115 protein-coding genes and 1 tRNA gene (2 of these 116 only partly in view) are annotated in these 113,478 nt (G+C 68.3%); 70 read left to right on the forward strand and 46 right to left on the reverse strand.

Annotated elements, in window-relative coordinates; translation table 11 throughout:
* From pspM to JK358_RS31150, 11 genes are all read left to right on the forward strand, one after another.
* Positions 1-409, forward strand: partial view of a phage shock envelope stress response protein PspM gene (gene pspM, locus JK358_RS31100; protein ID WP_307817823.1) — the 3' portion only. It extends 410 nt beyond the left edge of the window; only the last 409 of its 819 coding nucleotides appear in the window; its start codon lies beyond the left edge, outside the window; the stop codon is at positions 407-409.
* A 49-nt stretch (positions 410-458) separates the two neighbouring features.
* The gene (locus JK358_RS31105) at positions 459-1,403 is read left to right on the forward strand and encodes an NADP-dependent oxidoreductase (protein WP_201954729.1); all 945 of its coding nucleotides are present in this window, start codon (positions 459-461) and stop codon (positions 1,401-1,403) included.
* Positions 1,404-1,562: 159 nt separating this feature from the next.
* Positions 1,563-1,739 (forward strand): hypothetical protein, encoded by a 177-nt coding sequence (locus JK358_RS31110; protein ID WP_201954730.1) that lies wholly within the window; start codon positions 1,563-1,565, stop codon positions 1,737-1,739.
* A gap of 195 nt (positions 1,740-1,934) precedes the next feature.
* Complete coding sequence (locus JK358_RS31115; protein ID WP_201954731.1) at positions 1,935-3,092, forward strand: sugar ABC transporter substrate-binding protein; 1,158 nt, start codon at positions 1,935-1,937, stop codon at positions 3,090-3,092.
* Between the two features lie 9 nt (positions 3,093-3,101).
* On the forward strand, positions 3,102-3,875 hold the full coding sequence (locus tag JK358_RS31120) for an ATP-binding cassette domain-containing protein (RefSeq protein ID WP_201954732.1): 774 nt from the start codon (positions 3,102-3,104) through the stop codon (positions 3,873-3,875).
* 17 nt (positions 3,876-3,892) lie between these two features.
* Complete coding sequence (locus JK358_RS31125; RefSeq protein WP_201954733.1) at positions 3,893-5,320, forward strand: sugar ABC transporter permease; 1,428 nt, start codon at positions 3,893-3,895, stop codon at positions 5,318-5,320.
* A gap of 64 nt (positions 5,321-5,384) precedes the next feature.
* The gene (locus JK358_RS31130) at positions 5,385-6,536 is read left to right on the forward strand and encodes an ROK family transcriptional regulator (protein WP_201954734.1); all 1,152 of its coding nucleotides are present in this window, start codon (positions 5,385-5,387) and stop codon (positions 6,534-6,536) included.
* 24 nt (positions 6,537-6,560) lie between these two features.
* Positions 6,561-7,274 carry a PIG-L deacetylase family protein gene (locus JK358_RS31135; protein ID WP_201954735.1) on the forward strand — a complete coding sequence of 238 codons (714 nt, stop codon included), beginning with the start codon at positions 6,561-6,563 and terminating at the stop codon, positions 7,272-7,274.
* Positions 7,275-7,349: 75 nt separating this feature from the next.
* Positions 7,350-8,510, forward strand: coding sequence for a glycosyltransferase (locus tag JK358_RS31140; protein ID WP_201954736.1), 1,161 nt, complete (start codon positions 7,350-7,352; stop codon positions 8,508-8,510).
* A gap of 93 nt (positions 8,511-8,603) precedes the next feature.
* The gene (locus JK358_RS31145) at positions 8,604-8,795 is read left to right on the forward strand and encodes a DUF3046 domain-containing protein (RefSeq protein ID WP_201954737.1); all 192 of its coding nucleotides are present in this window, start codon (positions 8,604-8,606) and stop codon (positions 8,793-8,795) included.
* A complete protein-coding gene (locus JK358_RS31150; RefSeq protein ID WP_307817824.1) occupies positions 8,792-9,523 on the forward strand; it encodes a phosphotransferase in 732 nt (243 codons plus the stop codon). The genes JK358_RS31145 and JK358_RS31150 overlap by 4 nt, the downstream gene beginning before the upstream one ends.
* A gap of 4 nt (positions 9,524-9,527) precedes the next feature.
* On the opposite strand, the gene JK358_RS31155 is transcribed toward JK358_RS31150, so the two are convergent.
* On the reverse strand, positions 9,528-10,055 hold the full coding sequence (locus JK358_RS31155; protein ID WP_201954738.1) for a CGNR zinc finger domain-containing protein: 528 nt from the start codon (positions 10,053-10,055) through the stop codon (positions 9,528-9,530).
* A 165-nt stretch (positions 10,056-10,220) separates the two neighbouring features.
* Here JK358_RS31155 and JK358_RS31160 point away from each other — a divergent pair, with 165 nt between their 5' ends.
* The 3 genes from JK358_RS31160 to JK358_RS31170 all read left to right on the forward strand — a co-directional run bounded on the left by JK358_RS31160 (position 10,221) and on the right by JK358_RS31170 (position 12,146).
* Positions 10,221-10,673 carry a nuclear transport factor 2 family protein gene (locus JK358_RS31160; protein WP_201954739.1) on the forward strand — a complete coding sequence of 151 codons (453 nt, stop codon included), beginning with the start codon at positions 10,221-10,223 and terminating at the stop codon, positions 10,671-10,673.
* Between the two features lie 21 nt (positions 10,674-10,694).
* Positions 10,695-11,168, forward strand: a complete 474-nt coding sequence (locus tag JK358_RS31165) for an SRPBCC family protein (RefSeq protein WP_201954740.1) — start codon at positions 10,695-10,697, stop codon at positions 11,166-11,168.
* Between the two features lie 78 nt (positions 11,169-11,246).
* Complete coding sequence (locus JK358_RS31170) at positions 11,247-12,146, forward strand: alpha/beta fold hydrolase (RefSeq protein WP_201954741.1); 900 nt, start codon at positions 11,247-11,249, stop codon at positions 12,144-12,146.
* Between the two features lie 67 nt (positions 12,147-12,213).
* On the opposite strand, the gene JK358_RS31175 is transcribed toward JK358_RS31170, so the two are convergent.
* Entirely contained in the window at positions 12,214-13,614 is a 1,401-nt protein-coding gene (locus tag JK358_RS31175; protein WP_232852178.1) for an MFS transporter, read from the reverse strand.
* Positions 13,615-13,711: 97 nt separating this feature from the next.
* On the opposite strand from JK358_RS31175, the gene JK358_RS31180 reads away from it, so the two are divergent.
* From JK358_RS31180 to recX, 6 genes are all read left to right on the forward strand, one after another.
* Positions 13,712-14,737, forward strand: coding sequence for an Lrp/AsnC family transcriptional regulator (locus JK358_RS31180; RefSeq protein ID WP_201954743.1), 1,026 nt, complete (start codon positions 13,712-13,714; stop codon positions 14,735-14,737).
* Between the two features lie 119 nt (positions 14,738-14,856).
* On the forward strand, positions 14,857-15,846 hold the full coding sequence (locus JK358_RS31185) for an iron-siderophore ABC transporter substrate-binding protein (protein ID WP_201954744.1): 990 nt from the start codon (positions 14,857-14,859) through the stop codon (positions 15,844-15,846).
* An 82-nt stretch (positions 15,847-15,928) separates the two neighbouring features.
* Positions 15,929-17,125, forward strand: coding sequence for a FecCD family ABC transporter permease (locus JK358_RS31190; protein ID WP_201954745.1), 1,197 nt, complete (start codon positions 15,929-15,931; stop codon positions 17,123-17,125).
* Positions 17,126-17,244: 119 nt separating this feature from the next.
* On the forward strand, positions 17,245-18,297 hold the full coding sequence (locus JK358_RS31195) for a FecCD family ABC transporter permease (RefSeq protein ID WP_232852179.1): 1,053 nt from the start codon (positions 17,245-17,247) through the stop codon (positions 18,295-18,297).
* 151 nt (positions 18,298-18,448) lie between these two features.
* Entirely contained in the window at positions 18,449-19,483 is a 1,035-nt protein-coding gene (gene recA, locus JK358_RS31200) for a recombinase RecA (protein ID WP_201954747.1), read from the forward strand.
* A 528-nt stretch (positions 19,484-20,011) separates the two neighbouring features.
* On the forward strand, positions 20,012-20,818 hold the full coding sequence (gene recX / locus JK358_RS40705) for a recombination regulator RecX (protein ID WP_372440765.1): 807 nt from the start codon (positions 20,012-20,014) through the stop codon (positions 20,816-20,818).
* A gap of 111 nt (positions 20,819-20,929) precedes the next feature.
* Here the strand turns inward: recX and JK358_RS31210 are convergent, their stop codons facing one another.
* From JK358_RS31210 to JK358_RS31245, 8 genes are all read right to left on the reverse strand, one after another.
* Positions 20,930-21,421, reverse strand: coding sequence for a nuclear transport factor 2 family protein (locus JK358_RS31210; RefSeq protein ID WP_201954748.1), 492 nt, complete (start codon positions 21,419-21,421; stop codon positions 20,930-20,932).
* A 57-nt stretch (positions 21,422-21,478) separates the two neighbouring features.
* Positions 21,479-22,195 carry a helix-turn-helix transcriptional regulator gene (locus JK358_RS31215; RefSeq protein WP_201954749.1) on the reverse strand — a complete coding sequence of 239 codons (717 nt, stop codon included), beginning with the start codon at positions 22,193-22,195 and terminating at the stop codon, positions 21,479-21,481.
* Positions 22,196-22,240: 45 nt separating this feature from the next.
* Entirely contained in the window at positions 22,241-22,528 is a 288-nt protein-coding gene (locus tag JK358_RS31220) for a hypothetical protein (protein WP_201954750.1), read from the reverse strand.
* Between the two features lie 100 nt (positions 22,529-22,628).
* Positions 22,629-23,060, reverse strand: coding sequence for a DUF1801 domain-containing protein (locus tag JK358_RS31225; protein WP_201954751.1), 432 nt, complete (start codon positions 23,058-23,060; stop codon positions 22,629-22,631).
* 2 nt (positions 23,061-23,062) lie between these two features.
* On the reverse strand, positions 23,063-23,971 hold the full coding sequence (locus JK358_RS31230; RefSeq protein ID WP_201954752.1) for an amino acid ABC transporter permease: 909 nt from the start codon (positions 23,969-23,971) through the stop codon (positions 23,063-23,065).
* Complete coding sequence (locus JK358_RS31235) at positions 23,968-24,648, reverse strand: amino acid ABC transporter permease (protein ID WP_201954753.1); 681 nt, start codon at positions 24,646-24,648, stop codon at positions 23,968-23,970. The genes JK358_RS31230 and JK358_RS31235 overlap by 4 nt, the downstream gene beginning before the upstream one ends.
* Positions 24,649-24,716: 68 nt before the next feature.
* A complete protein-coding gene (locus JK358_RS31240) occupies positions 24,717-25,544 on the reverse strand; it encodes a glutamate ABC transporter substrate-binding protein (protein ID WP_201954754.1) in 828 nt (275 codons plus the stop codon).
* Positions 25,545-25,581: 37 nt separating this feature from the next.
* Positions 25,582-26,310: an amino acid ABC transporter ATP-binding protein gene (locus JK358_RS31245; protein WP_201954870.1), complete on the reverse strand. Its 729-nt coding sequence runs from the start codon at positions 26,308-26,310 to the stop codon at positions 25,582-25,584.
* A 256-nt stretch (positions 26,311-26,566) separates the two neighbouring features.
* Here JK358_RS31245 and miaB point away from each other — a divergent pair, with 256 nt between their 5' ends.
* Complete coding sequence (gene miaB / locus JK358_RS31250; protein WP_201954755.1) at positions 26,567-28,132, forward strand: tRNA (N6-isopentenyl adenosine(37)-C2)-methylthiotransferase MiaB; 1,566 nt, start codon at positions 26,567-26,569, stop codon at positions 28,130-28,132.
* Between the two features lie 284 nt (positions 28,133-28,416).
* Complete coding sequence (locus JK358_RS31255) at positions 28,417-28,998, forward strand: Rv2732c family membrane protein (protein ID WP_201954871.1); 582 nt, start codon at positions 28,417-28,419, stop codon at positions 28,996-28,998.
* Positions 28,999-29,056: 58 nt separating this feature from the next.
* Here the strand turns inward: JK358_RS31255 and JK358_RS31260 are convergent, their stop codons facing one another.
* The 3 genes from JK358_RS31260 to JK358_RS31270 all read right to left on the reverse strand — a co-directional run bounded on the left by JK358_RS31260 (position 29,057) and on the right by JK358_RS31270 (position 31,838).
* Positions 29,057-29,842, reverse strand: coding sequence for a phosphatase (locus tag JK358_RS31260; RefSeq protein ID WP_201954756.1), 786 nt, complete (start codon positions 29,840-29,842; stop codon positions 29,057-29,059).
* A gap of 80 nt (positions 29,843-29,922) precedes the next feature.
* A complete protein-coding gene (locus JK358_RS31265; protein ID WP_201954757.1) occupies positions 29,923-30,228 on the reverse strand; it encodes a hypothetical protein in 306 nt (101 codons plus the stop codon).
* Positions 30,229-30,410: 182 nt separating this feature from the next.
* A complete protein-coding gene (locus JK358_RS31270) occupies positions 30,411-31,838 on the reverse strand; it encodes a DUF349 domain-containing protein (protein WP_201954758.1) in 1,428 nt (475 codons plus the stop codon).
* Between the two features lie 176 nt (positions 31,839-32,014).
* Between JK358_RS31270 and JK358_RS31275 the strand changes: the two genes are divergently transcribed.
* The 7 genes from JK358_RS31275 (at position 32,015) to JK358_RS31305 (ending at position 39,125) form a co-directional block, all read left to right on the forward strand.
* Positions 32,015-32,836 carry a class III extradiol ring-cleavage dioxygenase family protein gene (locus JK358_RS31275; RefSeq protein ID WP_201954759.1) on the forward strand — a complete coding sequence of 274 codons (822 nt, stop codon included), beginning with the start codon at positions 32,015-32,017 and terminating at the stop codon, positions 32,834-32,836.
* Positions 32,833-33,765, forward strand: a complete 933-nt coding sequence (gene miaA, locus JK358_RS31280; protein WP_201954760.1) for a tRNA (adenosine(37)-N6)-dimethylallyltransferase MiaA — start codon at positions 32,833-32,835, stop codon at positions 33,763-33,765. The genes JK358_RS31275 and miaA overlap by 4 nt, the downstream gene beginning before the upstream one ends.
* An 8-nt stretch (positions 33,766-33,773) precedes the next feature.
* Positions 33,774-34,583, forward strand: a complete 810-nt coding sequence (locus JK358_RS31285) for a TrmH family RNA methyltransferase (RefSeq protein WP_307817825.1) — start codon at positions 33,774-33,776, stop codon at positions 34,581-34,583.
* A 5-nt stretch (positions 34,584-34,588) separates the two neighbouring features.
* Positions 34,589-35,506, forward strand: a complete 918-nt coding sequence (gene dapF, locus JK358_RS31290) for a diaminopimelate epimerase (RefSeq protein ID WP_201954762.1) — start codon at positions 34,589-34,591, stop codon at positions 35,504-35,506.
* A gap of 37 nt (positions 35,507-35,543) precedes the next feature.
* A complete protein-coding gene (locus tag JK358_RS31295; protein ID WP_201954763.1) occupies positions 35,544-36,548 on the forward strand; it encodes a PHP domain-containing protein in 1,005 nt (334 codons plus the stop codon).
* A 93-nt stretch (positions 36,549-36,641) separates the two neighbouring features.
* A complete protein-coding gene (locus JK358_RS31300; protein WP_201954764.1) occupies positions 36,642-37,835 on the forward strand; it encodes a WD40/YVTN/BNR-like repeat-containing protein in 1,194 nt (397 codons plus the stop codon).
* Positions 37,836-37,931: 96 nt separating this feature from the next.
* Positions 37,932-39,125, forward strand: coding sequence for a beta propeller repeat protein (locus JK358_RS31305; protein ID WP_201954765.1), 1,194 nt, complete (start codon positions 37,932-37,934; stop codon positions 39,123-39,125).
* 46 nt (positions 39,126-39,171) lie between these two features.
* Here the strand turns inward: JK358_RS31305 and JK358_RS31310 are convergent, their stop codons facing one another.
* Positions 39,172-39,735 (reverse strand): hypothetical protein, encoded by a 564-nt coding sequence (locus tag JK358_RS31310; protein ID WP_201954766.1) that lies wholly within the window; start codon positions 39,733-39,735, stop codon positions 39,172-39,174.
* 246 nt (positions 39,736-39,981) lie between these two features.
* On the opposite strand from JK358_RS31310, the gene JK358_RS31315 reads away from it, so the two are divergent.
* The 5 genes from JK358_RS31315 to JK358_RS31335 all read left to right on the forward strand — a co-directional run bounded on the left by JK358_RS31315 (position 39,982) and on the right by JK358_RS31335 (position 46,465).
* A complete protein-coding gene (locus tag JK358_RS31315) occupies positions 39,982-40,920 on the forward strand; it encodes a MerR family transcriptional regulator (RefSeq protein WP_201954767.1) in 939 nt (312 codons plus the stop codon).
* Between the two features lie 42 nt (positions 40,921-40,962).
* Positions 40,963-42,450, forward strand: a complete 1,488-nt coding sequence (hflX, locus tag JK358_RS31320; protein ID WP_201954768.1) for a GTPase HflX — start codon at positions 40,963-40,965, stop codon at positions 42,448-42,450.
* Between the two features lie 122 nt (positions 42,451-42,572).
* Entirely contained in the window at positions 42,573-44,264 is a 1,692-nt protein-coding gene (casI, locus tag JK358_RS31325) for a steroid-22-oyl-CoA synthetase (protein ID WP_201954769.1), read from the forward strand.
* 112 nt (positions 44,265-44,376) lie between these two features.
* The gene (locus JK358_RS31330; RefSeq protein WP_307817826.1) at positions 44,377-45,231 is read left to right on the forward strand and encodes a lysophospholipid acyltransferase family protein; all 855 of its coding nucleotides are present in this window, start codon (positions 44,377-44,379) and stop codon (positions 45,229-45,231) included.
* A gap of 88 nt (positions 45,232-45,319) precedes the next feature.
* A complete protein-coding gene (locus tag JK358_RS31335; RefSeq protein ID WP_201954771.1) occupies positions 45,320-46,465 on the forward strand; it encodes an acyl-CoA dehydrogenase family protein in 1,146 nt (381 codons plus the stop codon).
* A gap of 65 nt (positions 46,466-46,530) precedes the next feature.
* Here the strand turns inward: JK358_RS31335 and JK358_RS31340 are convergent, their stop codons facing one another.
* Positions 46,531-47,301, reverse strand: coding sequence for an RNA ligase family protein (locus JK358_RS31340; RefSeq protein WP_201954772.1), 771 nt, complete (start codon positions 47,299-47,301; stop codon positions 46,531-46,533).
* Between the two features lie 105 nt (positions 47,302-47,406).
* On the opposite strand from JK358_RS31340, the gene JK358_RS31345 reads away from it, so the two are divergent.
* Positions 47,407-48,030 (forward strand): hypothetical protein, encoded by a 624-nt coding sequence (locus JK358_RS31345; RefSeq protein ID WP_201954773.1) that lies wholly within the window; start codon positions 47,407-47,409, stop codon positions 48,028-48,030.
* A 131-nt stretch (positions 48,031-48,161) separates the two neighbouring features.
* Here JK358_RS31345 and JK358_RS31350 read toward each other — a convergent pair.
* The 3 genes from JK358_RS31350 to JK358_RS31360 all read right to left on the reverse strand — a co-directional run bounded on the left by JK358_RS31350 (position 48,162) and on the right by JK358_RS31360 (position 49,488).
* Positions 48,162-48,304 (reverse strand) — tRNA-OTHER (locus tag JK358_RS31350).
* A gap of 117 nt (positions 48,305-48,421) precedes the next feature.
* Positions 48,422-49,153, reverse strand: a complete 732-nt coding sequence (locus JK358_RS31355) for a DUF7873 family protein (protein ID WP_201954774.1) — start codon at positions 49,151-49,153, stop codon at positions 48,422-48,424.
* A gap of 77 nt (positions 49,154-49,230) precedes the next feature.
* Positions 49,231-49,488, reverse strand: coding sequence for a hypothetical protein (locus tag JK358_RS31360; RefSeq protein WP_201954775.1), 258 nt, complete (start codon positions 49,486-49,488; stop codon positions 49,231-49,233).
* A gap of 484 nt (positions 49,489-49,972) precedes the next feature.
* Between JK358_RS31360 and JK358_RS31365 the strand changes: the two genes are divergently transcribed.
* Positions 49,973-50,455 carry a hypothetical protein gene (locus JK358_RS31365; RefSeq protein WP_232852240.1) on the forward strand — a complete coding sequence of 161 codons (483 nt, stop codon included), beginning with the start codon at positions 49,973-49,975 and terminating at the stop codon, positions 50,453-50,455.
* Here the strand turns inward: JK358_RS31365 and JK358_RS31370 are convergent.
* Entirely contained in the window at positions 50,442-50,816 is a 375-nt protein-coding gene (locus tag JK358_RS31370) for a DoxX family protein (protein WP_201954777.1), read from the reverse strand. The two genes, JK358_RS31365 and JK358_RS31370, sit on opposite strands and share 14 nt — an antisense overlap.
* An 82-nt stretch (positions 50,817-50,898) precedes the next feature.
* Here JK358_RS31370 and JK358_RS31375 point away from each other — a divergent pair, with 82 nt between their 5' ends.
* Positions 50,899-51,336 (forward strand): type II toxin-antitoxin system Rv0910 family toxin, encoded by a 438-nt coding sequence (locus tag JK358_RS31375; protein ID WP_201954778.1) that lies wholly within the window; start codon positions 50,899-50,901, stop codon positions 51,334-51,336.
* Positions 51,337-51,415: 79 nt separating this feature from the next.
* Positions 51,416-52,018 carry a hypothetical protein gene (locus JK358_RS31380; RefSeq protein WP_201954779.1) on the forward strand — a complete coding sequence of 201 codons (603 nt, stop codon included), beginning with the start codon at positions 51,416-51,418 and terminating at the stop codon, positions 52,016-52,018.
* A 1-nt stretch (position 52,019) separates the two neighbouring features.
* Here JK358_RS31380 and JK358_RS31385 read toward each other — a convergent pair whose 3' ends face one another.
* The 4 genes from JK358_RS31385 to JK358_RS31400 all read right to left on the reverse strand — a co-directional run bounded on the left by JK358_RS31385 (position 52,020) and on the right by JK358_RS31400 (position 56,384).
* On the reverse strand, positions 52,020-52,700 hold the full coding sequence (locus JK358_RS31385; RefSeq protein WP_201954780.1) for a GAP family protein: 681 nt from the start codon (positions 52,698-52,700) through the stop codon (positions 52,020-52,022).
* Between the two features lie 26 nt (positions 52,701-52,726).
* Positions 52,727-53,740 carry an NADPH-dependent curcumin/dihydrocurcumin reductase gene (gene curA / locus JK358_RS31390; protein ID WP_201954781.1) on the reverse strand — a complete coding sequence of 338 codons (1,014 nt, stop codon included), beginning with the start codon at positions 53,738-53,740 and terminating at the stop codon, positions 52,727-52,729.
* A gap of 23 nt (positions 53,741-53,763) precedes the next feature.
* Entirely contained in the window at positions 53,764-54,945 is a 1,182-nt protein-coding gene (locus JK358_RS31395; RefSeq protein WP_307817827.1) for a L,D-transpeptidase, read from the reverse strand.
* Between the two features lie 281 nt (positions 54,946-55,226).
* Positions 55,227-56,384, reverse strand: coding sequence for a TDT family transporter (locus JK358_RS31400; RefSeq protein ID WP_201954783.1), 1,158 nt, complete (start codon positions 56,382-56,384; stop codon positions 55,227-55,229).
* Between the two features lie 177 nt (positions 56,385-56,561).
* On the opposite strand from JK358_RS31400, the gene JK358_RS31405 reads away from it, so the two are divergent.
* Positions 56,562-56,816, forward strand: coding sequence for a hypothetical protein (locus JK358_RS31405; RefSeq protein ID WP_201954784.1), 255 nt, complete (start codon positions 56,562-56,564; stop codon positions 56,814-56,816).
* Between the two features lie 2 nt (positions 56,817-56,818).
* Here JK358_RS31405 and JK358_RS31410 read toward each other — a convergent pair whose 3' ends face one another.
* From JK358_RS31410 to JK358_RS31420, 3 genes are all read right to left on the reverse strand, one after another.
* Positions 56,819-57,595: a class I SAM-dependent methyltransferase gene (locus JK358_RS31410; RefSeq protein WP_201954785.1), complete on the reverse strand. Its 777-nt coding sequence runs from the start codon at positions 57,593-57,595 to the stop codon at positions 56,819-56,821.
* 14 nt (positions 57,596-57,609) lie between these two features.
* Positions 57,610-58,731, reverse strand: a complete 1,122-nt coding sequence (locus JK358_RS31415; protein ID WP_201954786.1) for a lysylphosphatidylglycerol synthase transmembrane domain-containing protein — start codon at positions 58,729-58,731, stop codon at positions 57,610-57,612.
* 114 nt (positions 58,732-58,845) lie between these two features.
* Positions 58,846-60,600, reverse strand: a complete 1,755-nt coding sequence (locus JK358_RS31420; protein WP_201954787.1) for an alpha/beta hydrolase — start codon at positions 60,598-60,600, stop codon at positions 58,846-58,848.
* 222 nt (positions 60,601-60,822) lie between these two features.
* Here JK358_RS31420 and JK358_RS31425 point away from each other — a divergent pair, with 222 nt between their 5' ends.
* Complete coding sequence (locus JK358_RS31425; protein WP_201954788.1) at positions 60,823-62,181, forward strand: ABC1 kinase family protein; 1,359 nt, start codon at positions 60,823-60,825, stop codon at positions 62,179-62,181.
* Here the strand turns inward: JK358_RS31425 and JK358_RS31430 are convergent.
* Positions 62,095-63,705, reverse strand: a complete 1,611-nt coding sequence (locus JK358_RS31430; RefSeq protein ID WP_307817828.1) for a flavin-containing monooxygenase — start codon at positions 63,703-63,705, stop codon at positions 62,095-62,097. The two genes, JK358_RS31425 and JK358_RS31430, sit on opposite strands and share 87 nt — an antisense overlap.
* Before the next feature lie 192 nt (positions 63,706-63,897).
* On the opposite strand from JK358_RS31430, the gene JK358_RS31435 reads away from it, so the two are divergent.
* A complete protein-coding gene (locus JK358_RS31435) occupies positions 63,898-64,686 on the forward strand; it encodes a GntR family transcriptional regulator (protein WP_201954789.1) in 789 nt (262 codons plus the stop codon).
* A gap of 57 nt (positions 64,687-64,743) precedes the next feature.
* On the opposite strand, the gene JK358_RS40175 is transcribed toward JK358_RS31435, so the two are convergent.
* The gene (locus JK358_RS40175; RefSeq protein ID WP_269811946.1) at positions 64,744-64,878 is read right to left on the reverse strand and encodes a hypothetical protein; all 135 of its coding nucleotides are present in this window, start codon (positions 64,876-64,878) and stop codon (positions 64,744-64,746) included.
* Positions 64,875-65,855, reverse strand: coding sequence for an SDR family NAD(P)-dependent oxidoreductase (locus JK358_RS31440; protein ID WP_201954790.1), 981 nt, complete (start codon positions 65,853-65,855; stop codon positions 64,875-64,877). The genes JK358_RS40175 and JK358_RS31440 overlap by 4 nt, the downstream gene beginning before the upstream one ends.
* Positions 65,856-65,947: 92 nt before the next feature.
* Here JK358_RS31440 and JK358_RS31445 point away from each other — a divergent pair, with 92 nt between their 5' ends.
* Positions 65,948-66,865, forward strand: a complete 918-nt coding sequence (locus tag JK358_RS31445) for an SDR family NAD(P)-dependent oxidoreductase (RefSeq protein ID WP_201954791.1) — start codon at positions 65,948-65,950, stop codon at positions 66,863-66,865.
* Positions 66,866-66,939: 74 nt separating this feature from the next.
* On the opposite strand, the gene JK358_RS31450 is transcribed toward JK358_RS31445, so the two are convergent.
* The 4 genes from JK358_RS31450 to JK358_RS31465 are packed head-to-tail and all read right to left on the reverse strand — an operon-like array spanning position 66,940 to position 70,604.
* Positions 66,940-68,187, reverse strand: a complete 1,248-nt coding sequence (locus tag JK358_RS31450; protein WP_232852241.1) for a KasA/KasB family beta-ketoacyl-ACP synthase — start codon at positions 68,185-68,187, stop codon at positions 66,940-66,942.
* A gap of 26 nt (positions 68,188-68,213) precedes the next feature.
* Positions 68,214-68,423 (reverse strand): hypothetical protein, encoded by a 210-nt coding sequence (locus tag JK358_RS31455; protein ID WP_201954793.1) that lies wholly within the window; start codon positions 68,421-68,423, stop codon positions 68,214-68,216.
* A gap of 18 nt (positions 68,424-68,441) precedes the next feature.
* Complete coding sequence (locus JK358_RS31460; protein ID WP_307817829.1) at positions 68,442-69,041, reverse strand: SRPBCC family protein; 600 nt, start codon at positions 69,039-69,041, stop codon at positions 68,442-68,444.
* Between the two features lie 15 nt (positions 69,042-69,056).
* Positions 69,057-70,604 (reverse strand): flavin-containing monooxygenase, encoded by a 1,548-nt coding sequence (locus JK358_RS31465; RefSeq protein WP_201954794.1) that lies wholly within the window; start codon positions 70,602-70,604, stop codon positions 69,057-69,059.
* Positions 70,605-70,741: 137 nt separating this feature from the next.
* Here JK358_RS31465 and JK358_RS31470 point away from each other — a divergent pair, with 137 nt between their 5' ends.
* The 3 genes from JK358_RS31470 to JK358_RS31480 all read left to right on the forward strand — a co-directional run bounded on the left by JK358_RS31470 (position 70,742) and on the right by JK358_RS31480 (position 74,797).
* The gene (locus JK358_RS31470) at positions 70,742-73,366 is read left to right on the forward strand and encodes an SDR family NAD(P)-dependent oxidoreductase (protein ID WP_201954795.1); all 2,625 of its coding nucleotides are present in this window, start codon (positions 70,742-70,744) and stop codon (positions 73,364-73,366) included.
* Positions 73,367-73,491: 125 nt separating this feature from the next.
* Positions 73,492-74,097, forward strand: a complete 606-nt coding sequence (locus tag JK358_RS31475; protein ID WP_201954796.1) for a hypothetical protein — start codon at positions 73,492-73,494, stop codon at positions 74,095-74,097.
* Between the two features lie 7 nt (positions 74,098-74,104).
* Positions 74,105-74,797 (forward strand): DsbA family protein, encoded by a 693-nt coding sequence (locus JK358_RS31480; RefSeq protein WP_201954797.1) that lies wholly within the window; start codon positions 74,105-74,107, stop codon positions 74,795-74,797.
* Here the strand turns inward: JK358_RS31480 and JK358_RS31485 are convergent.
* Positions 74,775-75,182 carry a phage holin family protein gene (locus JK358_RS31485; RefSeq protein ID WP_201954798.1) on the reverse strand — a complete coding sequence of 136 codons (408 nt, stop codon included), beginning with the start codon at positions 75,180-75,182 and terminating at the stop codon, positions 74,775-74,777. The two genes, JK358_RS31480 and JK358_RS31485, sit on opposite strands and share 23 nt — an antisense overlap.
* 253 nt (positions 75,183-75,435) lie before the next feature.
* On the opposite strand from JK358_RS31485, the gene JK358_RS31490 reads away from it, so the two are divergent.
* On the forward strand, positions 75,436-76,389 hold the full coding sequence (locus tag JK358_RS31490) for an oxidoreductase (protein ID WP_201954799.1): 954 nt from the start codon (positions 75,436-75,438) through the stop codon (positions 76,387-76,389).
* A gap of 22 nt (positions 76,390-76,411) precedes the next feature.
* Here JK358_RS31490 and JK358_RS31495 read toward each other — a convergent pair whose 3' ends face one another.
* From JK358_RS31495 to JK358_RS31515, 5 genes are all read right to left on the reverse strand, one after another.
* Positions 76,412-77,194 (reverse strand): SGNH/GDSL hydrolase family protein, encoded by a 783-nt coding sequence (locus JK358_RS31495; RefSeq protein ID WP_201954800.1) that lies wholly within the window; start codon positions 77,192-77,194, stop codon positions 76,412-76,414.
* A 199-nt stretch (positions 77,195-77,393) separates the two neighbouring features.
* Entirely contained in the window at positions 77,394-78,449 is a 1,056-nt protein-coding gene (locus JK358_RS31500) for a hypothetical protein (protein WP_201954801.1), read from the reverse strand.
* A 104-nt stretch (positions 78,450-78,553) separates the two neighbouring features.
* Complete coding sequence (locus tag JK358_RS31505; RefSeq protein WP_201954802.1) at positions 78,554-78,967, reverse strand: hypothetical protein; 414 nt, start codon at positions 78,965-78,967, stop codon at positions 78,554-78,556.
* Positions 78,964-81,174 (reverse strand): MMPL family transporter, encoded by a 2,211-nt coding sequence (locus JK358_RS31510; protein WP_201954803.1) that lies wholly within the window; start codon positions 81,172-81,174, stop codon positions 78,964-78,966. Before JK358_RS31510 ends, JK358_RS31505 begins: the two co-directional genes overlap by 4 nt.
* 33 nt (positions 81,175-81,207) lie before the next feature.
* Entirely contained in the window at positions 81,208-81,732 is a 525-nt protein-coding gene (locus JK358_RS31515) for an MTB12 C-terminal domain-containing protein (protein ID WP_201954804.1), read from the reverse strand.
* Between the two features lie 116 nt (positions 81,733-81,848).
* Here JK358_RS31515 and JK358_RS31520 point away from each other — a divergent pair, with 116 nt between their 5' ends.
* From JK358_RS31520 to JK358_RS31600, 17 genes are all read left to right on the forward strand, one after another.
* On the forward strand, positions 81,849-82,454 hold the full coding sequence (locus tag JK358_RS31520; protein ID WP_201954805.1) for a hypothetical protein: 606 nt from the start codon (positions 81,849-81,851) through the stop codon (positions 82,452-82,454).
* Positions 82,455-82,566: 112 nt separating this feature from the next.
* On the forward strand, positions 82,567-83,472 hold the full coding sequence (locus JK358_RS31525) for an MlaE family ABC transporter permease (protein WP_201954806.1): 906 nt from the start codon (positions 82,567-82,569) through the stop codon (positions 83,470-83,472).
* On the forward strand, positions 83,473-84,333 hold the full coding sequence (locus tag JK358_RS31530; protein ID WP_201954807.1) for an ABC transporter permease: 861 nt from the start codon (positions 83,473-83,475) through the stop codon (positions 84,331-84,333).
* A 3-nt stretch (positions 84,334-84,336) separates the two neighbouring features.
* Positions 84,337-85,482, forward strand: a complete 1,146-nt coding sequence (locus tag JK358_RS31535; protein WP_201954808.1) for an MlaD family protein — start codon at positions 84,337-84,339, stop codon at positions 85,480-85,482.
* Complete coding sequence (locus tag JK358_RS31540) at positions 85,479-86,483, forward strand: MlaD family protein (RefSeq protein WP_201954809.1); 1,005 nt, start codon at positions 85,479-85,481, stop codon at positions 86,481-86,483. The genes JK358_RS31535 and JK358_RS31540 overlap by 4 nt, the downstream gene beginning before the upstream one ends.
* Positions 86,480-87,535, forward strand: coding sequence for an MlaD family protein (locus JK358_RS31545; RefSeq protein ID WP_201954810.1), 1,056 nt, complete (start codon positions 86,480-86,482; stop codon positions 87,533-87,535). The genes JK358_RS31540 and JK358_RS31545 overlap by 4 nt, the downstream gene beginning before the upstream one ends.
* A 3-nt stretch (positions 87,536-87,538) precedes the next feature.
* Complete coding sequence (locus JK358_RS31550) at positions 87,539-88,714, forward strand: MlaD family protein (RefSeq protein ID WP_201954811.1); 1,176 nt, start codon at positions 87,539-87,541, stop codon at positions 88,712-88,714.
* Between the two features lie 5 nt (positions 88,715-88,719).
* Entirely contained in the window at positions 88,720-89,877 is a 1,158-nt protein-coding gene (locus tag JK358_RS31555; protein ID WP_201954812.1) for an MlaD family protein, read from the forward strand.
* On the forward strand, positions 89,874-90,827 hold the full coding sequence (locus tag JK358_RS31560; RefSeq protein WP_201954813.1) for an MlaD family protein: 954 nt from the start codon (positions 89,874-89,876) through the stop codon (positions 90,825-90,827). The genes JK358_RS31555 and JK358_RS31560 overlap by 4 nt, the downstream gene beginning before the upstream one ends.
* A 31-nt stretch (positions 90,828-90,858) precedes the next feature.
* On the forward strand, positions 90,859-91,473 hold the full coding sequence (locus JK358_RS31565; RefSeq protein WP_201954814.1) for a hypothetical protein: 615 nt from the start codon (positions 90,859-90,861) through the stop codon (positions 91,471-91,473).
* Between the two features lie 9 nt (positions 91,474-91,482).
* Positions 91,483-92,301 (forward strand): hypothetical protein, encoded by an 819-nt coding sequence (locus JK358_RS31570; protein ID WP_201954815.1) that lies wholly within the window; start codon positions 91,483-91,485, stop codon positions 92,299-92,301.
* Between the two features lie 14 nt (positions 92,302-92,315).
* Positions 92,316-92,918 carry a hypothetical protein gene (locus JK358_RS31575; RefSeq protein ID WP_201954816.1) on the forward strand — a complete coding sequence of 201 codons (603 nt, stop codon included), beginning with the start codon at positions 92,316-92,318 and terminating at the stop codon, positions 92,916-92,918.
* 140 nt (positions 92,919-93,058) lie between these two features.
* Entirely contained in the window at positions 93,059-94,018 is a 960-nt protein-coding gene (locus tag JK358_RS31580; RefSeq protein WP_201954817.1) for an acyl-ACP desaturase, read from the forward strand.
* A gap of 115 nt (positions 94,019-94,133) precedes the next feature.
* A complete protein-coding gene (locus tag JK358_RS31585; protein WP_201954818.1) occupies positions 94,134-94,442 on the forward strand; it encodes a hypothetical protein in 309 nt (102 codons plus the stop codon).
* 249 nt (positions 94,443-94,691) lie between these two features.
* Positions 94,692-96,365: an alpha/beta hydrolase gene (locus JK358_RS31590; protein WP_201954819.1), complete on the forward strand. Its 1,674-nt coding sequence runs from the start codon at positions 94,692-94,694 to the stop codon at positions 96,363-96,365.
* Between the two features lie 159 nt (positions 96,366-96,524).
* Positions 96,525-97,067, forward strand: a complete 543-nt coding sequence (locus JK358_RS31595) for a hypothetical protein (RefSeq protein WP_201954820.1) — start codon at positions 96,525-96,527, stop codon at positions 97,065-97,067.
* Between the two features lie 83 nt (positions 97,068-97,150).
* Complete coding sequence (locus JK358_RS31600; protein WP_201954821.1) at positions 97,151-97,618, forward strand: DUF2231 domain-containing protein; 468 nt, start codon at positions 97,151-97,153, stop codon at positions 97,616-97,618.
* Positions 97,619-97,694: 76 nt separating this feature from the next.
* Here JK358_RS31600 and lexA read toward each other — a convergent pair whose 3' ends face one another.
* Entirely contained in the window at positions 97,695-98,429 is a 735-nt protein-coding gene (gene lexA, locus JK358_RS31605) for a transcriptional repressor LexA (RefSeq protein ID WP_307817834.1), read from the reverse strand.
* A gap of 274 nt (positions 98,430-98,703) precedes the next feature.
* Here lexA and JK358_RS31610 point away from each other — a divergent pair, with 274 nt between their 5' ends.
* The 3 genes from JK358_RS31610 to nrdR all read left to right on the forward strand — a co-directional run bounded on the left by JK358_RS31610 (position 98,704) and on the right by nrdR (position 101,160).
* Positions 98,704-99,138 (forward strand): hypothetical protein, encoded by a 435-nt coding sequence (locus tag JK358_RS31610; protein WP_201954822.1) that lies wholly within the window; start codon positions 98,704-98,706, stop codon positions 99,136-99,138.
* A gap of 112 nt (positions 99,139-99,250) precedes the next feature.
* Entirely contained in the window at positions 99,251-100,579 is a 1,329-nt protein-coding gene (locus JK358_RS31615) for a hypothetical protein (RefSeq protein ID WP_307817830.1), read from the forward strand.
* A 98-nt stretch (positions 100,580-100,677) separates the two neighbouring features.
* Positions 100,678-101,160, forward strand: coding sequence for a transcriptional regulator NrdR (gene nrdR, locus JK358_RS31620; protein WP_201954823.1), 483 nt, complete (start codon positions 100,678-100,680; stop codon positions 101,158-101,160).
* 27 nt (positions 101,161-101,187) lie between these two features.
* On the opposite strand, the gene hrpA is transcribed toward nrdR, so the two are convergent.
* Entirely contained in the window at positions 101,188-105,360 is a 4,173-nt protein-coding gene (gene hrpA, locus JK358_RS31625; protein ID WP_201954824.1) for an ATP-dependent RNA helicase HrpA, read from the reverse strand.
* A gap of 137 nt (positions 105,361-105,497) precedes the next feature.
* Between hrpA and JK358_RS31630 the strand changes: the two genes are divergently transcribed.
* The gene (locus JK358_RS31630) at positions 105,498-106,136 is read left to right on the forward strand and encodes a Pr6Pr family membrane protein (RefSeq protein WP_201954825.1); all 639 of its coding nucleotides are present in this window, start codon (positions 105,498-105,500) and stop codon (positions 106,134-106,136) included.
* Here the strand turns inward: JK358_RS31630 and JK358_RS31635 are convergent.
* Together JK358_RS31635 and JK358_RS31640 are read right to left on the reverse strand one after the other, a co-directional pair.
* A complete protein-coding gene (locus JK358_RS31635; protein WP_201954826.1) occupies positions 106,105-106,572 on the reverse strand; it encodes a GNAT family N-acetyltransferase in 468 nt (155 codons plus the stop codon). The two genes, JK358_RS31630 and JK358_RS31635, sit on opposite strands and share 32 nt — an antisense overlap.
* A 105-nt stretch (positions 106,573-106,677) precedes the next feature.
* Complete coding sequence (locus tag JK358_RS31640; RefSeq protein WP_201954827.1) at positions 106,678-107,277, reverse strand: VanZ family protein; 600 nt, start codon at positions 107,275-107,277, stop codon at positions 106,678-106,680.
* Positions 107,278-107,401: 124 nt separating this feature from the next.
* On the opposite strand from JK358_RS31640, the gene JK358_RS31645 reads away from it, so the two are divergent.
* Positions 107,402-108,262 (forward strand): alpha/beta fold hydrolase, encoded by an 861-nt coding sequence (locus JK358_RS31645; RefSeq protein WP_201954828.1) that lies wholly within the window; start codon positions 107,402-107,404, stop codon positions 108,260-108,262.
* Here JK358_RS31645 and JK358_RS31650 read toward each other — a convergent pair.
* Positions 108,255-108,818, reverse strand: a complete 564-nt coding sequence (locus tag JK358_RS31650; RefSeq protein ID WP_201954829.1) for a DUF6817 domain-containing protein — start codon at positions 108,816-108,818, stop codon at positions 108,255-108,257. The genes JK358_RS31645 and JK358_RS31650 overlap by 8 nt on opposite strands.
* Positions 108,819-109,054: 236 nt before the next feature.
* On the opposite strand from JK358_RS31650, the gene JK358_RS31655 reads away from it, so the two are divergent.
* Complete coding sequence (locus JK358_RS31655; RefSeq protein WP_201954830.1) at positions 109,055-109,837, forward strand: DUF5134 domain-containing protein; 783 nt, start codon at positions 109,055-109,057, stop codon at positions 109,835-109,837.
* Between the two features lie 105 nt (positions 109,838-109,942).
* Entirely contained in the window at positions 109,943-111,166 is a 1,224-nt protein-coding gene (locus JK358_RS31660) for an aminotransferase family protein (protein ID WP_201954831.1), read from the forward strand.
* A gap of 16 nt (positions 111,167-111,182) precedes the next feature.
* Here JK358_RS31660 and JK358_RS31665 read toward each other — a convergent pair whose 3' ends face one another.
* Positions 111,183-112,745, reverse strand: a complete 1,563-nt coding sequence (locus JK358_RS31665; RefSeq protein WP_307817831.1) for an MFS transporter — start codon at positions 112,743-112,745, stop codon at positions 111,183-111,185.
* A 179-nt stretch (positions 112,746-112,924) separates the two neighbouring features.
* On the reverse strand, positions 112,925-113,478 hold the 3' portion of the coding sequence (locus JK358_RS31670) for a PhzF family phenazine biosynthesis protein (protein ID WP_201954832.1). 142 nt of this gene lie beyond the right edge of the window; 554 of the gene's 696 nt are visible here — the last part of the coding sequence; the start codon falls outside the window, past its right edge — the gene reads right to left on this strand; it ends in the stop codon at positions 112,925-112,927.

The raw sequence follows: 113,478 nt of genomic DNA on the forward strand, positions 1-113,478 counted from the left end.
AGCCGAGCGAGCGTTGCACGGTCTGGGCGCGCAGATCGCCCGCTCCGGTCGACTACCCGCCGACGATTTGACCGACACCCTCGAGACGGCCGCGTCCGGTTCGGCCGCGCTGCACGCACTCTCCGACGACCTGGTCGCCATGGAACGCGCCGCCGAGGCCCTGGGACCGCGGAATGCGCCGCTGACAATCCACGTCCAGGCCGTCGCGGGCCGCCTGGACGCCGGCGTGGTCGAATTCGAATCGATGGTGGCCGCCGCCGCGAAGGTGCTCGCCGTACCGGAGAGCGCCGCCATCGCCGATGATCTCGGGTGGGCCATGGTGCATCTCCGCGACGCCGCGGACCGGCTGGACGGCTGGGCGCAGGCGCTCACCGATCTGGCCGACGAACGGTACCGCGCCAACCCGTAGGGATTCGTGCGTGGGGAATCGAGTGGGGTGGCGGTAGGTTCCTCGTCTTATGGCTACTGCGATTGTTGCTACCGAGTACGGCGGTCCCGAAGTACTGGCTTCGCGTGAGGTGGAGGTTCCTGCTCCCGGGCCCGGGGAGGTCACGGTCGAGGTGCGGGCCGCCGGCGTCAACCCCTTCGATTACAAGCAGTACAGCGGGGTGTTCGGCACCGATCCCGCGGCATTGCCGTTGCGGCTCGGCGTGGAGGCCGCGGGTGTGGTGACCGCGGTGGGGGAGGGGGCCGAGGGGCCCGCCGGGCCGATTCGGGTGGGCGACGAGGTGGCGCTGCGGGGTGCGGGCACCTATGCGACGGCGCTGAATGTGGCCGCGCAGAAGGTTGTTCCCAAACCCGCGGGCATCGGCTGGGAGACCGCGGCCGGGGTGCTTGCCACCGGCAGCACCGCCGTGCACGCGCTGGCCGCCACGACTGTGCGGACCGGGGACACGGTGCTGATCCACGGTGCGGCGGGCAGTGTCGGATCGCTCGCCGCGCAGTTGGCGGTGGCACGGGGCGCCCGGGTGATCGGTACGGCGTCCCCGAGCCGGCACGAGCGGTTGCGGGCGCACGGGGTGGAACCCGTCGCCTACGGTCCCGGCCTGGCGGATCGGGTGCGGGCGCTCGCGCCGGACGGCGTGGACGCCGCCATAGACACGGCCGGAACCGATGAGGCCGTGGATGTTTCGCTCGAGCTGGTGGCCGACCGGCAGCGGATCGCCACGATCGTCGCGTTCGAACGGGCCGCGGCGGACGGATTCAAGGCGCTCGGGTCCGGACCCGGAGGCGATATGGGTGTCGAGATTCGCGGCAGGGCCTGGCGGGAACTGTTCGAACTGCTGTCGGCGGGCAAGCTGGAGGTGGCCGTCGTGGCCACGTATCCGCTGGCCGAGGCCGCCGCGGCGCATGAGTTCGTCCGGTCCGGGCATGCCGGCGGGAAGGTCGTGCTGCTGCCCTGAGGGTGGTGGCACCCGGTCGGGATTCGGTGCGGCGGTCTCGGGGACAACCCTGAGATTTCCCCCGATATTGGCGTTGACCTGGTGATTTTCCGTCGTGCAGGGTTCAGGATGGAGGAGACGGATCGCATTGACGGCGGTCCGGAGACCAGGGAGGCTGCAATGCTTTGGAAGATCATCGGCGTCGTCGCCGTCGTGTGGATCGCGCTGGCGATCATCGGAGCGCTCATCAAGGGCCTGTTCCCGATCCTGCTCATCAGCGCGGTCGTGTTCGGCCTGTACCTGCTGTACAAGGCCGTATCCGGTTCCTCGGACAAGTCGCCGCTGAGCAAGCTGTAGCAGCGGTTTCCGGCGCGGGCCGATCGGTGTCGTTGGGGACGCCGGTCGGCCCGTTGGCATTTCGGTCTGACCGGTTTGTGTGATTCCGGTCTCGGGCCACCGCCTTCTCGCATATGTTGTTGCCCACAACATATGGATACGCGGCCATGCCGGTCCCCCCGTACGGCCTGGCCGTGGTTCGGGAAGGTCACCGTGATGAGGACGAAAAGCCTGCTCCCGCAGCGAAATTCCGGCCGTCGGCGACGGCTGGGATATACCGCCGCAGCAGCGGCGATGGTCGGCGTGCTGACGCTGACGGCGTGCGGATCCAATTCCAGCAGTGATGATTCGGGTGGTTCGCCGTCCGGCGGCGGCGCGAACGGCACGGTCGGTGTGATCCTGCCGGAGACCGCCACCTCCGCCCGCTGGGAAACCTTCGACAAACCCATGCTCCAGGAAGCCCTGCGCGCCGAGGGTTTCGCCGCGGACGTGCAGAACGCCCAGGGTGACGTGCAGAAGTTCAGCACCCACGCCGACGGCATGATCGCCAAGGGCGTGAAGGTGCTCATCATCGCCTCGATCAACAGCGAGGTGGGTGGCGCCGTCGCCGCCAAGGCCAAGCGCGCGGGCATCCCCACCATCGACTACGACCGCCTCAATCTCGGCGGATCCTCCGACTACTACGTGTCTTTCGACAATGTGAAGGTCGGCGAACTCCAGGGCCAGAGCCTGGCCGACGCACTGAAGGCCAAGCAGGGCGCGGAGGTCATCGAGATCGAGGGCGCGCCCACCGACAACAACGCCACCCTCTTCTACGAGGGCCAGCAGAAGGTGCTCAAGCCGCTCTACGACTCCGGCGCGCTGAAACTGGTCCGCAGCCAGCCCATCGACGGCTGGGACAACCAGAAGGGCGGCACCACCTTCGAGCAGATCCTCACCGGCAATCAGGGCCGCGTCGACGGCGTGGTGGCCGCCAACGACGGTCTCGCGGGCGCGGTGATCACGGTGCTGAAGAAGAACGGCCTCAATGGCAAGGTGCCGGTCACCGGCCAGGACGCCACCGCCGACGGCCTCAAGGCGGTGCTGCGCGGCGACCAGTACATGACCGTGTTCAAGCCCATCCGTGACGAGGCGCAGGCCGCCGCGAAACTCGCTGTGGCACTGGCCAAGGGCGACACCGCCGCCGCGGATGCCCTCGCGCAGGGCGTGAGTCAGGACCCCAAGGGCAAGCGCGACGTGAAATCCATACTGCTGCAGCCGCAGACGATCATCCGCGCGGATGTGAAGAAGGTGACCGAGACCGGTTATGTGAAGGCCGCCGACATCTGCTCGGGCGACACCGCGTCCGCCTGCACCGAACTCGGCATCGGCTGAGGGTCTGACATGAGTGAGCCGCTACTCCAGATCACCGGCTTGAACAAGAGTTTCGGCGCGGTGCACGTCCTGCACGACGTGGAACTCACCGTCCCCGCCGGTCAGGTCACCGCCCTCGTCGGCGACAACGGCGCGGGCAAGACCACCCTGGTGAAGTGCGTGGCCGGAATCCACGCCGCCGACTCCGGTGAGGTCCGCTTCCGTGGCGAGCCCGTGCACCTGCGCGGGCCCAAAGACGCCGCGGCGCTGGGTATCGAGGTCGTCTACCAGGATCTCGCCCTCGCTGACAATCTCGACATCGTGGCCAATATGTTCCTCGGCCGCGAACGCGGGAAACCGTGGCTGCTGGACGAGGCGAGTATGGAGGAGGCGGCTCGCCGCACGCTGGCATCGCTGGGGGTGCGCACGGTGAAATCCGTGCGCACGCCGGTGTCCTCGCTGTCCGGTGGGCAGCGGCAGACGGTGGCGATCGCGAAAGCCGTGCTCTGGAACAGCAATCTGGTGCTGCTGGACGAGCCCACGGCGGCGCTGGGCGTGGCGCAGACCCGGCAGGTGCTGGATCTGGTGCGGCGCTTGGCCGAACAGGGCCTGGGCGTGGTGCTGATCAGCCACAACCTGGCCGACGTCTTCGAGGTCGCGGACCGGATCGCGGTGCTGTACCTGGGGCGGACCGCCGCCCAGGTGCGCACCGCCGAGGTCACGCACGGGCAGGTGGTGGAGCTGATCACCGCGGGCCGCTCCGGCGATCTCGGCTTGGCGCGACCGGAGGCGGCGGCGCTGTGAGCAAGGAAGTCACTGGTATGAGCCAGATTTCGGATCAGTCGCCGGCCAAGCCCGCCGAGGCCGTCGCCGACTTCGGTATCGACACCACCAGCATGTCCAGCCGGGAAGCGCTGGGCGAGTACGTGACCCGGCTGCGGTCGGGCGATATCGGTTCGCTCCCGGCCATTCTCGGGCTGGTCGCGCTGGTGGTGCTGTTCTCGGTGCTGTCGGATGTGTTCTTCTCGCTCAACAACATCGCGAATCTGCTGGCGCAGGGCGCGGGACAGACCGTCATCGCCATCGGCATCGTCTACGTGCTGCTGATCGGTGAGATCGATCTGTCGGCGGGCACCGCGTCCGGGGTGGCGGCGGCGGTGCTGGCGCTGCATTTCGTGGAGAACGGAAACCTCATGTCCGGCATGGGGTCCACGGTGTTCTTCATCTTCAACGCGCTCATGGTGCTCGGCGCGGTGCTGGCGGCGCTGCTGCGGATCTGGCCGGGAGTGGCGCTGTCACTGCTCGGGATCGCGTTGACGCTCATCGGTTTCGAGGCGAATCCGTGGGTGGAGATGCTGCTCGCGGTGTGCGTGGGCGCGGCCATCGGCTGCATCACCGGTTTTCTGATCGCCAAGATCGGCATGCCGTCCTTCGTGGTGACGCTGGCACTGTTCCTGGCCTGGCAGGGCGTGATTCTCCAGCTCATCGGCGAGGGCGGGGTGCTGGGCATCAGTTCGTCGCGGGTGCTCGATCAGGTGGCCAACGGCAATCTGTCCACACTCGGCAGTTGGCTGCTGTGCGTGGTGGCGGCGGGCGGCTATGCGGCGGTCACGCTGGGCGGGCACCTGCTGCGGCGCAGACGTGGCCTGGTCACCGCGCCGACGCCGCTGGTCGTGGCGAAAGTGCTGGCGCTCACCGGTTTCGCGGTGGTGGTCACCATTCTGCTCACCGTCAACCGCTCGCCGAGCAAGCTGATCGAGATCTCCGGGGTGCCGTATGTGGTGCCGATCGTGCTGGCGCTGCTCGTGGCCGGAACCTTCGTGCTCAACCGCACCACGTACGGCCGTCACCTCTATGCCGTCGGTGGCAACGCCGAGGCGGCGCGTCGTGCGGGCATCAATGTAACCCAGCTCCGCGCAAGCGTTTTCGTCATCTCCTCGTCCTGTGCGGCGGTCGGCGCGATCATCTACTCGTCGAAGGTGGGTTCGGTCGACCCGCAGGCGGGCGGCCTGAACACGCTGCTGTTCGCGGTCGGTGCGGCGGTGATCGGCGGGACCTCGCTGTTCGGCGGCAAGGGCAGGGTCGCCGACGCCGTGATCGGCGGTGCGGTGCTGGCCGTGGTGTCCAACGGGCTCGGTCTGCTCGAACAACCGGCGGCCGTGGTCTCCATCGTCACCGGCCTGGTGCTACTGCTGGCCGCGACCGTCGATGCCGTCTCCCGGCGGCGCGCCGCGGCGGCGCCACGATGAGCGGGCGTGAAGCGCCGAGTGCCGGTGCCGTGCGGTCCGGTGCGGCAATGGTATTCCTGAGTCCATGACCGTCGCCCGACCGGACGAGGTGCGCCGCTTCAACCGGTCCAGCCTCCTGCGGCTGCTGCATATCGGCGGCCCGGCCACCCGGGCGGCGTTGGCCACCGAGCTCGGCTTGAACCGGTCCACCATCAAGATGCTGGTGGACGGGCTCGCCGAGACCGGGCTGGTGGAGGAGAAGGTGCCTCGGCTGGCCCGGGGCGCGGGGCGGCCGTCGCTGCTGGTGCTGCCGCAGCCGCAGGCCGCCGTGGTGCTGGCGGTCGATGTGCAGGTGGAGCGGGCCGGGATCGCGCTGGTGGGTTTCGGCGGGCAGATCCTGGGCCGCAACAGCTGGAATCTGCATGGGCGGCAACGGGATCCGCACGAGGTGATGACGCATGTCGCGGAGTCGGCGGCGTTGCTCGCGGCCGACCTGGGGGTGAGCCCGATGGCGGCGGGGATCTCCGTGCCGGGGGTGGTGCGCCGCTCCGACGGGCACGTGCACACGGCCGCGAACCTGGACTGGGATGAGGTGGCGCTCGGGCAGCGCATGGGCGCATGCCTGGGATTGCCGGTCGTGGTCGGCAACGATGCCGAATTCGGTGCGCTCGCCGAGCTCATGCGCGGATCGGGACGCGGCGCCTCCGACGCGGTCTTCGTCTCCGCCGACGTCGGGGTGGGCGGCGGACTGATCGCACAGGGCGCGCTGCTGCGCGGATCCGCCGGATACCTCGGCGAGATCGGACATATGACGGTCCGGCCGGGCGGCCGCACCTGTCACTGCGGTAACGAGGGGTGCTGGGAGACCGAGGTGGGCGAGGCCGCCCTGTGCCGGGCGCTCGGCCTGCCCGAGCACGGCCCACGCGGCACGATCGTCGCCGAACTGCGTTCCCTGCAGGGCGATTACGGGGATCTCCTCGACGAGTACCTGGACTGGCTGACCCTCGGTCTGGTCAATGTCGTGAACATCCTCGGCCCGGAACTGGTGGTGCTCGGCGACCTGTTCACGGCGTTGCCGGACGCGGCCGTCAACCGGGTCGCCGAGCAGGTGCGCGGGCGCAGCATGGTGAGCCGCGCCATGGGCGGGGTGCGCATCCAAAAATCCAGCCTGGGAACAGATCTGAAGCTCCTCGGCGCAGCGGAAGCCGCCTTCGAAGACGTGCTGGGCATGCTGTGACGCCGCTGGTGGTTGAATGCAGTCATGGAGCAGCTTCCCGAGGATTGGCAGCGCGGCATCGTGATCGTCGCGCACCCCGACGACATCGAATACGGTGCGGCGGCCGCTGTCGCGCGGTGGACGCGGCAGGGCAAGGACATTCGGTATGTGCTGGCCTCCAGCGGCGAGGCGGGGATCGCGGGCCTGCCGCCCGCTGAGTCCGGGCCGCTGCGCGAAGCCGAGGAGCGGGCCAGCGCCAAGATCGTCGGCGTCACCGAGGTGGAGTTCCTGGGCCATCCCGACGGCCGGATCGTGGAGAGCCTCGATCTGCGCCGGGACCTGGCCGCCGCCATCCGCCGGCATCGACCGGAGATGGTGGTGCTGTTCAACTTCGGCGACGGCTGGGCGCGGGGATACGCCAACAGCGCCGATCACCGGGCCGTGGGCCGCGCGGCGCTGGACGCCATCTCCGACGCGGGGAACGAATGGATCTTCCCGGAGCTGGCCGAACTGCCGATCTGGTCGCCGCGCTGGGCGGCGGTGTACGGCGTCATGGACGGGAGCCACGCCGTGGATGTCACCGACACCATCGAGGTCGCCGTGGAATCACTGGCGGCGCACCACCGCTATCTGGAGGCGCTGAGCCCGGAGCCGGTCGTCGAGCAGGCCCGCGCCGTCATCGATATGTCGTCCGGTCCGAAGGAGGGCTTCCCCGCCGACCACGCGGTCTCCTTCGAGCTGTTCTACTTCGCGCAGTAGCGTTCGCGGCTCGAGGAGCGGGACTCGGCCGATGCCTGTTACGCGGCGTCGGTGCGGTGTGGCACGCTGGGGCGCGTGCGAGTAGCGGTGGTGGCCGGGCCTGATCCGGGACATGCCTTTCCGGCGATCGCGTTGTGCCTGCGGTTCTTGGCCGCGGGCGACGAGCCGGTGCTGTTCACCAGCCCACGGTGGTTCGACGCGGCTATGGCGGCGGGTATCGGGGTACGGCGGTTGAAGGGGCTGGCCCCGCGCGCCGAGGACGACGACGCCGACGCCGGTGCGCGCATTCACCAACGCGCGGCGCATATTTCGACCGAGATCCTGCCGGATATGAGTGCCATGCTGCCGGAACTCGTGGTGTCGGACGTACTCACCGCGGGCGGCGGTATGGCGGCCGAACGGCTGCACGTGCCGTGGGTGGAGCTGTCGCCGCATCCGCTGTATCTGCCGTCGAAAGGCCTGCCGCCCATCGGGAGCGGGCTCGCCGCCGGGGAGGGTGTGCGCGGGCGCGCCCGGGATTCCATGCTGCGCACCCTGTCCGCGCGTGCCATCCGCCGCGGTGAACTGCAACGCGAGGAGGCGCGCGCGAGTATCGGTCTGCCGCCGCAGGATCCGGGTCCGGCGGCGCGGCTGGTCGCGACACTGCCCGCGCTCGAGGTGCCGCGGCCCGATTGGCCCGAGGACGCGCATCTGGTCGGTCCGCTGCTGTGGGAGCCCACCGATCACATTCTCGAGCTGCCGCCCGGTGACGCCCCGCTGGTCATGGTCGCCCCCTCCACGGCCCACACCGGTGTCGCGGGCATGGTCGACACCGTCCTCGAGGCGCTCGCCGATTCCGGTGTGCGCGTGGCGATCTCCACACTCGACACCCCTCCTGCCGACCTCCCGCCCTGGGCCACAGCGGGTTTGGGCCGCCAGGACGAACTGCTCCGGCACGCGTCGGTGGTGATCGGCGGCGGCGGTCACGGCCTGCTGGCCAAATCCCTGCTGGCCGGCGTGCCCATCATCACCGTCCCCGGCGGCGGCGACCAGTGGGAACTGGCCAATCGCGCCACCCGGCAAGGCAGTTCACTCCTGATCCGTCCCCTCACCGCGGCGGCGATCCGCGCATCCGTCCAGCAGATCCTGAACGACCCCGCCTTCACCGAATCCGCCCGCAAGGCGGCCGCCGATGCCGTCGTGGTCTCCGACCCCATCGAGGTCTGCCACCGGGTCCTCGCCGCCCGAACGAACTGACCCGGTGCGGGCGGAGTTCCGGGCACCCCGCCGCTCTGATCGTGCGACTGGGGTGTCGGGGGTGGCTCGTGGCCGCTGGCGTAGGCTCGCGGGGTGCGGTTGACGGAGTTCCAGGAGCTGTTGCATACCGAATTCGGGGCGGCGCGCGGGGATGCGCTGCTGACCGACCATGTGATCCCGTCCATGGGGCGGACCGGCGCGCAGGCCATCGAGGCCGGTGTCGACCCCCGCGACGTCTGGCGCGCACTGTGCGCGGAGTTCGACGTCCCCCGGACTCGTTGGTGAGTGAATTCGTGATGAGTGACGCGGCCCTGCCGCCCGGCGTTTCCGAGCTGTTCGGCGCCGAACCGGTGTTCTCCGACGACCACGAGGGCCGCAGTGGCGGCGTGGTCCAGGTCAACGGAACCTATTGGATGAAGCGGGGTTCGGTGGCCCGCGCCGAGCACGAGCGGCTGGCCTGGCTGGCCGCGCAGGGTGTTGCGGTACCGGAAGTCGTTCTGTTCGAAGCGGATACGCTGGTGCTCGCCGATGCGGGCGTGCCGAGTCTGGCGGCGGCGAACGCGCCGGGCAAGGCCATGGGCGTCGCCCTGCGCCGGCTGCACGATCTGCCGATCACCCTGTGCCCCTTCGACGGTCGCCTCGACGTCATGCTGGCGCAGGCTGCCGTGCAGGTGCGTGACGGCCTCGTCGATGCCGAGGATTTCGACGACGACAACCTGGGCCGGACGCCCGAGCACGTGCTGGAGCAGTTGCGCGCCGAACGTCCCGGGGCCGAGGATCTCGTTGTGGCGCACGGGGATTACACGCCGTCGAATGTCCTGGAGGGTGGCCTGCTGATCGATGTCGGCCGCTTGGGCGTCGCCGACCGGTACCGCGATATCGCGCTGGCCGTCCGGGATCTGGAGGACGATTTCGGGCCGGACGAGGTGCGCGCCTTCCTCGCCGCTTATGGCCTGTCCGAAGCCGATCCCGCCCGGTTGCGCTACTACCGGCTGCTCGACGAGCTGTTCTGACCGTTCAGACCTCGGCGGTCTTCTTCGCGTAGTGGCGGGTGGCCTTGGCCCGGTTGCCGCAGGTGGCCATCGAATGCCACCGGCGCGCACCGTTTTTCGACGTGTCGTAGAACCACAGCACGCACTGCGGATGCGCGCACTGTTTGATCCGGTCGGGTGCTTCGGCCAGCAGGTGCAGCAGGTTGTCGGCGGCCAGCCAGCCGGCCAGCCGGGGCCGCTGCGGCACCTCCACCTCGTCGGCGGGGCCGGCGGCGGTGAGGGTGCGCCGGATGCGGCCGTCGTCGAGTACCCGATTGAGGTCGTCGGCGGATTCGCCGCGCGCCACCTGCAGGATCGCCTCGCGTGCCGCGACGAGGGCATGCAGGGTCTGCTCGTCGGCCGGACTCCGGTCGGTGAGGTCGTTGTCGGCGAGCCACTGTCGCAGCCCCGCCACGTCGGTGAGCAGGTCCATGGGCCCGTCGGCGCTGATCCACCGCGTGTTGAGCAGGTCCAGCGCGAGCGGTTCGCCGAGATGGGGACGCGGATCGGGCATGCCTGAGATTAACCAGCTCCTCGATGTCATCGTTCGAAGCACCGCCATTCTAACCAGTGAAGTGCGTTACAAGGGTTGACAGTGGGATTCTGCCGCTCCTAAGTTCTAACCATCTAAACAAGTACAAGCAGTTAGATGTTCCGGATCGTTCGAGAGGATCCCGCCATGCGCCCCCCACTGCCGCCGTTCAGCCTGGAATCCGCCCAGGCCAAAGTCCGCGCCGCCGAAAATGCCTGGAACACCCGCGATCCCGAGCGGGTCGCGCAGGCGTACACCGAGGATTCGGTCTGGCGCAACCGCGACGAATTCCTCACCGGCCGCGCCGAGATCGTCGACTTCCTGAAGCGCAAATGGTCCGTCGAGAACGGCTACGCCCTGCGCAAGGACCTGTGGACCTTCACCGACAACCGCATCGCCGTGCGCTTCCAGTACGAATGGCACGACGAGAACGGTCAGTGGTACCGCAGCTACGGCAACGAACTCTGGGAATTCTCGCCCGAGGGCCTGATGTCGCGCCGCGAGGCCAGCATCAACGACACCCGCATCGAAGAATCCGAACGCCGGATCTTCGGCCCCCGCACCGCCGAGGAGGAGAACGCGCCCCTGCCGCTGCGCTAGCCCGGGTGCGAGGATGACGGCGTGCAGGCAAACGACACGGCCCGTGAGCTGTATGCGGAAACGACCATCGACGCCCCGGCGGAACGCGTCTGGGCGATCCTGACCGACACCCGCAATCTTTGCGCGGTCAGCCCGGAGCTGTTCTCCATGCATCCGCTCAAGCCCGGCGGTATGCGGGTGGGGCAGTGGTATCTGGGCTGGAATCGCCGCAAGTTCGTGATCTGGTTCACGAGAAATGTTGTGGTGGAAGTGGATTCACCGCACCGCCTGGCCTGGGACACCAAAACCAGTGGGACGCGGTGGATTTTCGAACTGACGTCCGAGGGTGAGCGGACCCGGCTCGTGGAGCGCAGGCCCGTGCCGGAGAAGCTGACCTCGGTCGGCAAGCTGTTCGCCGCCGTCTTCCTGGGCGGCGGCGCGGGGCATGCCGATGAGCTCGAGCAGGGGCTGGTCACCACGCTGGCCGGCATCAAGGAGCTGGCGGAAGCGCGCTGACCGGGCGTCACACCCCTTTGATGATACGCGCATACCATTTATTTGGTATGGTCGTATCGTAAAGCGAAAGGGGAGATCATGCCTGGGATCGGGCGATTCACCAGCGACGAGGCCAAGGTGGCGTTCCTGCGCGCCTACGACGCCGCAGCCGCCCAGTGGCCGGTGCCATCCACCGACCTCGACATCGAAACATCGTTCGGTACAACACGAGTGCGCAGATCCGGGTCCGGCGACGGCACGCCGATCCTGCTGCTGCCGGGGCTCTCGGGCAACGGGCTGATGTGGTGGCCGCTCATCGAGGAACTGACCCGCGATCGCGTCGTGTACACCCCCGATGTCATCGGCTGGGCGGGACGCAGCGAACAGACCGCGCCCGTGCGCGACGAGGACGACATCGCGACCTGGGTGATCGAACTGCTCGACGCACTCGGCCTGGACCGCGTGCACCTGGCCGGGACCTCGGTGGGATCGTGGCTGGCCATCGTGGTCGGCGCCCGGCACTCCGAGCGGCTGGCCAGCCTCAGCATGCTGGAACCGGGCGGCGCGACCTTCACCAAGCCACGGTGGCGGGTCCTGCTCAAATTCCTGGCGGCGGGCACCATGGCGGGTATCCGGCCCTCCCGCGAGCGGATGGAGAAGTTCACGAACTGGCTGGCCCCCGGCAGCATGGACGCCTTCACCGACCTGGACTGGACCATGCTGCTGGCGGCCTTCAAATTCCGCATGGCACTGCCGTGGGAGCGGCCCCTCACCGATGCGCAGCTGGCCGCCGTCACCGCACCCCTGCTCGTGCTCTTCGGCGCGAACACCGTCGCCAACGACCCCGAGGTCGGAGCGAAACGCGTGCGCGAGCACATCCCGTCAGCCGAGATCGAGATCTACCCCGGCGTCGGCCACGAACTGGTAACCGCCAAGCGGGACATCGTGATTCCACGATTCCTGGCCTTCGCCGACAAACACGAACCGGTGCGGATCTGAGCGCTGTCGCACCCGCCGCGGGCGGCGGGCGCTCTGTCCCGCAATCCGACGAGCGTGCTCGCCTCTGCTATCCCACCAGCGTGCTCGCCGGGCGCGACTCCGGCAGCTCGGATAGGCGCTGCCGGTAGAGCGCGAATGCGGTGAGGCCGAAGCTGATCCCCACTGCGGCCGCGATCAGGACGGCCGCGTCGAGGCCGTCGGCGAAGGTTGCCAGGCTGGGGCGGTCGCCCGCGATATGGTGGAATACGGTGCCCAGCACCGCGATTCCCAGGGCCAGGCCCAACTGCCGGGCGGTGTTCACCGCGCCAGCGGCGATGCCGCCCTGCTGCGGTGATACGGCCGCCATACCGGTGGACACCAGGGCGGGGGCGTTGATGCCGACGCCGATACCGAGCACTATGAAGCCGGGAAGTATTGCGGTCCAAGGGGATCCGGCGTCGATCAGGGTGAACAGGCCGGTGCCCGCGCCGATCACCACGAGCCCCGCGCCGACGGTCCAGGCGGCGGGGGCATCGTGCAAGAGGCGGCCGGTCAGCGTGGAGACCACGAAGGCGGTGGCGGCCATCGGCAGCATCGCCAGACCCGCGTGCAAGGGGGACAGGTGCAGTTCCTGCTGTAGCCACAGGGACAGCAGCGGTGTCGCGGAGAAGCCCGCGAAGGTCTGGCCCGCAGCCGCGATCAGGGTGGCCGAGAACGAGCGATTGCGGAGCAGCGGCATCGGGAACATCGCTGCGGCGCTGCGGAATTCGATCAGAACGAAAGCGGCGGCCGCGAGCAGGCCGCTCCCGAAGGCGGTCAGCGTCCCGGCATCGCTCCAGCCGTGCTCGCCGCCTCGGATGATGCCGAAGGTCACGCAGGTCGCCGCCGCCGCGAAGGTCAGCATGCCGGGTAGGTCCAGGCCGCGTGCCGGATGTCGCCGAGGTGCCGGAAAGGCCATGGCGGACAGCGCGATGGCCACCGCGGCGATGGGCAGGTTCACGTAGAAGATCCAGCGCCACGACAGCAGATCGGTGAGCGCGCCGCCCGCGACCACGCCGATTCCGGCCGCAGCGCCGGATACCGCGCCCCAGGCGCCGAACGCGATCCCGCGATCACGGCCGGTGTAGGTGGCGTGCAGCAGGGAGAGCGTTGTCGCGAACATGGCCGCACCGCCGACGCCCTGAATCACGCGCGCTAGCACCAGGATCGCCGCTGATCCGGCCGCACCGCAGGCGAGTGACGCGAGGGCGAAGACCGCCAGCCCGGCCAGGTATACGGTTTTCGCGCCCAGTCGATCGGCGACGGCACCCAGCACCAGCAGCAGGGCGGCCAGCGCGAGCGCGTAGCCGTCGACTATCCACTGCAGACCGGATAATCCGGTGCCCAGGTCGGCTGCGATATCCGGTAGTGCGACGTACACGATGGTGACATCGATGAGCAGCATGAGCGTGCCCAGGCAGGCGGCGAACAAGGGGAGCCATTTTCGCATGGCGGCCTCCATGATTGATCGAACGATTTCGTCGCCAATCGTGTGCTCGACGTGCGTATCCACCTAGCCGGACCGAGTTCTGCGATAGATTCCTCCAATGTTGTCCCCCTCTGCTCTGGAATCCTCCGTTCTCGATGTCCTGGACCGGCAGATCATGCACGCGCTCGTCGTCGACGCCCGCATTTCGTTCGCGAAACTCGGTGGCGTGCTCGGCGTTTCGGAGCAGACCGTGGCGCGGCGGTACCGCTCGCTGCGGCAGCGCGGCATCATGCACGTCTCGGGGCAGCTGAATATCGTGCCGCTCGGGCATGCCCGCTGGATTCTGCGGATTCGCTCCACGCCCAGTGCCGCACTGCGCCTGGGGGAGTCGCTCGCGCGTATTCCGGAGCTGAGCTGGGTGTCGCTGCTGTCCACCGGCTCGGAGGTGATGTGCGTGAGCCGGGCGCGCACCGCCGAACGCCGGGATGCCTTGCTGCTGAAGCTGATTCCGCAGGCGCCACAGGTGGTCGAACTGCTCGCGCATGAGGTCATGCACGCCTATCCGCTCTACGAGGAGTGGCCGCGGTTCAGCGGACTGTTCACCGCGGAACAGCTCGAGGCGCTGGGGCCGCGGCGCGCGGTGCCGCCCGCCCCGGAATCCGACGCGCCGATCGCGTTGAGCGCGCAGGACGAAGCCATGCTGGCGATCCTCGCGCGGGACGGGCGCGCGCCCTACGCGCAGCTCGCCGCCGCGACCGGGTGGAGCGCCACCCGGGTCGCGCGGCGTATGGGCGAACTGCTCGAGTCCGGTGTCCTGTACTTCGATCTGGACTTCGCGCTCGAGCGGATGGGGTACTCGGTGCGCGGCGCGGTCTGGTTGCGTACGCGCCCAGCGGATTTGGCGACGGTGGGCGCGGCCTTGGCCACGCATCCCGAGGTCACCTATGTGGCGGCCACGACCGGGCCGACGAATCTCACGGCCGCGCTGGTGTGCCGGGATACGGCGCATCTGTACCGGTATGTCACCGAGAGTCTGGGAGCCCTGGACGGGATCGTCGGGCTCGAGGTGACGCCCGCGCTGCGGGTGTTCAAGCAGGCGCAGACCTTTCTGGATACGGATCGGATCGCAGTGGTGCGCGCATAGCGGGGCGTGGTTTGCTGCCGGTTGACTCCGGTCGCCGGGCTCTGGCAGGGTGGCTAGCTATTAGGTTAGGCTAACTTTGCTTTAGGAGTGGTGTGCGGACAATCCCGAGAAGGCGGCGAGTGCTGGCGGCACTCGGCGCGGCGCTGGTCGTCGCCACTGTAAGCGGCTGCGGTACAAGCGGTACCGGTGCCGACACCGGTGCTTCGACGATCACCGCCGAAGCGGGCGCTTACCCGGTCACCGTCGAACACCGGTACGGGGCGACCACCGTCGAATCCGCGCCCGAGCGGATTGCCGTCGTCGGCTACAGCGACGAGGACTTCGTGCTCGCCTTCGGCGGCGTGCCGGTACTCACCCGGAAGTGGTACAACGACGAGATCCAGCCGTGGCAGCAGCCGTATCTGCAAGCGGGGCAACGGAATCTGGTCGACATGGGCACCGGTGCCGTACCCGTGGAAAAGGTCGCGGCGGCCAAGCCGGACCTCATCATCGGCGTGTACTCCGGCATCTCCGAGCGGGAGTACCAGTCCCTCAGCAAGATCGCACCGGTGATCGTCTCGCGGGCCGGCTACATCGACTACGGCCAGCCGTGGCAGGACACCACCCGCCAGATCGGCGCCGCACTCGGACAGCCCGCCAAAGCCGAACAGCTGGTGAACGCGCTGGAAGCCCGCTTCGCCGCGGCGCGCACCGCGCACCCGCAGTGGGCGGGCCGCACCGTTTCGGTCGCCACCTTCACCGGCAGTCAGCCGAGCATCTTCGGCGGCGAGGACCCGCGGCCCCGCTTCTTCCAGAACCTCGGCTTCCGCACCCCCGCCGAATACGATGCCCTGACCGGTGATTCGTTCCACGCCACCGTCTCCCTGGAGAACGCCCGCCTGCTCGATCAGGATCTGCTGGTGTGGGATCAGCTGTCCTTCACGCAAGGCGGGCGCGCCACCATCGCGGGCAATCCGTCGCTGGCGGTGCTGGGGGCCATGCGCGAGAACCGCACCGTCTACCTCGACGGTGAACTCGAGAAAGCCTTCGGCTGGCAGACGGTCCTGTCCCTGCCCGCCGCCCTCGACGGCGTGATCCCGCTGCTCGAGCAGACCGGCCTCCGCGGCTGACCGGGGTGCCGAGAGTGCACCGGTTCGGGCAGACCGCGGACGGGAGATTCGTTCGGGCGCAGCGGAGTAGCCGGGTTCACCGATGCGCCGTATTCATCGGGTGGCGCACGGAACCACCACCACGGTGTCGCGCCGAGCGGGGCAGTTCCGGAGGTGGCGGGTGAGCGGGGCGAGCGCGGTGAACCGGGCGCGATCGGTCGGCCGACAGCGCACGGGGCTGCCCGCACTTGCGCCGGGGGCCGCGCGACGCCGTCGGCTGGGCGGCGTGGCCGTGCTGGGCGCGCTGCTGGTCGCCGGTGTGCTGGGGTCGCTGGCCATCGGCTCGCACAGCCTGGATCCGGGGACGGTGTGGGCGGCGCTGTTCGAGCGGTTCACCACCGATCCGGCGCAGATAGCGGCCATGAATCCCGAAGCGGCGGAACGCAACAGCGCCGCCATAACCGTGCAGTCGCTGCGACTGCCGCGCACGCTGCTGGGGCTCGCGGCCGGGGCGGCGCTGGGCGTGGCGGGCGCCTTGATTCAAGGGCATACGCGCAATGCCATCGCCGACCCCGGGCTGCTGGGGGTCAATGCCGGGGCCGGGTTCGCCATGGTGCTGGCCGTCTCGGTGCTCGGATTGAGCGCGCCGCTGGCGTATGTGTGGTTCGCGCTGGCGGGGGCGGCCTTCGCGGCACTGCTGGTGTTCGGGCTGAGCTCGGTCGGAGACGGCGGCCCGATCACCCTGCTGCTGGTCGGCTCCGGGATCTCGGTCTTCCTCAGCGCGTTGACCTCTGTGACGGTGCTGTCGGATATGAACTCGCTCAACCTGATCCGCTTCTGGAACACCGGATCCATTGCGGGGCGCGGATTCACGGTGTTGTGGGTGACCCTGCCGTTCCTGGCGCTCGGCGTGATACTGGCCTGTGCGCAAGCGAGCGTCATCAACATGCTGAATCTCGGTGAGGATGTCGCGCGCGGGCTCGGCGTCGCCGTCGGGCGCTCCCGGGTGCTCGGGCTGATCGCGCTCACGCTGCTGGCCGGTGCGGCCACCGCCGCCTGCGGCGCCATCGCCTTCCTGGGTTTGATTGTGCCGCACCTGGTTCGACGGTTCACCGGACCCGATCACCGCTGGCTGCTGCCGTGCGCCGGGCTGGCCGGCGCCGTGCTCATGCTCTTCGCCGATATCGCGGGCCGCATCGTGAACCTGCCCGGCGAGATTCCGGTGGGTATCATGCTCTCACTCGTCGGCGCACCGGTTTTCGTGCTGCTGGCCTGGTCGGGACGGGTGGCGAAATGGTGAGAATCCGACCCCGGCAGGATGCCGCCGTACCCGGAGCCGCCGTACCTGAAACCGCTGCACCCGGCGCTGCCGCATCCGGTACTGCGGTCTCGGTTCCGTCCGCGGCTACGCTGGTCCGCTTGCGCCGCAGCCGACCGGCGTTGCGGGTGTGGGCGCTGTCGTGGGTGTGGCGGCCGCGAATGGTGCTGGCGCTCAGCGTGACCGGGCTGCTCGTGGTGGCACTGGGGCTGCTCACGGTATCCACCGGGGACTACTTCATTCCGCTACCGGATGTGTTCGCGGCACTGTCCGGAGACTCCGGGGATGCCGGGAACCGGTTGGTGGTCATGGAGTTTCGGCTGCCGCGCGCGGTGCTCGGTGCGGCGGCGGGCGCGGCGCTCGGGATCTCCGGCGCCATCGTGCAGTCGGTGGCGCGAAATCCCCTGGCGTCGCCCGATGTTCTCGGTATCACGGCGGGGGCGGGCACGGTGGCGGTGGCAGCCGCTACCGGGGCCTCGGGTTTCGGAGTGCTCGCGGGCGCGATCGGCACGACGGCGGCCGCCATCGCGGGTGGCCTGGGGACGGGGCTGGCGGTGTATCTGCTGGCCTGGCGACGCGGAATCGACGGCTACCGTTTGATTCTCATCGGTATCGCGGTGACAGCGTTCCTGCACGCCGTCACCGATTGGCTGCTTGCGCGGGCGGATCTGCGCAATGCCGCGGCGGCGCAGAGCTGGCTCAGCGGATCACTGGACGGACGGGACTGGTCCGATGCCGCCGTGGTGGCCATCGGCCTGAGTTGCTGTGTGGCGCTGCTGTTCTGGCATGCGCGCTCGCTCGGTCCGATGCAGCTCGGGGACGACTGCGCGGTCGGGGTGGGTGTGCCGCTGGGGCGGGCGCGGGCGCTGCTGCTGATCATCGCCGTGCTGCTGGCGGGGGTGGCGGTGGCCGGGGTCGGGCCGGTGCCGTTCGTGGCGTTCGCGGCGCCGCAGATCGCCATGCGGCTGTGCCGCGCGCCGGTCCCGCCGCTGGTGGGTTCGGCGGCGACCGGCGCGCTGCTGCTGCTCGGCGCGGATTGGACGGCGCGTTCGCTGTGGGAGCGGGAGTTGCCGGTCGGGGTGATCACCGCGCTGCTCGGTGGTCCGCTGCTGGTCGCTCTCGTGTTGCGGCGCAATCGGCGCATCGGTCGGTGAGCACGCGGAAATCTCTCCCGCGTGTCGCACGGTGTGGTGTTTGCCTCGAACACGTGTTCGTTTAAGCTCGTCGTCGGAACTTGTCGGTGCCGCCCTCTAACGTGGGCGCCAACCACAGAGAGACTCACCCATTCAGAAGGGGACCAAGACGATGGCACCACAGGCATTCGATCGCGACAAGGCGCTCGAGCTGGCGTTGGCGCAGGTGGAGAAGAGCTTCGGCAAGGGCGCGGTCATGCGCCTGGGCGAAGAGGCGCGCCAGCCCATTTCCGTGATTCCGACGGGGTCGATCGCACTCGATGTCGCCCTGGGTATCGGTGGTCTGCCGCGTGGCCGCATCGTCGAGATCTACGGTCCGGAATCCTCCGGTAAGACCACGGTCGCCCTGCACGCGGTGGCGAACGCGCAGGCCGCCGGCGGTGTGGCGGCGTTCATCGACGCCGAGCACGCGCTCGATCCCGACTACGCCCGCAAGCTCGGCGTCGACACCGACGCCCTGCTGGTCTCCCAGCCCGACACCGGTGAGCAGGCGCTCGAAATCGCCGACATGCTGGTGCGTTCCGGCGCCATCGACATCATCGTCATCGACTCGGTCGCGGCCCTGGTGCCCCGCGCCGAAATCGAGGGCGAGATGGGTGACAGCCACGTCGGTCTGCAGGCCCGCCTCATGAGCCAGGCCCTGCGCAAGATGACCTCCGCCCTCAACAACTCGGGCACCACCGCCATCTTCATCAACCAGCTGCGCGAGAAGATCGGCGTCATGTTCGGCTCCCCCGAAACCACCACCGGTGGTAAGGCGCTGAAGTTCTACGCCTCCGTGCGCCTGGACGTCCGCCGCATCGAGACCCTGAAGGACGGCTCCGACGCGGTCGGTAACCGCACCCGCGTCAAGGTCGTCAAGAACAAGGTCTCCCCGCCGTTCAAGCAGGCCGAGTTCGACATCCTCTACGGTTTCGGCATCTCCAAGGAGGGCTCGATCATCGACCAGGGCGTCGAGCAGGGCTTCATCCGCAAGTCCGGCTCCTGGTACACCTACGAGGGCGACCAGCTCGGCCAGGGCAAGGAAAACGCCCGCAAGTTCCTGCTGGAGAACACCGACGTCCGCGACGAGATCGAAAAGAAGATCAAGGAAAAGCTGGGCATCGGCGCCGACGTCACCGCCGAAGAGACCCCGGCCGACTTCTAGTCCATGCCAGAACGGGAAACCCCTGGGCCCCGGCACAACCCGCCGGGGCCCACCGGCCCCCGCCTCGAAGCGGTGGAACGCCTCCGCCGCGAACTCGAAGCCCTGGAGTCCCGCAAATCCCGCCGCGCCGTTTCCACCCGCGCGGCGTCCCCACGCACCCGAACCCGAACCACCGCACCCGATGCCGACTCCCTGCACTCCGGCTACGGTCCGGCAATAGGCAGCTGGGTCGAATCCCACCCCGCCACCGGCTCAACCGGCTACGGCACGAGCTCGGCTGACTACGGCACCGACGGCTCTGGGCCGACGAGCGGCGAACCCGGCAATCCCGCGCCCCGTGGACGGTTCTACGCCGACCCGGAGGACACCCCGGGCGATATCCACGCCGACGACGACCCCTGGGCCGACCCGGAATCCGCAGTCACTCAACGACGTTCGCCCCTCGGGCGACGCCGCTCGCCGGGGCAGCGGCAAGAGGAAGAGTCTGCTGCCCCTGGCGACGGCGGGGAAGCGGGGAAGTCGCGCCGCATCTCGTCGCGTCGCACCGACGCACCCCGTGCGGCGGAAGCCGAGTCCGCCCCGCATGACCCGAACGGCGACGGATCACCTTCTCCGCACCTGCCGGACAACGAACCGGGGCAGGAAGATTCGCGCGACGCGGGGAACGGGTGGGGTTCCGCACGTGGATCTCGGCGAGGTCGGGGCGGTGCTTCGCGTTCCGGCTATGGTGCCACCGAGGACGATGAGACGCGCGGTGCACGGCGTCGAGGTGGGCGCGGACGGGCGAGGCCGGATGGAACAGCCTCAGAGACAGGCGAGTCCGGTCTGCCCGGCGGCGGCACCGACGCGCAAGCCAAAGAGGTGTGCCTGCGCCTGCTCACCGATCGCGCCCGCAGTCGCGCCGAACTCGCGGACAAACTGGCCGCCAAAGGGTTCAGCACCGCGGTGGCCGATCGAGCGCTGGACCGTCTGACCGAGGTCGGCCTGATCGATGATCAGGCATTCGCGGAGCAGTGGGTGCATTCGCGGCATACGTTCTCCGGCAAGGGGAAGAAGGCGCTCGCACAGGAGCTCCGCCGCAAGGGCGTAGCCCAGGAACACGCCGAGGAAGCACTGTCCAGGATCAGCGCCGAGGACGAAGACGAGCGGGCCGCCGACCTGGTACAGCGAAAACTGCGATCCCTGCCGCGAGACCTGGACCGAGAGAAGGCCATCCGCCGACTGGTCGGCATGCTCGCCCGGCGCGGCTACAACCAGTCAACCGCCTTCACCGTGGTGAAGAACGCCCTCGCGGATCGCGACCTCGGAGACCTCGACGAGCCCGGCTCACTCTGAGCCGCTCGAACTTCTTCGCGGCAAATTCCAGGCCGCGCATACTTTCCAGCGGGGTGGCGGGGGCAGAGTTCGGTCTCTGCCCCCGCCGCTGTCATTGTGGGCGGGATCGTGCTACGCGGTGGGGAAGCGGCGGGTGCCGGTGACGGACCAGACCTCGGCGATTTTGCCGTCGCGGATGTCGAACATATCGATGCCGCTGGGGCCTTCCGGAGTGTCGACATACCAACGGGCTGCGAAGAACCCGGTGCCCGCCGGGGTCACCTCGCCTGCGGCGGTGCCGTCGAGAGCGAAGCGGATGCCGGGGTGGGTGGCATGGAAGTCGTGCAGGAAGTCGACGAAGTGTGCGGGGCCGCGCAGGCTGTCGCCGGGGTGCGTGTTGTCCCCGGCGGTGCCGTTGGCCGCGAAGCGAATTCGAAAGTCGGGGGTGCAGAGCTCGCGGGCGAGGTGGTAGGCGCCATTCCACAATTCCGTCCAGCGGATCGCGAGCTGGTCGGCGGTTGGTGAGGGGGAGCCGGTCGGCGTGCCCGGATCCGCGCTGGTGCCGGGTGCGGTGGCGGGGTCTGTCGTGGTGGCGGCGCTGCTGCCGGATGCGCTGGGGGACATGGGTTCTCCTCGGGCCGTGGTCGCCGCGTTGGTCTCGCGGCGGTCGACCTTCAGGGTTCAGGGATGCCGCGACAGCGGTATGTCCGTGATCGCACTCACATCGAGGAGTTTGCCTATGCCGGTGGGGATGGTGGACAGGTCGATGTCGCGGGTGGGGGCGGGCTCGTTCAGGACGGTGGCGCTGTGGATGCGGTCGAGGCGGAAACCTCTCAGGTCGTTGCGCATTCGGCACCAGGCGTAGAGGTACCAGTGGTCGCCGCCGATCAGGGCGAGGGGTTCGGCGAGGCGTTCGGAGGGGGTGTCGTTGCGGTCCACGTATTCCAGACGTAGGACGCGGCGTTGGAGCAGGGCTTCGAGTACCTCCGGGGGGACCGGTGGTGGCTCCTTGGGCAGCAATCGGATTCGATCGCTCAGATCTCCCGCGGTCGCCCGGTCGCCTTCGGGGAGTACCGCCAGCACTTTGTGTACCGCGGATCTGGCTGCTGCCGCGAACGGGGTGGCGGCCAGCATCGGCAGCGCCACGAGCAGCGCGGTCGCCTCGGTCGCGGTGAGTGATACCGGTGCGAGGGTGCGCGCCCGTTCCAGCGCGTAACCGCCCTGCGGACCCGGTACCGCCATGATCGGCACCCCTGCGGCCTGCAGCGCGGCGATATCGCGCACGATGGTTCGCGGCGTCACCTCCAGCCGCGCCGCCAACTGCCGTGCCGTCCGCGGCCGTGGACTGTACGCCCGCAACTCCTCGGCGAGCGCATACAACCGCTCGGTCTTGGTCACGCCCGAATTCTCGCTCACCCCACCGACAACCGGAGGGCGCAGTGCTCAGTGGAACACTCGGTGGTGATGCCGCCGCACGGTGGACCGTCGCCCCGGTCCTCGATTCCCGGCCCGCATCACCGGTCGCTGGGTCGCCAGTCGCGGCGTCGCCGGTTCGGCAGCGACCGCACCGCGACCGCGTTCCGGCGGCATCATGCGCCGCCACCCCTCCCGAGCCGCCAGCACTCCCATCGTCGCCGCCAGTGCGGCGAGCCCCGCCGCGATCGGAGCGACGAGGGTGGCCACCAGCAGCCCGAGAATGAATTGTTTTCGCCCACGGACATACTCGCTCATGCTCGCCAGTATGCGAGCCGCACGACCCACCTGTCTGCAGCTCCACCGACATTCACCGAGCTACCGCCGAGTTCCCTCCGGCCCCGGGCCGCCGACGGGTTCAGAACCCATAGATCTGTTCGCCCGATCGGTATCGGCGGTCGAGGTCGGTCAGAATGTCCCGCAGGGCGTCGAGATCGAGGTCGGCGAGCTTCTTGAACCGCACACACGACTTGCCGACCGAAACCTTGCCCAGGCGCTCGGCATTGGCCTCGGCGATGTACCGGCCGTCCTGCAGTGCCGAAAGATAGAGGGAGAGACCGGCTTTGCGGGGCGCGAGCGCCACGATGGGCCAGTCCTTCGGCTCTTTCATGGCCTTGGTCTTATAGGGGATGGGGCCGTAGCCGAGCATGGTCATGCCCATGCCGACGGTGACCACGGGGGTGAGAGCCGGTGCGCCCGAACGGATGAACTCGTCGAGTGCACGCAGCTCCGCTTCCCGCGCACCGGCGGCGGCGAAGAACGCCTCCCGCGCTGTCTCCAGCTCGCTCATCGCTACGGGTTGCCCTTGATCTCGGACTTGTCGAGGGTCATGTCCATGCCGGGCGGGGCCATGGTGGTGCCCGCCGAAACGACTGTGCGGCCACCGCGTTTGCGGGTGCGCAGCCACTTCTCGAGGCGGGTCGCCAGCACACTGAGCGCGTAGTTGAGCGCGATCATGATGGCGGCCACGACCAGCAGGGCCGGGATCGGGTTGTTCAGCGCCGCACCGAGGCGCTGGCCGGAGCGCACGATCTCCAGGTAGCTGATCAGGTAGCCCAGCGCCGAATCCTTCAGGGCCACAACCATTTGCGAGACCAGGGCGGGCAGCATGGCGGTGACGGCCTGGGGGAGCAGGATATTCGTCATCACCTGGGACTTGCGCATGCCCAGCGCGACGGCGGCCTCGTTCTGCCCCCGGGGCAGCGACCGGATACCGGAGCGCACGATCTCGGCGATGACCGACCCGTTGTAGATGGTCAGCGCCGTCACCACCGCCGCCAGCGACAGCTGCTCGGCGGGGAACACGTTGTACAGCGAGTACACCGCGTACAGGAAGATCATCAGCACCAGCACCGGAATCGCGCGCGCGAATTCCACGATGGTGCCGGCCACGATCCGCACGCTGCGGTGATCCGAGAGCCGCAGCACGCCGAAGATCATGCCGAGCACCATGGCCAGCGTGATCGACAGCACCGCGGCCACAATGGTGCCGCGCAGACCCGGCAGCAGATACGTGGTCCAGATATCGGATTCGATGAACGGCTTCCACTTGGCCGACTCGAACTGGCCCTTGTCGGCGAAGCCCTGGTAGACGAACCACCCGGCGGCCAGCAGCAGCGCCACCACGAGCACCGAGTAGATGCGGTACCGCACCCGCGCCTTGGGGCCGGGCGCGTCGTAGAGAACGGATGCAGCGCTCATCGGGCCACCTCGTATCGCTTTGCCAGCCAACCGAACAGCAGGCCCATGGGCAGGGTCAGGATGATGAAGCCGATGGCGAAGATGGCGCCGATCTCGATGACCGCCGCCTCCGTCTCGATCATCTTCGCCATCAGGAACGACGCCTCGGCGACGGTGATGGCGGAGGCGATGGTGGAGTTCTTCGTCAGCGCGATGAGCACGCTGCCCAGCGGCGCGATCACCGCGCGAAAGGCCTGCGGCAGCACCACGAGTCGCAGATTCTGGGTGAAGGTGAACCCCAGCGAACGCCCCGCCTCGGACTGCCCGAGCGGCACCGTGTTGATACCCGACCGCAGCGACTCACAGACGAAAGCCGCCGTGTAGACGCTCAATCCGAGCACCGCGAAGCGGAAGTTGTTCTCCATCAGCGATGTCGGCCCGGCTCCCGCGAGCCGCAGCCCGAGCGAGGTGTACAGGCCGATCTGGCAGAACACGATGATGAGCGTCAGCGGAGTGTTGCGGAAGACGGTGACGTACGCCGTGCCGAACCACCGCGCGATGGGTATCGGCGACACCCGCATCGCGGCGATGACGGTGCCCAGGATCAGCGCCAGCACCGCCGAATAGGCCGTCAGTTTGATGGTCAGCCAGAAGGCGTCGACCAATTGGTCGTCGTATTGCGAGATCAAGTCGAACACGGCGGACGTACTCCTCCGATCACAATCCGGGGCGGGACGGGAGCGAACTCCCGTCCCGCGCGGTCAGCTCAGTACCGGTCCACCGTGGGCGGGGTGGGCACCTGGAAACCGGCTCCGGCGAAGTTCTTCTCGATCGCCGCCTTCCACGCGCCGGAGGTGATCATCTCCGTGATGGCGTCGTTGATCTTGCCGCGAATCTCGGTGTCGCCCTTCTTCACACCGATGCCGTACTTCTCGGTGGTGAACGGTTCACCGACGACCTTGAACACGCCCGGCTGCTGCGCCGCGAAACCGGCCAGAATGGTGCCGTCGGTGGTCATGGCGTCCACCGCGCCCGACTTCAGACCCTCCAGGCACAGCGAGTAGGTGTCGTAGGTCTGCAGCTGGGTGTCCTTGAAGTTGTTCTCGATGTTCTGCGCCGGGGTGGAACCCTTGGCCGAGCACACCGTCTTGCCCTTGATGTCGTCCTTGCCGTTGATGGTGGTGTTGTCCGCACGCACCAGCAGCTGCTGACCGGTCACGAAGTAGGGACCGGCGAAGTCGACCTTCTCCTTGCGCTTGTCGTTGATCGAGTAGGTGCCGACGATGTAGTCGACCTGCCCGTTCTGGATCAGCGTCTCGCGGTTCGGGGTGGGGGCCTCCACGAACTTGATGCCGTCGGCCTGCACGCCCAGCTTCTCGGCCACGTATTTGGCGACGTCCACGTCGAAACCGCTGTAGCTGCCGTCCGAATTCTGCAGGCCCATGCCCGGCTGATCGAACTTGATGCCGATGGTCAGCTTGCCGGAAGCGGCGTTCTCGCTGGCCGACTTGTCGCTCCCGCCACCACAGGCCGTGACGGCCACGGCTAGGGCGACCGCTCCGACGGCGGCGCGGAGCGCTTTGTTGATCCTCATCGAGTGTGTCCTCTTCTCTCGGGAATTCAGATGACTGTCAGTGGCTGAGGATCTTGCCGAGGAAATCCTTGGCGCGATCCGATTTCGGGGCGGTGAAGAACGAATCCGGGTCGGTGTCCTCGACGATCTGGCCCTCGGCCATGAACAGCACCCGGTTTCCGGCGCGGCGCGCGAAACCCATCTCGTGGGTGACCACGACCATGGTCATGCCGTCCTTGGCCAGCTGCACCATCACCTCGAGCACCTCGGACACCATTTCCGGGTCGAGGGCGGAGGTGGGCTCGTCGAACAGCATCACCTTCGGATTCATGGCCAGCGCTCGCGCGATCGCCACTCGCTGCTGCTGTCCGCCGGACAGCTGCGCCGGATACTTCTCGGCCTGATTGGCGATGCCGACCCGCTCCAGCAGTTCCATGGCACGAGCCTTCGCCTGGGCCTTATCGGTTTTGCGCACCTTCACCGGCGCGAGCATCACGTTCTCGAGAATGGTCTTGTGGGCGAACAGGTTGAACGACTGGAACACCATGCCCACGTCGGCGCGCAGTTTCGCGAGCGCCCGGCCCTCGTCCGGCAGTTGCACACCGTCCACGGCGATGGTGCCGGAGTCGATGGTCTCGAGCCGGTTGATGGTGCGGCACAGGGTCGATTTACCCGACCCCGACGGGCCCACCACGATCACGACCTGCCCCCGGGGCACTTCGAGATTGATGTCCTGCAACACATGCAGTGCGCCGAAATGCTTGTCCACATTCCGCATCGAGATCATCGGTGCGGCCGTGTCCTTCGGTGCGGCGTCGTCCTGGGGTACGGATTTGTCCAGGGGTACGGCAGCGTCGGTCATGACCAGTGACCTTAGACAGAACGTGCCCGAATTGCTCGTCTTTGGTCTTCGCAGCGCCACTGTGCCTCGACTCGACACCCCGCCGTAACCCTCGGTTGACGGCACAGTGATACGAGAGACCCAGGTCACCGTGCACCGATGCCTTTTATGGCTGCCGGGCGCGACCGATTACCCTGGTTGGGTGAATTCGTTGGGGCAGGTTTCAGCACGTGGCGCGGCAGAACTCGAGGACGCCCGGACCTACGAGGTTCGGACGTACGGCTGCCAGATGAATGTGCACGACTCCGAACGGCTTTCGGGCCTGCTCGAGGACGCCGGCTACGTGAAGGCAACCCCGGGCTCGACCGCGGATCTGGTCGTCTTCAACACCTGCGCGGTGCGCGAGAACGCCGACAACAAGCTGTACGGCACCCTCGGGCATCTCGCGCCCATCAAGGCCGACCGGCCCGGCATGCAGATCGCCGTCGGCGGCTGCCTCGCCCAGAAGGACCGCGACACCGTCGTGAAGAAGGCCCCCTGGGTGGACGTGGTGTTCGGCACCCACAACATCGGCTCGCTGCCGGTGCTGCTGGAGCGGGCCCGCCACAATGAGGAAGCCCAGGTCGAGATCATCGAATCGCTGGAGGCGTTCCCCTCCACGCTGCCCGCCAAGCGCGAATCCGCGTACGCGGGCTGGGTGTCGATCTCGGTGGGCTGCAACAACACCTGCACCTTCTGCATCGTGCCGGCACTGCGCGGCAAGGAGGTCGACCGCCGGCCCGGTGACGTGCTGGCCGAGGTGCAGGCGCTGGTCGAGCAGGGCGTCATGGAGGTGACGCTGCTCGGGCAGAACGTGAACTCCTACGGCGTCTCCTTCGCCGACCCGACCGAACCGCGCGATCGGGGCGCGTTCGCGAAGCTGCTGCGTGCCTGCGGGAACATCGAGGGGCTCGAGCGCGTGCGCTTCACCTCCCCGCATCCGGCCGAGTTCACCGACGACGTCATCGAGGCCATGGCCGAGACGCCGAACGTGTGCCCGCAGCTGCACATGCCGTTGCAGTCGGGGTCGGACCGCGTGCTCAAGGCCATGAAGCGGTCCTACCGCAAGGCCAAGTACCTGGGCATCATCGAGAAGGTGCGCGCCGCCATGCCGCACGCCGCCATCACCACCGACATCATCGTCGGCTTCCCCGGGGAGACCGAGGAGGATTTCCAGGAGACCCTGGACGTGGTGCGCCAGGCGCGGTTCACCAGCGCCTACACCTTCCAGTACTCGATCCGGCCCGGCACGCCCGCCGCGGACATGCCCGACCAGCTGCCGAAAGCGGTCGTGCAGGAGCGCTACATGCGTCTGATCGCCCTCCAGGAGCAGGTATCTCTGGAGGCGAATCAGGAACTCATCGGCACCGAGGTCGAACTCCTCGTCGCCGAGAGCAGCGCGGGCAAGAAGAACGCCGCCACCGCGCGCATGTCCGGCCGTGCCCGCGACGGCCGCCTGGTGCACTTCCGGCCGCCGGTCGACCCGGCCCCCGGCACCGAGATCCGCCCCGGCGACCTCATCACCGTCGACATCACCGAGGCGGCCCCGCACCACCTCATCGCCGACAGCGAAGTCCGCAACCACCGTCGCACCAAGGCCGGTGACGCCAGCGAACGCGGCATCACCCCGAAGACGGCCCCCATCGGCGTCGGCCTCGGCCTGCCGCGCATCGGCGCGCCCGCCCCGGAACCGGTTGCCTCCGGCTGCGGTTCGAGCGGCTGCTCCTGACCGTGATGCGGGTGCCGTTCAACGACGCTGTGTAGGAGTCCGGTACCGTCGCGGTGGCCGGACCGTGCCGCAGCAGCCTGGACCCGCAGCGCGTGAGCCCGGACCCACCCAGCATCACGCCGCGTGAGTGAGGACCGAAGCGAATGACCGAGAAGGATCCCACCAGCCCGGACGACGCGCACGGTCAGGCCGAAGCCGCGGCCGGGCCGACTGCGGACGCGGGAACCGGAGCAGCACAGGATGATTCGGCGTCGGAGCAGACGCCCGAAGCGAACGAGGAGAGTATGAAGGCGGCCGAGGACAGCAAGGACTTCGATCAGTTCCGCTCGGAACTCGAGGCCGTGGAACGCAAGATCGCCGGGGAGATCGACCCGGGCGTGCGCGCCATGGTGGTCGCCGGCGCGGTGTTCCTGCTGCTGTTCTCGCTGGTGCTGCCGCATGCCGGGGCCGCACGCGGATTCGATGTGCTGCTGTACGACTCGGTCGCCGTGGACGAGCACATCGGGCTGCCGTCCCGCGTATTCGTGTGGTTCACCGTTGTTTTCGGTATCGGCTTCTCGCTGCTGGCGCTCATGACCCGCCGCTGGGCGCTGGCGTGGATCGCGGTGGCCGGGTCCGCCATCGCCAGCGTGTTCGGCGTGTTCTCCATCTGGCACCGGCAGACCCCGGGCCTGGGCAACTACCAGGGCGCGGGCCCCGGCCCCGGACTGATCCTGGCCACCATCGCCATCATGGTGCTCACCTTCCACTGGGTGCGCGTGGTGTGGAGCCGCACCGCCGTCCACCTCGCCGCCGAGGAGCAGCGCCGCAATGCCGCCGCCCAGGCCGAGGAGCACGACCGCAAGCGCCTCTTCGGCGAGCACTGATCGCTTCGCGCAGCGGCCCGGCGGCACCGGAACTCCGGTGCCGCCGGGCCGTTTTCGTTCAGCCGCGCCCGAGGATGTAGTCGCCGAGCAGGTCGTACTCCTGCGCGTCGATCCCGTCGTCGATCGGGACCGCCACCGCGACCGTCCCCTCCTCCTCGCCGACGAACAGGCCCGGATCATTGCAGTCGGCGAACCCGATCGCATCGATCCCCGCCTGTGCGGCCCCACCACACCAACCGTGATCGGCCACCACGAGATCCGGCAGCGGCTCCCCGCGTTCGGCCAGCTCACCCAGCGCCAAGCGGATCGGCTGCGCGGAATGGGTGTGCATCGGCCCGGTCAGCGCGGTCAACGCCGCGACGTCGTCGACATAGCGGATCTCGAGCTGCTGCCAGCCGAACTTGGTGTAGTCCTCGTAGCCCAGCCCGGTCCCGGCCTCCACCACCGTGCCGCCGGCCTCGCGCAATGCGGCGGCCAGCTGCTGGTAGAGCCGCCGCAGCGTCCGCGGATGCCCGGTGGCGAACAGCACCCGCTGGCGTTCCCGCAGCGCTTTGTCGAACCGCGCGGCATACCGATCGAGCGCGTCGGCGGTGAGTTCGGGATCGATGGTGTCGACACCGCGCCGATAGTTGAGCCGGGGATTCACCCCCACCTTGCGCACCATGAGGTCGAGCACCTCGTCCGGCGACCAGCGCATGCCGAGGTCCAGCCCGAAATGATAGTGCTCGTCACCGCGCGCCAGCCGCGCGTAATGCTCGAGATTGTTCTCCCGGGGTGTGGCCACCGGCCCGGCCATCCGAGTCGCCAGCAGGTGCTCGATCAAGGTCTTCCGGTCAGGTGCCATGAATTCGAGCTTAGCGACGCCGTGGATATCCGCGCGCCGACCTGAGGAGGCGCGAAAACCGTTGCGGCGGATCGTCGATGCTATTCGAGGGTCATGCCGATGAGCATGATTGTGCCGTAAAGGACGGGGATGACGCCGAATCCGATCAGGAACCAGGATTCCCCGATATCGATTCCGGTGCGCCGCATGCGAATTCCCCGGAATGTGACGCAGAGCAGCCAGATGGCCAGCGCACAGATCGGCCCGAACGCGACGGCCCAGAAGAAGAACAGCGGGGCGAGAGCGAGGACCAGCGCGATGGTCATCGCTGTCCCGGCGAGCAATCCCAGTGTCAGGCGTCCCGCATAGCGCAGCCAATTCGGTGCGGCGGCGATATCGCAGTGCATGGATGGACCCCCTTCGGCGGCAGCTACCCCCGAAGGGAGCTTATCGCTCGAATTCAGCCGCGTCGGGGTGACTTCCAGCACCGAGGTGCTCGGTCGCGGCGAAGTGAACTGCCGGTACCGACGTGGTTGGCGGTCCGGCCGCAGCGGATCAATCGCCGCGGCCGGACCGACAGTGAATCCGGTCAGCGCTGGCTGACCGCGCCCTCGGCGGCTTCGGCCCATTCACGCCACTGCTTGGCCTGTTCCAGGGCCTTTTCGGCGTCGCGGGTCTTGCCCGCGGCCTGGGCCTTGGCGGCCTGTTCCTCGAATTGCGCCACACGCTCGCGGAACTGGGCGGCGCGGGCCATGGCTTCCGGGTCGCTGCGACGCCACTGGGCGTCGACCGCGTCGCGGACCCGCTTCTCGATGCTGCGCAGGCGGGCTTCCAGGTCATGGATGCGTTCGCGCGGGACCTTGCCGATGGCGTCCCACTTCTCCTGGAGTTCACGCAGGCCCGCGCGGGCGGCGTCCAATCCGGCCTCGGGGTCGAGGTTCTCGTAGGCGCGCAGCAGTTCTTCCTTGGCCGTGGCGTTGTGCTCGAATTCGGCGTCCCGCTCGGAGGCCGCGGAGTTGCGGGCCGCGAAGAAGATGTCCTGGGCGGCCTTGAAGCGCCGCCACAGCTGCTCATCGGCTTCGCGGGGGGCGCGACCGGCGGCTTTCCACTCGGTGAGCAGGTCGCGGAAGATCGCGGCCGTGCCGGACCAGTCGGTGGAACCGGACAGTTCCTCGGCGCGCACGCACAGTTCTTCCTTGCGCGTCTTGGCCGAGGCGCGTTCGCGGTCGAGTTCGGCGAAGTGCGCGCCGCGGCGGCGGTTGAAGGCTTCGCGGGCCTTGGAGAAGCGCCGCCACAGGGCGTCGTCGACCTTGCGGTCCACGCCGCGAATGGTCTTCCACTCGTCGAGGATCTCGCGCAGCCGGTCGCCGGCGGCCTTCCACTGGGTGGATTCGGCGGCGATCTGCTCGGCCTCGGCAGCCAGGGCTTCTTTGCGCTCGGTTTGCTCGTGCCGGGTGCGTTCCTTCTCCTCCTTGGCGTGCGCGGCCGCCTCGTCGGAGTGCTCGATGATGGCCTGCAGGCGGGTCTTCAGGCCGTCGATATCGCCGATGACGGCCGCTTCGGGCAATGTTTCGGCAAGCGCGGTGGCGGCGGCTTTGGTCTTGCGGGCGTCGGTGCCGGCGGCCAGGCGGGCCTCCAGCAGCGCCACCTCGGTGGCCAGGTCGTCGAAGCGGCGGCCGAAGTGCGCGAGGCCCTCGGCGGCGTCACCGGCCTGCCATGATCCGATAACCCGTTCGCCCTCCGCGGTTTTCACCCACGCGGTACCGTCCTCGTCGACCCGGCCCCACTGGCTGGGGTCGCTGACGGTCGGCACCACGACCGGATGCGGATGCTGTTGGGCCGCTGGGCCGGGCGCGGGTTTGTGCGCGTGCGGCTTGGGGGATTCGGGTTTCCGGCCTGTTGCGCCGGGACGCGGTCCTGCGGCGGCTGCCGGGGAGGGTCGTGCGGCGGCGCCGGGCACAGGCGTCGGGGTCGACTCCGGGTGGGTAGCCTTCTCGTTTCCGCTGTTCTCGGTCATTGCTCCTCGTCCCTGCCGCGCGTCACGGCTGCCTGGTTACGCCCTAGCTTCATCCCACTAGCACATCCCATTCAACCAGGCTGGGTGGGGAAATGCTGTCTTTGAGGCAGCTTCTTCTCGCGCGGCGATCGGGCGGGGTGGGGCTGGTGAGGTGCGTTAGCGCTACGGTTGACGGCGTGTTCTGTGTTGTGTCGCTGGTTCCCTCACCGCCCGTGCTGGTACCCGAACTCGGGGGCGCGGCCGGTGCGTCGGCCGATGGCGCGGTGGCGGCGCTGCGGACTGCGGTTTTGTCGGCCGCGGGGGAGTTGGCCGGGCCGGTGACGCGCTGGGTCGTGGTGGGTGTCAATGGCACTAATCGACTGGTCGGTTCGGATTCGGTGGGCACCTTCCGCGGCTTCGGCGCGGATGTGCGCGTGAGTTTGTCCGGCTCCGACGACAAGGGTGGTGTGGGCCACAGTGCGGCTGCGTCGACGGCCGGGACGCACCCTTCCGGCACCGCCGGAACGGGTGTCGCGACGGCCGATCCGGACCTGCCGCTGCCGATTCTGATCGGTGGCTGGCTGCGCGCGCGGACCGCGCCGGAGGTGATCGCGCAGGGGCGGCTGATCGCCGCCGACGCCACCGCCGATGAGTGCCTGGCCCTCGGCCGAGACCTGCGCGCCGAACTCGATTCCGCGCCCGAGAACTACGGCGTCCTGGTCGTCGGCGACGGTGCGGCAACCTTGACCGTGAAGTCGCCCGGTTACTTCGACGAACGCGCCGAAGCCACCCAGGCCGAGATCGATCGCGTGCTGACGGCCGGGGACCGGGCCGCCCTCGCCGCCCTGGACTCCGGCCTCTGCGCGGAACTCTCGGTGCACGGCCGCGCCGCCTACCAGGTGCTGGCCGGGCTCTTCGCCGCCGACGCCATCGACCCCGCCGTCGAAACCCTGTATGCCGCAGCCCCGTTCGGCGTCGCCTACCACGTGAGCGTCTGGCGTCCGGGGGCCGCGCGGTGAGCACCCCCATCGCCGTCGTCGGCCCCACCGCCACCGGGAAATCCGATCTGGCACTGGATCTCGCGCAGCGCCTGAACGGCGAGATCGTGAACATCGACGCCATGCAGCTGTACCGCGGCATGGATATCGGCACCGCCAAACTCCCGGTGCCCGAGCGCCGCGGCATCCCGCACCATCAACTCGATGTCCTCGACATCACCGAAACCGCCACCGTCGCCGCGTATCAGACCGCTGCCCGCGCCGATGTGGAGGCGATCATGGCGCGCGGTCACACGCCGGTCATCGTCGGCGGGTCCATGATGTATGTGCAAGCGCTGCTGGACGATTGGGATTTCCCCGCCACCGACGCGGGCGTGCGCGCCAAATGGGAGGCGCTGCTCGAGGAGCGCGGCACCGTCGCCGTGCACGAGGCGCTCAAGGCCGCCGACCCGGTCGCCGCCGCCACCATCCTGCCCACCGACGGCCGCCGCATGGTGCGCGCCCTCGAGGTGGTGGAGCTGACCGGCAAACCCTTCGCCGCCTCCGCCCCGCAGATCGGCGAACCCCGTTGGGGCACGGTCATTATCGGCGTCGACCGGGACACCGCCGAACTCGACGCCCGCATCGAGCTGCGCACCGCGCTCATGTTCGACTCCGGCCTGGTCGACGAGGTGCGCGCCCTCATCGGCCAGGGCCTGCGCGAGGGCCAGACCGCCCGCCGCGCAATCGGATACGCACAAGTCCTGGCGTACCTCGATAACGAATACGACCTGAAAGAAGCACAGGAGCGCACCCTCATCGGCACGCGGCGCTATGTTCGACGCCAGCGCTCGTGGTTCCGCCGAGACCCCCGGGTGCGGTGGGTGGACGGCGCCGACCCGGAGTTGGCGGCGACGGCGTTCGCCCGCATTCACTCCCCGACCACGAGGGACGAACAGAGAGTCCGGTGACGCGCCGCGTGAACACCCGAAACGCTGAGGTCCAGACCTGGCAGGCCTACCTGAAGAACCGGGCCACCAGAACACGCGACGGACGGTTCCTGGTGTACGGCGAGAGACCGATCCTGCGGGCGCTCGAATGCCGTTGGCCCCTGGAGACTTTCGTCTACCGGCTGGGCGCGCCGGAACCCTCGGCGTGGGCGCGGCGGGTACTCGACTCCAGCGGCGTGCCCAGCGTCGGGTTGGTGCCCGAGGTGATGGCCGAACTGGCCGAACCCACCGAATCGGTACCGGACCTGGTGGCCGTGGCCGTCACCCGCCGCCCCGAGCTGGAGGATTTCCAGCCCGGCAGCGCCGACGAACCACCCACCGTCGTGGTGATCGACCGGCCCGCGTCCCCCGCGCGGCTGGGTGCGCTCATCCGGTCGTCGGTCGCCTTCGGGGCCGAAGGAGTGATCGTCACCGGTTCCGGCGCCGACCATTACGACCCGCAGAGCGTGCGCGCCTCCGACGGCGCGCTGTTCGCCGTCCCGGTGCTGCGCGCGTCCGGTCCCGCCCAGGTGGTCGCATTCCGGGACCGGCAGCAACAGCGCGGCATCGACACCCGTATCGTCGGCAGTGACGACCACGGCGGGATCGCCCTCGACGACCTCGAATTCGGCGGCGCCACCGTCCTGGTCCTCGGCGATGACACCGAAACACTCGCCCCCGCCTGGCAGCAGGCCTGCGACGAGCTGGTGTGCATCCCCACCGACGGCACCCTCGGGTCGCCGGCGGCGGCAGCGGTGGCCCTGTACGAAATCTCCCGGCAACGCCGGGCGTTGCGGTGAGGACGATGACGAACGAGAACGCGGCTGACATCGAGTTCAGCAAGGGACACGGCACCCAGAACGATTTCGTGGTGCTGCCGGACCCGGACGCCTGGCTGGAGCTGACCGAGTCCCGGGTGGCCGCGCTGTGCGATCGGCAGCGTGGGCTCGGCGCGGACGGCATCCTGCGCGTGGCGCGGGCGGGGGCGCTCATCGAAACCGGTGTGCTCGCCGAACTTCCCGCCGACGTGAGCGCCGGCGACTGGTTCATGGACTACCGCAATGCGGACGGTTCCATCGCCGAGATGTGCGGCAACGGGGTGCGGGTGTTCGCGCACTACCTGGTGGCTTCCGGGCTGGAGCAGCGCGCGGAATTCGTGGTCGGCAGCCGTGCGGGCGCGCGGCCGGTGGTCGTGCATCATGCCGATCCGGTGCACGGTGAGGTCACCGTGGCCATGGGCCCGGTGCGCACGCTCGGTGAGTCCACCGCGAGCCTGTCCGGGCGCGAGTTCACCGGTCTCGGCATCGATGTCGGCAACCCGCATCTGGCGTGCGTGGACCCGGCGCTGACGCACGAATCGCTGTACGCGCTGGACCTCGAGCACGCCCCCGGCTTCGACCACACGCTGTTCCCGCACGGGGTCAACGTGGAAATCCTGACCCCGCTGGCGGTCGGCGCGGACGGGCAGAAGTTCGTCGACATGCGCGTCTACGAGCGCGGCGTCGGCGAAACCCGATCCTGCGGAACCGGAACCGTGGCCGCCGCGGCCTCGGCGCTGGCCCGCGACGGCTTCGATCTGGCGCACGACTCCGGCCACATCCAGGTCCGCATTCCCGGCGGTGAGGTCACCGTCGGCATCGAGAACGGCGCGGCCTGGTTGCGCGGGCCGTCCGTGCTGGTCGCCACCGGCCGCATCGCGGCGAAGTGGTGGCAGGACGCCTGATCGGCCGCATGTCGGGGGCGGCGCGCACACTGGAGTCATGGATCCCGTAGTCGCCCTGCGCATGATCGCGTTCTTCAAGGACCGCGCCCGCGAGGACTCCCGGCGGGTGATGGCCTACCGCAATGCCGCCGACATCATCGAGCGGCTCGACGACACCGAACGTGAGCGGCTCGGCCGGGCCGACGACTGGCAGTCCCTGCCGGGTATCGGGCCGAAGACCGCCAAGGTCATCGAGCAGGCCTGGTCCGGGCGCGAGCCCGACACACTGGTCCAATTGCGTTTGGCGGCAAAGGATCTGGGTGGCGGTGAGCTACGCAAGGCGCTCAAGGGCGACCTGCACGTGCACTCGAACTGGTCAGACGGTTCGGCCCCCATCGCCGAGATGATGGCCACCGCCCAGGCCCTGGGCCACGAATACTGCGCCCTCACCGACCACTCACCCCGGCTGACGGTCGCCAACGGCCTGTCCCCGGAGCGACTACGCGAACAACTCGATGTCATCGACGGCCTTCGCGACCAATTCGCCCCGATGCGGATCCTCACCGGCATCGAGGTCGACATCCTCGACGACGGCTCCCTCGACCAGGATGCCGAACTCCTGGACCGCCTCGACATCGTCGTGGCCAGCGTCCACTCCAAACTGAAGATGGACTCCGCCGCCATGACCCGTCGCATGGTGAACGCCGTCTCCAACCCGCAGGTGGACATCCTCGGCCACTGCACCGGCCGCCTGGTCGAAGGCAACCGGGGCCTGCGCGCCCAATCGCAATTCGACGCCGAAAAGGTCTTCACCGCCTGCCGCGACCACGGCACCGCCGTTGAGATCAACTCCCGCCCCGAACGCCGCGACCCACCCACCGACCTCCTGCGCTTGGCCCTGGACCTCGGCTGCGACTTCTCCATCGACACCGACGCCCATGCCCCCGGCCAACTCGACTTCCTCGGCTACGGCGCACAGCGCGCCCTCGACAACAACGTCCCCGCCGACCGCGTCATCAACACCTGGCCTGTCGACAAACTCCTGGCGCGGACCACCTCCTGACGATCGGACCGGAATCTCCACAACACCTCCACCTTCGGACCCGACGGGCTGGCTAGGCTCACCTCGGTTCGATCGATGTGGGGCGGGGTGCGTATGAGGTTGTGGAACAGGGCGATTCGCTGTGTCGCGGCGGGCGTCCTGATGGTGTGCGCGACGGCCTGCGGGCCACTGGCGAGCCTGTTCGATCCGGCATTCCAGCCGAGCTGGATCAGCTTCATCTCCGACGACGAAGGCTGGGCGCGCGGCACCTGGAACGACTGCGCCTCGGATTGCTCGGTCCTGCTGCACACCACTGACGGCGGACTGAGCTGGCAGGAATCCGCCCTTCCACCGGTCGACGCGGACCGTCTGGTCTTCGCCGATTCCCGGAACTGGTTCGCCACGCATCGGCCGTCGCGATCGGAGTCCCTGTACGCGGAGCTGTGGTCCACCCACGACGGCGGGGTCACGTGGTCTCGCGTCGAGCTGCCGTTCGGAACCCGGCTGACCCAGCGGGTGGTGGAGCCCGTCATCGAGAGCGGGTCCGTACAGGTGCCGGTATTCGATACCCGAACCGGAGTCGTGCGGATCCTCGGCAGTCCCGTCGAGACCGACGATTTCACCCTGTCGGAGCCCTTCGGCATCGGCGTGACCTCCGACCATCCCTCCGCCGATCTCGCACTCGCGATGGTGCGAGCAGGGACCGCCACGTGGTTCGGGGTCAGCGGGATCGCACCGAATCGTCCCGCGTCCCCGGCGGCGGGTGCCCGCCTCATCGACGGCCGCTGGGCAACCTGGCCGCTGCCGTGCCGCTCTCCGAATCTTCCTGACCTGGTAGCGGTTTCACCCACCGAACTGGTGGCCTCCTGCGCGATATCAGACCAGCCTGGTTCCTCCGCCGGGGAATACCACCTGTACTCGTCCGCCGACGGCGGCGACACCTTCGCCGACCTCGGAGCACTCGCTCGATACGGCTGGACGGCCAAACTGGTCGGAGCCGCCACCGCACGGGATCTGGTTGTGCTGGTGCCGACCGATGACGACGACGAACCGTACGAGGTGCGAACCTCGCACGACGGCGGTCACACCTGGACCACGACCCTGAGTCCGAAAGCGCCTGCGGGCATGACCTCCACCCAGTTCCTCGGCCACGGCAAGTTCTTCACGCCCACAGTCGGATTCGTGCAACTCCAGTTCGCCGGACAGGCCCCGGACGCGGAGGACCGCCTGTACTGGACCCGCGACGGCGGCGACTCCTGGTCCCGCTTCGACATCGACCGAGCCACGGTTACCCAGCTCGCGCCCTAGCTCTGCCCAGAACCTCCACACCACCTCCACATTCGGGCCCGACGCGCTGGCTACGCTGGCCACCGATTCGATCATGCTCGGCTGCCAGGAGTTCGAATGAGTGTGTGGAGCAGGGCAGTTCGCTACGCGGCCACGGCGCTGCTGCTGGTGGGCACAGCGGGATGCGGCTGGTGGTCGACCGATGCGAGATCCCAGTTCCACCCGCTGTGGGTCGAGTTCATCTCCGATACCGAAGGCTGGACCGCTGGATACTGGCACAACGGTTGTGCGCCGGGCTGCCCGAAGTTGCTGCACACACTCGACGGCGGCCGCACCTGGACGGCGGTGGCGGAACCGCCGGTCGGGGAATCCCGGCCGGTGATCGCCGACGCTCGGAATTGGTATGTCACCGCCAATACCCGGTCGCCGGATTCCGATCCGGCCGAGCTGTGGGTCACGCACGACGCGGGACTCCATTGGGCGCGCGTGGCGCTACCGGCCGAGGTCGAACAGGCCCAGTGGACGCCTCCCATCGTCGTGGACTCCACAGTGCGGATCTCGGTCTTCGATGCCCGCACGGGCGAGGCATGGATTCTGAGCAGTCCCGTCGAGGTGGACGAATTCACCCTGTCGCCGCCGTTCCCGACCGGTCTGGGCGATCCGGCCTCCGCTCGTCAGCGTTCCTACTCCGCGCACCTCGAGGAGGCGTACGCCGGGCCCGTCACCTGGATCGGCGTTTCGTTCAGTACCACGGATAGGCCCTCCGCGGCGCAGGGCGCCCGTCTCGTGGACGGTGTCTGGTCGGCCTGGCGGCTGCCCTGCTCCGGCATGGGACTGCCCGAGCTGCAGGCGATATCGCCCACCGACCTATTGGCCTCGTGCGTCCCGGCGGACGGCACCTACTCGCAGCAGCGACACCTGTACACCTCCGTCGACGGTGGCGACACGTTCACCGACCTCGGCCCGATCGTCCCGGACGGCCGACCCGCCACGCTGATCGGCGCGGCTACCACTCAGGACCTGATCGCCGCGGCAATGACCGGCGACCCGGACCGCCCGTACGCCGTGCGCACCTCCCACGACGGCGGCCGCGCCTGGACCACCACCCTCGATCCCGAAGGGGCGCTGCCCACGTCGTACTACAACCTGCCGGACACCGGCGGATTCTTCACGCCCACACTGGGTTTCGCGACTGTCCCGTTCCGGCAGAATTCGGATACGATTCGGCGCTTCTACCTGACCCGCGATGCGGGCAACACCTGGACGCCGTTCATCATCGACATCGACGCGGTAACCGTGCCCGCATCCTGACGGGCGGAGGAACCTCGAGACTCTGTGCCGGACAAGGGAATTCCGATTATTTGAAGGGTGTTGCCCACCGGACGATCGGTTCGGCGCAGAACCGCTGCTGGATGTCGGCGTCGGTGAGACCGCTGCCGGACAAGCCGGAGGCGTCGGTGATTCGGCAGATGCTGGTGCCGCCGCCTCCGGTGTCGTTCGGGCGGGATTCGATCTCCACGTGGACGGCTTCGCGCAGTCGGTGGTTCTCGAAGGTCCAGAAGCCAACCTGCCAGTAGATGTAGGTGTCCTTCGCGGCGATGCCGATGTAGCCGCTGGGGGTGCGTTCCGGGCCGTATCCGTTCAGTTCACCGGCTCGGACGAATTCTGCTGTGGCCCAGCGGTATACGGCGTATGTGACGTTGCCGTTGGCGGCCAGGTCGCGGGGGATGACCACTTCGTCGCGGCCGTCGCCGTCCAGGTCCTCGAACCGGGGCGAGTACTGGGTGTAGAGGTCGCGTTCGACGAGTGTCTGGCGGGTGACGCCGGTGTTGTCGATCACCTCGATCGACTGGGTGGCTCCGTTGTCTCCGGAGGTGTAGCGGGCGATGAACGACCAGCCCGAACCGTCGCGGAAGTCCATAACGCAATCCGGGTGGGTTTCGTTGAATCGGGTGATCGTGGTGATATCCGCACACTGCGGTAGGGCAGCGGCTTGTGCGGTGGTGCTCGAAGCGGTTGGGCCGGTTGCCGTCGGATCATCATGCGGTGTTTCGTTTTTCCCGCATCCGGCCAACAGCAGCAGGAGCGCGACGGCAGCCCTGTGATGAATCCTCCCCATGGGATCGGAGTTTAGGCTGGAGTCTCCGAGGCTGGAGGTGGACAGGTCGTGACCGAGGGCACGCTGGGCGGGTTGGTGACGATCGGGGAGTTGGCGCGGTCGACCGGGCTCGAGGTTCGGACGATTCGGTTCTATTGCGATGAAGGGGTGTTGGAGGCGCGGCGTACTTCCGGTGGGCATCGGATGTTCGTGGCCGATACCGCGGTGGAGCAGTTGATGCTGGTGCGGCGGCTGCGGGGGCTCGGGCTCGGGTTGGCGGCGATCGTGGATGTGCTGCGGGGGGAGCGGTCCGTCGGGGAGGTGGTGGCGGCCGAACGGGCAAGGGCGGATCGTGAATTCGAGGCGGTGGCGTGGCGGCGGGCCGCGCTGCGGGCGGTCGAGGTCGCGGAGCCGGGGGAGCGGGACCGACGGCTCGCGCTGCTGGCATCGGTGGCCGACGGCCGGACCGCCCATGACGCGCTCGTGCAGTTCTGGCGGCAGATCTTCGCGCCGATGCCGGACACCGATTTCGACGGGTATGTGGCGATGAACATCCCGGAGCCGCCTGCCGATCCCTCCGCCGCGCAGGTTGTCGCCTATGCGGAGCTGAGTTGTCTGGTGGCGCGGCCGGAGATGTATTCGGTTGTGAAGCAGCAGTTCTGGCGGAACCAATCCGGTTTCGTGCGCGATCGGAAGGGGCTGCTGGCCGATCTTGCCGAGGTCAGCGTGGAGGTGCTGCCGCTGGTGGAGCGGGGAGTGCCGCCATGCGCCGGGCGCGAGCTCGATCACTTTGTCGAGGCGCATGCCGCCGCACGCGGTGAGCGTGATTCGCCCGGATTCCGGGAGCGGCTGTCAGCCGGGGCGGCCGATGACGACCGGCACACCCATCGCTATTGGGCGCTGACGGGGGAGTTGGTGGGAACGCAGGCCACGGCGGGCACGGCGCTGCGCTGGCTGTCCGGCGCACTGACGCACTCGCTCGGCCTCGAACGAATCGCCGTGAAATAACCGAATGCGGCTTTCCGTTGGTCCGTGGGACCATGGAGGTGTATGAGTAAATCAGAAACGTATGAGTTCACTCCCGCCGAGGAGACCGCCGACGACGCCCAGGCCGGTTGGTCTGCCGCGCCGACCGTCGGTGAGATGCAGCTCGATGAGCGCAGCGCCCTGCGTCGCGTCGCGGGTCTGTCGACCGAACTCACCGATGTCACCGAGGTCGAATACCGGCAGCTGCGACTCGAGCGGGTCGTGCTGGTCGGGGTGTGGACCGAGGGCACGGCCGTGCAGGCCGAGGCGAGTATGGCCGAGCTGGCCGCGCTCGCCGAGACCGCCGGGTCGGAGGTACTGGACGCCATGATCCAGCGGCGCGACAAGCCCGACAAATCCACCTATATCGGTTCCGGTAAGGCCGACGAGCTGCGTGGCATCGTCATCGAGACCGGCGCCGACACCGTCGTCTGCGACGGTGAGCTGTCGCCCGCGCAGCTGACCGCGCTGGAGAAGGTCGTCAAGGTGAAGGTCATCGACCGCACCGCCTTGATTCTGGACATCTTCGCCCAGCACGCCACCTCACGCGAGGGCAAGGCGCAGGTCTCGCTCGCCCAGATGGAATACATGCTGCCGCGCCTGCGCGGCTGGGGTGAGTCCATGTCCCGGCAGGCCGGTGGCCGCGCGGGCAGCAATGGCGGTGTGGGTCTGCGCGGTCCCGGTGAGACGAAGATCGAAACCGATCGTCGCCGCATCCGCGAGCGGATGGCCAAGCTGCGCCGCGAGATCCGCGAGATGAAGACGGCGCGCGACACCAAGCGGGCCAAGCGCGTCTCCAGCGGCATCCCGCAGGTGGCGATCGTCGGCTACACCAACGCGGGCAAGTCGAGCCTGATGAACGCGCTCACCGACGCCGGCATCCTGGTGCAGGACGCGCTGTTCGCCACCCTCGACCCGACCACCCGCAAGACCGCCCTCGAGGACGGTCGCGAAGTGGTGTTCACCGACACCGTCGGCTTCGTCCGGCACCTGCCGACCCAGCTGGTCGAGGCGTTCCGCTCCACCCTCGAAGAGGTCACGGGCGCGGATCTGCTGCTGCACGTCGTGGACGGCTCCGACCCACTGCCCGATCAGCAGATCAAGGCCGTGCGCGAGGTCATCACCGACGTCCTGCGCGAGACGAACACCCCCGCCCCGCAGGAACTATTGGTGGTCAACAAGATCGACGCCCTCGATCCGATGGACCTGACCCAGCTGCGCGGCTGGCTCCCCGAGGCCGAATTCGTCTCCGCCCGCACGGGCGAGGGCCTGGACTCGCTGCGCGACCGTCTGGACAAGATCCTCGGCGGCCTCGACGTCGAAGTCCGCGTCCTGCTCCCGTACACCCGCGGCGACCTGCTCGCCCGCATCCACGCCGACGGCCGCATCCTCGAATCCGAGCACGAGGAGGCGGGCACACTGGTCCGAGCCCGCGTCCCGCAGGCCCTGGCCGGTCAACTCGTCGAATACGCCCACGCGGGCACCTCATCCGACGAGTCCGACACCGACTGAACCCGATCCGGTCCAACCCACCGCCTCCGGTCCGTGAGCAATCACGGCCGGAGGCGGACTCGTTTTCAGCGAATATGCCGAACTCGTCCCCGGGGGAGCGCGGCAGGCGTGAAAGTCGGGTGATGGAAAGCGATTTCGATACGACGATCACCGCCGACACCCCACCCCGGCGCACGGATATCGCGGCGATGCTGCTCGACCGTCTCGGCGACGCACATCCCGGATTGCGAACCCGCACCCAGGACTGGACCTGGGACGAGGTGGTGCGCGAATCCGCCGCCCGGGCCGCGCTCGCCCGGGAACTGCGGCGCGACGGGCCTTTCCATATCGGCGTGCTGCTCGACAATGTGCCGGATTTCGTATTCTGGCTGGGTGCGGCGGCACTGTCCGGCGCGACAGTGGCCGGACTCAATCCGACGCGCAGCGATTCTCAGCTCGCGGCCGATATCCGATACGTGGACTGCCAGCTGATCGTCACGGACACGGCCGGGATGGCGAGATTGCGGGGTCTGGATCTCGGGCTCGGGCCGGATCGGTTGCTGCTGGTCGACGACCCGGACCAGACGAAGCCGATCGATACCCACGGCGTCGAAGCTGTTACGGCGGAAGGGGGTTCGGACTCGCTCCTGCTGCTGCTGTTCACCTCCGGCACCACCGGGACCTCGAAGGCCGTCAAATGCACGCAGCGGCGGCTGGCCATGATCGCCTACGCCGCCACCGACAAATTCGGTCATGTGCGCGAGGATGTCGACTACTGCTGTATGCCGCTGTTCCACGGCAACGCCCTCATGGCGCTGTGGGCTCCGGCGCTGGCCAACGGTGCGACGATCTGCCTCACCCCGAAGTTCTCCGCCTCCGGATTCCTTTCCGACATACAGTATTTCGACGCGACCTTCTTCACCTACGTGGGCAAGGCGCTCGGCTACCTGCTCGCCACGCCGGAATCCGACGCCGACTCCGACAATCGCCTGGTGCGTGGATTCGGCACCGAGGCGTCGGTGGCGGATCAGGCCGAATTCCGGCGTCGATTCGGGGCGGAACTGTTCGAGGGGTACGGCTCCAGTGAGGGATCCGGCCTGGTGGCCCTGGCCCCCGACGCTCCCGCGGGCGCGCTGGGGGTGCCCGCGCACGCGGGTGTCGCCATTGTCGATCCCGATACCCTGCTCGATCGCGCGCGGGCCGTGCTCGACCCGCACGGCCGAGTGCTCAATCCCGATGAGGCCATCGGTGAAATGGTCGACAAGGCGGGCGCGCTGTTCTTCGAGGGCTACTACAAGAACGATGCCGCCGATGCCGAACGCCTCCGGCACGGCTGGTTCTGGACCGGCGATCTCGGCTATGTCGACGAGGCGGGGTTCCTCTATTTCGCTGGCCGCCAAGGTGATTGGATCCGGGTCGACGGTGAGAACATTTCCGCGCTGGTCATCGAGCGGGTGCTGCGCAGGCATCCGGCGGTCGTGGCCACCGGTGTGTTCGCGGTGCCTGATCCCCGGTCCGGGGATCAGGTGATGGCGGCGGTCGAGGTCGCCGACCCGGCCGTGTTCGATATCGGCGACTTCACCGAATTCCTGTGCGCGCAAGACGATCTCGGGGCGAAGGATATGCCGCGCCTGCTGCGCGTGTCGGCGCGTCTGCCGGTCACCGGGTCGAACAAGGTGCTCAAGCGGGAATTGCGGGCGCAGTCCTGGTGCGTAGCCGACCCGGTGTATCGGTGGGCGGGTCGCGGCGGCCCCGAATACCGGCTGTTGTCGGCCTCCGATCGCGCCGAGTTCGAGGCGGAGTTCACCCGCTTCGGACGTGGTCATCTGCTCTGAATCACACCTGTCGGCGACTCCCCGCGTTCGGTGGCCCGCAGCGAATTTCGTTAGCATGCGAATATCGATTGTTCTGCAGGGAGGGCTCGATTTGTCCGGGAATGGCACCGCTGTGTCCGAAGTAGGTTCGCCGCGGCTCACCGACGGTGCGCCGTTGCACGTCCGATTGACCGAGCTCGATCGGCGCGTCATCGACGTACTGTGTGCGCCGTCGCGCGCCTGGTTCAGCCCGCGATTCTGGGGTGTGGAGAATATTCCGGCCGAGGGGCCGGTGCTGCTGGTGGGCAATCACACGCTGGCCGGTGGCACGGACGCGCCGCTGCTGGCGCACGAGGTACTGGTGCGGCGCGACAGGTTGGTTCGCGGGCTCGCCGAGAACGTTCTCATCGATGTCCCCGTGCTGCGAGATGCCTTGCACCGCTTGGGAATCGTGCGCGGCAACCGGCACAACTGCACCACGCTGCTGGAGCAGGGTGAGGCCGTCGCGGTCTTCCCGGGCGGTGGTCGGGAGGCCATGCGCGGCAAGGGGCAGAAGTACCAGCTGATCTGGGAGGGCCGGACCGGCTTCGCGCGCATGGCCATCGAGACGGGTGCCCCCATCGTCCCCATGGCCATGATCGGCGGGGACGACATCTTCGACATCGTCTTCGACGGCGACGATCCGGTCATGAAGCCGGTGAAGCAGCTGGTGAAGGCCCTCGGCCTGCGGGAGACGCTGACCCCGCCGCTCATTCGCGGCGTCGGCCCGACCCTGCTGCCCAAACCGGAACGCTTCTACTACTCGCTGGGCACCCCCATCGACACCGGTGCGTGGCGTGACGCCGACGACCTCGACGCGGCCGCGTCCGAACTGCAGGTCGTCGTGCGCAAGGCATTGGAAGGTGAACTCGAGTTCCTGCTTCGCGAGCGTGACCGCGACCGGGGCCGCAGCCTGCTGGGCCGCACACTCTCCGCTGTGGGCCTCTGACTTCACCCTCTAAGTAAACGACGGTTCGCCTTCCGTGTACCGTATGTGACAGAGGCGATGGTGCCGATGGTCACACAGGAGGATTGGCGTGGAACGCACAATTTTCGAGCCCGAACACGAGCTGTTCCGGGAGTCGTTCCGGAAGTTTCTCGAGCAGCACGTGGCGCCGTTCCACGAGCAGTGGGAGAAGGACGGCATCGTCGACCGTGCGGTCTGGCTGGAAGCCGGCAAGCAGGGCTACCTCGGCATGGCCGTGCCCGAGGAGTACGGCGGCGGCGGGGTGAAGGACTTCCGCTACAACGCGGTCATCACCGAGGAGGTCACCCGCGGCATGTACTCCGGCCTCGGCTGGGGTCTGCACAACGACGTCATCCTCCCGTACCTGCTGGAGCTGGCCAACGAGGAGCAGAAGCAGCGCTGGCTGCCCGGGTTCTGCGCCGGTGAGATCATCACCGCCATCGCCATGACCGAACCCGGCACCGGCTCCGACCTGCAGGGCATCAAGACCCGCGCGGTCCGCGACGGCGACGACTGGATCCTCAACGGCTCCAAGACCTTCATCACCAACGGCATCAACGCCGACATCATCATCGTGGTGGCCCAGACCGACCCCGACAAGGGCGCGATGGGCTTCTCCCTGCTGGTGGTGGAGCGCGGCATGCCCGGCTTCGAACGCGGCCGCAACCTCGACAAGATCGGCCTCAAGGCGCAGGACACCGCCGAACTCTCCTTCGACAATGTCCGCGTCCCCGGCAAGAACCTGCTCGGCACCGAGGGCCAGGGCTTCATCCACCTGATGCAGAACCTCCCCCAGGAGCGCCTCTCCATCGCCGTCATGGCCGCCGCCGCCATGGAATCCTGCCTCGACCTCACCTGCCAGTACGTCCGTGACCGCAAGGCCTTCGGCAAACCCATCGGCGCCCTCCAGAACACCCGCTTCGTCCTGGCCGAACTGGCCACGAAGACCACCGCCGTCCGAGTCTTCGTAGACCACTGCATCACCCTCCTCAACCAGGAGAAGCTCTCCGTCGAAGACGCCGCCAAAGCCAAATGGTGGTCCACCGAAGAACAGCTCGACCTCATCAACCGCTGCCTCCAACTCCACGGCGGCTACGGCTACATGCGCGAATACCCCATCGCCAAGGCCTACATGGACGCCCGCATCCAAACGATCTACGGCGGCACCACCGAGATCATGAAGGAGATCATCGGCCGCAGCCTCAAACTGAGCTGAGCCGCAAAGGATCCGGCCCGCACCCCATGGGGTGCGGGCCGGATCCTTTTGTCATGCACGCGATCTCAACGACTCCGGCGGCGGAGCGTGCGGTCGTAGTCCTCGAACCGGGCCTTGGCGATGACGGAGCGGGTCGAGGTGCGGAGGACGATGCCCTCGGGATTGCCTGCCGCGCCCGCGTCCAGCCCGCTGCGGGTGTGGGGGAGGTGGGTGGCGAGGAAGTCTCGGGTCTCTTCGATCGACTGGGGAAGGTCTGTGGGGTCGAAGGTGAAAAGCCTTGGGGTGAGCTCGATTCCGGTTTGGGTGGCCAGTTCTGTGAGGGCGGGTTCGGGGCGGAAGGGCTGGCCGCCGGACTCGCGCCACGCCGAGATCTGGGCGGTGGGCATGGCCAGGATGTCGGTGAAGTCGGGGAGTTCGATGACGTCGAACAGGCGGAAGCCCACTGTGCGCTCGCCGGTGTACTGCTTGCTCGCGGCTGTCACCTTGCCGCCGTAGACCTCGCCGTAGAAGACTCTGATCAGACCGTCTGATCCGGGGAGTGCGGCGGCTGTTTCGCGCAGGGCCGCAACGATTCCCAGGGCCGGGTTGCCGATCAGGTCATCCTTGGCGTACAGGAGTTCCTCGCGGCTGCCGATCAGCCACGACCCATCCGGCAGGCAGATGATCCGGGCGTTGGTGCCGTCCACCTTTTCGGTGCCGATGACAGGGCCGTCGAAGGCGGTGACGGTGTCCGTCAAGGATCCGCGCTCGCCCAGGGCGTGATAGGTGGGGATGGAGGGGTACTTGGTCGCGCTGTTGATCGCCTCCAGGTCCGCGGTGCGCACATCGAAAGTCATTTCAGGATCTTGGATGTCGACCAGTGTCCGGGTCCAGTCATTTAGCCGGTGGGTGATCTTGATGGACTGGTGCCGGAGGGGCGGTGGGCCGAATAGGGTGTTGCCATGGATGCGCCGGCGGAGTTTGTGGTGGGTATTCGGGCCGAGGAGGTTTCCCGGTCTCGCCGGTGGGTGGTGCGGATGCTGGGGCTCGGTGCGGCGGTGTATCTGGTGGTGGGTGCGGTGGTCATCGGGTTCAGTGGGGTGATCGTGGTGGTCGGGGGGTCGGGGCTCGGGAACGCGGTGACCGCGACGATGACGTCGGTGACCGGGATCCTGGTGCTCTCACAGGCGGTGGCGCAGTGGCGGCGGCGCGGGCGGGTGCGGGCCATCTGGGCGAATACGGCGACGCCGCCCGCGGCAATGCGGCTGTCTGCCAGTGGAATACGGATGAGCCTGGACGATGCGCCGGATTCGGTGTTCCTGCCCTGGGAGACGGTGCTGCGGTTGCGGGTCCACCGGTTCTTGCGCCGGTCGCTGCTGGTGGTGGATCTGGTTCCGGGGGTGTATGCGGGGACTCCCGGCGTGGCCGGGCTCGATCATCCCGACGTGCTGCGGGTGCTGTCGGGGCCGGTGCACGGTACGCGCGGGCTGCGCACGGCGGTGCAGATCCTGGACCGTCCACTGGCGGAGATCGACAGCGCGGCAGCGCATTTCACGGCGGGCCGGGTGCGGGTGGTCGGGCAGTGAGATAGGGAAACCCCAGGGCCTAGCCTGCCCTGGGGCTTCGGTGGCCGCCCATTTGCGGCACGCCGACACGTTTAAGAACGGTATGAAGTTGAAGTTCGCGCGGCGCTCTTCGATTGAGCTACGGCCCATCGTGGCTGGGCCGGCGGGAGTTGAACCCGCAACCTCCGCGCCCCAGAACCGTTCCCTCGATTCGGCGTTCGGCGGCGAATACTGAAGCTGGAGCGATAACGTGAGTTTGATGGGGGCGGTGCCTCTGCCTGCTTGGGCTACCCCGCCTCGAGTGGCGGGGGGAGGAGTCGAACCTCCACTGTGCCGCTGGTCCCGTCACATCGAGCTTCGGTTTCAGCTTGCGCTCCTGGCGCAGTCCCGACCTTAGCGGGCGGGACGTCCGTCAGCCAAACAAATATCCGAAGATCTCGTCACCCAGTTTGCGCTGGGCGATCTCGGCGTTGTTGGCCTCCTCGCGCGCGAATTTCACTGCGTGCTGCAGCTTTTCGACGCGCTCGGTGAGTTCGTTGACCCGCTTGGCGGGCAGGGCGCCGGAGAACTTGATGGTGCGCCAGTAGCCCACCACCACATCCTCGTGATACACCTCGACCTGGGCCGGATGCTTCTCCGTCGCTTCGGCTTTCACGTGGTTGCGCGGAATCTTCTTGGTGCGCACCGTCTGTACCGGCTCGGTGGCGTAGCAGTCGGCCGACGCGTCGTACTCCCAGGACTCCGCGGCATCGAGCACGGGCAGCTTGCGGATGAAGGTGTGCAGGTCGACCAGCTGCTTCTCCAGGAAGAGCAGGTAGGTGACGGGCGCGCCCTGGACCAGGGTGCGCCCGTCGACCACGACATCGGCCTTGGCCTCGCAGTTGGCCCAATCCTTGGTGGCCACCACGTCGAACAGTTTGGTCAGGATGTCGGCCGTGGCCTTGAGCACCTCTTCCGATTTCACCTGCACCCGGGTGGACTCGGGCGGCAACTGCTCACCCTCCTCGTCCTTGGGCCGGTAGGTGCGCGAGATACCGCTCAGCAACGGGTTCTTGCCCAGCCGGTGGTGTGCCTCGGTCAGCTCGGAAAAGGTGCGGGATTTGATCCCTTTCTCCACGGCGACAATCTGATTCAAACGTGTCATGCCCGGCACTGTATCGGGGATCGTGTTCGGTCAACCACCGATTTTCGCGCCGCGGAGCGGGAGATTGCGGTGAATTATTATGGGCAGTCCTGGTTTTCGTGCTGACTGCGCTTCCTCATGTTTTCCACATCCGGTGGAGTCTGGTTCAGCAGCAGCATGATCGCCGGGTCCGTGCCCGGGTCCGGTGCGACGTAGGCCGGCGGGTCGTAGCTCGGCGCCACCGGCGCGGCACCTGCGGAAACCGAGACGACCGCGAGCGGAACGACGGCCAGCATCCCGGCGGCGGCCACCCGCACAGCGGTGCGGCGGGACCCTGACTTCAGCCTGGACAGCATCTGTTTTCCTCTCTCCCACAAGGTGCTTCGCGAACGCGGTGCACATGCTCGATGGAAGAGCCCCTTGCTGGGAAATGAGTGAGGCGAATATGGGAAAAAGCTGAGTGGGCCCAAATTTCAGGGTACGCCCGGGCATTCGAATCCGGGCCCACTCCGGGTCATCCCGGATGCGCCGCAGCGGCTGTTCCCGTTCCGTTACCGAAACACTCGATTCACCGTCGCTTCCGCCACCGTTCGCGCGGCGTTCTCGGCGAAGGCCGCGTCGGCACCGTGAAGAAGCTGACCGAAGGAGTGATTGCTATCTGATCTCGATCCTGTTCGCCGAGGTATCAGCAATTTGGTGGCTAACTAGTATGGGTGCTGGGTCGGGGTTCCAACCCCGGAGGCAGTGATGAACGCTCGCCGTGTACTTCGCAGACACCACATCTCGCGGTGCCTCGCTCCTGTCGGGCTCGGAGCGGCACTGGTCTTCTTTCCGGCGGTGATGCCCGCCGCGCACGCGGATGCCGATTACGGCGGGGGGTGCGTGCTTTTCGACGGTAATCGGGCGGCGACGGTGGATTCGCTGCGGTTTCGCTGTGAGCCGTGGCAGCAGGATGCGATCTATCGGGACGCGCCGCGGGGAAGTGTGCCGATGGGGGTGAAGAACGGGTGGGTGGCCTCGCCGCCGTTCTGGGAGGCGGTGGCTCCCGCGATCTGGATCGGGAAGACGTTCTATACCGGGCCCGAGGGTGGGTGGCTGATGAACCGGATCACCGGGGCGGGGATCGAGGGCTGGCCCGCGGATGTGTACAGCACGGCGTCGGTGCTGGACGGGCAGCCGGCCTGGGCGCTGGATTATCGGCCGTCGCCCAGTCCGTGGTTGTACGACGAGATCCGGGAGGTCACGCCGGGGGTGTGGTTCGGTTACTCGCTGTCGCGAGAGGCGGGTGGGTACGCGCAGATACTGACGTTCATCCTTGCGTGACGGGGGTGCCCGCCACCTTCAGGGCCTGGGTGACCATCGGGACCTGCATCGGAAGACGGAGCAGCACAGCGAGTTTCAGGACGAGGGGCTTCTCGCTGCGGACCCAGTCGTAGGCCATCTGCAGATTGCCGGGGAAGACGGCCAGGAACAGCAGCGCGGCCAGGCGGCCGCCCAGCCGCTGGGTGCGCGGGCGGACCAGCAGGGTGCCCACCGCGAGCTCGGCGACACCGGAGCCCAGGGTGTAGGCGCGCGGGCTGCCGGGCAGCTGGGGCGGGACCAGCACATCGAAGAACTTGGGAACCAGGAAGTGCAGCGTTCCCATGCCCAGCAGGAAGACGGCCAATACCCGTGCGCGAGTCATTGCGGCAGCATAGCCATTATCTGACCGAGTAGTAAGTTCGGACCGGCGCTCCTCCGGAACCTGTTCGTGCACAATGTGTTCCATGCCGAGCGTATCGACCGAGACCCTGCTGCCCGCCACCGCCGAGGAGGTCTGGGCCAAGGTCGGTTCGGTGTCGGGCCAGGCCGAGTGGAGCACCGTCCGCACCGTCGCCACCGAGCTGCCCGAAACGCTGGAGCCCGGCACCACGTTCACCGCCACCATCGACAGCATGGGCATGTCCTCGGAGGTGGTGTGGACGGTCGTCGCGCTGGAACCCGAACGCCTGCTGGAAATGCGCGGGAAAGGCACCCTCGGCATCACCCTGAGCGTGCGCTACGCCCTCGAACCGCGAGCCGACGGCACCCGCCTGACCGTCGACATGGGCTTCGGCGGCGCCATGGTGAAGCTCATGGCCGGCGCGGTGAAGGCCACGGCCCGCAGGGATATGACCGCCTCGCTGGAACGGCTGGCCGATCTGCTGCGCGCCCCGGCGGCCTGACGCGACCTGCTCGTCTCGACTCCGACGCGCGGTGCCGAAACCCGATTTGCCCGTACCTGTTCGGGCCTACCATCGACGCATGCCGGACCCGCGGGACACCTCGACCATGATCGAGGGCCGGGTGGTGTACTCGGCGACCGACGCGGTGCGGGTCGCGTTCCGCCGCGGCCCGGGGGAGCCGTTCGCGCTCGGCGTCACCAACGGCCGCAGCGGCCGCCACCGCCTCACCTACGCGGACGGCGCGATCGTCTGGGTCGAATCCACGCCCGCCGCGCACACGATTCTCGAACGCGGCGACGGCACCGCCCTGGGCGTCATCACCCGTGCCGACACATCGACGGCGGTGGGTGCCACGGCGGGCACGCTCTTCCATTTCGTCCCCGATCGGGAGGCGGTGAGCGCGGACCTGTTCCGGCTGCGCGTCCTGGATCGCATGGGCCGGGATTTCGCCCACCTGGATGTGGTGCGCACCGCCGCCGGCTGGGCGACCGGCCGCAGCGCCGACGAGCACTGGGAATCGCATCTGTGGTGGGACCGTTCCGGCCCGGTCCTGCCCGTCCCGATCCTGGGCACCCGGCTGCTGGTCCGTCATCGGCCCGATCGCGACGAACGCGATGTCCTGCTGGCCGCCTGCGTGGACATCACGCTCGGCCTGCGCCCCTATGTCGCCGAGATGATGTAGCTCAGGTCAACTGCCGATAGTGCAGCGCCGCGTCGACCACCAGCCCGATTCCGATGGCGGCGAACAGGATTCGCAGGGTCACCGGCCCGTACCGCGCCAGCGCCCGCACCACTCGCCGATAGAATCGCTGCGCGCCCGGCGTCCGCCGGGAGGCCAGCGCCAGCACGGCCAGCGGCGGTATCAGCGCCAGCGCGCAGTAGACGACCACGATCACCGGCCAGAACGCCGGAATCGGATGCTGTGCCGACAGCATGGCGAGCCCGGCCAGATAGGGCACCGCGGTCGGCGCCTGCCCGAGCCCGATCGCGACACCGGCGAGCGCCAGCGCCCACGGTTTGCGCCGGATGGCCGGCACCCACGGTGGTGTCGCGCCCTTGGCGGTGGCGGGCAGGGCCGCCAGCACCACGAGCGCGATGCCGATGCCCAGCTCACCCCAGTACCGGATCGCCGGGGTCACCCGGAAACCGACGAGATCGGTCAGAAAGCTCAGGCCCAGTACCGTGCAGATGCCGAAGGTGGTGGTCACCGCGAAAACCCCGGCGAGGAAACTCAATCCGCCCGGAACGGGCGACCGGCGTCCCAGCTTGCTGTCGAAGATCACCGCGGTCGTCACTCCGACCAGCAAGACATCCAGCGAATCCAGAAACGCGAAGAACAGGAGGGCCAGGAGGAGACTCAGCATGACCCTTCGAACATACGCGAGCCCGGTCAGTCAGCGATCTTGATGACGAGCTTGCCGAGGTTCTTACCGGTCAGCAGTCCCTGGAAGGCTTCGACGGTGTGATCGAGGCCGTCGACTACGTCCTCCAGATACGCGAGCTTCCCCTCGGCCAGCCAGCGGGTGGCCTCGGTGTGGAATTCGCCGAGCTGGTCCTGGAATTCGGTCTGGATGAAGCCGCGCACAGTGAGGCTCTTGCGCAGGATCAGCGACATGAGCTGGTTGACGCGATCCGGTCCGGGCGGCAGGTCGGTGGCGTTGTAGCTGGAGACCAGCCCGCAGACGGGAATCCGGGCGAACTTGTTGAGCCGGGGGAGCACCGCGTCGAAGACCGCGCCGCCGACGTTCTCGAAGTAGACGTCGATGCCGTCGGGTGTGGCGGCGGCCAGCTGTGCGGCGAAATCCGGTGCGCGATGGTCGAGGGCGACATCGAAGCCGAACTTCTCGCGCAGCAGCGCCACCTTCCGCGGCCCGCCGGCGATGCCGACCGCCCGCGCGCCCTTGATCCTGGCGATCTGCCCGACGGTCGCGCCGACCGGCCCGGTGGCGGCCGCGACGACCACGGTCTCGCCGGGCTTGGGCGCTCCGATGGTGAGCAGCCCGGAGTACGCGGTGAACCCGGGCATCCCGAGCACCCCGAGCGCCGTGCTCACCGGCGCGGCCGCGGGATCCAGCGTGCGCAGATATGAGGTGGGCTCGACGGAGTGCGTCTGCCACCCGCCGTAGCCGAGCACGATATCGCCCGGCTGGAAGCTCGGGTCGGTGGATTCGAGCACCCGGGAAACCGTTGCGCCGACCATGGTTTCGCCGATCCCCACCGGCGGTGCGTAGGACGGCGCGTCGCTCATACGACCCCGCATGTAGGGGTCCAGCGACAGATACAGCGTCTGCAGCACCGCCTGCCCCGGCCGCGGCGGCGGCAGGTCGACGGTTTCGGTGCGGAAGTTGTCCTGCTGCGGCATGCCGGTCGGGCGGGAAGCCAGGACGATCCGGGTGCTCTTCATCGGCGGTACGACCTTTCGATTGATCAGGGCGCTCGGTACAGCGCGCTGCCCGCGACCCACTGTTCCCACGGCACGCCCCAGTCCCCGTTCTGCCACACCTCCAGCGGATCGGCGCCGGTATTGCGCACCTCGACCACATCTCCGAGCTGGGAGAAGTCGAAGAACCAGCTGGCGTTGTCGGTGCTCAGGTTGAGGCAGCCGTGCGACACATTGCTGCTGCCCTGCGCCCACACCGTGGAATCGAGGGCGTGCACGAAGATGCCGTCGGTGCTGATCCGCGTGGCCCAGCCGATGGTCTCCTTGTATCCGAGTGAGGATTTGACCGGTAGCCCGTAGGTGGAGGAATCCATGATCACCGGATTGGCCTTGCCCAGCACGGTGTAGACGCCGGGCTGGGTCCAGAACGAGATGGTCCGGCCGCCGACATTCGTGCTGCCGCCCCGGCCCATCGAGGTGGGCATGGTCCGCACCAGCTGCCCGTTCTCGTAGACCTCGATCTGTTTGGTGTTGTCGTCGGCGATGGAGACGTGCGCGGGTCCGATGCCGAAGGAGGTGTGCGCGTCGTCCTGTCCGAACAGGCCCGGCCCGAGTTCCGCGCCGTAGATGTTCGCGGCGACCGTGACGGTGGTGCCCGGCCGGTGGTATTCGCGGGGCCGCCAGTGCGCGTTGCGGTTGTCCATCCAGTACCAGACGCCCTCGACCGGCGGGTTGGTCGTGACGACCAGTCGCTTCTCGGCCGCGGCGCGGTCCGGGATGTCCTCGTCGAAGTGCGCGGCCACGATGGCCCCGACCCCGTAGGTCGCGCCGTCGGCCAGCGGCTGCCCGTCGGTGGTGGTGAGCGTGACCCTGGTCTGATTGCCGGGGGTGACGGTGGTGAAGGTGGAGCTGACCGGTCCGGTCGGCCCGGTCACGCTGAGTCCGTTGGCGGCCACGGTGTAGGTCCGCCCGTAGCCGAGTCGTTCGTTCGGCGTCCAGGCGGTCTTGTCCGGGTTCAGGGTGCCCGGGATGATCCGGCCTTCGTCGTCGGTCAGCGTGATGTCGGTGAGGATGCCGCCGCTGGTGCGCACGGTCACCGGTTCGGCCGGATTCACCTGCTGTGCCCCGGTCGCGGGCGTCACGGTGAGGACGGCGGGTGGCGGCGCGGGTTTGCCGGGTAGCGGATCCGGTGTCGGCGTGGATGAGCAGGCCGCGGTAACCAAGATCATTGCGACGAATGATCCGATGGCCACTCTGGATCGAAAACGGCGGGGTGCCATGGCTTCTCCCTCCGGCTCGCACTGTCCTACAGCGGAGCTTAGGCGACCGCACCCGGAAAATGTCCGACCCGATTGCTTGCAATACGCTAACGCCCTATCTACTGTCTATGTACGTAGACAGTAGATAAAGCTTGTGCCGATGCGACCACCCTCGGCACAGGGCGTCCTGGGGACAGGACGCCCCGGGGCTGGGACGTGCAACCCTCATCTGCACGTCCCAGCCCCGGGATTCAGCGCGCGGGCCGGAGCAGCTCGCCCCACAGCGCCCCGCTCAGGGTTTTGGTCGCCACCACGGCCCAGGCTCCGACCAGCAGGCCGTACAGCGCCACCGCGATCACCGCGAACAGATCGGCGCCGGTGTGGGCGAACAACACGGTGGTGCCGGTGACACAGGTGCCGAGCGGGAAGGTGAAGCCCCACCAGGTCATGTTGAACGGCATGGACTTGCGGGCGTGCACGGTGACCGCCACCGCCAGGGCCAGCCACAGCATCGCGAATCCCCAAGTGGGAATGCCGAATACGAGGGCGAACACATCCAGCCCGTCGGCCTCGCGCTGGGGCAGCGCGCCGGGGGCGACGGTGGCCAGCTGACCGGCGGCGGTCACCGACTGGCCCAGCGGGCCCAGTACCAGCCACACGGTGGCGACCATGCCGGCCGGGGGCAGGCCGTGGTGCAGCAGTCGCGACCAGATCATGGTGATGGTGACGACCGCGGCGATGAAGCTCAGCCCGAACATGGCCAGGCAGCCCACGAGCATGGTGAGACGGGGCTGCCCCTCGGGCAGATAGGGGATCAGCAGCGCGCCGGTGGCGGCCGAGACCATGGGCGGCACGACCGGCATCAGCCAGCCGCCGAAGGCGGCGTCGGGGTCGAAGTGGTGCCGGGTGATCATCCGATAGGGGATGGCCAGCGCGGTGAGCAGACCGAGCGCGGTGCCCGCCGACCACAGCACCCAGTCCACGGCCAGCGCGGCCGACAGCCCGATCACATGCTGTCCGAGTACCAGGGTGCCCGCGCCGACGGTCATGAGCGCCATCGGCGGCGCGCCGTAGAACTGCATCATCACCGGATGTGAGCCGTGCGAGCGGGCGGCGTCGGGGTAGCGCAGCCAGTGCATCACCCAGACTCCGGCCAACGCCACCAGCAGCAGTGAGGCCAGTCCCCACACCAGGGTGGCTGCGGCCTGCAGGCCGGGGAATTGCAGGGGCAGGGTGGCGGCGGCATTGGCGACGATGCCGGTGCCCATCACGGCCGCGAACCAGTTGGGCGCCAGGTAGCGCAGCGGCTCCTCACCCCCGGGGGCGGCGGCGTGCTTCGGCGCGGACGTCCCGGATCGCACGCCAGGGTCCAGGGTCTGGGTTTCGCGTCGGAACGTCACTGTGGTCATGTATCCAGCATCGGCAGTGGCGAATGTCCCGAGTAGTGGTCACAACCCGATGGGTCCATAGACCGGTTCTATGTCCTGGCGGAGTCCTCCCCGAATCCCGAGCGCGGGCATGATCGCCGTGCAAGAATCTGGGGCTTGTCGACCGCTCGTCTGTGTCATCGCATGAAGGAGTCACCTGTGCGCGTCAGGTATCTGCTCGGTCTGCCGGTTGCGGTATTCGTCCTGGTTCCCGTATTCGCCACGGCCGGTGCGGGTTCCGCGCACGCCTCGGGCTCGACCTACACCTGCACCGCCGAATCCTGGAGCGGTGAAACCCTTCCCGTCGTCACGGTCGACGCACCGTACAGCGTGTATCAGGCCAAGGGCCTGGCCAAGACCGAATGGCGCGGCAAGGCCAAGTACTCGACGATCGACTGCAAACCGGCCGCCTGAGATCAGGGCCGCACCACGGCCCGGATGACCTGGGTGCGCAGCGGCAGCTCGAATTCCCCCGTCGCGGTCTCGGTTCTGCCGCGCAGGTAGGCCGTGATCCGCGCGAGCACCTCGGCGCGTTCCTCGGGTGGGATCACCAGGGTGTGCGAATGCGTTCCGATTGTGGCGGTGAGGCTTTCGGCATTCCGCCGCTGCGTGTGTGGAAACTCGTTCTGCTCGAACGCCTGGAACGCCCGATGTGACGGAAGCCGCTGCTCCGCAACGGGTGTGAACGACGCGCCCGACCGCGATACCCGATCCAGCTCGGCCACCCACTCGACCGAGGTGTCCGGTGAGTTCCAGAAGGCCGCGAGCACCCCGCCGGGCCGCAGCACCCGCGCGATCTCCGGCAGCGCCCGCTCCTGATCGAACCAGTGGAAGGCTTGGCCGACCAGGACGGCATGCACCGAATCATCGGGCAGCGGAATGGATTCCGCCGTCCCGGCGAAGGCCGGAGTCTCCGGATGACGCCGCACGAGAGCGGCCCGCATGCCGTCGTCGGGCTCCACCGCGACCACCCGCACCCCGGCGGCGTGCAGCACCCCCGTCAGCTTGCCGGTTCCCGCGCCCAGATCGAGTGCCTCACCGCCACCGCCGACCGGTTCCAGCGCCCAGCGCACGGCCGCCATCGGATAGTCCGGCCGATGTTCGTCGTACGCCGCGGCTTCCGGCCCGAACGACTGCGCTCGTCGTGCCAGCAGTTCGGAATTCTCGACGCCCCATTCCCCGGCCCAGGTCATCCGGCCATGCTAGGTCACACCGCGCGGCGGTGGCTGAGCCAGGCGAAAGAGGCGATGCCCAGCGGGATCTGGCTCCAGAAGGTGAGCAGCCGGAAGCCGAGCACGGCGGCCACCGCGACACCCGCGGTCAGACCCGCGACGGCGGTGAGACCGGCGGCGAGGGTGAGCTCCTTGGTGGCGACACCGTTGGGGGAGGGCAGCAGTGGGGCCAGCGCCACGGTGACGAGATGGACCACGAAGGCGTCGGTGAGGGGCATGTGCGCGCCCACCGCGTGCAGCACCGCCCAGAGGGCGAGCACCATGAGCAGCGGCTGCAGCAGGGCGCACAGCCAGAGGGCGGCGGCACGGCGCGGGCGAACGGCGGTGGCGGCCACCGATTTCCACGCCGTGCGGGTGTTGACGCGGGCTTCGCGCAGGCGCGCGCGGACGGCGCGCCAGCCGCCCCGGGAGACGAAACGGCGGTACAGCAGCACGGCGGCGAGGGCCACCGCGATACCGCCGGTGATCAGCACGGCAGCGAGGATCGCGGCTGTGCGCCAAGGGTTTTCGACGGCGCTGTGCCAGGTGGCGGAGATGCGCTCGCCGAGGCCGTGCCAGGGGGCCTGCGCGCCGGAGCGGTCCATCAGGCTCGGGGTGGCCAGCACGGCCAGGATCACCAGCGGGACGCGGACGACGAAGGCGGCGAAGCCGAACAGGGTGATGGAGGCGAGGGCGGCGGTGTGGCTGAGGCCCTCCTTGCGCAGGAAGCGCAGCCGGATCAGCAGATTCGCGGCGGGGATCAGCCCGATGGCGGGGAAGGCCAACTGCAGCGCGAACAGCCGCCGCGCGCAGGTCTCACCCGGAATCGAGCCGCGCAGCATGAGTACGGAGGTGGGCCAGAGCAGCAGTGTGGCCAGCGCCGCGAGCGCCAGCCAGCGCGGGTCGGCGCCGAGCAGGGTGTCGATACCGGTGCCCACGGCTTCGCGCTGCCAGATCGTGGCGGCGAGAACGGCGATGGCCACCAGGACCGTCGGCAGAGCCTTGCGGACCCTCGGGAGCCTCCGACCCGCTGCGGGCCCGGCCTTTCCGGAAGCGGACGGGTCTGCTCCGGCGGTCGGCTGGTCTGTTGTCGTCGCGGCGGGTGTTGCCGTCGCCATCGACTCTCCTCGAGGTGTCGCGGGCATCCGCAGTGTGGATCGCGGCCGTGCTGACCGACATTAACCGCTACATCGCGGGGGAGGAGTCGCTTTCCGCCAACGTTCGATTTGCTGTCACTTGTGGGCGTATTCCCAGTCGATATCGTCGTCGAGAGCCTGGCGAATGCGGTCGGCGAGCTCGTTTGTCCAGCCCTCCGGTTGCGCGACGGCGACCCATCCGTCGAGGACGAGTGTCCCATAGCGGTGACCGTGGCCGGACGGAACCCCCTGTGCGTTGGCCAGATCCGCGCTGACCTGCCAGAACGTCACGATCGGCCACCAGCGCATGGATTTGGAGACATCGGTTCCGCGGGGTTCGGCCAGCCAGTCCGGGCGTTCGAACAGCAGATCCGGCGACCACCAGACGATGGGGTCGGAGGCGTGCTGCAGGTATACGATGCGGGGTGAAAGCCACTGTCCCGCAGGCCGGTTCAAATTCTCGGCGACGCCGGCGAAACGGACGATCAAACCGTCGGCGTAGATGGGCAGAATTTCCGGCGTGCCGGGATCGCGCCGCTGCTCCAGCGAACTCCAGATGCGATTGGAATTGGGCGGTCCCACCCACAGCACGCCGTCCACCAGCGTCCGGATGTCGTCAAGACCGGTGAACGCGCCCTCCGATCCCTGCGATCCCAGGCTCTCGCCGTAGACCAGGAGTTTCGGCCGGGACTCCGGCGGCAGCTGCGCCCACCGCGCGTGCACCGAGTGCACGAGCAGCCGCCCGGCCTCGGTGGCCTTCTGCTTGTCCGACAGGAACGACAGCACACTGGGCAGATACGAGTACTGGGTCGCCGCGATGGCGCTGTCGCCGCCGTACATGTACTCGATGGCCCCGGCGGTGGTGGAGTCCACCCAGCCGGTGCCGGTGGTCGTCACCACCACCAGCACCCTGCGCTCCCAGGCCCGGGTGCGGTCCAGCTCCTGGACCACCAGATCGGCGACCTGCTCCGGTGTCGGCGCGGATTCCAGGCCCGCGTACACCCGGATCGGTTCGCGCGCGGGCGCTCCGGTGACCGCCGTGATGCGCTCGGCCGTCGGCGCGTTCGCCACGAACCAACGTCCTTCCGAGCCAAGGGTTTTCCACGGTGCGAGCGATTCCGGGCTGCCCGACCGCTCCGGCAGCAGCGGCTGCGCCGCATGGGGCGAGGTGTGCCCGTTGCGCAGGCTGAACGCCGAATTGGCCACGGAGAAGAAGGCTTTCACCAGCACGCCCTGGAACAGCAGCACGCAGAAGACGGTCACCAGCGCCACCGCGCCCGGCAGCGCGTACCGGCGCGGCACCCGCAGATCCAGGTTGAGTGCGTTCGAGATACGCCGGACCATCCAGCGCAGCACGCGAAACACGCCGATCACCAGTGCGACGGTGGCGAAGCCCAGCAGTTCGGTGCGCAGGTATCCGGAGGTGGTGGTCGGCTTCATGCCCATCACCACCTCGATATCGCGCTGCCAGCGCGCCGACCGCGCCAGCACCAGGCCGGGCACGACGACCACGGCCACCAGCGTCAGCGCTTTGATCAGATCGCGGGTGGACTGGGCGAGATGGAAGATGCGCGCCTCGCGCCAGCCCTGCGGCAGCCGCTGCCGGAGCCAGGTGCGGTACGCCCACTCCAGTACGCATCCGACGCCGTAGCCGATGACCGCGCTGACGCCGCTGACAAGCCCCTGGAAGATCCACGTCCGCGGCAGCAGCGAGGGCGACACCGACCAGATGAAGAACAGCGCGGCCACCACCATGCCGACATAGTTCGGGCTCAGGGCGCGCTCGGCGGCCAACAGCAGCCCGATCACACGGCTGCCCAGTGAAGCACCGAAACGGGGCTCATCAGTCATGAATCCGAGTGTCACCCGGGATTAGCTGGCTCGGTGTCCAGCGACACGCGGCGGGTATCGTTTGCGAACACGGCCATTCATCATCTCTCAGGATCTTGTGACAGACTGCACAGCGAAGTTGGAGCGGCGGCGGTGTGGGTGATGGTGGGAACTCAATCGGATGAGACGTCGGGACGGGTGATTCGCTTCCCCGGCCGGCGTCGTGCGGACCAGGCTCAGGCCATGCCCACGAGCCGCATCGGCCGGGATGCCAAGATCGCTTCCCTGCCGGTCGCCTATGCCGGTCGCCGGGCCGCCGGATTGGGCAAACGCATGATCGGCCGATCCGCGGCCGATATCGAACGCGATATCCAGGTGCGCACCGCCGAGCATCTGGTCGATGTGCTGGGTGAGCTGAAAGGATGCGCGGCCAAGCTCGGCCAGATGGCCTCGGTGTACCGCGCCATGATCCCGACGGTGATTCCGGAGGACTTCGCCGAGGTCGCGGGTGCGGCCCTGGCGCGGCTGCAGGATTCCGCGCCGCCCATGATGCCGGGGCTGGTCCAGCAGGTGCTGGTGCGCGGATTCGGGCCCGAGTGGCGCACCCGGTTCCGGAGTTTCGACGACCGTCCGGCCGCGGCGGCATCGCTGGGCCAGGTGCATCGCGCGGTATGGCACGACGGCCGCCGGGTCGCGGTGAAGATCATGTACCCGGGCGCCCGCGACGCCGTCGACTCCGATCTGCGGCAGCTGCGGAGCCTGAGCGGCATGATCGGTGCGCTGATGCCGGGCGCGGATGTGCAGGGGATCATCGAGATGGTCTGCTCGGTGGTCGGCGACGAACTCGACTACCACCGCGAGGCCGACTATCAGCAGCGAGCGTCGGACATGGTGGCCGCCGGCACGGAATTCGTGGTGCCGCAGGTGATCATGTGCACCGACGAGATCATCGTGAGCGAGTGGATCGACGGCACGCCGGTGACCCGGTTGATCACCTCCACCGATACCGCCGAGCGCAGCCGGGTGGGGATCCAGATCATCCGGTTCGTCGAAACCCTGCGCGAGCATTGCCGGCTGCTCTACAGCGATGTGCATCCGGGCAATTTCCTGGTGCTGCCGGACGGGCGGCTGGCGGTCGTCGATTTCGGTGCGTGCGAGCAGTATCCGGAGGGGTTCCCGCGCATGGTCGGCGATATCGCCGACCCGCTGTTCAACGCCGGGCCCGCCGAGCTGGAGGCGGTACTGCGCCGGCACGGATTCGTGCGCCCGGAACAGGATTTCGATGTCGAGGAACTGCTGCGGATCGTCTCGCCGTTCCTGGATGTGCTGCTGGAACCGGACTTCCGGCTGTCCCAGGAGTGGCTGCGCGCGCAGGCCGTCGCCATTCTGGAGATCCGGCTGTCGAATGTGTTCCGGCAGATGACATTACCGCCGCATCTGACCGCCATGGCGCGCACCATCGGCACCACCCTCGGCCTGCTCTGTCAGCTCGGCACCGATGGCGTGCGCGACGAACTACTGTCCTGGTGGGTCGAGATCGGCCGGGTGGTGCGCGCCTACGAGGAGCGCGTGGCGGCCGGGCGCGCCCGGGTCGTCCCCTGACGCCGGTGCGTCGGCCGCGCCGGGCAGCCTGCTGAAGGTGTAGTGCCGGAACGGGAAATGCTTGTTCCCCCACCACATCTCGAAGTGCGTACTGGGCCGGATGGGCGCGGGATCGCCCTGATAGTTCACGTAGTAGGTATTGGATCCCGCGCAGGCGTCCGACAGCCACATCGTCTGCGATCCGCGCCGCAGGCATTTGCGGAAGTACGCGTCGTGCGGTTCCTGCTTGATCTCGACCGCCGTGGCCCCCCGCCGCCGGGCCTCGGTGATGGCCCGCGCCGCATGCCGCGCCGTGCATTCGATCATGGCGATATACGAGCCCGCCGCGAATCCGTACGGCCCCGTAATGGTGAACAGGTTCGGGAATTTCGGCACCGACACCCCCTGGTACGCCTGGTAGCGATTGCGGTCCCAGAACTCGCCGAGTTCGAGGCCGTCGCGCCCGCGGAGCGGATAGGGTGGCGCGTAGCCCTTCTCCATGACCCGGAATCCGGTGGCGCACACCAGCACATCGACCTCGTGTGCCCGGCCGTCGGCGGTGACCACGTCGGTGCCGGTGATCTTGTCGATGGCCGCGGTGACGAGCTCGACATGCGGGCGGGTGAAGGTGCGCAGGTACCGGTTGGACACCGACGGCCGTTTGCATCCGGGCGCGTAGTCGGGGGTGAGCTGCCGGGCCAGCTCCTGGTCGCCGGGCAGCCAGGCTCGGTACATGAGGCCGCCGCCGCGCTGGGCGAGCTTCACCAATCCCGGTATGCGGCTGTGGAATACGCCGACACCGGAGATGCCGAAGTCGATGCCGAGGGTGACCGCGGCGCGGATGGCCCGGCGCAGCGGGCCGATGTTCACCAGGACGTCCTTGGCCAGGGCCGGAATCGGGAAGTCCGGTTTCGGGGCCACCCAGATGGGTCGCCGCTGGAACACCGTCAGCGACCCGGCCACATCGGCCAACTCCGGAATGAGTTGCAGCGCGGTGGCTCCCGTGCCGATGACGGCGATGCGTTTACCCCGGTAGTCGTAGTCGTGATCCCACTGCGCGGTGTGCACCACCTTGCCGGTGAAGCCGTCGATACCGTCGATATCGGGCAGCCGGGGGATCTCCAGCCCGCCGACCGCGCCCACCACGAACCGGGCGGTGACCTCCTGCCCGGTGTCCAGCCGCCCGCGCCACAGATGGTTCGCCTCGTCCCATTCACCGCCGACCACCCTGGTGTTCAACAGGATTCGGGATCGCAGTCCGTAGGCGTCGACCACCTGATCCGCGTACGCCTTGACCTCCGCGCCGGGGGCGAACATGCGCGACCAGGTCTTGGGCGGCTCATAGGAGAAGCTGTAGTAGATCGACGGAATATCCACGGCCACACCGGGATAGGTGTTGGCGTGCCAGGTGCCGCCGATATCGCTGTTCTTGTCGACGATGACGAAGTTGTGGATTCCGGCCCGGCGCAGTTCGACCCCCATGCCGATGCCGCCGAAGCCCGCGCCGATGACTACCACGTCGAAGTCGGGTGCTGTTGCCGACACTGGTCACCTCCGTTGGTGCTGCCTGATTCGACGGTAGCATTGTCCCAGACAGTGAGCCAGGGCGGATTCGTCCGTCGGCGGCCGGTCGCCCTCTCGTCGTGTGCCTGTCGGCACCGCGAACCCGCGTGCGGAACGGAAGGTGAGAGCCTAGACTGTCTGAGACGTAATCGAAAGTTGTCGAAAGGTGACAGGATGGGTGCCCAGACGGTCGTCGCCGACGTAGCCGACGAGCTCGCTCGCCGCGTCGCGACCGGGGAGCTCGCGCCCGGCGACCTGATGCCCTCCGTCCGCCAGGTCGCCGAGGAATTCGAGATGAATCGCGCGACGGCCCAACTGGTGCTGGGCAAGCTGGAGTCCTACGGATTCGTCGACGCCCATCGCGGCCGCGGCTTCACCGTGCGCGATGTGCGCCGCGCCGGTGGCGTGGAGGTGTATCGGCGGCTGTTCCGGCTGTCGATGCCCGCGCCCGAACTGGCCGCCGACATGTTCCGCAATATCGTGGAGACCGAGCGCATGATCGTGCTCGACGCGCTCATCGCCTACACCGAGAGCGGGCGCGGCGCGGAGCTCGAGGAACTGCGCGAGGAGGTCGAGGAGCTCGAAATCCTCGCGCGCGCAACGCCGCCCGATCACGCGCGGATGCTCGCCCTGGAGGTGGGCCTGGTGCGCAGGCTGCTCACCGAGCTCGGGCAGAGCATGCAGCGCGCGGTGCTCAACTCGGTGGGAGATCTGCTGTTCGAGGTGCCCGAGGCGATCGAGGCGTTCTACGCGGTCTCGCCCGATCTGCACGTGCTGGCCTGGCAGGCGCTGCTGGCGGTGTGGGAGACCGGGACAGGCCCGTCGGAGGCGCAGCTGGCGCTGTTCGAGGACCTGTTCGGCATGTACCACGACAGGGTGGTCGCCCGGTTCGAAGAACTGGTCTTCGGTTCCCCGGCGACCGGCACACACGCGGTGCCGGTCCGGCATTCGGCGACGGCGTAGCCTCGCGGCGACCGCCGTGCGACCGCCCGGGTCGATTCGGCTGCGGCGCGAATCGACTCAGCCCGCGGCCACCATGGCCGCGGCGAACAGCGCGGCGATGATGGTCAACGCCATGACGGCGAGAATCACCCGATGGCGGCGCTCCGGTGGTTCGGCTCCCGGCGAAGTCGGCTGATCGGCCATGGTCCTCATCTCCTCAGCGGAATAGGCGGGGCGACCGGTTGGTCGTAGTCCGGTGGCTCCCAATAGGTTTGCAGTCCGCGACGGTACGGCATGATCTCGCCCGCCTCGCGGGCAATGCCCAGAACCGCCGGATGATCGATGACGAAACGCACGACACGCTCGACTTCCGGACCGGTTGTCAGGCGCAGACCGGTCCGGGTGACGCGCGGAAACGCGCGGGTGAACAGGTAGGCCAGCCAGGATTCCAGCCGCATGGGCACCACCGCGCGGTCGCGGCGCACCGCGTCGACGATCTTGGCGCCTGCCTTGTCCGGATGCATGCCGAGCAGGGTCATCGCCTTCACCGCGATCTGCCTGGCGATGGCCACCTGTTCGGGTGTCAGGGAGGCCAGGGTCGCGGTGGCGGGCAGATTGGTGGCGATGAGCCCCGGGCACACCACGGTCACGCCGATATCGTGCACCGCCAGCTCCGCGCGCAGCGTCTGGCTGAAATGTTTTACCGCGGCGTTGGTTACGGAGTAGGGCGTGCCCAGTCGCACGGGCGTGAAGCCCGCCATCGAGGACATATTGACCAGATGGCCACCCCGCCCGCGTTCGGCCATCTGTGCCCCGAACAGGCGGCAGCCGTACACAACCGCGGTCAGGTTGACGTCCATGATGCGGCGCAGATCGGCGGGCCGGATGTCGAGGAACGGCCCGCCGACCAGGATTCCGGCATTGTTCACCACCACGTCGGGGACGCCGTGGTTGCGTTTCACATGGTCGGCGAGATCTCGCATGGAGGACGTGTCGCCGACGTCCAGCGCATACGGGTAGGCCAGTCCGCCGGCCGAACGAATCTGTGCCACAGTGTCTTTCGCGGTGGCGAAGTTGATGTCGGCGACGATCACCTCGGCGCCGTGGCGCGCCAGCGCCTTGGCGGTGCCGCGGCCGATGCCGCTGCCCGCTCCGGTCACCACTGCGACCCCCGGATGGAAGGGTTTCACGCTTGTTCTGCTCCTCGGCCCGATGCTCCGGAGTGTACACTGTCTGGGACAGTAAGCGCCAGATATGGCTTGCGGGCCGCGAGGGGAACCCAATGACAGGCTTCGAGCACGAAGTTGTCGTCGTCACCGGTGCGGGCGGCGGTATCGGCCGCGCGACCGCGCAGCGTTTCGCCCGTCGGGGCGCGGTCGTGGTCGTCGCCGACATCGACAAGGAGCGCGCCGATCAAACGGTCGAGACCATCAGCGAATGCGGCGGGGACGCAACACCTTACGCGGTGGATGTGGCCGACGGAACGGCCATGGAGAGTTTCGCCGAGGATGTGCGCGCCGAGTTCGGCACGCCCCGGGTACTGGTGAACAATGCCGGATTCACCACGGCCGGACCGTTTCTCGAGCACTCACTCGAGGACTGGGAGCGGCTGCTGGGCGTGAACGTGTGGGGGCTGGTGCACGGCTCCACCTACTTCGGCCGGCAGATGGTGGAGTCCCGGCGCGGCGGCCGGATCATCAATGTCACCTCGGTGGCGGCCTTCGCGCCGATTCCGCTGAGCACCCCGTACTGCACCACCAAGGCCGCCGCGCAGATGCTCACCGAGGGCCTGCGGCTCGAATTCGCCGGTACCGGAGTGGGAGTCACCGCCATCTGCCCGGCCCTGGTCGACACCGGCATCTACGACGAGGGCGAGGTGGACGGTGCGGACGAGGCGGCCGTCGCGCGCACGCTGAGCATCTCGTCGCTGGCGCAGCGGTTCGTGGCGCACAGCCCCGACAGCATCGCGCGCACCATCGTGCGGGTGGCCGCGCGCAATCCGGCGGTGGTGCCGACGCCCATCGAGGCGCGGGCGCTGTACCTGGCCACCCGGGTGTCACCGGGCGGCGCGCGGCTGGCGGCGCGAGTCTTCCAGAACGACAGCATCACCGGGCTGCGCGGGCGGGTGCTGCCGCGGGTCCTGGAACGCGTCGACGCCTATCTGGAGAAGAAGCTGGAGCAGCGGGGGCCGTCGGACTGAGCGGAACGGCCCGGCCACCGAGGGGTGCCGGGCCGTTCGATCACCGTGCGCGGCAGTGCTTGTCGCGCCGGACGTCAGTATTTGCCGAACAGCACGGCGGCATTGTGCCCGCCGAACCCGAACGAGTTGTTCAGCACGAAGTCCACCTGCCCGTAGCGCGGCTTGGTGTGCACGACATCGAGATCGATCTCCGGATCCTGATTGTCGAGGTTGAGCGTCGCCGGAATCACCTGATCGCGCAGGGTCAGCACCGACAGCACCGCCTCCAGCGCACCCACCGCGCCGACCGAATGCCCCAGCGCGGATTTCGGCGCGTACACCGCCGGATGGTTCCCGACGGCGGCCGCGATGCCCTTGGCCTCGGCCAGATCTCCGATGGTGGTGCCCGTGGCGTGCGCGTTGACCGAGTCGATCTCCTTGCGGCCCACCCCGGCGGTTTCGATGGCCCGCCGCATGGCCCGCGCACAGCCCAGCCCCTCCGGATCGGGCGCCACCAGGTGGTATCCGTCCGCGGTGAGCCCGGCCCCCAGTAGTCGCGCCAACGGCACGGCCCCGCGCGCCAGCGCATGGTCCTCGGACTCGACCAGCAGCAGGGCCGCGGCCTCGCCGAAGACGAATCCGTCCCGATCCCGGTCGAACGGGCGCGAGGCCCGTTCCGGATCGTCGATGCGCGAGCTCAGCGCCCGCGCCATCGTGAAGCCCGCTATCGCAACGGGATTGATGTAGCCCTCCACGCCGCCGGCCACGATCATGTCGGCTTCCCCGAGCACGATGGACCGCCACGCGTGCACCAGCGCCTCGCAGCCGGAGGCGCACGCGGACACCGGCGTCACCAGGCTCGCCCGCGCCCCGATCTCCAGTCCGACCACGCCGGATACGCCGTTGGGCATGCTCATGGGCACCGCGAACGGCGACACCTTGCGGTACCCGTTGCGCATGGCCTCGTTGGCGTCGACGATGGCGTCCGCGCCGCCGAGTCCGGTGCCGATGCACACGCCGAGCCGGTCCTTGTCCACCTCGGGCGTTCCGGCGTTGTCCCACAGGCGTTTTCCCATGGCGTACGACATCTGCTGCACATAGCACATGCGCCGCTTGCGAATTCGATCCAGTTCCGTGGTCGGGTCGGCGACCAGTTTGCCGCCGATGCTGGGCGGCAGATCGGTGGCCGCGATCTCGGGATCGTCCAGGGCGCGGATACCGCTCGCGCCGGAAAGCAATCCCTGCCAGGTGCCTTCGGTATCGGGGGCGATCGAGGTGGTGATTTCCACCGCCGTGATCACCACATTCCGGAATCCGCCGTACCGGGTGGAAAAGTTCTCCAGTGTTCGCACTCAGTCAGTCCTCACTGTCAATCCCACAGGCTCGAGCATGGCAACGCCGGTAGATCGGGGGAGACGTCGTTGTCTATCGTCGCGTGCATGGTGGGCGACCAGGTATCGAGCGCGGCAAGGAAATTGCGCGCCTGCGCCAGCGTAGCCCGAAAATCGAGGACCAGCAGACCGGAGCGGACGCGCAGATGACATAGGCGATGCGATTCCGGCGGGTGGCGTGCGGACATGGCTGGTCCTCGTTTCGATCAGATTCGCGCCGCCAGACCCTTGATGCCGAGGGCGGCGAAGGGGCGGACGAACGGGGCGGTCCAGCGCAGCGGGACGAAGGCCCCGAACCGTGGGCGGAAGGCGAGAGTCCAGGTCAGCGTGGTTCCGGTCTCGGTTTCGGTGAGCTGGTAATCCTCGACGAAGGACCTGAGCACCAGGGGGACGGACGCTTTCGTGCCGGTGACGCTCAACCGGCTACCCGGGTTCATGATCACCACGCGCTCCTCGGCCGCCACCACCGTGCCGTCGAAGGTGCGCAGCGCGCCTTCCCGCCGGAAGTCGTCGCGATACCGAATACCGTTGATCAGCGGAATCCAGGAAAAGGTGCCGTTGAGTTGTAATGCGTCCCAAACCTTGTGCGGCGGATACGGGAATTCCCGTGCCGCGGTGACCGCGAAAGTCGCTCCCTCGGTGAGAAACTCGTCGACGAATTCCGCCGCGATCGGTCGTAGTTCATAGCCTCCTCCTGCCAGCGCCTTCTTGGTCCAGGACCGCATGACCAGCAAGGCTGTTCCGGCGGCGATGGCTCCGAGAACGACGACAACGGCCGCGACGATGACAATGGCGGTCAGATTCACAGAGGCGCTTCTTTCTCATGGTTTCCGGCTGAATGCGTAGTCGTCGAAGGGGAAGTGCCGGTTGGCGTGGCGGGCCGCGAAGAAGCCCGAGGGGCGGATGTAGGTGGTGTCGCCCTGGGAGTTGCGGTAGTAGGTGGGCACGTGGGCGTTGAGTTCAGCCAGGTAGTAGCGCAGTGCGGCGGCCCTGCGGTGGACGCGGGCGTGGTAGGCGTCGTGGACCTCCTGCCGGACCTCCATGGTGGTGGCCCCGCGGCGGACGGCCTCGCGGATGGCGCGCACGGCGTGATCGGCGGTCATCTCGACGAAGGCGTGCCAGCCGGAGCCGGTCCAGGAGTAGGGGCCGACGAGCGTCCAGCGGTTGGGCAGGCCGGGCACCGACACGCTCTGGTACGCCTGCAGGCCGTATTCGGTCCAGAACTTGCCGAGGTCGAATCCGTTGCGCCCCACAATGGTTCCGGGCCGGTAGGTCTCGGGATCGGAGAAGACCTCGTACCCGGTCGCCAGGACGATCATGTCCGCGTCGTGGTCGACGCCGTCGACGGTGCGGATGCCGTATTCGGTGACGCGCTCGATGGGCTCGGTCACCAGCGCGACGTTCGGCCGGTTGAAGGCGAGCAGATAGCCGGTGGAGATGGTGGGGCGTTTGGCGATCGGACCGTGCGTGGGGGTGAGGCGGTCGGCGGTGTCCCTGTCGCGCACCATCATTCGCAGATAGCGGCGGTAGCCGGCGATGGCGGCCCGGTCGAACGCCCGCATGACGGGTTTCGCCGACCACAGCGGTGCGGCCGTGCCCACCCGCAGGACCAGGTCCACGCCGGCGAGTACGACGCCGTGGCCGAGGGCCACCAGGCCGGGAACGGCGAGCAGGCGCTGCACCGCGGCGGGCACGGTGACATCCGGTTTCGGCGCACACCACACCGGTGTCCGTTGGAAGACCTCGAGATTCGCGACCTGCGCGCAGATGGCGGGCACGATCTGCACCGAGCTGGCGCCGGTGCCGATGACGGCCACCCGCTGACCGGCATGGTCGTAGCCGTGGTCCCAATCCGACGGGCGCTGGATCCGGCCGCGGAATGTGGCGAGCCCGGGGATGCCGGGATCGTCCTTGGGGCGGATGAACGCGCCGACCGCGCTGATCACGAAACGCGCGGTGACAGTGGACCCGTCGGCCAGGTGCAGCACCCACAGCTCGCGCTCGTCGTCCCATTCCTCGCGCAGTACCTCGGTGTGGAAGCGCAGGTGCGGGTACAGCCCGAAGCGCCGCGCCACGTCCATGTGGTACTGCCGGACCTCCGCGCCGTACGGAAACACTCTGCTCCAGTTCGGGTTTCGTGCGAAGGAGTACTGGTAGGCGACGCCGGGGATGTCCACCCCGAGTCCGGGGTAGTGGTTCTCGTGCCAGCTTCCGCCCACCTCGTCGGCGCGTTCGAGGATGATGAAGTCCTCGAGTCCGGACTTCTTCAGTTTGACGCCGGCGGCGATCCCGCCCGGTCCCGCGCCGATCACCGCGGTGGTGACATCGGGGGTGTCGGGGTCGGTATGGGAGGTGTGCGCGAGGGTCATGGCTGCGCCCTTCGATCCGGCGGGCTGATGCGCGTCCCGGCGGGGCCGCGCTGCCCCAGAACTATCGTCCCAGACAGTCTAGCTCAGCTGTCTGGGACATCGTACTCTCGGTGGCAGGGCATCACCGAGGAGGAACAATGACCGTTGCGCTCCCCAGGTCCATCCGGCTGCTGGCCGGGGCCGCGAGTCCGGGCATCGCCGACCGGCGGCTGGAACCGGCGGTCCACGGCCGGATCGTGCTGGTGACCGGCGCGTCCTCCGGTGTCGGCTGGGAGACCGCGCTGCGGCTGGCCCGCGCCGGCGCGATCGTGCTCGCGGTGGCCCGGCGGGCGACCCTGCTCGACGATCTGCGCGAGCGCGCCGCCGCGGCGGGCGGCGTAGTGCATCCGTATCCGGCCGATCTCTCGGATATGGACGCCTGCGCACAGCTGGCGCGGCGGGTGCTCGTCGACCACGGGCACGTCGACGTCCTGGTCTGCAATGCGGGCAAATCGATCCGGCGCTGGCTCACCGACTCCTACGACCGCTTCGACAACTTCGAGGACACCGCCCTGGTGAACTACCTCGGACCGGTCCGGTTGATCATGGCTCTGCTGCCGTCCATGCGGGCGCGCGGACAGGGGCACATCGTCAATGTCGCCACCGCGGGCGTGCACATGCCGGCCGTGGAGTGGACCGCCTACATCGCCTCCAAGAACGCCCTCGCCACCTGGTTGCGCGGTGCGGGCCCGGAACTGCGCGCCGACGGCATCACCACCACCAGCATCCACCTGCAACTGGTCATGTCACCCATGCTCGGCCCGTTCCGCGTGTACCGCTACGGACAGCTCGTGGGCATGCGGCCCGAGGAGGCCGCCGGCATGGTGTGCCGGGCGATCGTGGACCGGCCCTTGGCGATTCGGCCCTGGTGGGAGCGCGCGGGCGTGCCGATGATGTACGCGCTGGAGAACTTCCGTGCCGTCGAGAACGCCAAGACGCTGTATGTGAAGCTCGCCAATCCGGCGTCGCGGCCCGGCGGCCGGGCCGGTGCGGCCATCGAAATCGTCGAGGGCACAGCGCATTTCCTCGACGATCTGGTCGGGCAGGTGGGCGAGGGCTACCGCGCCCGGCTGCATCGCGTGCTGCCGCGGCCCGCCCGGCTGCCGCACACCGTGGCCGCCCTGCGCGGCGGTGTGGCGCTGTCCACCCTGCTCGCGCTGTTCGCCGTGCGCTTCCCGGACCGGGCGGCCGTCATCGACGATTTCGGTGAGATATCCGCCTGGGACCTGAACGATCGGGTCGAAAAGCTCGCCGCCGCAATGCGACAGCGCTGGGGGCTGGGCCGGGGCAACCGGGTGGGCGTGCTGTGCCGCAATCACCGCGGCTTCGTGGAGGCGTTGCTCGCGGGTGCGCGGCTGTCCGCCGACGTGGTTCCGCTCAACTACGGATTCGCGGGCCCGCAACTGGGCGAGGTGCTGCGGCGTGAACGCGTGGACCTGGTCTGCTACGACGCGGAATTCCATGCGGCACTGACGACTTCGGGCTACACCGGGCATCGCCTGGTGGTGCGGACCGGGGCCGACGAGCACGGGGTCACCCGGTTGCGCGAACCGGTGGCCAGCCCGACCGTGCGGGATCTCCTCGCGCAGCAGCTGCCGCCCGTGCGCACCGTCGGCTACGGCGCGACGATCGTGATCCTCACCGGCGGCACCACGGGCGTGCCCAAGGGCGCGCCCCGGCAGCTGTCGCTGCGCGAGCTGGTGCCGTACGCGCGGCGGCTGCATCCGCGAATGCTGCGGGCGCTCACCGAGATTCCGCGACTCTCGCCCATCCCGCGCGTCGGCAATCCCATGATCATCGCACCGCCGCTGCATCACGCGTACGGGCTGCTCGCCATGCTGGCCGCTTTGGCGCTGGGCTCGCCGATCATCGTGCGCCGCAGGTTCGATGCCGAACAGACGCTCGCCGATATCGAGCGGCACAGCGTCAATATCGCCTGCCTGGTCCCGACGATGATCAAGCGAATCATGGACCTGCCGCCCGAGATTCGCCGGGACTACAACTGCTCGACCCTGCAGGCGGTCCCGTGCGGCGCGGCCCCGCTGCCGCCGCGGCTGGGCACGGAGTTCATGGACGAATTCGGTGATGTGCTGTTCAACGGCTATGGCTCCACCGAGATCGGACCCGGGGCGGTGGCCACCCCGGCGGATCTGCGCGCGGCCCCCGGCACGGTCGGCTTCCCGCCGAAGGGGCTGGTGGATATTCGGATCGTCGACGCCGAGGGCCGCGACGTGCGGCCGGGGGAGAGCGGGCGCATCGTGAACCGCAATCCGGTCGTATTCCGCGGCTACAGCGGCGGCGGCCGGAAGGAGGTATTGCCCGGCGGCTATATGGATTCCGGCGATATCGGCCATTTCGACTCCGCCGGAAGGCTTTTCATCGACGGCAGGTCCGACGACATGATCGTCTCGGGTGGCGAGAACGTCTTCCCGCAGGAGGTCGAGGAGCACATCCTGAGCCATCCGGAGGTGGCCGACGCCGGAGCCGTCGGCGTACCCGATGACGAATTCGGTCAGCGCCTGGCCGCTTTCGTGGTCCGCAAACCCGGTACCGAGGTGACCGGCGACGAGATCCGCGCGTTCGTGCGCGGTGGACTGGCCAATTACAAGGTGCCGCGCGAGGTCGTGTTCGTGGCTGAACTGCCGCGCAGCACCACCGGCAAACTCCGGCGCGCGCAATTGCTCACCCTCGCCGCGACGGCCGGTATTCGCACAGCGAGCTGACCGGCGGAGCGTCAGCCCGCTCGACAACCACGCGGCCGGGAATTTCGAGTTAGCCGTGGAATAGCGGATACGATGCCAAGAGGTATCGGAGTTCGTATCCGCCCCACCACTCGTGAGGATCTGGCATGGGATTCGCGCGTCCACACCCCGCCCGCACCACGACGACGCTTGCGGTAGCCGCCGTCGCGGTGCTGGCGGCGGGCTGCGGATCCGAGCCCGACAGCGCCCCGGCCGCGCAACCGACCACGACCACCCTCGCCCCGGGCCAGACCGACTGCCTCGCCGGAGCCCGCGAGATCACCGCACTGCGGCCCACCTTCGACCAGCTCACCGAGCGGGTGCAGGGCATCAGCGCGGCGGCGGGACGCAACGATCTCCCCGATATCCGGCAGCGCACCGCCGACGGCGCGCGGCTGGCGCAGGAGATCGTCACGGGGGTCGACGCGAGCGTCGCCGGTATGCGACCGGCCATCGCGCGCGACGCGTTCGCGGCGATATCTGTCTCCGCCGGGCAGGTGCGCGATGCGCTGCACGGACTCGAAGCGGCCCTGGACGCGCCCGCGACGGCCGATCAGGTCGGCCGGGCGCTCGACGAATCCTTCGCCGGGCTCAATCATTCGATGCTGGTGATGACCGTGGCCTGCCCGATCTCCTACGGCTCACAGATCCGGACCGAAACGGCCACGCCCTCCGGTACGGCCACTTCCGCGCCGAGTACGACGGGACGGTGACTCGCCGATGAGCGCACGTGACAGGTTGTCCACCCGGCTCACCGCGGCGGTCGCGGTCCTGCTGTTGATCGTGGTCGCGGGAATCGTGTGGGCGGTGTCGAAAGCCGCGCGGGACAAGGACTCCGGCGCGGCCGACCGGGAACGAGCAGCGCTCGCCGCCGGGCCCGCGCCCTTCGAATCCGGCCGGCTGCGCTTCGGGGATCCCGCGGCCCCGGTCACCCTCGTGCTGATCGAGGATTTCCAGTGCCCGTTGTGCAAGAGTCTCGACACCGTCTCCGGCGCGACCATCGACGCCGCGGTGGAGGACGGGAAAGCCGCCATCGAATACGACATCGTGGCGGTGCTGGACGCGGAATCCACGACCGAGTACTCCTCGCGCGCGGCCAATGCGAGCGTCTGCGTGGCGGTGGCGGACAAGGAGAAATGGCGGGCCTTCCGCGCGCTCGCCTTCCAGCGGCAGCCGGCGACCGGCAGCGCGGGGCTGGGCGATGCCGAATTGATCGACCTGGCTCGGCAGGCGGGGGTCGTCGATCCGGGGCTCGACGAATGCGTAACCGCAAGGCGGCACCGGGATTTCGTCGCGGCGCACACTCGCGCGGATGTCGCGGGCGGCCTGCTGCGCGTTCCGATGCTGCTGGCCGACGGTACCGAGGTGGTCAGCCCGACGCCGGAAGGTATTACGGCCGCGGTGAAACGCTGAGCCGGGCCGCCAGTCCGGCGCCGGCGCGGACGGTCCGGAGTTTGGTCAGCTGCCACAGTCCCAGTAGCGCCGCCGCGCCCGCGGGCAGGAACAGCGCCGTCGAGGTGAGGCCCAGCGCGGCCCAGCGGGGCATCCAGGTGTCGAGTAGTTCCACGAGCGCGCCGAGCAGGTAGAACCCGCCGAAAAACACTGCGGCGGAGGCGAATCCGAGCAGGGTGAGAACGATGACGGCGCGCACCGCCTCGCGGAGCACGACGGCTCCGGCGCGGCGCAGGGCTGGACCCGCCCAGGCCCCCAGCTTGGCGACCAGGTGGATCACCACCCGTTCGACCGGCCCCGGCCGGACCTCGGCCACGCCGTCGTAGGAGCGCGTGTAGCCCGCCATATGTGACCCCTCTGTCTTCGTTCCTCGGCCGGGGCATCGCCCGGTCTGTTGCATCGTAACATGATCGGATAATGTGTCTGGGACAGCAGGGTTGTCCTGTTCGACGGCGGTATTCGTGATGAGGACGGGTCACGGCAAGTCGTCGTGAGGCCCCGTGGCCTGATCGGCTGGGACAGGATCCCGTTCCGACTCGGCTGCCGGACTGCTGTACTGATTCCGCTATCCGACGTCACCGATGCCAGGGGGGCATTCCATGAGCTCAGCTCCCATCCTGCCGCGCCGCTGGACCGTGGCCGACATTCCCGATCAGACCGGCCGGACCGCCGTGATCACCGGCGCCAACAGCGGTTTGGGCCTGCGCACCGCGGAAGCCTTGGCGGCCAAGGGCGCTCGCGTACTGCTGGCCTGCCGCAACGAATTGAAGGCCGCGACGGCGGTGGAGGCCGTGGCGGCCGCCGCGACGGGCCCGAAACCCGAAGTGCTGCCCCTGGATCTGGCCGATCTGGCCTCGGTGCGCCGCGCCGCCGACCATATCGATGTCAGCGTCGGCGCGGTGGATCTGCTGGTGAACAATGCCGGGGTGATGGCGGTGCCGCGCTCGCGCACCGCCGATGGATTCGACGCCCAGTTCGGCACGAATCACCTGGGCCACTTCGCCTTCACGGGCGCGATCCTGCCCGCCCTGCTGCGCGCGCCCGAACCGCGCGTGGTGACGGTGTCCTCGGTCGCCGCCTGGGGTGGCGTGATCAATCCGCTGGATCCGAACTGGCGGCTGCTGTACCTGCGCTGGCCCGCCTACTCCCAGTCCAAGCTGGCCAATCTGCTGTTCACCGCCGAGTTGAATCGCCGGGCGCGGGCGGCCGGCACCGCGCTGACGGCCGTCGCCGCGCATCCGGGCCTGTCGGCCACGCACCTCTACGACCGCAATGGTGAGCGCGGCGTGCTCGGCGCGCTGGCCGCCGTTCCGCAGCGGGCTCTGTTCGCTCTGGCGCAGTCCGACGGTATGGGCGCACTGCCACAGCTCTACGCCGCGACCGCCCCGGCCCTGCCCGGAAACACCTATCTGGGACCGGGATTCGAGATCGCCGGATATCCGCGCCGCACGGTGCGAAATCCGCTCGCCTACAGCCGCGCCTACGCCCGCTGGTTGTGGCGGCTGAGCGAGCGGCTCACCGGCGTCGAGTACGGGTGGCCGCCCGCCTCCTGACTCCGGGTACGGGTGGCGCTGCTCAGTCGCGCAGGGTCGCGGCGACCACGGCCGCCAGGTACTCCTGTCCGGCGGCGTTGGCGTGCAGGGGAACCGAGGCGCTGCCGGGTCTGGGGCCGTTGACCCAGCGCGCCTCGGCGGGGGCGCACATATCGTGGCCGGTCGTGCGGAAGTTGTCGGCGAAGCGGGCGTCGTGGGTCAGTGCGGTCTCCCGCAGCGTGTCGGTGAGGCGTTGCTGTCCGCCCTGATCGGTGAAGCCGTAGCAGCCCGCGTTCTCGGGGAAGTAGCGCAGGTAGGTGGTGAGGACGACGGTCGCGTGCGGGGCGCGCTGGTGGATGCCGTCGAGCACCGCGCCGACATTGCGGCGTACGGTCGCGAGTTGTTCGTCGGTGATCACATTGACGTTGAACACGCCGATATCGTTCGCGCCCAGGGTGAGGGTGACCAGGTCGGTGTCCGGGGTGAGGGCGTCGAATTGGGCGGGATTGGGGCCGCCGTCCCGGCCGTACTGCGGTGCGGTCATATCGGCCGTCTTCGCGCCGGAGCAGGACGCGTCGGCGAATTCGGCGACGTTCAGGGTGCGGGCCAGGACCGAGGGGTAATTGTCCTGGGCGCGAGCGCAATACGGCGGGCTGCCCGGTTGCAGCCGGTCCAGTGAGCCGACCGCGGCCCCGGAATCGCCCAGTGCCACATAGCGGTGGACCGCGGGCGGTGGCGGGGGAGGCGTGGCGGCGGCGGTGGTCGGCGCGATGACGGCGGCCAGGGCCAGCGGCACGATCGCATGTCGGAGGGTGGCTGCGCGCACGGATCTCTCCTCTCGGTCGGATCCTACGCGGTGAAGGTGACCCGCCCATCCGGCGCAACAGTGGGCATGCGCCGGCAACAGGAGGGTTGTGGGCGGGTCACCTTCGAACCGGGCGTCGTGACCGGCTGGGGTACGCAGCGAGTCCGGCGCCCGGTAGCTATAGCCTAAACTGTCTCAGACAATCCTGCAATCGATTGGGTCACCCTGCCGTGGAAAGGATTTCGCGCACCTGCTCGGACCGGAAGAACGGTTCCACGCGCGCCCGCACCAGATCCGCCAGGATGCCGTCCTGCTCGGCCGCCTCGATGACCGCCGGTGCGTAGCGGCAGAATTCGTCCCGGAGGAATTCGGGGCTGATGCCGATCTCCTTCACCAGCCCGGCCACGGTGTAGTCCCCGTAGTGCTCGAGCAGAATGCCGACGACATCTCCGACCAGATCGCTCAGGTACTCCGGGTTCTTGACCGTGGTGACCAGATCGAAGACCGCCGCGATGAGCGCGCGCAGCTCCTCGAGTTCGATGAACCCGCGCAGATCGCTGACCGGCTGCTCGGCGAACAGGTCGTACACCTCCATGGCGGCATCGGCGATCGGAGTCTCCTTGATGACGGTCAGGATGGCGTGATTGGTGCGCCGCACCGCGTACTGCGCGGCGGCCGCGGTGGCGTCGCCGAGGCGTTCGCCGAACGCCTTGTCCCCGGCGCTGAGCACCCGGCCGACGGTCCGATCCCCCAGGGAGAACGCCGATTTCATCATCGGCAGCCGTTCGGCCCGGGTGCGGACCGCCTCGCCCGCGCCCGAGACGATCCGGTTGACGAAGGTGGAGGCGACGGTCGCCACCATGGGGCTCTCGGCGAACCGGTCCAGCCCGCGCTCGAACATGACGTGCATACCGGCGACGGTGGCGACCAGCTTCCGCACGCCGTCGCGGTCGACGACATCGCCGAGGCGGAAGGTGTCATTGGCCGCCAGATCGTAGACGGCGTCCGCGATGGCCTCGAAGAAGTTGCGGTTCAGCGTGCTGCTGGTGAGCAGTTCGATGACCGCCAGCGTGCTGCCCTGCACCGCGGCGGGGTCGAGAATGTCGGATACCCGCAGGGATTCCTCGATGTCGAAGATATCGCGCAGCAGCGAATCGGCGTGCGCGACCAGGTTCTCCCCGCTGACCTGGTCGATGAAATACGCCACGCTCGCATCGGTCAGCCGCGTGACGACCGCGTCGACGTCGATTCCATTGCCTGCCAACTGTTCTGTCATCGGAATTCTCCCCATTCCGCTCGCCCGTAGTGGGCCCGATTCTGCGGATCAAGTGTCTCAGACAATTGCCGTTCCGGCATCCCGGCCCCGCCGCGGTCGCCGCCCTACCGGGGTGTCGCCCGGTCCCGGCGCTCGCGGATCCCGGCGATCCGGGCATCGTTGTCGGCCCGCTGCTCGGCGGTGAGCGTCCAGAGCTGATGGGTGACGACCACCTGCTCCGCGCCGCAGTCCCGGGTCAGGCGCAGCGTCGCACCGGCGCCGACGGTGAAGCCGGGTTCGTTGAACACGATCCGGCGGCCGAAGTCCAGCGGAGTGCTGCACACGTACATCAGATCCACCGTCCCCGGCGCGGAATCCGGGTTGTGACAACTGATTTCGAGCCGGGAGCCCTCGGTGTAGGTGTCCCCGCAATCGATCATCGGGGGCGGGTCCGCGGCCGCCGGGACCGCGTGGAACGGCCCCGCGGCCACGACCAGCCCGCCCAGCGTGGCGATCAGCGCAGTGCGGGCGCACCTCATGCCGACACCTCCTCGGCGGCGTGCGCGTGCCCCGGCTGCGGGCGGATCTCGTACTCCGCCAATCCGATTCGCTGGTGCAGGCGCTTGGCCCAGCCCGGCGCCCACCAGCACGCGTCGCCCAGGATGCGCATCACCGCCGGAACCAGCAGCATGCGGATGACGGTGGCATCCAGCACCAGGGCCACGATCATGCCGTAGGCGATGTACTGCATGAGCACCAGCTCCGACAGTCCGAAGGATCCGGTCACCACGATGAGCACCAGTGCGGCCGCGGTGATGATGCCGCCGGTGTGCGCGGTGCCGTAGCGAATGGATTCTGTGGTGGCCGCGCCGTTTTCGCGGGCCTCGGCCATCCGGGACATGAGGAAGATCTCGTAGTCGGTGGACAGGCCGAAGATGATGGCGATCATGATCACCAGCACCGGGAAGCACAGCGGCTGCGGGGTGAAGTTCAGCAGCCCCGACCCGTGCCCGTCGTAGAACACGAAGGTCAGAAAGCCCAGGGCCGCGGTCAGACTCAGGAAGCTGACGAAGATGGCCTTCACCGGCAGCACGAACGACCCGAAGGCCAGGAACATCATGACGAACGAGGCCAGCACCAGGATCAGCAGCAGCCAGGGCAGCCGGTCGATCACCCCGTTGATCGAATCACGTTCCAGCGCCGGTATTCCGGTGACGTAGTAGGACACCCCGTCGGGCGGTGCGATGGCGCGCAGCTCGCCGATCACCGCGTCCGCGTCGTCCTTGTCGGCCAGGCTCGCGGCGTAGACCTTGACATTGGCCCCGTCCTTGGCGACGCCCCCGGACGCCGGTTTCTGGAACTCCCCGATGATGCCCGGAACCTGGTTCGCCACAGCGGTATTCGCGGCGGCCACCAGGGCGCGTTCGGTGGCGCGGTCCGCGCCCTCGATCACCAGTTTGAGCGGGTAGACCCGTTCGGTCGGGAAGGTGGCGTCGAAATCCTGCTGTGCGACCCGGGTCGCGTTGTCCGGTGGCAGGAACTTCTCGCTGATGCCGGTGAACTCCACCTTGAAGAACGGCACGATCAGGCCCGCCAGCACCACGATGATGGGCAGCGCCACCAGGACCGGCCGCCGCATCGCCCACAGCGCCAGGCGCGACCAGAACGAGCCGTCGATCTGCGCGGCGGTTCTGGTGCGCGAGAAGCGTTCCCAGCCCAGCGCGTCCACGCGCCGGCCGAGGACGGCCAGGATGGCGGGCAGCACGGTGATGGACAGCAGCGCCGCCAGCGCGACCGCGGCCAGCGCCCCGATGGCCGCCGAGCGCAGGAACACCATCGGGAAGATGAGCACGCCTGCCACGCACACCACGATGATGGTGGCGGAGAAGACGATGGTGCGGCCCGCGGTCGCCACCGCCGTGCGCACCGCCTGTTCGGTGTCGCGGCCCTCGGCGATCTGCTCCCGGAAGCGGCTCACCATGAACAGGCCGTAGTCGATGGCCAGACCCAGCCCGATCAGCTGGAGTACCGCGTCGGCGAAGCTGTTCACCGGCATGACATCGGTGACCGCGCGCATGATGCCCCACGAACCCGCGATGGTCAGTCCGCCGACGATCAACGGCAGCGCGGCCGCCACGACGCCGCCGAAGACGAAGAACAGCACGATCGCCACCAGCGGCAGGGCGATCAGGTGCATGCGCTCGATATCGTGCGCCATGGTGAGCCCGACCGCGTCCGAGACCGGGACGCGACCGGAAACCTGTACCCCGAGCCCGGGAATGTCGAGTTTGTCCTGGATCTGGTGGTAGAAGTCCACGCTGTCCTGATCGCCGGTGCCCTGCAACCCGATGCTCACGAACGCCTTGGTCTTGTCGTCGGTGATGAACCGGGCTTTGACCAGGCTGCCGTTCCAGTAGCCGGTGACATCCTTGATCTGCGTGCGGTATTCGGTGAGCAGCCGCTGGGTGAGCGCCTTTCCGGCGTCCTCGAATTCGGGATCGGTGATCTGCCTGCCCGGCGGTGCGGTGTAGAGCGCGATCACATCACCGTCGAAGTCCCGGCCGAAGGTGTCGTCGGCGAGTTCGGCGCCGGCGACCGACTCGCTGCTGTCGTCGAAATACCCCTGCGCGGTCAGCCGGTCCTGGTATCCGAGCCCGTAGATCCCGGAAACCCCCATCACCACAACGAATCCCGCGATGACGGCGTACCGCGCGCGGTACACCCATCGCCCCAACCAGTGAAACACGTTCTGGCCTCCCCTGTTACGCCTGTCTCCCGCTTACGAGCAGGCGGGTGACTTGTAGTCGGTCTGAGCGAGCAGCCCGCAGATGTCGGCGGAGGTGATCTTCCACTCTCCGTTCACCGCAACGAGATTCAGCGGCGCGGACCGCCGGTTGCCATTGCCGTCCTTGTCCAGCCAGAACTCGGCCTCGAGCGTGTCCCCGTTGAGCACAACGGAATTCGCCACCACGCCGAAGGTGGCGCTGGGGTTCTCGTTCATGGCCTGCACCAGCGACGGCAGATCGGACCGGAACTTCTCGCCGTTCTGCACCACCGCCAACCGGGAGTCGTCGGGCACGTCCTTCTTGCCGAACAGGTTCTGCAGCTTCTGGTCGAGCTGATCGGCGGTGAGCGGCTCGGGTAGCTTGCTGTTAGCCGCAGTCGTCGCCGCCCCTGTGGTGGGGGCCACGGTGATGGTGACGTCTGGATTGCGCACGTTGCTGCCGCCGCATGCTGTCAGTGTCAGAGACAGCGCGAGGCCCGCGCCCGCCAGGAGGTACGTTGCTCTGTGCTGGATATTCACTCTTGCTCTCCCTGTGGTTGTGATCGCATCCGGCAGTTGTCAAGATGCCGCGCCCCAGTATGCTAACCACTGTCTCAGTCACTTGGACAAGATTCGGCAGGCAAAGGGGGTCGGTGATGAGGCGGGGAAATCCGTGGGGGTCGGTGCTGGCGTACGGGTCGGCGTCGGCCGCCGCGGTGGTGATGATCGGCGCGGGGGCCGGTCTGGCCGTGTACTTCCGCACCCACCTGGGTGCGCCACCGCCCATCATTGTGGTGGCGCAAGCGCTGCCGGCGGCCTCCACCACCCTGGTACCCACCACGCGGACCACCACGACCACCGTGAAACCGGTTGTGCCGCAGGAGGATATCCCGCCGCAGCTACCGGATCACCGGGCCTACACCGCCGCGCCCGTCACCGCGCTGCCCGGCTTCGTCAATCGCACGGCCAATCATTACGGCTGGTTCGGCGGCGACGGCGTCTCGGCGCGCTGTGACGAGTGGCAGCGGGCCACGGTGGTCGGATCCACGTCCGGCGTGCTGTTCGTGGTGTGCGGCTCCTACTTCAAGGGATATGACCTGGCCACCGCCACCCCGATCCGGGTCGGCGTGGCGGGCGGTGGCGGTGGCTGGTCCGGGTCGGGGGCGGATGTCTCGATCCGGCTGACCGAGACGGAACTGATCATTGGCCGAGAGAGCGCCGATCCTGCTGTGCAGGAGATCGTGCAGTGGTGGATGCCGTGATTGTCCGCGGTATTGCGGATTCTCCAGACAGCGCACGCGATAGTGAGTAAATTGTCTCAGACGGCCAGGGGAGGTATGTGATGCAGAGGTGCCGAGTCCGGAACGGCCGGACATGAGCGTGACGGTCGCCGGCGATGTGCCGGAAGCCGACGACGCCGAGCGCGCCGCGCGGATCGCGCAGCGGCTGCCGGTGCCGCCCATCCTGCGGCCGATCGTCGCCCTGACGCTGTGGGCGTGGAACACCCTGCTGGGTTCCATCGGCACGTTCGGGCGACTGGTGCTGCTCGCGGCGGACTCGGTCTACGGCCTGGTGCGCGATGTGGTGAAGCTGAATCACCCATGGCGCGAGACGCTTTCGCAGGCCTGGTTCATGATGAGCGTGTCCGGCTGGCCGGCCATCCTCATCTCGGTGCCACTGGGCGCGATCATCCAGATCCAGGCCGGATCCCTGGCCGCACAGGTCGGAGCCACCTCCCAGGCGGGCGCGGCCGGCGGTCTGGGCGTGATTCGCCAAGCGGCGCCGATGGTTTCGGGCATTCTCATGGGCGGCGCGGTGGGCGCGGCGGTGGCCGCCGACCTCGGGGCGCGCAAGATCCGCGAGGAGATCGACGCCATCCGCACCCTGGGCATCAATCCGAACCACCGGCTGGTGGCCCCGCGGCTGGCCGCCATGTTCATCGTCGGGCCGCTCATGTGCGTGCTCGTCGTCTTCGTCGGCATGTCGACCATCTACGCCATGACGCTGATCCAGGGCGGTGTGCCCGGCGCGTTCTTCAATTCCTTCGCCGCGTTCGCCAGCACCACCGATCTCATCATCGCGATCATCAAGACAACGGTTTTCGGTCTGCTCGTGGTGCTGGTGGCCAGTCAACGCGGATTCGAGGCTTCCGGCGGCCCCAAGGGTGTGGCCGATTGCGTGAACGCCACCGTCGTACTGGGCGTGATGACCACCTTCGCCGCGAATGTGCTCATCACCCAGCTGCTGACGATCTGGTTCCCGGACAATATGGGGTTCTGAATGGTAGTGCCATCCAAATACCGGGCGCTGGGGGAACGTTCGATCCAGCGGGCCGGTAACAGCATCGTGCCCCTGGTGGCGCTCGGACATCAATTCGCCTTCGCCTATCACGTGCTGCGCGCGGTACCGCGCACCCTGCACCGCTATCGGCGGCAGATCGGCGTCGTGTTCATGGATATCGGCTGGGGCAACGGCCGGGTCATCGTGGGCGGCGGCACCGTCGGCGTGGTCGTGTTCATGGGCCTCATGACCGGATCCATGATCGGCATCGAGGCCTTCCGGCTGCTGGACATGCTGGGCATGGGCCCGCTCACCGGATTCATCTCCTCCTTCGCCAACACCCGCGAGCTGGCTCCGCTCATCGCCGCCATCGCCTTCGCGGCGCAGGCCGGTTGCCGCATCACCGCGGAGGTGGGCGCCATGCGCATCTCCGAGGAGATCGACGCGCTGGAAGCCAGTGCGGTGGAACCGATTCCGTTCGTGGTCACCACCCGGGTCATCGCGGGCGTGCTGATCGTCATCCCGGTGTATCTGGCGTCACTGGCGTGCAGCTATTTCGCGACGGCCTTCTTCATCAAGGTGATCCACGGTCAGGCCGGCGGTACCTACGACCACTATTTCGAGGCGTTCCTGAATCCGGCGGACATCGTCCGCTCACTGGTCAAGGCGATCGTCTTCGTGGTGGTGGTGATCCTGGTGCACTCCTATTACGGGTACTACGCCTCGGGCGGGCCGGAGGGGGTGGGTGTGGCGTCGGGCCGCGCCATCCGGGCCAGCCTGGTGCTGATCATCATTCTGGATCTGACGCTGACCACGGCGCTGTGGGGCATGTTCGTCAGCGATATTCGAATCACGGGATAGCCCATGGGAATCGCGAAATATCAGAACATCGACGGGCGCGGTCCCAAATCCTGGCAGCTGCTGTTCACCGGGATCATCGGCGGGGCGGTGCTGCTGGTGGGATCGCTGATCTTCACCACCTACATCAAGGGTGGGTTCACGCCCACGTTCACGCTCAATATCGAGGCCGAGCAGGTCGGCGAGGGCGTCGTCGAGGGTGCGGACGTCAAAATGGACGGGTTGCGCATAGGCTCCATCGCCGAGATCGAAACCCGCGGCGCGGAAAAGCAATTCCTGCGCCTCACGGTGGAACCCGAGGCCGCGAAATTCCTCGCCGACAATATGCGGGCGCGATTCGTCTCCTCCAACACCCTGGGCATGACCGCACTGGAGCTGTTCTACCTCGGCCCGCGCGGCAACCGGCTCAGCGACGGCGCGACCATCACCCTGCCCAAGGATTCCAAGACCGTCACCGTCACCTCGGTGATCCGGCTGGTCGGCGATCAGTTCGGCAAGATCGACACCGGCCCGATCGGGCGGATCGGCGAGGTGCTCTCCTTCGACGGCGGCGCCGAGGGCATCGGCAGGATGATCGCCACCGCCATCGATATCGGCCGCATGCGGGTCGGCGACGAGATGCTGGTGGGCCTCGATCCGCGGCCCGCCATCCAGAGCGGCGCGGACTTCAGCGCGGATATGAAACAGGTTGCGCGCGAAGCCCTCGAGATCTTCCGCGCGCAGGCCGGGCGCATCGCCTACCTCACCGAACAGCACGACGATCTGGAGGCCATCGTCGGCTTCGTCGGCCAGGTCATCGGTAACGCCATCGGCATCGTGCCGCAGCCGGGCTTCACGCAGTTCATCGACGCGCTGCTGAGCATTCTGCATCCGATCGGCGGCGCGGCCGGCGGTCTCACCAGCTTCTACACGCGTCTGCCGCAGTTGATCGATCGGATCGACAAGGCGTTCGTGACCAACCAGGACGGGACGGTTTCACTCCAGGTGCAACTTCTGCTCGCGGGTCTGCCCTATCTGGCCGGTGACCCGAAAGTCATTGCGGCAGGGCCGCAGACGGTTCCGGACGGGACTCCGGCACTGGCGAATCTGCCGGTGATCCCCGGCCTGCCGATCCCGCCCGGCCTGTTCGGCACGCAGGGAGGTGGACGGTGAAATCGGTTCGCTCCGCGGCGATCCGGCTCGGCGTCGTCGCGGTCGTCATCATGCTCATGGGAGCCATGGTGTGGACCGCGCTGCAGACCCCGATCAAGGAACAGGTGCGCACATACGCCGCGCACATCTCCGATGTCTCCGGGCTGAAGAAGGGCTCCGACGTCCGCATGGCGGGCGTCCAGGTCGGCAAGGTGACCGAAATCCAGCTCGACGGTGCGGTGGCCTACGTGGAGTTCACCGTTGCCGACGGGCAGGAGGTGTACGACAACACCGAGGTCGCGGTGCTCTTCCAATCCCTCATCGGGGACCGGTATCTGGCGATGCAGCAGAAGGTGGCTCCGGGTGCGAAGATTCCCGCCGGAACCACCATCCCGATCTCGCGTACGCACGGATCCTTCGACATCTCCGAGCTCTTCGACGCCATCCGGCCCATCTTCGAAACCCTGTCCTCGGGCTCGGTGGACAAATTCCTGGAGAACCTGCTGCTGGTGGTCTCCGGTGACGGGCGTGGCCTGGGACCGGTCATGGACAGCCTGAATCAGATCATCGCGGTGGCCGCGAATCAGGAGCCGGTGGTGAGCCTGCTGGCCGACAACTTCTCCAGCCTGCTCACCCGATTCGAAGGCCAGTCACCCAAGATCGACTCGATGATCGACCAGCTGCTCGACACGGTGGATCTGCTCTACGGCAAGCTCGATGTGCTCAAAGGCTTGATAGACAAGGCGATTCCGGGCCTGAACGCCTTCATGCCGCTGTTCGACCGGGCCGTCGGCATCTGGTACGACAACTTCCCGGGCATGGACCGGCTCTACAACTCGCTGCTCGGCGCGGACATGGTCGCCTTCATCCGGCAGACCCTCGCCGCCGTGCCGCTGGCCGCGCAGACCCTCAACAGCCTCGCCCTGGAACCCAAAGCGGGGGAGCGCTGGAGCTGTCTGAGCGGACTGCCGATTCCGACCACAGTCCTCATGGGCATCGAGCGAATGGGGGAATGCCGATGACCACCACCCTGGCGCGCAAGCGCCCCGCGCTGCCGCGAATGCGGCTGCCGCGCTTGACTGTTCGCGCCGCGGAGGCGCAGCGCCGATTCGAATTCCGGATCGGGGTGGCCGCGATCCTGGCGACCGTGGCCGCACTCGTCGCCGCCGTCGGCGCGTTCGTGATCCCGTTCGGCGAGACCGTCTACCGCGCGGAATTCGCCAGCTCCGGTGACGTGCGGGTCGGCGACGACGTGCGGGTCGCCGGGATCTCGCTGGGCAAGGTGCGCAGTGTGACGCTGGTCGGCGACCACGCCGAGATCGCCTTCGGCCTCGACAGCGAGGTCCGCGTCGGCGTCGACACCCGGATCGTGGTCAAACTGCTGACCCCGATCGGCGGCCGGTACCTCTCGGTGGAACCGGCCGGGCCGGACACCGCGGCGGGCAAGATCATTCCGCGCGAGCGCACCAAGACGCCCTACGACCTGAGCGCCGCCATCGAGGAGGTCACCCCCTCACTGGCCGCCCTGGACGCGGGCAAACTGCGCGACACCATCGCCAAACTCGCCGGCGCGTTCGAGGAGCAGCCCGACGCGCTCAACGGCATCCTCACCGGCGTCAACAGTCTGTCCGGGGTGGTGGCGGCCCGGCGCACCGAATTCGCGCGCGCCCTCGACGTCGCCAAGGAATACCTGGAAACCCTGATGAACAAGCTGGACCGGCTGCAACTGGCCGGGGAGCACGTGCTCGACATCTACCGCCTGGCCGCCGCCAACCGGGACGGCCTGATCACCCTGGTGGCCCAGATCCGGCGCATGTTCGGCTATGTGACCCCGGTGCTGTCCTTCGTCGACGAACAGCTCGGCCCGGCACTGGAACCGATGTACGACACCATCGACAAAGCGGTGGCCGAACTCGTGAGCAACAAGGACGCCCTCGCGGGTATGGGCGAGAACCTGCGGCAGCTGCTGGAGTGGTTCGCGCGCAACTCCGACAACCCCTACGTGACCGTCGATCATTCGGGGGCCACCGTCACCGACACGCCGCTGTGCCCGCGGGGAAGGGCCGGGTGCTGAACCATGTCCCTGCGAAATCCTTTGCGCGCCTTCCGCGGAACGGTGCTGCCCCACGGCCGCAAGGGCCGCATCCGGGCATTGCTCGCCGTGGTCGCGGTGTCGACCGGACTGGTCGTCGCCGTCACCGGCAAGCAGTACTACGACAGCAACAACGCGCCGATCAGCCTGTGCGCCGAATTCCGCGACGCGGTCGGGCTCTACCCGGGCAACAAGGTCACCATGCTCGGCATCCAGATCGGCAATGTGGAGGAGATCGAGCCGCGCGCCGAGGGCGTGCTGGTGCGGATGACGGTGGATCGCGCGGTGCGGTTGCCGCAGCGGCTGGGTGCGGTCACCATCGCCAATTCCATTGTCACCGACCGGCGCGTCGAACTCGGGCCCGCCTATTCCGGCGGCGGCACCTTCGACTATCGCGGCTGTATTCCCCAGGACCGCACCAAAACTCCCGTCGGATTCACCGAGGCCATGCGGGCCGTGGCGAATCTGTCCGAGGATCTCACCGGCAAACCGAACGACGCGCCGCTGCAGCAGCAGGAACCGAATGTGCTCGGGGATTCGCTGCAGCGCATCGCCCAGCAGGTGCACGACAACGCGACGCCGCTCAACGGCGCGGTGCGCAACCTGTCGGAGATCCTCGGCGATTCCGCGGCGGGCGCGAACTATCTGCTGGGCGCGATCCTCAAGGAATTCCGCAAGATCAGCGAGAATCTCGACCAGGGCGTCAGCGACGGCGACTTCCTCATCGCGGCGGTCACCGACGCGCTGAACATCGTCAACCGCATGGGGCCGGATCTGGTCGGCATCGTCGGCGACATCGCCACCTGGGTGCCGCCCATCGCGAACCTCATCGTCTACAAGTGGGGCAGGCTGATCATGCTCGGCCTGGACGGGTTCATGCCGGTGCTGTTCCAAATCCTCGGCCACACCGGCAATGTCGTGGATCTGCTGGAGAGCGTCCCCGAGGGCGTGCGGGGCGCGCTGCGGCTGTTCGACCAGAACCTGGGCGCGGGCAGGCTGCAATACGTGCCGCCCAGCTTCCGCGTCGATCCGGCGCTGGCGCGGGACGTGTGCGCGATGGCCAAACCCTGGTATCCGCCCTGCGACCGGCAGTTCGCCGAGGGCGAGACCGTAGACCTGGGCCTGGTGCAGCTGATGCTGTCCGCGGCGGGCGGAAGGTGAACGTCATGCGTGGAAAACAATGGCGCACAGTGGTTCTCGGCGTGCTGACGGTGACGACGGTGAGCAGCTGCGCGGTGCGGCCGCTGGACATGCCGCTGCCGGGCACCCGCTACGGCAAACCCACCTATCAGGTGCGCGTGGAATTCGGCAATGTGCTGTCGCTGCCGCTGAAGACCAAGGTGGAGCTCAACGGCGCGCAGGTCGGCATCGTCGAATCCGTCAGTGTGCGACCGCGTCCCGACGCCGATGTCCGCGGACTGCCCGCCGATCAGTACCAGCCCTACTATCAGCCCACCGCGGTGCTGGCCATCGACGACGCGGTGCGGCTGCCGGTCGAGACCAAGGTGGAGATGGCGCAGCAGACGCTGTTCGGCGACACCTACGTCAAACTCACCATCCCGCCGGGGGTTTCGGGGCGCACGCTGGCGCAGGGCGGCGTCATCCCCATCACCCAGACCAAACCCGCCAGCACTGTCGAGCAGTACATGACGGCCGTGGTCAGCTGGGTCACCGGCGGCAACATCCCGTTCGTGCAGAGCTTCGTCACCAGCGTCAACCAGGCGTTCCCGGCCGACTCCGGGGACCTGCGCGAATTTCTGTCCAAACTGACCGTGACCGTCGAACGGATGGGCACCCAGACCGCCGCGCTCAGCGCCATCCTCAACAACGCGACCGCGGCGCTGGAAACCTTCCGGCAGGCCGAGGACGTGTGGCGGTTCGTCTTCGACCAGGCGCCGGTGCTGCTGGGCGTGGTGCGCGATGTCCTGCCGGATCTGCTGTACTTCGTCGACGAGCTGCGCGGACTGGCCAGCTACGCCGGCGACGTGCTGCTCAACACCGACGATCCCGCGGTCGCCGAACGCGTCGGACAGGCCGATAGGTTCCTGGATGTGTGGACGCCGCTGGCGCAGGCGCTCATCGCCACGCCCACCGAGGTGCCGCGCACCCTCGCCGCGGTGAACGCCCTGCTGTCCAACAAGATCACGCCGTTCCTGTCCGCCCGCGGGCTGCCGTCCTTCGTGCTGTCCGATGTGGTGCCGGCGACCGCGCCGGAACTGCTCACCGGGGATCCGGAAGCGGACGCGCGCATTGTCGCGGCCAATGAACAGGCCTTCCGCGACCGGGTGAACCCGGTCCTGAAACTGGTGGGGTTGATGCGATGACCCGCAAGATCGCGGCCTCCGCGCTGGCCATGGTGATCATGGCGCTGGCCGCCACCTTCTACCTCGGCTACGGGGTGTTCGACTATCGGCCCGGCCGCGGGGTCTATCAGCTCAGCGTGCTGCTGCCCAGTTCCGGCGGCCTGATGGAGACCTCGCCGGTGACCCTCAACGGGCTGCAGGTGGGCAATGTGCGACTGCTGGAGAAATCCGAGGGCGGGGTACTGGCCGGGCTCGAGGTACAGGACGAGTACCGGATTCCGCTCGATGCCGAGGTGACGGTGGCGAACCTCTCCGCCGTCGGCGAGCAGTACATCAACTTCGCCCCGAAATCCGCTGCGGGACCGTACTTCTCCGACGGCGCGGTGGTGCCCGCCGCACAGGTGGTGCAGCCGTTGACGATCGCGCGCGCCCTGGGCGGCGTCCAGAGCGTGATGGCGCAGATCGACCCGGAGGCCATCAACCGGATTCTGGAGGGCGCCGATATCGCCATCCGGGACGTGGGGCCCAGCATCGAACGACTCGTCAACTCCGGCAGCATGTTCGCCACCACCCTGCGCCAGAACCGGGAACTGATCCAGCGGCTGGTCACCTTCCTCGGCGCGGCGGCCACCGAATCCACCGGCGAGAAACTGGTGCTGCTGCGCGAGAGCGCCGAACGCCTGGGCCGCACCCTGCTGCCGGAACTGCCGGTGCTGCTGGATCACCTCATCTCCATCACCGAGGAAAGCGGTGGGCGGCAGGTGGTTCCGTTCATTCCGCTGGGGCAGCGGCTCATGCAGTATCTGACGGATCTGTTCGGCACTCTCGGACCGGCGGCGGAGGTGATCCGGCCGTATCTGCTGGATCCACTGGAGAACTCCTACATCGATCTGGGCAAGACCATGGACGGTCTGCTGGCGGCCTTCCCGGACGGGCGCGGCTTCCGGCTGCTGGTCGACATTCCGCGCTGAGCGGACCACCGAACGTACAGGGGTACCGATAATGAATCGCTGGAAGAAATGGAGCGACAACGGAATTCACGTTCCGCTCCTGGGGGTGGCGGCCGCGCTGCTGGCGGTGGCGACAGTGCTGGGAGTGCTGTCGTACCGCAACTGGGATCTGTCGAATCGCAATGACGCGCTGACGGCCTCGGTCGCGGAGCTGCGGCGCAAGGAAGCCGACTGCACCGCCGCCATCCAGGCGGGCACCGAATTCCTGATGGCCTCCAACAACTTCGACTACCGCACACCCGAGGAGTGGACCCGGCGCATGGCCGCCCTCACCTCGGGGCCCGTGCACGACTACTTCGCCAACGACCAGGTGGCGCAGGCCAATACGCAGCTCATCACGGCGGGCAAACTGCAGAAGACCAGCACCGTCGCCGACGCCGCCTGCGCCGACCAGACCGACACCGCCGTCCGGGTGATCGCCCAGATCACCGAGAAGACCCAGAACTTCCAGACCCCCGACGCGGTGCAGACCACCTCGGCGGTCTGGGTCGAGGTCAGCCGGGCCGACGGCGCCTGGAAAACCATCGATTCCGGCCGCGGCGACCAGGCCCTCACCGATGACGCCATCGTCGGCGGAACCACCGCCCCCACCACCCAACCACGCTAGGAGGCGACCATGAGTGTGAAAGCCGGCGAACAGGTCGAACTCCCGGCCACCGAAGATGAAGGCGCGCAGGAGGAGCCGACCGCCGTGGCAGCGGTCGAGGAGGACAACGGCACGAAGCCGCCCGCGCGGTCACGGAAAGCCGCGGCGGGGAAGGCGATTCGTGCGGGAAAGCCGGTGGCGCGTGCGCCCCGGACGTGGCGGGAGCGGGAGATACCGCTGACCCGGAAGCGGTTGGCCGGGGCCGTGATCGCGACGGCGGTGCTGCTCGGCGGGAGCGGTGCGGTCTGCGGGTATTTCGCGCTGGAGCGGAGTTCCGCCGCCGATGCGGTGGCCGCGGGCGCGGCGCGGCAGGACGATCGGGATGCCGCCTCGGCGTCCGCGTCGACCTTCCTCAGCACCATGTTCACCGTGAACGACAGCAGCCTGACCCGGTGGGACGCAACGGTTCTGGATTCCACCACCGACGGTATGCACGAGCAGCTCGCACAGTGGCGCGGGGTGCTGGAGAAGCTGGTGGGCGCGAAGGTCCAGATGAGCAGCGTGATCAAGGACATCGGCATCGTGGCGCAGGATGGCGACGCGATCACCCTGCTCGCCGTCATCGAATCCACCGGCAATGCCGATCCGGCGAGCACTCAGCCGGGCGTGTCCAACAGCGCGGCGCTGATCGATATGCGCAAGATCGACGGCCGGTGGAAGGTGCAGGGTTACGGTCCGGCCGGCGGCATACCGGCCGTGCCGAGCGCCCCCGCGACCGATGCCCCCGCGACCGATGCCCCCGCGAGCGATGCCCCGGCAACCACCGCACCCGACGCCACTCCCCGTTGAATCCGGAGCCCGATATGACGACAGCATCCAGAACAGTACGCATGCCGCTGCTGATCGCCGTGGCCGCCGCCCTCGCGGTGCTGACCGCCGGTCTCGGGATCGGCGCCTGGCATTTCGCCTCCGCGGCAAGCGATCTCGACGCCTCCGCGCACACCCGGCAGGCCCAGGCCGACGACCGCGAGGCCGCCCTGCGCGCCGGTTCGGACTTCCTGCGCATCGCCTACACCGTCGACGCCGTCGCCGACAAGAGCATGGCGAAGTGGAACGCCGCCATGACCGCGGCCACCACCGACACCCTGAAGGAGCAGGTGCGCGAGACGAAAGCGATGCTGAGCCTGCTCACCGAGGCCGATGCCACCATGACCGGTGCGGTCGGCGAGGCGGCGGTGGTCAGCCAGAACGACAATCTCATTCGCATGGTCGCGGTGGTGAAGCTGACCGGCAATGCCCCCGGCCAAACCGATACGACCAGTGGGTCCGTTACCGAGTACGTCGATCTCATGAAGGTCGACGGCGTATGGAAGGTGTTCGGCTACAAGGACATCACCGCGAAGACCGGTGCGGGCGAACCGGATTCCGGACTGCCGGGTCTGCCCGCCACCGCCCCGGCCAAATGAGCGTCGCATGCTGATCACGGCCACACCCCGGCAGCCCGCGCCGAATCCGAGTAGGCTCGCGGAACGAAAGCCGTGCGGAACATATTCGAGGTTCGCGGAACAACGGGGTTCGGCGTCACTGTGAGAACAGGAAAACGACCGTGGTGAATTCCCTGACGCCCCGGCAGATTTTGACCGAACTCGAGCCGGTGGCCGAACAGAATCTGAATCGCCACCTATCCATGGCCAAGGAATGGCATCCGCACGATTATGTGCCGTGGGAGCGCGGCCGCAATTTCGCCGCCATGGGCGGAATCGATTGGGCGCCGGAACAATCCGGACTATCGGAGGTGGCCAAGGCCGCCATGGTCACCAATCTGCTCACCGAGGACAATCTGCCCTCCTATCACCGGCTCATCTCGGATTCGTTCTCCCGCGACGGGGCCTGGCGGGCATGGGTGGACCGATGGACCGCCGAGGAGAACCGGCACGGGATCGTTCTGCGCGACTACCTGGTGGTCACCCGCGGCGTGGATCCCGTCGCGCTGGAGCAGGCCCGGATGATCTGCCTGTCGCAGGGGGTCGACGACGCCACGAGCACCGGCGACAACAGCGTGCTGCACGGTGTCGCGTACGTGACCTTCCAGGAACTCGCCACCCGGGTCAGCCACCGCAATACCGGCCGGGTGTGCGACGACCCGGTGGCCGACCACATTCTGCAGCGGGTGGCCGCGGATGAGAACCTGCACATGGTCTTCTACCGCAATGTCTGTGGTGCGGCACTGGATCTGGTGCCCGATGACGCGCTCGACGCCATCTCCCAGATCATTCGCGGGTTCCGGATGCCCGGCGCCGGAATGCCGAACTTCCGCCGCAACAGCGTGCTGATCGCCAAACACGGCATCTACGACCTGCGTCAGCATCTGGACGAGGTGATCCTGCCGGTGCTGCGCAAATGGAACATATTCGAGCGCAACGACTTCGGCCCCCGGGGCGAGCGGATCCGCGAGGAACTCGCCGCTTTCCTCGACAAACTCGGCGATGACGTGCGGCGCTTCGAGGAGCACCGGGACCGCGCCCTGGCCCGCGACGCCGCTCGCCGCGCGCGCGAATCGGCCTGACCCGCCGCCTCGCCCGGCTGTGCACAACCCTCGCGTTGTCCACAGATTCGTTCCGCGCCCGTCACGCGCGCCGAACCGGTACTAGGGTGAGGCGCAGAACGAAGGGGAGAACGACATGGGGGAAATGCTGCGGGCCGATATCGAGGCCCTCCGCGTCATGGCGGCCGGAGTCCGCGTCCAAGCCGAGGCCATCAACGGCATGGACCCGGTCGACCTGATCGCCAAAGTAGGCCGGGCCATGCCGAATTCAGCCACCGGCTCAGCCGCCGTCGACGTCAGCGCCCCACTCCTGACGGCCCTGCGCCGCATGGCGGCCGAACTCACCACCCTGGCCGACACCACCGACCGCGGCGCCACCACCTACGAGGAAACCGACCGCGCCCTATCCGACCAACTCGACCACTACCTGCACGGCACCTCCTAGCGCCCGCCGCCCCAGACCCGACGTACCCAGCTGCGGCCCAGGCCGGGTAGGGCGCGCACGCTCCGGTGTGCAGGTCTCGCGCCGCACTGTCTGGCGGCGGAGAGGGAGTTGCCGGGTGCGCCATTCCGTTCTGTGGTGGTGGGCACGCCTGCCGGGCATGGGTAGGCAGTGGGCGGCACGGCATGGGAGGTGTGCTGGTGGACCTGGCGGTGCTCGAGCTGATGCGGTGGTGACAGTCGAGGAGGGGGCATGTCCGGGGTGAGCGTGTCGCAGGTGCGGGGGTGGCGGCCGATGGCGGCCGCGACGGCGAGTGCCGGTGTGGTGGAAGCGAATCGGGCTTTTCGTGCGGCGATGGCGCAGGTGGGGCGCGCGGTGGATGCGGCGCTGGCCGACTGGCGGGGGTCGGGCGCGACCGCTGTTTCGCTGCGGCTGCTCGATTCTCAGCTGAGGTCGAATCACCTCGGTGCGGCGGCGCTGGATATCGCGGATGCTTTCGCGGACGCGGCGACGCTGGACGGGGTGTGCGCGGCGGTGCGGGAGGTGGAGGGGGAGGCCGCGGCGAACGGGTGTGTGGTGCGCGATGACGGCACGGTCACCGCGGCTCGGGCCGAAACCGGTAACGGCGCACTCGATTCGGCGCTGCAGGCGTGTTTCGATGCCAAGGCCATGGCCCTGCAGGCGCGCTTGGCGGCGCTGCTGGAGGTGGCGGGGGAGACGGACCGGCGGGTGGCCGTGCGCCTGGCTGACGCCGTCGCGGAGCTCGCGACGCTGGCCGCCGATCCGGACGGTGGTGCACTCGATCCGACTGTCGCGGGCATCGTCGCCGGGACAGCGGAGTTGCCCGCGGACCCGAAAGCCCTGTGTGCGCTGTGGGAGTCGCTCGCCCCGGCGGATCGCGACGCGCTGTTCGCGTTCGACCCGTCGATCGGGAATCGGGACGGCATACCGGCCGTCGCGCGCGATCACTACAACCGGATCGCGCTCGAGCGGCTGAGCGAGGCGGCCCAGCTGCGCCTGGCGGCGCTGGAAGCCCGGCATCCAGGGTGGCTGACCGGCGCGGACCCTCCGGCCACCCTGGCCGAGTGGTACCGCAAGGACGAATGGGACGATGCCCGGCGCGACCTCGAAAAACGGCTCGCCGCATACGCTTGTGTCGCGGCCGAGGCCGATGCGGCCGCGCCGTCGGATCTGCTGCTGGTCGCCGACGCCCAGGGGCATGCGGCCATCGCCCTCAACAATCCGGATACCGCGCGCAATATCGCCACCTTCGTGCCCGGCACGGACTCCGCGGCCGACACCCTCGATCGCGGGATGGCGCGCTCGGGCGCTCTGCTCGACGCCGCGATGAGGGCCGATCCGTCGGCGCGCACCTGCGTGATCACCTGGTACGGCTACGACTCCCCGGCCTGGCTGGGCGACGCACTCCAGGACCGCTTCGCCGATGCCGGCGGTCCGGTGCTGGATCGCTTCCAGGACGGGCTGCGCGCCACCCATGACGGCCTGCCCTCCCGCAACACCGTGATCGGGCACAGCTACGGCAGCACCGTGATCGGGGTGGCGGCCGGCGCGGGCGGTGCGATCGCCGCGGACGATCTGATCTTCGTGGGCAGTCCGGGCCTCGAGGTCGACCATGTCTCCGGTCTCGGGCTGCACGGCATTCCACCCGAGAGCAACCACGAGCACGTCTACGCCACCGCCGACGGCGCGGACCCGATTCCGATCCTGGGACCGGTCGCACACGGCCCCAGCCCCACCGACCCCGCTTTCGGCGCAACGGTTTTCGCGTCCTCGGGCGCAACCCTCGATCTGCCCGGATTGCGCGGATTGCCGATCGATCCGTGGGCCCACGGCAGCTATTGGGATGCGGGTAATCCCGGGCTCACGACGCAGGGCGCGATTATCGCCGGAACCTATGACCGCTGACCGGTAGTGACTCACAACGCATCGTTTGCGAGTGTGCGATAAATTGCCGGGCCGTTGCAGCCGTTGCCAAACAGTGTCCTGGTCGCCAGACCAACTCGGATCTGAAACGGTTGGGTTCGTGTTAGTGTTCGGTGAACAGAGGTTGGAAGTCGGAGATAAATGCGCACCGAAGACATTAGAAGGAAGTTCAAACTGCACGACGAGCGCAGGATTGCCGCCCAACTTCCAGAGCAGTTGCAGGGTCTCGATGTTGTCGGTTTCGTACGGATCGATGAGTTTTCGGGGGAGTTGCTGAACTCCTTCGACGCATTCGCCAACGCGGCCGTCGCGCCGCACGCGCGGATCTACCGCAATGCGCAGCCCCACCGCATCGACGCGTGGGTGCTGGAGTTGCTACGCCAGGCGCGTGTCGGTGACAGGTTCTATCTGCGCACCGGTCTCGAGTACTTCCCGTGGGCGGACTGCCGGGTGCTCGACCACCGCTGGCTGGAGTCGCTGCGCCGGGTGATCGGCCACAATCTGGGCTTCATCGCGAACGACAAGGACACGGCCGTCATGACGGTCGGCGCGCAGTACGAACTGCTGGGCTTCGTGCACGGCGTGGCGCTCCCACCGGCCGCCGCACCGGAACCGGCCGCGCGTCCCGGGCTGACCGGCGACGACGCGCCGACACAGCTCATCCCCGCGCAACGACCGGAATAGGTCCTCTCGCGGTCGAACCCGGCACCCGCGGCCTACGTTGTTCTGGTATCGCCGCAACGGCTCGCCGAAACGAGGGTGCCGATATGTCGACCTTTGACGGACTGCCCATCCATGTCCTGCTCGTGCACGGCATCATCGTGCTGGTGCCGCTGACGGCGGCCCTGCTCATCCTGTGTGCGCTGTGGCCCGCGGCGCGCAGCCGATTCCTCTGGCTCGCGGTCGGGCTGGCGGTGGTGGTGCTCGCGCTGACGCCGCTCACCACCGAGGCGGGGGAGTGGCTGCGCGATCGCATCGGCACCACGACGCCGGAGATCGAGCGACATGTCCAGCTCGGCGATCAGATGCTGTACTACGTTGTCCCGCTGGTGGTTTCGGCCGCCCTGCTGGTGGTGGTCCGGCAGCGGGAGATCCGGGGCCGCGCCCTCGGGAAAGTCGCGGTGGCGGCGATCGCGGTGCTCGTGCTGGCGACGGGCGTCACCTCGACGGTGCACACCTACCGGGTCGGGGAATCCGGCTCACGCGCGGTCTGGGGCGGGCTGACCGACGGCTGAGCGTGCGATGAGACGACTGTCGTGACCCGGCGACCGGTCTGCGGGGCGGCCACCGGGTCACGACAGCGGGACACGGTCAGATCTTGCGGATGACCGTGACGACCTTGCCGAGGATCTGGGCGTCGTTACCCGGAATCGGCTCGAACAGGGGGTTGTGCGGCAGCAGCCACACCTCGGAACCCGTGCGCTTGAACGTCTTCACGGTGGCTTCGCCGTCGATCATGGCGGCCACGATATCGCCGTTCTCGGCCACGTTCTGCTGACGCACCACGACCCAGTCGCCGTCGCAGATGGCCGCGTCGATCATGGACTGACCGACGACCTTCAGCAGGAACAGCGAGCCCTCGCCGACCAGTTCGCGCGGCAGCGGGAAGACATCCTCGACCGCCTGCTCCGCCAGGATCGGGCCACCGGCGGCAATCCGGCCCAGGACCGGAACGTAGGTGGGTTCGGGGTGCTCACCCGAGTCGGCGTCGGCGGAGACCGGACGCAGTTGCGCCACGCCGGATGTCGCGCGGATGGCGGTTTCGTCCAGACCGCGAACGTCCACGGCGCGCGGGCGATTCGGGTCGCGGCGTAGATAGCCCTTGCGCTCGAGGGCCCGAAGCTGGTGCGCCACCGAGGAAGTCGAGGTGAGGCCGACGGCGTCGCCGATCTCCCGGATGCTGGGCGGATAGCCGCGGTCGTGGACCGAGGTGCGGATGACCTCCAGGACCTTGCGCTGCCGGACGGTCAGATCCGTCCCGGTACCACTCGATGTGTCGGCGCCGCCGTCACCGGCGAGTCCGACCGGCCCGTTGTCACCTTCCACACCGCCGTGTTCGCTCACCGCCGCCGTCCCTCCGTTCACTGCCTGTGCCTCACCGGAATTCGATCCCGGCGCAGTTCACGCCGCATCCGGGAATCTCGTGCCTCGACTGTAGTCGGCCCGGCGCGACTGATCAAACATCTGTTCGACGCATGTCGCGGGGATAGCTGACATTGTCGGTCGGGCGTGGTAGAAATTCGAACATCAGTTCTTCGAACACATGATCGAGTCAGTCGTCCAGCACTATCCGGTCCGGTCACCTTTGGAGGTATGTTCGATGCGTACGGCGGTCAGTGAATTCGATACTCCGGCAAGCGATCTCGGCTTCGACAGCATTCCGCGCGAGCGGCGCGCGCAGCGTGCGCCCACCCGTGCGAGCGATGCCGCGTGGCGTCCCGCCCCGGCCCGTGGGGCCTGTGCGGTCCCGCAGCGATCGGTGGCGCACGATCGGGCCCGGGTGCGACGCGCCCATGTGATCGCACGGCGACCCGCCGCGCGTGTCCACGGCGCGCATCCGCTGAATCGCGTGCAGCGCGCGCAGATCGGCTTCGCCGCCCTCGCCGTCTCGGCGCTCATGACCGCCCTCGCCGTGGCCGGTCTCATCGGCCTCGCGCAATTGCGCGCCGGGGATTTCGGTTCGCAGACGGCCCCTGTCGTCTCGGTCGAGCTCGTGCCGCCCACCCCGGCCGACGGCATCGCGCCCGCTCGCTAGCGCGCTCATCGGTAGCGAGTCTGTAACCGATCCTCGTGTAGACAAGCTCGGCCACGGGTGTGGCCGGAAATGTAGATTGAAAACTGAAACCTGTTGCTAGCGTGCCCGAAGTGTGACGGAGGATACCTTCGCGCCGGACCGCAACGGCCCGGCGCACAACGCAACGCAGCGCACAGGGGCGCACCGCATCGGAGGCAAGGGGAAGGCCGCCGGTGCGCCGCGCCGAACCGCCCGGCTCATCCGACTCGCCGGGCTGCTCACCTGCCTGGCCCTGGGAGCGGTGGCGACGCCGGTGGCCCAGGCCGAACCGGCATACGCCGCCTACCTGGATCTGCCGTCGGTCAACGGTGACGGGGCCGGCGGCGGAGGCTTGAATCCGGCGCTGCCGCTGGATCCGGCGGAACTGCGCACGGCGCTCGACCAGGTCCGTGCCGCCGGGGTGGCGCCGCAGCGGTATGCCACGCTGCTGCACCAGTATTGGCTGACGGTGTCGACCCGCAATGCGGATATCGACCTGGCCACCTGGGATCCGGAACGGGGCGTGCCCGCGAACTCGCGCACCTTCACCCAGGTCTATGTGAACTACTTCCGGCTCAACAACGCGCATCCCGATTTCTACTGGGTGGGCCTGGCCGGGCTGGCCGGGGGATCGTTCGCCTCCGGCTTCTTCGATATGGGCGACGTGGCCGGAATTCTCACCGTGCCGGGCGTGCATCAGCTCGGGAACACGGTCGCCGATCTACTGCGCGGCACACCGGCCGAACTGCTCGATCTGCTGCCGACCGATATCCGGTTGCTCGGCACCGAGGGCCAGCGCCTCACCGCCGAGGATCTGACCTGGTACCAGACCCGGCTCATGATCATGCAGAAGCACATCTTCATCGACCAGGTGCCCATGCACGAGGCGTACGCGGCCGAGGGGCTGGGCGCGGTCGAGGAGATGTACCGGGCCGGGGTGCTCGACGAGAACGCCGTCACCGCGTGGCGCGAGATCGACGCCGGCACCCCGCAGGGCCTCGCCGACGCCGCCGTGCGGATGACCGATCGCGAGCAGAACCAGATCATCGCCGACCAGTGGGACGCGACCTCGTGGGGCCGGGGCGTCATCGGCCGGGTGATGACCTACGTCAGCACGCTGGCGGGTAAGGCCGCGGTGCCGGGCGTCCGGGCGCCCGGGGTGTTCGCGCCTACCGTCATCAGTGCGGGCGGCATGTCGTTGCGGACTCCGCTGCCCAACTTCAACTGGGCCGATCGGGACACGCGCTGGACCTACATCACCGGCGACCTGCTGCCCCGCTATCTGGAGCTGTCGGCGAATCCGGCTGTCGCGAGACCTGTTCTGGCCGAACCATTTTCGGACAAGCTGGCGGACGGCCGCCTGGTTGCGCGGCTCCCCGACCTGGTGGCCGATATGACCGCTCTGTGGCAGTTGACCGCCTGATATCCGAGTGCTGACCCGGGCGGACGCACGCCGATCAGGTCCGTCCGGGTATCCTGAGGGTTGCTGAGGAGCTAAGGCGCGCCGACGAAGGATTCCGGATGCATTGCCCGTACTGTCGCCATCCCGATTCGCGGGTGGTCGACTCGCGTGAGGCCGAGGAAGGCACCGCCATCAGAAGGCGGCGTGCCTGCCCGGAGTGTGGGCGACGCTTCACCACCGTCGAAACCGCGATCCTCTCGGTCGTGAAGCGCAGTGGTGTCACCGAGCCGTTCAGCCGCGAGAAGGTCATCCGCGGTGTGAGCCGGGCGTGCCAGGGCCGCGAGGTCGACAGCGACGCCCTGAACCTGCTCGCCCAGCAGGTCGAGGATGCGGTGCGCGCCAAGGGTTCCCCCGAGGTGCCCAGCCACGAGGTCGGCCTGGCCATCCTGGGCCCGCTGCGCGATCTCGACGAGGTCGCCTACCTGCGCTTCGCCTCGGTCTACCGATCCTTCAGCTCCGCAGAGGATTTCGAACGCGAGATCGCCGAACTGCGCAAGCACCGCGACGAGAACGCGGCTGTCACCGCCGCCACCGCCAACTGATCAGGTCGCTCGCCCGTCGATCGAGTGTCAGCGCTTGGGCGGCGGGGCTTTGCGGACTGTGTCGATGGCCTTCTCGATGCGCTTGCCCGAGATCGGGTAGGGCGTGCCGAGTTGCTGGGCGAACAGGCTCACCCGCAGTTCCTCGATCATCCACCAGATTTCGAGCACATCGCGTCCACCCCGGCGGCCCTCGGGCAGCGACTCGACCAGCCGGTCGTAGGCGGCGTGCACGCGATCGAGTTCCTGCATGCCCTGCTGGTCGCGGTTGCGTGCGGCGGGCAGCGCCTCCAGCCGCAACCGCGCGGCCTCCAGATACCGTGGCAGTTCCCGCAATCGGGCACTGCCCCACTCGGAGATGAAGCCCCGGAACACCAGATCGTCGAGCTGATGCGTGACATCCTCGGCGGCTTCGCGATCGCGGGTGTCGGCGAGGGCCGATCGCACGTGATGGGCTTCGGCGAGCACCGGCACCACCGTGCGCACGATATTCGCCACCGCCGTGGTGAACTGCGGCCGTACCGTGTCCACCAGCGCCTTGAACTGGTCCGGGCTGCGTACCGGCCCGCCCTTGGCGGCGATGAGCTCGTCGGCGGCGCAGGCGCGGCAGTCCTCCACCAGCGCGTCCAGCGATCCGTACGGATTCTGGCTCAGCGCAAGCCGATCCGTGGGTGGCAGGCTCGCGGTGACCGCGCGCACCGTGGTCGGTATGGCGTTCAACAGCAGGGTGCGGGTGCCCGCGCGCATGGCGGCCGCCTGTTCGGCGGGCGAGCTGAGCACCCGCACCGCCACGCCCTCGGATTCGGCCACCAGCGCCGGATAGCCGGTAATGGTCTGCCCGCTGACCTCCCGTTTCACCGAACTCGGCAGGGTGCCCAGGGATTCCGAGGTCCACACCGTGGCCGGCGCGCGTTCGGCGGCATTGTTGGCGCGTGCCACCGACTTCGAAACCTGCTCGGATAGGCGGGTTTTCAGCTCGGCCAGACTCTTGCTGCGCGAGATCACCGCACCCGCGGGATCGGTGGCGGCGAAGGTCATGCGCAGGTGGTCGGGCAGTCCGGCCGGGTCGAGATGCGCCGGGGTGATGGTCACCGAACCCAGCTGCGACAGTTCGCGGGCCAGCCCGGTGCGCAGCGGTTCGGCGCGCGGCGTGAGTCGTTCGAGCGCGGCCTTGGCGAAGTCCGGCGCGGGAACCACACTGCGGCGCAACTGTTTCGGCAGCGTCTTGATCAGCGCGACCACCAGTTCCTCGCGCATGCCGGGCACCAGCCAGTCGAATCCGACCGCCCGCACATGTGCCAGTTGTGCGACCGGAATGTGCACGGTCACACCGTCATCGGCCTGTCCGGGCTCGAACTGGTAGGTGAGCGGGAAGGTCAGTTCGCCCTGCCGCCAGCTGTCCGGGTACGAGGTCGGATCCAGCAGTGCCGCATCCTCGTTCACGACGGTGGAGGCGGTGAAGTCCAGCAGCTGCGGTTGTTTGCGCTGTGCCTTCTTCCACCAGCTGTCGAAGTGCCGCACCGACACCACATCCGCGGGGATGCGTTTGTCGTAGAACTCGAACAGCACCTCGTCGTCGACGAGGATGTCGCGCCGTCGCGCCCGATGCTCCAGATCGGCCACATCCTCGAGCAGTTCGCGGTTGCGCGCGAAGAACTCGTGCTTGGTCTGCCATTCGCCCTGCACCAGCGCATGCCGCAGGAACAGTTCCCGCGACAGCTCCGGATCGATGCGCCCGAAGTCGACGCGCCGCTGCGTCACCAGCGGAATCCCGTACAGCGTCACCCGCTCGTAGGCGAGCGCCGCCCCTCGCTTGGACGACCAATGCGGTTCGGAGTAGGTACGTTTCACCAGATCCCCGGCGAGCCGCTCGGCCCACTCCGGTTCCACCCGCGCCGCCGTGCGCCCCCACAGTCGCGAGGTCTCCACCAGTTCGGCCGCCATCACCCAGCGCGGCGGCTTCTTGGCCAGCGACGACCCCGGGAAGATCATGAACTTGGCATTGCGCGCGCCCAGGAACTCCCGGCTCTCCGCCTCCCGCACCCCGATATGCGAGAGCATGCCGGACAGCAGCGCCTGGTGAATGGAGGTCACATCCCAGGGCAGCGCCTCGTCGGCCGCGGCAGCCAGCGCCGCGATCCGATCGCCACGCTCCGGTCCACTACGCCCGGACTCACGTTCGCCCCGGCCGACGGCCGCGCTTCGTCCGGCCTGCTCCTTCGGCGCGCCGGACCCGCGCCCGCGTCGGCCGCGGCGGTCATCGGTGCTGTCGCCGGAAGCTGGTGTGCTGTCGCTGCTTCCGTCCTCACCCGTGGTGGTGGACCAGCCCAGTCCGCGCGTGATGGTGCGCAGCTGGCCGTGCAGGTCCTGCCATTCGCGGATGCGCAGGTAGTGCAGGTACTCGTCGCGGCACAGGCGGCGGAACTGGTTGGACGACAGGGATTTCCGCTGATCGCCGAGGTAGTCCCAGAGGCGCAGGTAGGCGAGGAAGTCGGAGCCTTCGACGGTGAAGCGCGCGTGTTTGGTGTCGGCGGCCTGCTGGTGTTCCACCGGCCGCTCGCGGACGTCCTGGATCGACAGGGCCGCGACGATGATCAGGACTTCGGCCAGGCAGCCGGTCGTGTTGGCCTCGACGAGCATGCGCGCCATGCGCGGATCCACCGGCAGCTGCGCCATTTCGCGGCCGATGGGCGTGAGCACCAGTCCGGCGTCGGGGGTTTCGGCGTTCGGCGCGGAGTCACCCGTCCGGCGGCCCAGCGCGCCGAGCTCTTCCAGCAGCGCGATGCCGTCGCGGATGGCCCGATTGTCGGGCGCTTCCACGAACGGGAAGCTCTCGATATCCCCGAGCCCGAGCGCCGTCATCTGCAGAATGACGGCGGCCAGATTGGTGCGCAGGATCTCGGGTTCGGTGAACTGCGGCCGGGATTCGAAATCGTCCTCGGAGTAGAGGCGGATCGCGATGCCGTCGGCCACTCGGCCGCAGCGGCCCGATCGCTGCCGCGCCGAGGCCTGCGACACCGGTTCGATCGGCAGCCGCTGCACCTTGGTGCGCATGGAGTACCGCGAGATACGCGCGGTGCCGGGGTCGATCACGTACCGGATGCCCGGCACGGTCAGCGAGGTCTCGGCCACGTTGGTCGCGAGCACGACGCGCCGCCCGGTATGCGCCGAGAACACCCTGTGCTGTTCGGCCGCCGACAAGCGGGCGTACAGCGGCAGAATCTCGGTGCGCGGCAGCTTCAGATCGCGCAGGGAGTCGGCGGTGTCCCGGATCTCGCGTTCCCCGGACAGGAACACCAGGATGTCCCCGTCGCCCTCGGCGAGCAGTTCCCGCACCCCGTCCGCGATGGCGTCGGTGGGGTCCCGGTCGACGATCTCGGTGTCCTCGTCGTCGGGATCATCGGAGGTGAGCGGAACCTCCAGCGAGAGTGGCCGATACCGGATCTCCACCGGGTACGACCGCCCGGAGACCTCGACAATCGGTGCGGGCGTGCCGTTCTCGTCACTGAAGTGCCGCGCGAACAGTTCCGGGTCGATGGTCGCCGAGGTGATGACGAGCTTCAGGTCCGGCCGCTTGGGCAGCAGCTGCTTGAGGTACCCCATCAGGAAGTCGATATTGAGGCTGCGTTCGTGCGCCTCGTCGATGATGATCGTGTCGTAGCGGCGCAGCAGCCGGTCCCGCTGGATCTCGGCCAGCAGAATGCCGTCGGTCATGAGTTTGACCAGCGTGCGATCCGACGCCTGATCGGTGAACCGCACGGTGTAGCCGACGACGTCGCCCAGTTCGGTGCCCAGTTCCTCGGCGATGCGTTCGGCCACGGTGCGCGCGGCCAGTCGCCGCGGCTGGGTGTGCCCGATGGTGCCGCGAATCCCGCGCCCGAGTTCGAGGCAGATCTTCGGCAGCTGGGTGGTCTTGCCGGAGCCGGTCTCACCGGCCACGATCACGACCTGGTGTGCGGCGATGGCCGCGGCGATATCGTCGCGGCGCGCGGAGACGGGCAGCTGTTCCGGATACCGGATGGTGGGTACGGCGGCGCGGCGCGCGTCGACCCGCAGTCGGGCGGTGTCGATCTCGCGTTCGAGATCGGTGAGATCGCCGCCGCGGGCCTTGTCGAGCCGCCGACGCAACCGGTGTTCGTCGCGGATCGAGAGTTCGGCCAGGCGGGTGCGAAGCTCGCGAAAGGTGGCGGCGGTCCTGGTCATTGCACCGTCAAGCGTAGCGAAGCCGTAGCCCCGGCCGGTCAGCGCGGTCTCGGACACCCGCCGGAGATGCTTGCCCGATGTGTGCTGAATCGGCGTATCGTCCGCGTTTCCGCCGCTCACCGTGCGACCATCGACGCATGGACGAGGTTGCCGTGCATCCGCTGTGGGGCCGTCTGGTGCTCTTCGTTTTCGCCGTACTGGATATCGCGGCGTGTGTCTGGACCGCCACGCACCTGCGGCCCGGTGGTGCGGGCGCGGTGGCGAACTTCTTCAGCTACTTCACGATTCAGTCCAATATCGTGATCATCGCGGTCCTGCTGATCATCGCGGCGCGCGATCCGCAGGGCCGCCGCTGGCAGATCGTGCGCGGCGCGGCGACCCTGTACATCACCATCACCGGCATCGTCTACGCCCTGCTGCTGCAGAATGTCGACGTCGATATCGAGTACCCGTGGACCAATGATGTCCTGCACCGCGTCACCCCGCTGGTGGCGCTGGCCGACTGGCTGCTGGTGCCCGCCGCGCTCGGCGTGACCGCGCGCCTGGCCGGAGCCTGGCTGATCTACCCGATCGTCTACGGCGTCTACACCCTGATTCGCGGCCCCATCGTCGACTGGTATCCCTACCCGTTCATCGATCCCCGCCAGCAGGGCTATCTGTCCATGGCGATCGGCCTGGTCGTGCTGGTGGTGGGTTTCGTCGTGCTGGCGGTCGCGGTCATCGCGCTGGGCGATCTGGCAGCGGCTAGGCGAGCCCGCCGACACGCCGCGTCATGAAGACGCTGTGCGGATCCTCGTCGTAGTCCGCGAACGGACCGCACAGCGCGAACCCGTGACGCTCGTACAGCCGCACGGCCGGGAGGTAGAACTCCGACGCGCCGGTTTCGAGGCTCAGCCGGGTGTAGCCGCGGGCTTCCGCCTCGTCGAGGATGTGCCGCAGCAGGACCGAGGCGACGCCCCGTCCCTGGAATCCGGCCGCCGTACGCATGGATTTCACCTCGCCATGCGTGGGATCGAGTGCCTTGAGCGCCCCGCAGCCGGCCAGTTCACCGCCCTCCCACACTGTCCAGAAGGTGATGTCCGGCTTACGGAGGCCGTCGAGGTCGAGCGCGTGCATGCTGTCCTCGGGCGAGTTGTCCAGCATCTCGGCGACATGCGCCTCGAGCAGGGCGATCACCTCGGGGGCGGACAGGTCGTCGATCACGATGCGCATGGTCGTCAGGGTAGAGGCCGAAATTCGGTGGCTTCGGCGTGGTCCTCGACACCTCCGGCTCCATGAACACCGAGCTCCTCGGAAAGTCTTGGGCGCCATAGCCTCCTACGTGATGTGCTGCGTGTCCGGCATGAGCACGCCTACCTGATCACGCCCGGCGCCTCGCTGCCGTTCCGCCCGCGCGGTCCGGTGTTTCGCATGCGCTGAGAGCCAGCCGCCAATGGCCGCTCCGGTGGCGTTCATCAGCACGTCGTCCACCGAGGACACGCGGCCGAGATCCAGGGCGTACTGGGCGATTTCGAGTGATCCGGAGATCACCGCACCGACGGCGAACAGGCGGGCCGCGCCGGCGAGGGCGGGCAGGCGCAGCGGCAGCAGGAATCCGAGCGGCAGGAACAGCACCAGGTTGGCTCCGACCTGCACCACGGCGGCGGTGGCCGAATCGGTCAGCGTCTCGGCGAGATCCACCAGCGGCACCCAGCTCACCAGCCGTTCACCGGTGGTGGGCGTGAGGATCATCCAGATCCACGGCAGGGTGCCGCCGAGAATTCCGGCCTCGGCCAGGGTGTGGCGCAGGGCGATATCGCGTGCCACCCCTCGTCGCACGCGCCATCGCAGCGCGGCCCACCCTCCCGCCGCGAGTACCGGCAGCGCCAGCGCCCACACCGTCAGGACCCCGCCCCACATGTCCCACACCTGTCGCACGGCAACCACGCTAGCGGCGAAATGTGGTGAAACCGTGGAGAAGTCGTCGCGGTCCAAGTGGTTCCGAAATGAGACCGATTGGGTTAGTGTGCGGGGAGAACCGCATCCACGGGAAGGCCCAGTTATGCAGCCGTCGTATTCGGAATGGGTTGCCGGAGGCGAGCGCCTCACCATCGCCGGACATTCGATATTTCACCGTCAGGACGGTCCCGCCGACGGGCGGCCGGTCACCCTGCTGCACGGCTACCCGAGCTCCTCGCACGACTGGGTGTCCGTGCTCCCGGCCCTGACCGCCGCCGGACTGCGGGTGACCACACTCGACTACCTCGGCTTCGGCGCGAGCGACAAACCGGTCGGCCACGACTACCGCATGACCGAGCAGGCATCCCTCGTAGAGGAGTTGTGGCGTCACCTCGGCATCGGCGAAACCGCCCTGGTGGCACACGATTACGGCGTGAGCGTGGCGCAGGAGCTGCTGGCCCGCGACGCCACGCGGATCACCCGCAGCGCGTGGTTGAACGGCGGTCTCTATGTCGACCTGTACCGTCCGCTGCCGATCCAGCGCGTGATGATCGGGCCGCTGGGCAAGCTGCTCGGCCCGGTCATGGTCGAGCGCGCTTTCGCGGCGTCCCTGCGCCGCATCCTCGGGCGGCAGATCTCGGACGCGGATATGCACGAACTGTGGCTGGCCATGTCGGACAATGGCGGCCGGCGGGTGCAGTGGGGGTTGAACCGGTATCACGCCGAGCGGGTACAGCAGGCCGAACGCTGGCAGCGGGCACTCGAAACCTATTCCGGCCCCATGCTTTTCGTCTGGGGACCGGTCGACCCGATCAGCGGCGGACATCTGCTGCCCCGGCTGCGCGAACGACTGCCGCACGCCGAATTCGTGGTCCTCGACGAGGCGCCCGCGACCGGCCACTACCCCCAGCTGGAGAACCCGGCCGCCGTCGCGACCGCGCTGACGAAGTTTCTCGTCACGTAGCCGGGCCGAGCTGCTCCCGGCACGCCTGCCACGCCTGCGCCGAGAGCAGGTGGTGCGCTCGCTCGAACAGCTGGAACAGCGCCTCGCTGTACTTCTCCGCGAGCTCGCCGTTGTGCGCCAGCACATCCAGCTCGTTCGCGGCCGTGATCTCGACGAACGCCCGCAGGTCGGATCGGGGCGGCTCATAGGCCAGCCCGGTGAACCGATCCCGGAAGATCACCGGACTGCCGTGCAGCTGCGGGTACACGGCATCCCGATCACAACTGCCGTACAGGTAGACCAGCGCCTCGGCGTGATCACCGATGAGCGTGGCGAGCGTGCCGCGCTCCTCGGGCGGCAGCAGCGCCCGAGCGAACCCGTCGGTCCCATACGTGGCATGGCTGAGCCCGGCCAGCTGGACATCGACGGGCGCACCCCACCCGGCCAGCGTGTCGCCAACCCGGATCAGATGGGCGAGCAACGTGCCGCCGGGGTGGGGTATGCCCTCGGCTCCCCGCTCGCGAAGGAACTGCTCGACACGCTCCCGCTGAGCCGGAATCTCCCCGAGATCGTTCATATCCCCAGTCTCGTCCGGTTTCGCCGGTGTGGCCACAACGATCGACTCCTTCGATCGCGTGCATCGGTCGCGCCGGATCCCCGGCGGGCGGGGCGCTACGGGTGCCGACCTGGGGAAGGGGATCCGCCGACCGGTTGCCGGTATCGGTTGCGGACAAATCTTCGCCGACGCCGCGCCGCTGATGCGAGCATAGAGGGTGAGGCTCGGGTGCTCGCCGTGCTGAAAGGTGGTGGGGTGTGGCCGCATTCGTGGAGGAATACAGCGCCCTCCGCTGGTTGGCCGTGGCGGCTTTCGGTCTGGCAGCCCTGATCGTCCTGCGCCGTCTGGCCGCGGTACAGCCGGGCGCGGCGGCGATGCTCACGCCGGGCGCGAGCCGCTTCGCGCCGGGCGGGTCCGATACCGCCGCGCCGTCGCACCGCGGCGTGCGCGCGATCGACCCCGAATCCGATGCGGCCCATCTGCTCATGTGCCTGGTGATGCTGGCCATGCTGGTTTTCCCGGCGACCGTCGAGCCGCGTGCCCTGCACGGTGTGCTGACAGCCATGACGCTGGTCTACGCGCTGCTGTTGGTCGGCCGGATTCTGCAGTGGCGCAACCTGACCCGGGTGCCGGACCGGAACGAGTCATCGCTACGCGACCGCGCGGCGTCGCCGAGCGCGGCGATAGTGCCCGGCCCGACGCCCGCCGGAGGCGTGGCCCCCACCGCGATGCCCGGCGCGGTGCTGCCCGGCGAGGGAGTCATGGCCTTCGCGTATCACGTGGTGGCGGCCGCGGCCATGCTCTATGCGATGAGCGGGCACGCGGTGTCCGGGCATACCGCGCCCGAGCCCGCGCCGATGGTGGCCTTGGCGGCGCTGTTTCTGGCGGATGCGCTGGCGATGGCGGTGCCATCGTCGAGATCGGCTCTGCGCCATATCTTTCCGCATCCGATCGGGGTCGGCGGGCCGGTTGCCGTGCTGCCGCATGTGGTGATGGACCTGGGGACGGCGTACATGCTGATCGCCGCGGCGATGGGCTGATCACCGGGGGTAGTTCGCGCTGCTCACGAGCGTGATGGTGTGATGGTGAGGAGTCGGTCGGCTACCCGGGTGGGTGGCTCGGTGTCGGTGTGACGGAGGTGTTCGATGGGTTCGCTGTGGCATGGCTTCGCCGATATGGGTGCGGTCGAGAAGGACGGGGCGTTCGTGGTGGCGCGCGGTGAGGGCGCCTATATCTGGGATGAGCAGGGGACTCGCTACCTGGACGCGACCGCCGGGCTGTGGTTCACGAATGTGGGGCACGGGCGGCGGGAGATCGCCGATGCCGTGTCGAAGCAGCTGGGGGAGATCGCGCACTACTCCAACTTCGGTGACCTGGCCTCCCCGGTGCTGCGGGAGCTGGCCGAGCGGCTGTCCGGTATCGCGCCGGTGCCCGGCAGCAAGATTTTCTTCACCTCGGGCGGCTCCGACGGTATCGACACCGCGGCCAAGCTGGCCCGGCGCTACTGGCACGAGCAGGGCAAGCCCGAGAAGAACATCATCGTCGGCCGCCAGAAGGCCTATCACGGCATGCACGTCGCGGGTACCGCGCTCGCGGGCATCCCGGTGAACCGTGAGGGCTGCGGCGAGCTCATGACCGATGCGCGCACCGTCGCCTGGGACGACGCCGCCTCGCTGTCCGCGCTCATCGCCGAGCTCGGCGCGGACCGCATCGCCGCGTTCTTCGCCGAGCCGATCATCGGCGCGGGCGGCGTCTACCTGCCGCCGCAGGGCTACCTCACCGAGGTGCGCCGCATCTGCCGCGAGAACGACATCCTGTTCGTGGCCGACGAGGTGGTGACCGGCTTCGGCCGCATCGGCGGATCCTGGTTCGCCTCTTCGCGGTTCGATCTGGAACCCGACATCATGACCACCGCCAAGGGCTTGACCTCCGGCTACCTGCCCATGGGCGCGGTGTTCATCGCCCCGCGCGTCGCCGAGCCGTTCTTCGCGGGCGGCGTCTGGTTCCGCCACGGCTACACCTACGGCGGCCACGCCGCCTCCGCCGCGGCTGCCATGGCCAACCTCGACATCATCGAGCGTGAGAATCTGCTCGACGCCAGCAAGAACCTGGAATCCCTGCTGCACGAGCACTTCTCGCCGCTGGCGGAGCACCCCCGGGTGGCCGAGGTCCGCAGCGGCCTGGGCGCGGTCACCGCCGTCCAGCTCGCCGACCCCGCCGAGGCCCTCGCCATGGTGAAAACCCTGCGGCAGCACGGCGTCTCGACCCGCGCCGCCGGTCAGGGCGCGCTGCAGATCTCGCCCACCTTCGTCATCACCGAGGCGCAGGTCGCCGATATGGCCGCCGGTTTCGCCGCAGCCCTGGGTTAGCCCGAACCCGCACCCGTCAGTGCTGGCCGTCCCCGCTGGAGATCTCTCCGGCGGGGAGGTGGCGTAGCTTCGCGACTGCCAGCGCGGACACCGCCAGCGCCGCGACCGCCGCGATGCCGACGATCAGATGCATGCCCTGGACGAAGGATTCGCGCGCGGCCTGGAGGACGGCCTCGCCCAGCGGTCCGGGTAGGGTCGCCGCGACCTCGACCGCCGCGCCGAGGGTGTCGCGTACGGCTTCCGCGCCCGGAATTCCGTGCGGCAGTGTGTCATCCAGCCCGCCGCGATAGATGGCGATGCTGATACTGCCCAGGACCGAGATACCCAGTGCCCCACCGAGTTCCGCGGCGGTCTCGGACAAACCCGAGGCGGCTCCGGCCTGTTCCGGCGGGGCCGAGCCGACGATGAGTTCGGTGGTGATGCCGAACACCGGTGCGAGGCCCAGCGCGATGAGCGAGGACGCGATCACCACCGGCAGCGGATGACCGTCCACCGGCACCTGCGTCAGCATGGCCAGACCGATCGCGGCCAGGGCCATGGCGGCCCCGATCAGGTAGGCAGGCCGCACGAACCGCACGATGTGCGGCGCGGCCTGCGAGCCGATGATGAATCCGAGGCTCGACGGCGCCATCACCAATCCGGCCTTCAGCGGCGACATTCCGAGCACCAGCTGGAAGTATTGCGCCACGAACAGGAAATACCCGAACGCCACGAAGATGCCGATCATATTGATGGCCAACGCCGTTCGGAACGTACCGAAGCGGAACAGGCGCAGATCCAGCATCGGATCGGGCCGGTTCAGCTGCCGTCGCACGAACAGCGCACCCGCCGCGAGACCGACGGTCAGCGCCACCAGCGGCACGATTCCCGCACCATCCTGGGCGAAGTTCTTCATGGCGAGTACCAGCGAGATCATGGCGACCACACTCAACGCCGCGCTGATCAGATCGAGCCGCCCGGCCTCCTCGTCGCGGAACTCCGGCAGTACACGCGGCCCGAGCACCAGCAGGAGCACCATCACCGGCACGGCCAGCAGGAACACCGACCCCCACCAGAAGTGTTCGAGCATCAATCCGCCCAGCACCGGCCCGATCACGCCACCCGCCGAGAACGCCGTCACCCACGCACCGACGGCCAGTGACCGCTGCCGCGCGTCGCGAAACATGTTGAAGATCAACGACAGGGTGGAGGGCGCGATGGTGGCACCCGCGATGCCGAGCAGCGCGCGGCACAGAATCAGGGTCTCGGCGGTGGGCGCGAAGGCCGCCAGCACCGACACCACGCCGAACAGCACGGCGCCGTACATGAGCAGTTTGCGTCGCCCGATCCGATCCCCGAGTGTGCCCATGGTGATCAGCAGCCCGGCCACCAGGAACCCGTAGACATCGATGATCCACAGCAGCTGTGAGCTGGTTGGCTGCAGCTGCGCACTGATCTGCGGTACGGCCAGATGCAGCACCGTGAGATCCATGGCGTACACCAGGCATGCGAGCGTGAGTACGCCCAGCCCGATCCATTCCCGTTTGCCGGCGCGCTCATCCAGCGCGTCGGACGGCATGGGTCCGATGGTGGTGGACACGGCAGATTTCCTTCCGATCGGGATGCGGCAACTGCCTGTGTTGACGTCGCGGTGTCCACCATCTCATCGCCCACCGACAAGAAACCGCAATCGAATTTCGGCTGCCGCCACCCGCCCGGCCACCGCGCCGTCCTCGAATCAGCGAGGTGGGGAAGGGTTTTCGAACACAGACCGGAGGATCAGATGACGACCGGATGGTCTGCGATTACCCGCCCGCCCAATCGCACCCAGCCGTCGGAATCCCATTCGGTGTAGAGCTGGGAGCCCTGGCCCTGGGTGATGTAGACCCCGCGCTGCAACTGGGCGGTGAGTGCGATGGCCGCCGCGCCGGTAGCCTCGTCCTCGGCGATTCCCATGGCGGGGGCGAACATTCGAGTGCGGACGGTGCCGCGCGCCTCGTCGTTCCAGCCCCAGGCGTAGTGCTGGCCCTCGGGGAAGTCGGCCGGGTCCAGGGTGGCAAGCTCCGCCAGGTCGGAGAATTCGTGGAACTCGAATTTGGGGGCCCATTCGTAGCGGGCGCGGATCCAGGTGACGCCGTCGGTCAGTGGTGACACCTCGACCGGGCCGGCGGGGACGTCGAGCACCGCGACGGGCTTGCCGAGCATGGCCAGCCACCAGGCGGTGCCGACGGTGGGGTGTCCGGCGAAGGGGAGTTCCACGGCGGGGGTGTAGATGCGCACGGTGGCGCGGTCGGCGGCGGGTTCCTCGACCACCACGGTTTCGCTGTATCCGG

Origin of the sequence: Nocardia acididurans (assembly GCF_016741815.1) — a bacterium.
In the GTDB taxonomy this organism is placed as follows: domain Bacteria; phylum Actinomycetota; class Actinomycetes; order Mycobacteriales; family Mycobacteriaceae; genus Nocardia; species Nocardia acididurans.

Bases quoted from the DNA above. Each gene is read 5' to 3' on its own strand.
- JK358_RS31105 (WP_201954729.1), top strand. From the start codon at position 459: ATGGCTACTGCGATTGTTGCTACCGAGTACGGCGGTCCCGAAGTACTG.
- JK358_RS31110 (WP_201954730.1), top strand. From the start codon at position 1,563: ATGCTTTGGAAGATCATCGGCGTCGTCGCCGTCGTGTGGATCGCGCTG.
- JK358_RS31115 (WP_201954731.1), top strand. From the start codon at position 1,935: ATGAGGACGAAAAGCCTGCTCCCGCAGCGAAATTCCGGCCGTCGGCGA.
- JK358_RS31120 (WP_201954732.1), top strand. From the start codon at position 3,102: ATGAGTGAGCCGCTACTCCAGATCACCGGCTTGAACAAGAGTTTCGGC.
- JK358_RS31125 (WP_201954733.1), top strand. From the start codon at position 3,893: ATGAGCCAGATTTCGGATCAGTCGCCGGCCAAGCCCGCCGAGGCCGTC.
- JK358_RS31130 (WP_201954734.1), top strand. From the start codon at position 5,385: ATGACCGTCGCCCGACCGGACGAGGTGCGCCGCTTCAACCGGTCCAGC.
- JK358_RS31135 (WP_201954735.1), top strand. From the start codon at position 6,561: ATGGAGCAGCTTCCCGAGGATTGGCAGCGCGGCATCGTGATCGTCGCG.
- JK358_RS31155 (WP_201954738.1), bottom strand. From the start codon at position 10,055: ATGCCCGATCCGCGTCCCCATCTCGGCGAACCGCTCGCGCTGGACCTG.
- JK358_RS31160 (WP_201954739.1), top strand. From the start codon at position 10,221: ATGCGCCCCCCACTGCCGCCGTTCAGCCTGGAATCCGCCCAGGCCAAA.
- JK358_RS31170 (WP_201954741.1), top strand. From the start codon at position 11,247: ATGCCTGGGATCGGGCGATTCACCAGCGACGAGGCCAAGGTGGCGTTC.
- JK358_RS31175 (WP_232852178.1), bottom strand. From the start codon at position 13,614: ATGCGAAAATGGCTCCCCTTGTTCGCCGCCTGCCTGGGCACGCTCATG.
- JK358_RS31180 (WP_201954743.1), top strand. From the start codon at position 13,712: ATGTTGTCCCCCTCTGCTCTGGAATCCTCCGTTCTCGATGTCCTGGAC.
- JK358_RS31190 (WP_201954745.1), top strand. From the start codon at position 15,929: ATGCGCCGTATTCATCGGGTGGCGCACGGAACCACCACCACGGTGTCG.
- recA (WP_201954747.1), top strand. From the start codon at position 18,449: ATGGCACCACAGGCATTCGATCGCGACAAGGCGCTCGAGCTGGCGTTG.
- JK358_RS31210 (WP_201954748.1), bottom strand. From the start codon at position 21,421: ATGTCCCCCAGCGCATCCGGCAGCAGCGCCGCCACCACGACAGACCCC.
- JK358_RS31220 (WP_201954750.1), bottom strand. From the start codon at position 22,528: ATGAGCGAGTATGTCCGTGGGCGAAAACAATTCATTCTCGGGCTGCTG.
- JK358_RS31225 (WP_201954751.1), bottom strand. From the start codon at position 23,060: ATGAGCGAGCTGGAGACAGCGCGGGAGGCGTTCTTCGCCGCCGCCGGT.
- JK358_RS31230 (WP_201954752.1), bottom strand. From the start codon at position 23,971: ATGAGCGCTGCATCCGTTCTCTACGACGCGCCCGGCCCCAAGGCGCGG.
- JK358_RS31240 (WP_201954754.1), bottom strand. From the start codon at position 25,544: ATGAGGATCAACAAAGCGCTCCGCGCCGCCGTCGGAGCGGTCGCCCTA.
- JK358_RS31245 (WP_201954870.1), bottom strand. From the start codon at position 26,310: ATGATCTCGATGCGGAATGTGGACAAGCATTTCGGCGCACTGCATGTG.
- JK358_RS31255 (WP_201954871.1), top strand. From the start codon at position 28,417: ATGAAGGCGGCCGAGGACAGCAAGGACTTCGATCAGTTCCGCTCGGAA.
- JK358_RS31260 (WP_201954756.1), bottom strand. From the start codon at position 29,842: ATGGCACCTGACCGGAAGACCTTGATCGAGCACCTGCTGGCGACTCGG.
- JK358_RS31265 (WP_201954757.1), bottom strand. From the start codon at position 30,228: ATGCACTGCGATATCGCCGCCGCACCGAATTGGCTGCGCTATGCGGGA.
- JK358_RS31270 (WP_201954758.1), bottom strand. From the start codon at position 31,838: ATGACCGAGAACAGCGGAAACGAGAAGGCTACCCACCCGGAGTCGACC.
- dapF (WP_201954762.1), top strand. From the start codon at position 34,589: ATGACGAACGAGAACGCGGCTGACATCGAGTTCAGCAAGGGACACGGC.
- JK358_RS31295 (WP_201954763.1), top strand. From the start codon at position 35,544: ATGGATCCCGTAGTCGCCCTGCGCATGATCGCGTTCTTCAAGGACCGC.
- JK358_RS31300 (WP_201954764.1), top strand. From the start codon at position 36,642: ATGAGGTTGTGGAACAGGGCGATTCGCTGTGTCGCGGCGGGCGTCCTG.
- JK358_RS31305 (WP_201954765.1), top strand. From the start codon at position 37,932: ATGAGTGTGTGGAGCAGGGCAGTTCGCTACGCGGCCACGGCGCTGCTG.
- JK358_RS31310 (WP_201954766.1), bottom strand. From the start codon at position 39,735: ATGGACTTCCGCGACGGTTCGGGCTGGTCGTTCATCGCCCGCTACACC.
- hflX (WP_201954768.1), top strand. From the start codon at position 40,963: ATGAGTAAATCAGAAACGTATGAGTTCACTCCCGCCGAGGAGACCGCC.
- casI (WP_201954769.1), top strand. From the start codon at position 42,573: ATGGAAAGCGATTTCGATACGACGATCACCGCCGACACCCCACCCCGG.
- JK358_RS31340 (WP_201954772.1), bottom strand. From the start codon at position 47,301: ATGACTTTCGATGTGCGCACCGCGGACCTGGAGGCGATCAACAGCGCG.
- JK358_RS31345 (WP_201954773.1), top strand. From the start codon at position 47,407: ATGGATGCGCCGGCGGAGTTTGTGGTGGGTATTCGGGCCGAGGAGGTT.
- JK358_RS31355 (WP_201954774.1), bottom strand. From the start codon at position 49,153: ATGACACGTTTGAATCAGATTGTCGCCGTGGAGAAAGGGATCAAATCC.
- JK358_RS31360 (WP_201954775.1), bottom strand. From the start codon at position 49,488: ATGCTGTCCAGGCTGAAGTCAGGGTCCCGCCGCACCGCTGTGCGGGTG.
- JK358_RS31365 (WP_232852240.1), top strand. From the start codon at position 49,973: ATGCCCGCCGCGCACGCGGATGCCGATTACGGCGGGGGGTGCGTGCTT.
- JK358_RS31370 (WP_201954777.1), bottom strand. From the start codon at position 50,816: ATGACTCGCGCACGGGTATTGGCCGTCTTCCTGCTGGGCATGGGAACG.
- JK358_RS31375 (WP_201954778.1), top strand. From the start codon at position 50,899: ATGCCGAGCGTATCGACCGAGACCCTGCTGCCCGCCACCGCCGAGGAG.
- JK358_RS31380 (WP_201954779.1), top strand. From the start codon at position 51,416: ATGCCGGACCCGCGGGACACCTCGACCATGATCGAGGGCCGGGTGGTG.
- JK358_RS31385 (WP_201954780.1), bottom strand. From the start codon at position 52,700: ATGCTGAGTCTCCTCCTGGCCCTCCTGTTCTTCGCGTTTCTGGATTCG.
- curA (WP_201954781.1), bottom strand. From the start codon at position 53,740: ATGAAGAGCACCCGGATCGTCCTGGCTTCCCGCCCGACCGGCATGCCG.
- JK358_RS31395 (WP_307817827.1), bottom strand. From the start codon at position 54,945: ATGATCTTGGTTACCGCGGCCTGCTCATCCACGCCGACACCGGATCCG.
- JK358_RS31400 (WP_201954783.1), bottom strand. From the start codon at position 56,384: ATGACCACAGTGACGTTCCGACGCGAAACCCAGACCCTGGACCCTGGC.
- JK358_RS31410 (WP_201954785.1), bottom strand. From the start codon at position 57,595: ATGACCTGGGCCGGGGAATGGGGCGTCGAGAATTCCGAACTGCTGGCA.
- JK358_RS31415 (WP_201954786.1), bottom strand. From the start codon at position 58,731: ATGGCGACGGCAACACCCGCCGCGACGACAACAGACCAGCCGACCGCC.
- JK358_RS31420 (WP_201954787.1), bottom strand. From the start codon at position 60,600: ATGACTGATGAGCCCCGTTTCGGTGCTTCACTGGGCAGCCGTGTGATC.
- JK358_RS31425 (WP_201954788.1), top strand. From the start codon at position 60,823: ATGCCCACGAGCCGCATCGGCCGGGATGCCAAGATCGCTTCCCTGCCG.
- JK358_RS31435 (WP_201954789.1), top strand. From the start codon at position 63,898: ATGGGTGCCCAGACGGTCGTCGCCGACGTAGCCGACGAGCTCGCTCGC.
- JK358_RS40175 (WP_269811946.1), bottom strand. From the start codon at position 64,878: ATGAGGACCATGGCCGATCAGCCGACTTCGCCGGGAGCCGAACCACCG.
- JK358_RS31445 (WP_201954791.1), top strand. From the start codon at position 65,948: ATGACAGGCTTCGAGCACGAAGTTGTCGTCGTCACCGGTGCGGGCGGC.
- JK358_RS31455 (WP_201954793.1), bottom strand. From the start codon at position 68,423: ATGTCCGCACGCCACCCGCCGGAATCGCATCGCCTATGTCATCTGCGC.
- JK358_RS31465 (WP_201954794.1), bottom strand. From the start codon at position 70,604: ATGACCCTCGCGCACACCTCCCATACCGACCCCGACACCCCCGATGTC.
- JK358_RS31470 (WP_201954795.1), top strand. From the start codon at position 70,742: ATGACCGTTGCGCTCCCCAGGTCCATCCGGCTGCTGGCCGGGGCCGCG.
- JK358_RS31475 (WP_201954796.1), top strand. From the start codon at position 73,492: ATGGGATTCGCGCGTCCACACCCCGCCCGCACCACGACGACGCTTGCG.
- JK358_RS31480 (WP_201954797.1), top strand. From the start codon at position 74,105: ATGAGCGCACGTGACAGGTTGTCCACCCGGCTCACCGCGGCGGTCGCG.
- JK358_RS31485 (WP_201954798.1), bottom strand. From the start codon at position 75,182: ATGGCGGGCTACACGCGCTCCTACGACGGCGTGGCCGAGGTCCGGCCG.
- JK358_RS31490 (WP_201954799.1), top strand. From the start codon at position 75,436: ATGAGCTCAGCTCCCATCCTGCCGCGCCGCTGGACCGTGGCCGACATT.
- JK358_RS31500 (WP_201954801.1), bottom strand. From the start codon at position 78,449: ATGACAGAACAGTTGGCAGGCAATGGAATCGACGTCGACGCGGTCGTC.
- JK358_RS31505 (WP_201954802.1), bottom strand. From the start codon at position 78,967: ATGAGGTGCGCCCGCACTGCGCTGATCGCCACGCTGGGCGGGCTGGTC.
- JK358_RS31520 (WP_201954805.1), top strand. From the start codon at position 81,849: ATGAGGCGGGGAAATCCGTGGGGGTCGGTGCTGGCGTACGGGTCGGCG.
- JK358_RS31525 (WP_201954806.1), top strand. From the start codon at position 82,567: ATGAGCGTGACGGTCGCCGGCGATGTGCCGGAAGCCGACGACGCCGAG.
- JK358_RS31530 (WP_201954807.1), top strand. From the start codon at position 83,473: ATGGTAGTGCCATCCAAATACCGGGCGCTGGGGGAACGTTCGATCCAG.
- JK358_RS31535 (WP_201954808.1), top strand. From the start codon at position 84,337: ATGGGAATCGCGAAATATCAGAACATCGACGGGCGCGGTCCCAAATCC.
- JK358_RS31545 (WP_201954810.1), top strand. From the start codon at position 86,480: ATGACCACCACCCTGGCGCGCAAGCGCCCCGCGCTGCCGCGAATGCGG.
- JK358_RS31550 (WP_201954811.1), top strand. From the start codon at position 87,539: ATGTCCCTGCGAAATCCTTTGCGCGCCTTCCGCGGAACGGTGCTGCCC.
- JK358_RS31555 (WP_201954812.1), top strand. From the start codon at position 88,720: ATGCGTGGAAAACAATGGCGCACAGTGGTTCTCGGCGTGCTGACGGTG.
- JK358_RS31560 (WP_201954813.1), top strand. From the start codon at position 89,874: ATGACCCGCAAGATCGCGGCCTCCGCGCTGGCCATGGTGATCATGGCG.
- JK358_RS31565 (WP_201954814.1), top strand. From the start codon at position 90,859: ATGAATCGCTGGAAGAAATGGAGCGACAACGGAATTCACGTTCCGCTC.
- JK358_RS31570 (WP_201954815.1), top strand. From the start codon at position 91,483: ATGAGTGTGAAAGCCGGCGAACAGGTCGAACTCCCGGCCACCGAAGAT.
- JK358_RS31575 (WP_201954816.1), top strand. From the start codon at position 92,316: ATGACGACAGCATCCAGAACAGTACGCATGCCGCTGCTGATCGCCGTG.
- JK358_RS31585 (WP_201954818.1), top strand. From the start codon at position 94,134: ATGGGGGAAATGCTGCGGGCCGATATCGAGGCCCTCCGCGTCATGGCG.
- JK358_RS31590 (WP_201954819.1), top strand. From the start codon at position 94,692: ATGTCCGGGGTGAGCGTGTCGCAGGTGCGGGGGTGGCGGCCGATGGCG.
- JK358_RS31595 (WP_201954820.1), top strand. From the start codon at position 96,525: ATGCGCACCGAAGACATTAGAAGGAAGTTCAAACTGCACGACGAGCGC.
- JK358_RS31600 (WP_201954821.1), top strand. From the start codon at position 97,151: ATGTCGACCTTTGACGGACTGCCCATCCATGTCCTGCTCGTGCACGGC.
- JK358_RS31610 (WP_201954822.1), top strand. From the start codon at position 98,704: ATGCGTACGGCGGTCAGTGAATTCGATACTCCGGCAAGCGATCTCGGC.
- nrdR (WP_201954823.1), top strand. From the start codon at position 100,678: ATGCATTGCCCGTACTGTCGCCATCCCGATTCGCGGGTGGTCGACTCG.
- hrpA (WP_201954824.1), bottom strand. From the start codon at position 105,360: ATGACCAGGACCGCCGCCACCTTTCGCGAGCTTCGCACCCGCCTGGCC.
- JK358_RS31630 (WP_201954825.1), top strand. From the start codon at position 105,498: ATGGACGAGGTTGCCGTGCATCCGCTGTGGGGCCGTCTGGTGCTCTTC.
- JK358_RS31635 (WP_201954826.1), bottom strand. From the start codon at position 106,572: ATGCGCATCGTGATCGACGACCTGTCCGCCCCCGAGGTGATCGCCCTG.
- JK358_RS31645 (WP_201954828.1), top strand. From the start codon at position 107,402: ATGCAGCCGTCGTATTCGGAATGGGTTGCCGGAGGCGAGCGCCTCACC.
- JK358_RS31650 (WP_201954829.1), bottom strand. From the start codon at position 108,818: ATGAACGATCTCGGGGAGATTCCGGCTCAGCGGGAGCGTGTCGAGCAG.
- JK358_RS31660 (WP_201954831.1), top strand. From the start codon at position 109,943: ATGGGTTCGCTGTGGCATGGCTTCGCCGATATGGGTGCGGTCGAGAAG.